The 114,703-nt window shown below is 50.7% G+C and carries 120 protein-coding genes, 6 tRNA genes and 1 other annotated feature (2 of these 127 cut by a window edge); of the genes, 29 read left to right on the forward strand and 97 right to left on the reverse strand.

The annotated features are described in order from the left end of the window. Nucleotides 1-469 carry the 5' portion of a formyltetrahydrofolate deformylase gene (gene purU / locus MHI43_RS26380; RefSeq protein ID WP_036666321.1) on the reverse strand. The gene continues 431 nt to the left of window position 1, outside the view, so the window shows 469 of its 900 coding nt (coding positions 1-469); its start codon is at nt 467-469; its stop codon lies off the left edge, out of view. Between the two features lie 132 nt (nt 470-601). Next, nucleotides 602-1,723, reverse strand: a complete 1,122-nt coding sequence (locus MHI43_RS26385) for a deoxyribonuclease IV (RefSeq protein ID WP_015737219.1) — start codon at nt 1,721-1,723, stop codon at nt 602-604. Nucleotides 1,724-1,848: 125 nt separating this feature from the next. On the opposite strand from MHI43_RS26385, the gene MHI43_RS26390 reads away from it, so the two are divergent. After that, nucleotides 1,849-2,322 carry a DUF2621 domain-containing protein gene (locus MHI43_RS26390; RefSeq protein ID WP_009594427.1) on the forward strand — a complete coding sequence of 158 codons (474 nt, stop codon included), beginning with the start codon at nt 1,849-1,851 and terminating at the stop codon, nt 2,320-2,322. Between the two features lie 86 nt (nt 2,323-2,408). Here the strand turns inward: MHI43_RS26390 and MHI43_RS26395 are convergent, their stop codons facing one another. Next, nucleotides 2,409-3,545: a copper amine oxidase N-terminal domain-containing protein gene (locus MHI43_RS26395; protein WP_341283178.1), complete on the reverse strand. Its 1,137-nt coding sequence runs from the start codon at nt 3,543-3,545 to the stop codon at nt 2,409-2,411. A gap of 256 nt (nt 3,546-3,801) precedes the next feature. Between MHI43_RS26395 and MHI43_RS26400 the strand changes: the two genes are divergently transcribed. Next, complete coding sequence (locus MHI43_RS26400) at nt 3,802-4,722, forward strand: copper amine oxidase N-terminal domain-containing protein (protein WP_015737221.1); 921 nt, start codon at nt 3,802-3,804, stop codon at nt 4,720-4,722. Between the two features lie 107 nt (nt 4,723-4,829). Here MHI43_RS26400 and MHI43_RS26405 read toward each other — a convergent pair whose 3' ends face one another. From MHI43_RS26405 to MHI43_RS26450, 10 genes are all read right to left on the reverse strand, one after another. Then, nucleotides 4,830-6,677: a DUF6382 domain-containing protein gene (locus MHI43_RS26405; RefSeq protein ID WP_036666319.1), complete on the reverse strand. Its 1,848-nt coding sequence runs from the start codon at nt 6,675-6,677 to the stop codon at nt 4,830-4,832. A gap of 12 nt (nt 6,678-6,689) precedes the next feature. Continuing rightward, nucleotides 6,690-7,202 (reverse strand): A24 family peptidase, encoded by a 513-nt coding sequence (locus MHI43_RS26410; protein ID WP_036666317.1) that lies wholly within the window; start codon nt 7,200-7,202, stop codon nt 6,690-6,692. A gap of 147 nt (nt 7,203-7,349) precedes the next feature. Further along, on the reverse strand, nt 7,350-8,339 hold the full coding sequence (locus MHI43_RS26415; protein WP_036666315.1) for a TadE family protein: 990 nt from the start codon (nt 8,337-8,339) through the stop codon (nt 7,350-7,352). 17 nt (nt 8,340-8,356) lie between these two features. Continuing rightward, nucleotides 8,357-10,543, reverse strand: a complete 2,187-nt coding sequence (locus MHI43_RS26420) for a hypothetical protein (protein WP_036666314.1) — start codon at nt 10,541-10,543, stop codon at nt 8,357-8,359. 47 nt (nt 10,544-10,590) lie between these two features. Further along, nucleotides 10,591-11,268, reverse strand: a complete 678-nt coding sequence (locus MHI43_RS26425) for a TadE/TadG family type IV pilus assembly protein (RefSeq protein WP_036666312.1) — start codon at nt 11,266-11,268, stop codon at nt 10,591-10,593. Continuing rightward, entirely contained in the window at nt 11,261-11,452 is a 192-nt protein-coding gene (locus MHI43_RS26430; protein WP_015737227.1) for a Flp1 family type IVb pilin, read from the reverse strand. Before MHI43_RS26430 ends, MHI43_RS26425 begins: the two co-directional genes overlap by 8 nt. A gap of 20 nt (nt 11,453-11,472) precedes the next feature. Further along, entirely contained in the window at nt 11,473-12,345 is an 873-nt protein-coding gene (locus MHI43_RS26435; RefSeq protein ID WP_036666310.1) for a type II secretion system F family protein, read from the reverse strand. A 15-nt stretch (nt 12,346-12,360) separates the two neighbouring features. Next, the gene (locus MHI43_RS26440; RefSeq protein WP_036666309.1) at nt 12,361-13,218 is read right to left on the reverse strand and encodes a type II secretion system F family protein; all 858 of its coding nucleotides are present in this window, start codon (nt 13,216-13,218) and stop codon (nt 12,361-12,363) included. Then, complete coding sequence (locus MHI43_RS26445; protein ID WP_036666308.1) at nt 13,219-14,466, reverse strand: ATPase, T2SS/T4P/T4SS family; 1,248 nt, start codon at nt 14,464-14,466, stop codon at nt 13,219-13,221. It lies immediately after the preceding gene. Then, nucleotides 14,466-15,623, reverse strand: a complete 1,158-nt coding sequence (locus MHI43_RS26450; protein WP_015737231.1) for a hypothetical protein — start codon at nt 15,621-15,623, stop codon at nt 14,466-14,468. Before MHI43_RS26450 ends, MHI43_RS26445 begins: the two co-directional genes overlap by 1 nt. A 305-nt stretch (nt 15,624-15,928) precedes the next feature. Between MHI43_RS26450 and MHI43_RS26455 the strand changes: the two genes are divergently transcribed. From MHI43_RS26455 to MHI43_RS26465, 3 genes are all read left to right on the forward strand, one after another. Next, entirely contained in the window at nt 15,929-16,789 is an 861-nt protein-coding gene (locus MHI43_RS26455; protein ID WP_036666307.1) for a thermonuclease family protein, read from the forward strand. 83 nt (nt 16,790-16,872) lie between these two features. Further along, nucleotides 16,873-18,285, forward strand: coding sequence for a PepSY domain-containing protein (locus MHI43_RS26460; protein ID WP_036666306.1), 1,413 nt, complete (start codon nt 16,873-16,875; stop codon nt 18,283-18,285). 40 nt (nt 18,286-18,325) lie between these two features. Next, nucleotides 18,326-18,802, forward strand: coding sequence for a FixH family protein (locus MHI43_RS26465; protein WP_015737234.1), 477 nt, complete (start codon nt 18,326-18,328; stop codon nt 18,800-18,802). Between the two features lie 11 nt (nt 18,803-18,813). Here the strand turns inward: MHI43_RS26465 and MHI43_RS26470 are convergent, their stop codons facing one another. From MHI43_RS26470 to MHI43_RS26495, 6 genes are all read right to left on the reverse strand, one after another. Continuing rightward, entirely contained in the window at nt 18,814-19,239 is a 426-nt protein-coding gene (locus tag MHI43_RS26470; RefSeq protein WP_015737235.1) for a thiol-disulfide oxidoreductase DCC family protein, read from the reverse strand. Nucleotides 19,240-19,324: 85 nt separating this feature from the next. Then, nucleotides 19,325-19,600, reverse strand: a complete 276-nt coding sequence (locus MHI43_RS26475) for a hypothetical protein (protein ID WP_009594434.1) — start codon at nt 19,598-19,600, stop codon at nt 19,325-19,327. Nucleotides 19,601-19,689: 89 nt separating this feature from the next. Continuing rightward, nucleotides 19,690-19,932 carry a zinc ribbon domain-containing protein gene (locus MHI43_RS26480; protein WP_006212369.1) on the reverse strand — a complete coding sequence of 81 codons (243 nt, stop codon included), beginning with the start codon at nt 19,930-19,932 and terminating at the stop codon, nt 19,690-19,692. A gap of 132 nt (nt 19,933-20,064) precedes the next feature. After that, the gene (locus MHI43_RS26485; RefSeq protein ID WP_015737236.1) at nt 20,065-20,484 is read right to left on the reverse strand and encodes an organic hydroperoxide resistance protein; all 420 of its coding nucleotides are present in this window, start codon (nt 20,482-20,484) and stop codon (nt 20,065-20,067) included. Nucleotides 20,485-20,670: 186 nt separating this feature from the next. After that, nucleotides 20,671-20,753: transfer RNA gene (locus MHI43_RS26490), tRNA-Leu, on the reverse strand. Between the two features lie 102 nt (nt 20,754-20,855). After that, nucleotides 20,856-21,221, reverse strand: a complete 366-nt coding sequence (locus tag MHI43_RS26495; RefSeq protein WP_015737237.1) for a helix-turn-helix transcriptional regulator — start codon at nt 21,219-21,221, stop codon at nt 20,856-20,858. 192 nt (nt 21,222-21,413) lie between these two features. On the opposite strand from MHI43_RS26495, the gene MHI43_RS26500 reads away from it, so the two are divergent. Then, entirely contained in the window at nt 21,414-22,040 is a 627-nt protein-coding gene (locus tag MHI43_RS26500; RefSeq protein ID WP_341283179.1) for a hypothetical protein, read from the forward strand. Nucleotides 22,041-22,138: 98 nt separating this feature from the next. Here the strand turns inward: MHI43_RS26500 and MHI43_RS26505 are convergent, their stop codons facing one another. The 10 genes from MHI43_RS26505 to MHI43_RS26550 all read right to left on the reverse strand — a co-directional run bounded on the left by MHI43_RS26505 (nt 22,139) and on the right by MHI43_RS26550 (nt 30,719). Next, nucleotides 22,139-23,761, reverse strand: coding sequence for an alpha/beta hydrolase-fold protein (locus MHI43_RS26505; RefSeq protein ID WP_015737239.1), 1,623 nt, complete (start codon nt 23,759-23,761; stop codon nt 22,139-22,141). Nucleotides 23,762-23,783: 22 nt separating this feature from the next. Continuing rightward, complete coding sequence (locus MHI43_RS26510) at nt 23,784-24,776, reverse strand: iron ABC transporter permease (RefSeq protein ID WP_036666329.1); 993 nt, start codon at nt 24,774-24,776, stop codon at nt 23,784-23,786. Nucleotides 24,777-24,795: 19 nt separating this feature from the next. Then, nucleotides 24,796-25,803: an iron ABC transporter permease gene (locus MHI43_RS26515; RefSeq protein ID WP_015737241.1), complete on the reverse strand. Its 1,008-nt coding sequence runs from the start codon at nt 25,801-25,803 to the stop codon at nt 24,796-24,798. 40 nt (nt 25,804-25,843) lie between these two features. Beyond that, nucleotides 25,844-26,860 (reverse strand): ABC transporter substrate-binding protein, encoded by a 1,017-nt coding sequence (locus tag MHI43_RS26520; protein WP_015737242.1) that lies wholly within the window; start codon nt 26,858-26,860, stop codon nt 25,844-25,846. Between the two features lie 117 nt (nt 26,861-26,977). After that, entirely contained in the window at nt 26,978-28,627 is a 1,650-nt protein-coding gene (locus tag MHI43_RS26525) for an AraC family transcriptional regulator (protein WP_341283180.1), read from the reverse strand. 272 nt (nt 28,628-28,899) lie between these two features. Further along, nucleotides 28,900-29,364, reverse strand: coding sequence for a general stress protein (locus MHI43_RS26530; protein ID WP_015737244.1), 465 nt, complete (start codon nt 29,362-29,364; stop codon nt 28,900-28,902). 199 nt (nt 29,365-29,563) lie between these two features. Further along, nucleotides 29,564-29,646 (reverse strand) — tRNA-Leu (locus MHI43_RS26535). Between the two features lie 38 nt (nt 29,647-29,684). Then, nucleotides 29,685-29,760 (reverse strand) — tRNA-Lys (locus MHI43_RS26540). Between the two features lie 72 nt (nt 29,761-29,832). After that, nucleotides 29,833-29,907, reverse strand: a tRNA-Glu gene (locus MHI43_RS26545). A gap of 116 nt (nt 29,908-30,023) precedes the next feature. After that, a complete protein-coding gene (locus MHI43_RS26550) occupies nt 30,024-30,719 on the reverse strand; it encodes a peptidase E (RefSeq protein WP_015737245.1) in 696 nt (231 codons plus the stop codon). 398 nt (nt 30,720-31,117) lie between these two features. Here MHI43_RS26550 and MHI43_RS26555 point away from each other — a divergent pair. Continuing rightward, nucleotides 31,118-32,262, forward strand: a protein-coding gene (locus MHI43_RS26555) for an IS3 family transposase (protein WP_085982514.1) whose coding sequence is annotated in 2 segments (ribosomal slippage) — nt 31,118-31,412 and nt 31,412-32,262 — 1,146 coding nt in all. Because the reading frame shifts where the segments join, the coding sequence is not laid out codon by codon here. 82 nt (nt 32,263-32,344) lie between these two features. Here MHI43_RS26555 and MHI43_RS26560 read toward each other — a convergent pair. The 3 genes from MHI43_RS26560 to MHI43_RS26570 all read right to left on the reverse strand — a co-directional run bounded on the left by MHI43_RS26560 (nt 32,345) and on the right by MHI43_RS26570 (nt 33,027). Further along, nucleotides 32,345-32,433: transfer RNA gene (locus tag MHI43_RS26560), tRNA-Ser, on the reverse strand. A gap of 3 nt (nt 32,434-32,436) precedes the next feature. Then, nucleotides 32,437-32,512 (reverse strand) — tRNA-Asn (locus tag MHI43_RS26565). A gap of 26 nt (nt 32,513-32,538) precedes the next feature. Further along, a complete protein-coding gene (locus MHI43_RS26570) occupies nt 32,539-33,027 on the reverse strand; it encodes a SprT family protein (RefSeq protein ID WP_186326543.1) in 489 nt (162 codons plus the stop codon). Nucleotides 33,028-33,143: 116 nt separating this feature from the next. Between MHI43_RS26570 and MHI43_RS26575 the strand changes: the two genes are divergently transcribed. Together MHI43_RS26575 and cmpA are read left to right on the forward strand one after the other, a co-directional pair. Next, the gene (locus MHI43_RS26575) at nt 33,144-33,494 is read left to right on the forward strand and encodes a hypothetical protein (protein ID WP_015737249.1); all 351 of its coding nucleotides are present in this window, start codon (nt 33,144-33,146) and stop codon (nt 33,492-33,494) included. Nucleotides 33,495-33,574: 80 nt separating this feature from the next. Then, nucleotides 33,575-33,706, forward strand: coding sequence for a cortex morphogenetic protein CmpA (gene cmpA, locus MHI43_RS26580; RefSeq protein WP_015737250.1), 132 nt, complete (start codon nt 33,575-33,577; stop codon nt 33,704-33,706). 98 nt (nt 33,707-33,804) lie between these two features. Here cmpA and MHI43_RS26585 read toward each other — a convergent pair whose 3' ends face one another. Beyond that, the gene (locus MHI43_RS26585) at nt 33,805-34,275 is read right to left on the reverse strand and encodes a DinB family protein (protein ID WP_015737251.1); all 471 of its coding nucleotides are present in this window, start codon (nt 34,273-34,275) and stop codon (nt 33,805-33,807) included. 144 nt (nt 34,276-34,419) lie between these two features. On the opposite strand from MHI43_RS26585, the gene MHI43_RS26590 reads away from it, so the two are divergent. Further along, nucleotides 34,420-34,980, forward strand: coding sequence for an ABATE domain-containing protein (locus MHI43_RS26590; protein WP_015737252.1), 561 nt, complete (start codon nt 34,420-34,422; stop codon nt 34,978-34,980). A gap of 197 nt (nt 34,981-35,177) precedes the next feature. Here the strand turns inward: MHI43_RS26590 and MHI43_RS26595 are convergent, their stop codons facing one another. The 10 genes from MHI43_RS26595 to MHI43_RS26640 all read right to left on the reverse strand — a co-directional run bounded on the left by MHI43_RS26595 (nt 35,178) and on the right by MHI43_RS26640 (nt 46,244). Then, complete coding sequence (locus tag MHI43_RS26595; RefSeq protein ID WP_015737253.1) at nt 35,178-37,400, reverse strand: Tex family protein; 2,223 nt, start codon at nt 37,398-37,400, stop codon at nt 35,178-35,180. Nucleotides 37,401-37,822: 422 nt separating this feature from the next. Then, nucleotides 37,823-38,173: a type II toxin-antitoxin system PemK/MazF family toxin gene (locus MHI43_RS26600; protein WP_006212388.1), complete on the reverse strand. Its 351-nt coding sequence runs from the start codon at nt 38,171-38,173 to the stop codon at nt 37,823-37,825. Between the two features lie 3 nt (nt 38,174-38,176). After that, a complete protein-coding gene (locus tag MHI43_RS26605) occupies nt 38,177-38,458 on the reverse strand; it encodes a ribbon-helix-helix protein, CopG family (RefSeq protein WP_028406492.1) in 282 nt (93 codons plus the stop codon). Nucleotides 38,459-38,684: 226 nt separating this feature from the next. Next, nucleotides 38,685-39,872 (reverse strand): alanine racemase, encoded by a 1,188-nt coding sequence (gene alr, locus MHI43_RS26610; RefSeq protein ID WP_015737255.1) that lies wholly within the window; start codon nt 39,870-39,872, stop codon nt 38,685-38,687. Between the two features lie 272 nt (nt 39,873-40,144). Beyond that, nucleotides 40,145-41,257 (reverse strand): outer membrane lipoprotein-sorting protein, encoded by a 1,113-nt coding sequence (locus MHI43_RS26615; RefSeq protein WP_036665197.1) that lies wholly within the window; start codon nt 41,255-41,257, stop codon nt 40,145-40,147. A gap of 263 nt (nt 41,258-41,520) precedes the next feature. Next, nucleotides 41,521-42,849: an MFS transporter gene (locus tag MHI43_RS26620; protein ID WP_036665195.1), complete on the reverse strand. Its 1,329-nt coding sequence runs from the start codon at nt 42,847-42,849 to the stop codon at nt 41,521-41,523. A gap of 61 nt (nt 42,850-42,910) precedes the next feature. After that, nucleotides 42,911-43,411 (reverse strand): winged helix-turn-helix domain-containing protein, encoded by a 501-nt coding sequence (locus tag MHI43_RS26625; protein ID WP_015737258.1) that lies wholly within the window; start codon nt 43,409-43,411, stop codon nt 42,911-42,913. 169 nt (nt 43,412-43,580) lie between these two features. After that, entirely contained in the window at nt 43,581-44,141 is a 561-nt protein-coding gene (locus tag MHI43_RS26630; RefSeq protein WP_015737259.1) for a GNAT family N-acetyltransferase, read from the reverse strand. Between the two features lie 32 nt (nt 44,142-44,173). Then, on the reverse strand, nt 44,174-45,502 hold the full coding sequence (locus tag MHI43_RS26635; RefSeq protein ID WP_015737260.1) for an alpha/beta hydrolase-fold protein: 1,329 nt from the start codon (nt 45,500-45,502) through the stop codon (nt 44,174-44,176). Nucleotides 45,503-45,674: 172 nt separating this feature from the next. Further along, on the reverse strand, nt 45,675-46,244 hold the full coding sequence (locus tag MHI43_RS26640) for a transcriptional regulator (RefSeq protein ID WP_015737261.1): 570 nt from the start codon (nt 46,242-46,244) through the stop codon (nt 45,675-45,677). Between the two features lie 370 nt (nt 46,245-46,614). Here MHI43_RS26640 and MHI43_RS26645 point away from each other — a divergent pair, with 370 nt between their 5' ends. The 3 genes from MHI43_RS26645 to MHI43_RS26655 are packed head-to-tail and all read left to right on the forward strand — an operon-like array spanning nt 46,615 to nt 49,565. After that, complete coding sequence (locus MHI43_RS26645) at nt 46,615-47,817, forward strand: glycine betaine/L-proline ABC transporter ATP-binding protein (RefSeq protein WP_015737262.1); 1,203 nt, start codon at nt 46,615-46,617, stop codon at nt 47,815-47,817. Beyond that, entirely contained in the window at nt 47,810-48,643 is an 834-nt protein-coding gene (locus MHI43_RS26650; RefSeq protein WP_015737263.1) for a proline/glycine betaine ABC transporter permease, read from the forward strand. Before MHI43_RS26645 ends, MHI43_RS26650 begins: the two co-directional genes overlap by 8 nt. A gap of 1 nt (nt 48,644) precedes the next feature. Further along, complete coding sequence (locus tag MHI43_RS26655) at nt 48,645-49,565, forward strand: glycine betaine ABC transporter substrate-binding protein (protein ID WP_015737264.1); 921 nt, start codon at nt 48,645-48,647, stop codon at nt 49,563-49,565. 500 nt (nt 49,566-50,065) lie between these two features. Here the strand turns inward: MHI43_RS26655 and MHI43_RS26660 are convergent, their stop codons facing one another. The 3 genes from MHI43_RS26660 to MHI43_RS26670 form a co-directional block, all read right to left on the reverse strand. Further along, nucleotides 50,066-50,797: a DUF6081 family protein gene (locus MHI43_RS26660; protein WP_015737265.1), complete on the reverse strand. Its 732-nt coding sequence runs from the start codon at nt 50,795-50,797 to the stop codon at nt 50,066-50,068. A gap of 17 nt (nt 50,798-50,814) precedes the next feature. Further along, nucleotides 50,815-51,741: a prenyltransferase gene (locus tag MHI43_RS26665; RefSeq protein ID WP_015737266.1), complete on the reverse strand. Its 927-nt coding sequence runs from the start codon at nt 51,739-51,741 to the stop codon at nt 50,815-50,817. Nucleotides 51,742-51,894: 153 nt separating this feature from the next. Beyond that, nucleotides 51,895-52,872 carry a LacI family DNA-binding transcriptional regulator gene (locus MHI43_RS26670; RefSeq protein ID WP_015737267.1) on the reverse strand — a complete coding sequence of 326 codons (978 nt, stop codon included), beginning with the start codon at nt 52,870-52,872 and terminating at the stop codon, nt 51,895-51,897. Nucleotides 52,873-53,043: 171 nt separating this feature from the next. On the opposite strand from MHI43_RS26670, the gene MHI43_RS26675 reads away from it, so the two are divergent. Then, the gene (locus MHI43_RS26675) at nt 53,044-53,361 is read left to right on the forward strand and encodes a hypothetical protein (RefSeq protein WP_009593992.1); all 318 of its coding nucleotides are present in this window, start codon (nt 53,044-53,046) and stop codon (nt 53,359-53,361) included. 183 nt (nt 53,362-53,544) lie between these two features. Further along, complete coding sequence (locus tag MHI43_RS26680; protein WP_015737268.1) at nt 53,545-53,721, forward strand: hypothetical protein; 177 nt, start codon at nt 53,545-53,547, stop codon at nt 53,719-53,721. A gap of 179 nt (nt 53,722-53,900) precedes the next feature. On the opposite strand, the gene MHI43_RS26685 is transcribed toward MHI43_RS26680, so the two are convergent. The 6 genes from MHI43_RS26685 to MHI43_RS26710 all read right to left on the reverse strand — a co-directional run bounded on the left by MHI43_RS26685 (nt 53,901) and on the right by MHI43_RS26710 (nt 59,577). Beyond that, nucleotides 53,901-54,731 carry a phosphoenolpyruvate hydrolase family protein gene (locus MHI43_RS26685; protein WP_015737269.1) on the reverse strand — a complete coding sequence of 277 codons (831 nt, stop codon included), beginning with the start codon at nt 54,729-54,731 and terminating at the stop codon, nt 53,901-53,903. Between the two features lie 49 nt (nt 54,732-54,780). Continuing rightward, nucleotides 54,781-55,992: a Tm-1-like ATP-binding domain-containing protein gene (locus tag MHI43_RS26690; protein ID WP_015737270.1), complete on the reverse strand. Its 1,212-nt coding sequence runs from the start codon at nt 55,990-55,992 to the stop codon at nt 54,781-54,783. Nucleotides 55,993-56,121: 129 nt separating this feature from the next. Beyond that, nucleotides 56,122-57,327: a phosphoenolpyruvate hydrolase family protein gene (locus MHI43_RS26695; protein WP_235201879.1), complete on the reverse strand. Its 1,206-nt coding sequence runs from the start codon at nt 57,325-57,327 to the stop codon at nt 56,122-56,124. An 80-nt stretch (nt 57,328-57,407) separates the two neighbouring features. Further along, nucleotides 57,408-58,043, reverse strand: coding sequence for a pyridoxamine 5'-phosphate oxidase family protein (locus MHI43_RS26700; protein ID WP_015737272.1), 636 nt, complete (start codon nt 58,041-58,043; stop codon nt 57,408-57,410). A 140-nt stretch (nt 58,044-58,183) separates the two neighbouring features. Beyond that, complete coding sequence (locus tag MHI43_RS26705; protein WP_015737273.1) at nt 58,184-58,996, reverse strand: undecaprenyl-diphosphate phosphatase; 813 nt, start codon at nt 58,994-58,996, stop codon at nt 58,184-58,186. Nucleotides 58,997-59,412: 416 nt separating this feature from the next. Further along, nucleotides 59,413-59,577, reverse strand: a complete 165-nt coding sequence (locus MHI43_RS26710; RefSeq protein ID WP_009593971.1) for a sporulation protein Cse60 — start codon at nt 59,575-59,577, stop codon at nt 59,413-59,415. A 204-nt stretch (nt 59,578-59,781) separates the two neighbouring features. Between MHI43_RS26710 and MHI43_RS26715 the strand changes: the two genes are divergently transcribed. The 3 genes from MHI43_RS26715 to MHI43_RS26725 all read left to right on the forward strand — a co-directional run bounded on the left by MHI43_RS26715 (nt 59,782) and on the right by MHI43_RS26725 (nt 61,307). Further along, nucleotides 59,782-60,474, forward strand: coding sequence for a hypothetical protein (locus MHI43_RS26715; RefSeq protein WP_015737274.1), 693 nt, complete (start codon nt 59,782-59,784; stop codon nt 60,472-60,474). 161 nt (nt 60,475-60,635) lie between these two features. Beyond that, the gene (locus MHI43_RS26720) at nt 60,636-60,875 is read left to right on the forward strand and encodes a WGxxGxxG family protein (RefSeq protein WP_015737275.1); all 240 of its coding nucleotides are present in this window, start codon (nt 60,636-60,638) and stop codon (nt 60,873-60,875) included. Between the two features lie 174 nt (nt 60,876-61,049). Next, on the forward strand, nt 61,050-61,307 hold the full coding sequence (locus MHI43_RS26725) for a hypothetical protein (RefSeq protein WP_235201878.1): 258 nt from the start codon (nt 61,050-61,052) through the stop codon (nt 61,305-61,307). A gap of 174 nt (nt 61,308-61,481) precedes the next feature. On the opposite strand, the gene MHI43_RS26730 is transcribed toward MHI43_RS26725, so the two are convergent. The 12 genes from MHI43_RS26730 to MHI43_RS26785 form a co-directional block, all read right to left on the reverse strand. After that, entirely contained in the window at nt 61,482-61,694 is a 213-nt protein-coding gene (locus tag MHI43_RS26730; protein WP_144374278.1) for a hypothetical protein, read from the reverse strand. 56 nt (nt 61,695-61,750) lie between these two features. After that, on the reverse strand, nt 61,751-61,849 hold the full coding sequence (locus MHI43_RS26735) for a YjcZ family sporulation protein (protein ID WP_015737277.1): 99 nt from the start codon (nt 61,847-61,849) through the stop codon (nt 61,751-61,753). Nucleotides 61,850-61,979: 130 nt separating this feature from the next. After that, on the reverse strand, nt 61,980-62,369 hold the full coding sequence (locus MHI43_RS26740; protein WP_015737278.1) for a YmaF family protein: 390 nt from the start codon (nt 62,367-62,369) through the stop codon (nt 61,980-61,982). Nucleotides 62,370-62,389: 20 nt separating this feature from the next. Further along, a complete protein-coding gene (locus tag MHI43_RS26745; protein WP_235201881.1) occupies nt 62,390-63,151 on the reverse strand; it encodes a DUF2935 domain-containing protein in 762 nt (253 codons plus the stop codon). Nucleotides 63,152-63,334: 183 nt separating this feature from the next. Then, nucleotides 63,335-64,273 (reverse strand): LysR family transcriptional regulator, encoded by a 939-nt coding sequence (locus MHI43_RS26750; protein WP_015737280.1) that lies wholly within the window; start codon nt 64,271-64,273, stop codon nt 63,335-63,337. A 139-nt stretch (nt 64,274-64,412) separates the two neighbouring features. After that, nucleotides 64,413-65,051: an HD domain-containing protein gene (locus MHI43_RS26755; RefSeq protein WP_015737281.1), complete on the reverse strand. Its 639-nt coding sequence runs from the start codon at nt 65,049-65,051 to the stop codon at nt 64,413-64,415. Nucleotides 65,052-65,240: 189 nt separating this feature from the next. Continuing rightward, nucleotides 65,241-65,396 (reverse strand): hypothetical protein, encoded by a 156-nt coding sequence (locus MHI43_RS26760; protein ID WP_341283181.1) that lies wholly within the window; start codon nt 65,394-65,396, stop codon nt 65,241-65,243. 374 nt (nt 65,397-65,770) lie between these two features. Beyond that, complete coding sequence (locus tag MHI43_RS26765; protein WP_015737282.1) at nt 65,771-66,211, reverse strand: NucA/NucB deoxyribonuclease domain-containing protein; 441 nt, start codon at nt 66,209-66,211, stop codon at nt 65,771-65,773. Between the two features lie 226 nt (nt 66,212-66,437). Continuing rightward, a complete protein-coding gene (locus tag MHI43_RS26770) occupies nt 66,438-66,707 on the reverse strand; it encodes a hypothetical protein (protein WP_341283182.1) in 270 nt (89 codons plus the stop codon). Nucleotides 66,708-66,869: 162 nt separating this feature from the next. After that, nucleotides 66,870-68,498 (reverse strand): chaperonin GroEL, encoded by a 1,629-nt coding sequence (groL, locus tag MHI43_RS26775; RefSeq protein WP_009593977.1) that lies wholly within the window; start codon nt 68,496-68,498, stop codon nt 66,870-66,872. 61 nt (nt 68,499-68,559) lie between these two features. Continuing rightward, nucleotides 68,560-68,841, reverse strand: a complete 282-nt coding sequence (gene groES / locus MHI43_RS26780) for a co-chaperone GroES (RefSeq protein WP_006212454.1) — start codon at nt 68,839-68,841, stop codon at nt 68,560-68,562. A 390-nt stretch (nt 68,842-69,231) separates the two neighbouring features. Next, a complete protein-coding gene (locus MHI43_RS26785; RefSeq protein WP_015737284.1) occupies nt 69,232-70,050 on the reverse strand; it encodes a nucleotidyltransferase domain-containing protein in 819 nt (272 codons plus the stop codon). A gap of 272 nt (nt 70,051-70,322) precedes the next feature. Between MHI43_RS26785 and MHI43_RS26790 the strand changes: the two genes are divergently transcribed. Together MHI43_RS26790 and MHI43_RS26795 are read left to right on the forward strand one after the other, a co-directional pair. Continuing rightward, nucleotides 70,323-71,654, forward strand: a complete 1,332-nt coding sequence (locus MHI43_RS26790; RefSeq protein WP_036665190.1) for a WYL domain-containing protein — start codon at nt 70,323-70,325, stop codon at nt 71,652-71,654. Continuing rightward, a complete protein-coding gene (locus tag MHI43_RS26795; RefSeq protein WP_015737286.1) occupies nt 71,623-72,438 on the forward strand; it encodes a WYL domain-containing protein in 816 nt (271 codons plus the stop codon). The genes MHI43_RS26790 and MHI43_RS26795 overlap by 32 nt, the downstream gene beginning before the upstream one ends. A gap of 172 nt (nt 72,439-72,610) precedes the next feature. On the opposite strand, the gene tatC is transcribed toward MHI43_RS26795, so the two are convergent. The 5 genes from tatC to MHI43_RS26820 all read right to left on the reverse strand — a co-directional run bounded on the left by tatC (nt 72,611) and on the right by MHI43_RS26820 (nt 75,582). Then, complete coding sequence (gene tatC, locus MHI43_RS26800) at nt 72,611-73,384, reverse strand: twin-arginine translocase subunit TatC (protein WP_015737287.1); 774 nt, start codon at nt 73,382-73,384, stop codon at nt 72,611-72,613. A 78-nt stretch (nt 73,385-73,462) separates the two neighbouring features. Further along, complete coding sequence (locus tag MHI43_RS26805; RefSeq protein WP_009593973.1) at nt 73,463-73,699, reverse strand: twin-arginine translocase TatA/TatE family subunit; 237 nt, start codon at nt 73,697-73,699, stop codon at nt 73,463-73,465. 219 nt (nt 73,700-73,918) lie between these two features. After that, complete coding sequence (locus MHI43_RS26810; protein ID WP_009593970.1) at nt 73,919-74,410, reverse strand: MogA/MoaB family molybdenum cofactor biosynthesis protein; 492 nt, start codon at nt 74,408-74,410, stop codon at nt 73,919-73,921. Between the two features lie 44 nt (nt 74,411-74,454). Continuing rightward, the gene (moaC, locus tag MHI43_RS26815; RefSeq protein ID WP_009593966.1) at nt 74,455-74,931 is read right to left on the reverse strand and encodes a cyclic pyranopterin monophosphate synthase MoaC; all 477 of its coding nucleotides are present in this window, start codon (nt 74,929-74,931) and stop codon (nt 74,455-74,457) included. Between the two features lie 3 nt (nt 74,932-74,934). Next, a complete protein-coding gene (locus tag MHI43_RS26820) occupies nt 74,935-75,582 on the reverse strand; it encodes a 5-formyltetrahydrofolate cyclo-ligase (RefSeq protein WP_015737288.1) in 648 nt (215 codons plus the stop codon). 286 nt (nt 75,583-75,868) lie between these two features. On the opposite strand from MHI43_RS26820, the gene MHI43_RS26825 reads away from it, so the two are divergent. After that, nucleotides 75,869-77,821, forward strand: coding sequence for an ABC-F family ATP-binding cassette domain-containing protein (locus MHI43_RS26825; RefSeq protein ID WP_036665189.1), 1,953 nt, complete (start codon nt 75,869-75,871; stop codon nt 77,819-77,821). Nucleotides 77,822-78,276: 455 nt separating this feature from the next. On the opposite strand, the gene MHI43_RS26830 is transcribed toward MHI43_RS26825, so the two are convergent. The 7 genes from MHI43_RS26830 to MHI43_RS26860 form a co-directional block, all read right to left on the reverse strand. Further along, entirely contained in the window at nt 78,277-79,800 is a 1,524-nt protein-coding gene (locus MHI43_RS26830) for a 2-isopropylmalate synthase (RefSeq protein ID WP_036665188.1), read from the reverse strand. A 164-nt stretch (nt 79,801-79,964) separates the two neighbouring features. After that, nucleotides 79,965-80,303, reverse strand: a binding site (T-box leader). A 524-nt stretch (nt 80,304-80,827) separates the two neighbouring features. Continuing rightward, nucleotides 80,828-81,871 (reverse strand): tRNA (adenosine(37)-N6)-threonylcarbamoyltransferase complex transferase subunit TsaD, encoded by a 1,044-nt coding sequence (gene tsaD / locus MHI43_RS26835; RefSeq protein ID WP_036665186.1) that lies wholly within the window; start codon nt 81,869-81,871, stop codon nt 80,828-80,830. Continuing rightward, nucleotides 81,868-82,392, reverse strand: a complete 525-nt coding sequence (rimI, locus tag MHI43_RS26840) for a ribosomal protein S18-alanine N-acetyltransferase (protein ID WP_015737293.1) — start codon at nt 82,390-82,392, stop codon at nt 81,868-81,870. The genes tsaD and rimI overlap by 4 nt, the downstream gene beginning before the upstream one ends. Before the next feature lie 19 nt (nt 82,393-82,411). Continuing rightward, nucleotides 82,412-83,203, reverse strand: a complete 792-nt coding sequence (gene tsaB / locus MHI43_RS26845) for a tRNA (adenosine(37)-N6)-threonylcarbamoyltransferase complex dimerization subunit type 1 TsaB (protein ID WP_036665185.1) — start codon at nt 83,201-83,203, stop codon at nt 82,412-82,414. Next, nucleotides 83,190-83,660, reverse strand: coding sequence for a tRNA (adenosine(37)-N6)-threonylcarbamoyltransferase complex ATPase subunit type 1 TsaE (tsaE, locus tag MHI43_RS26850; RefSeq protein WP_015737295.1), 471 nt, complete (start codon nt 83,658-83,660; stop codon nt 83,190-83,192). The genes tsaB and tsaE overlap by 14 nt, the downstream gene beginning before the upstream one ends. Before the next feature lie 320 nt (nt 83,661-83,980). After that, on the reverse strand, nt 83,981-84,163 hold the full coding sequence (locus tag MHI43_RS26855) for an H-type small acid-soluble spore protein (protein ID WP_015737296.1): 183 nt from the start codon (nt 84,161-84,163) through the stop codon (nt 83,981-83,983). A gap of 3 nt (nt 84,164-84,166) precedes the next feature. After that, entirely contained in the window at nt 84,167-84,457 is a 291-nt protein-coding gene (locus MHI43_RS26860; protein ID WP_036665182.1) for a hypothetical protein, read from the reverse strand. 392 nt (nt 84,458-84,849) lie between these two features. Here MHI43_RS26860 and MHI43_RS26865 point away from each other — a divergent pair, with 392 nt between their 5' ends. Genes MHI43_RS26865 through ligD form a run of 3 tightly spaced genes read left to right on the forward strand, consistent with a single transcriptional unit; the run spans nt 84,850 to nt 87,614 of the window. Further along, a complete protein-coding gene (locus tag MHI43_RS26865) occupies nt 84,850-85,779 on the forward strand; it encodes a Ku protein (protein ID WP_036665180.1) in 930 nt (309 codons plus the stop codon). 6 nt (nt 85,780-85,785) lie between these two features. Next, entirely contained in the window at nt 85,786-86,691 is a 906-nt protein-coding gene (locus MHI43_RS26870) for a DNA ligase (RefSeq protein ID WP_036665178.1), read from the forward strand. 5 nt (nt 86,692-86,696) lie between these two features. Then, a complete protein-coding gene (ligD, locus tag MHI43_RS26875) occupies nt 86,697-87,614 on the forward strand; it encodes a non-homologous end-joining DNA ligase (RefSeq protein ID WP_015737300.1) in 918 nt (305 codons plus the stop codon). On the opposite strand, the gene MHI43_RS26880 is transcribed toward ligD, so the two are convergent. Beyond that, nucleotides 87,597-88,670 (reverse strand): radical SAM protein, encoded by a 1,074-nt coding sequence (locus tag MHI43_RS26880; protein ID WP_036665176.1) that lies wholly within the window; start codon nt 88,668-88,670, stop codon nt 87,597-87,599. The two genes, ligD and MHI43_RS26880, sit on opposite strands and share 18 nt — an antisense overlap. A 228-nt stretch (nt 88,671-88,898) precedes the next feature. On the opposite strand from MHI43_RS26880, the gene MHI43_RS26885 reads away from it, so the two are divergent. Together MHI43_RS26885 and MHI43_RS26890 are read left to right on the forward strand one after the other, a co-directional pair. Continuing rightward, nucleotides 88,899-89,480 (forward strand): TetR/AcrR family transcriptional regulator, encoded by a 582-nt coding sequence (locus MHI43_RS26885; protein WP_036665175.1) that lies wholly within the window; start codon nt 88,899-88,901, stop codon nt 89,478-89,480. Between the two features lie 44 nt (nt 89,481-89,524). After that, on the forward strand, nt 89,525-90,595 hold the full coding sequence (locus tag MHI43_RS26890) for a serine hydrolase domain-containing protein (protein ID WP_036665174.1): 1,071 nt from the start codon (nt 89,525-89,527) through the stop codon (nt 90,593-90,595). Nucleotides 90,596-90,654: 59 nt separating this feature from the next. On the opposite strand, the gene MHI43_RS26895 is transcribed toward MHI43_RS26890, so the two are convergent. Then, a complete protein-coding gene (locus MHI43_RS26895; RefSeq protein WP_015737304.1) occupies nt 90,655-91,572 on the reverse strand; it encodes a YitT family protein in 918 nt (305 codons plus the stop codon). 166 nt (nt 91,573-91,738) lie between these two features. Beyond that, nucleotides 91,739-93,169 (reverse strand): cardiolipin synthase, encoded by a 1,431-nt coding sequence (cls, locus tag MHI43_RS26900; protein ID WP_015737305.1) that lies wholly within the window; start codon nt 93,167-93,169, stop codon nt 91,739-91,741. Nucleotides 93,170-93,439: 270 nt separating this feature from the next. On the opposite strand from cls, the gene MHI43_RS26905 reads away from it, so the two are divergent. Both MHI43_RS26905 and MHI43_RS26910 read left to right on the forward strand, forming a co-directional pair. Continuing rightward, nucleotides 93,440-94,411, forward strand: coding sequence for a M23 family metallopeptidase (locus MHI43_RS26905; RefSeq protein ID WP_015737306.1), 972 nt, complete (start codon nt 93,440-93,442; stop codon nt 94,409-94,411). 35 nt (nt 94,412-94,446) lie between these two features. Continuing rightward, entirely contained in the window at nt 94,447-94,866 is a 420-nt protein-coding gene (locus MHI43_RS26910) for a polymer-forming cytoskeletal protein (RefSeq protein ID WP_036665172.1), read from the forward strand. A 136-nt stretch (nt 94,867-95,002) separates the two neighbouring features. Here the strand turns inward: MHI43_RS26910 and MHI43_RS26915 are convergent, their stop codons facing one another. Both MHI43_RS26915 and MHI43_RS26920 read right to left on the reverse strand, forming a co-directional pair. After that, on the reverse strand, nt 95,003-95,776 hold the full coding sequence (locus MHI43_RS26915) for an ABC transporter permease (protein ID WP_235201877.1): 774 nt from the start codon (nt 95,774-95,776) through the stop codon (nt 95,003-95,005). Next, the gene (locus tag MHI43_RS26920) at nt 95,769-96,686 is read right to left on the reverse strand and encodes an ABC transporter ATP-binding protein (RefSeq protein WP_015737308.1); all 918 of its coding nucleotides are present in this window, start codon (nt 96,684-96,686) and stop codon (nt 95,769-95,771) included. Before MHI43_RS26920 ends, MHI43_RS26915 begins: the two co-directional genes overlap by 8 nt. 490 nt (nt 96,687-97,176) lie before the next feature. On the opposite strand from MHI43_RS26920, the gene MHI43_RS26925 reads away from it, so the two are divergent. Beyond that, nucleotides 97,177-98,970 carry a glycosyl hydrolase family 28-related protein gene (locus tag MHI43_RS26925; protein ID WP_036665170.1) on the forward strand — a complete coding sequence of 598 codons (1,794 nt, stop codon included), beginning with the start codon at nt 97,177-97,179 and terminating at the stop codon, nt 98,968-98,970. A 119-nt stretch (nt 98,971-99,089) separates the two neighbouring features. On the opposite strand, the gene MHI43_RS26930 is transcribed toward MHI43_RS26925, so the two are convergent. The 16 genes from MHI43_RS26930 to MHI43_RS27005 form a co-directional block, all read right to left on the reverse strand. Further along, nucleotides 99,090-100,025 carry an LCP family protein gene (locus MHI43_RS26930; protein WP_036665168.1) on the reverse strand — a complete coding sequence of 312 codons (936 nt, stop codon included), beginning with the start codon at nt 100,023-100,025 and terminating at the stop codon, nt 99,090-99,092. Nucleotides 100,026-100,031: 6 nt separating this feature from the next. Next, complete coding sequence (locus tag MHI43_RS26935) at nt 100,032-100,580, reverse strand: VanZ family protein (protein ID WP_015737312.1); 549 nt, start codon at nt 100,578-100,580, stop codon at nt 100,032-100,034. 34 nt (nt 100,581-100,614) lie between these two features. After that, nucleotides 100,615-101,979, reverse strand: a complete 1,365-nt coding sequence (locus tag MHI43_RS26940; RefSeq protein WP_015737313.1) for a sugar phosphate nucleotidyltransferase — start codon at nt 101,977-101,979, stop codon at nt 100,615-100,617. A gap of 34 nt (nt 101,980-102,013) precedes the next feature. Next, nucleotides 102,014-103,246 (reverse strand): glycosyltransferase family 4 protein, encoded by a 1,233-nt coding sequence (locus MHI43_RS26945; protein WP_036665166.1) that lies wholly within the window; start codon nt 103,244-103,246, stop codon nt 102,014-102,016. An 11-nt stretch (nt 103,247-103,257) separates the two neighbouring features. Next, on the reverse strand, nt 103,258-104,547 hold the full coding sequence (locus MHI43_RS26950) for a hypothetical protein (RefSeq protein ID WP_036665164.1): 1,290 nt from the start codon (nt 104,545-104,547) through the stop codon (nt 103,258-103,260). Continuing rightward, on the reverse strand, nt 104,544-105,728 hold the full coding sequence (locus tag MHI43_RS26955; RefSeq protein ID WP_036665162.1) for a hypothetical protein: 1,185 nt from the start codon (nt 105,726-105,728) through the stop codon (nt 104,544-104,546). Before MHI43_RS26955 ends, MHI43_RS26950 begins: the two co-directional genes overlap by 4 nt. 56 nt (nt 105,729-105,784) lie before the next feature. Beyond that, on the reverse strand, nt 105,785-106,633 hold the full coding sequence (locus tag MHI43_RS26960) for a glycosyltransferase family 2 protein (protein ID WP_015737317.1): 849 nt from the start codon (nt 106,631-106,633) through the stop codon (nt 105,785-105,787). After that, on the reverse strand, nt 106,623-107,423 hold the full coding sequence (locus tag MHI43_RS26965; protein WP_036665159.1) for a glycosyltransferase family 2 protein: 801 nt from the start codon (nt 107,421-107,423) through the stop codon (nt 106,623-106,625). Before MHI43_RS26965 ends, MHI43_RS26960 begins: the two co-directional genes overlap by 11 nt. Next, nucleotides 107,420-108,880, reverse strand: coding sequence for an oligosaccharide flippase family protein (locus MHI43_RS26970; RefSeq protein WP_235201876.1), 1,461 nt, complete (start codon nt 108,878-108,880; stop codon nt 107,420-107,422). Before MHI43_RS26970 ends, MHI43_RS26965 begins: the two co-directional genes overlap by 4 nt. Next, the gene (gene gmd, locus MHI43_RS26975; RefSeq protein WP_009590886.1) at nt 108,877-109,875 is read right to left on the reverse strand and encodes a GDP-mannose 4,6-dehydratase; all 999 of its coding nucleotides are present in this window, start codon (nt 109,873-109,875) and stop codon (nt 108,877-108,879) included. The genes MHI43_RS26970 and gmd overlap by 4 nt, the downstream gene beginning before the upstream one ends. Further along, entirely contained in the window at nt 109,872-110,831 is a 960-nt protein-coding gene (locus tag MHI43_RS26980; protein WP_036665156.1) for a GDP-L-fucose synthase, read from the reverse strand. The genes gmd and MHI43_RS26980 overlap by 4 nt, the downstream gene beginning before the upstream one ends. Before the next feature lie 27 nt (nt 110,832-110,858). Next, nucleotides 110,859-111,563 carry a sugar transferase gene (locus tag MHI43_RS26985; protein WP_036665154.1) on the reverse strand — a complete coding sequence of 235 codons (705 nt, stop codon included), beginning with the start codon at nt 111,561-111,563 and terminating at the stop codon, nt 110,859-110,861. Nucleotides 111,564-111,579: 16 nt separating this feature from the next. Next, a complete protein-coding gene (gene galU / locus MHI43_RS26990; RefSeq protein WP_015737322.1) occupies nt 111,580-112,473 on the reverse strand; it encodes a UTP--glucose-1-phosphate uridylyltransferase GalU in 894 nt (297 codons plus the stop codon). A 225-nt stretch (nt 112,474-112,698) separates the two neighbouring features. After that, the gene (locus MHI43_RS26995; RefSeq protein ID WP_009590440.1) at nt 112,699-113,460 is read right to left on the reverse strand and encodes a Wzz/FepE/Etk N-terminal domain-containing protein; all 762 of its coding nucleotides are present in this window, start codon (nt 113,458-113,460) and stop codon (nt 112,699-112,701) included. A gap of 296 nt (nt 113,461-113,756) precedes the next feature. After that, nucleotides 113,757-114,254 (reverse strand): DUF1854 domain-containing protein, encoded by a 498-nt coding sequence (locus tag MHI43_RS27000; RefSeq protein ID WP_036665151.1) that lies wholly within the window; start codon nt 114,252-114,254, stop codon nt 113,757-113,759. Next, a protein-coding gene (locus tag MHI43_RS27005) for an ABC transporter ATP-binding protein (protein ID WP_341283183.1) crosses the window boundary here: on the reverse strand, nt 114,251-114,703 show its end. The gene runs 1,698 nt beyond the window's last position; the window shows 453 of its 2,151 coding nt (coding positions 1,699-2,151); the start codon falls outside the window, past its right edge; the stop codon is at nt 114,251-114,253. The genes MHI43_RS27000 and MHI43_RS27005 overlap by 4 nt, the downstream gene beginning before the upstream one ends.

Below are 114,703 nucleotides of genomic sequence, written 5' to 3' on the forward strand. Positions count from 1 at the left end.
TGTGGTGATACGGGATACCGAAGGATTCCACGTATTCCTTCATATCCAGATGGTTGCTGACCACCAATGCGATATCCGCATCCAGGTCGCCAGCCTGCCATTGCCACAACAACTCTACAAGGCAATGATCCTCTTTCGAAACAAAAATCGCCAGGCGTTTCTTGCGGGCGGCATGGTAGATATTCCATTCCATGCGGAATTGATCGGCTACTTCCCGGAAGGATTCCTCCAGCTGGGGAAGCTTCGTGTTCAAGTCCTCCAGGTCGAACTCAACCCGCATAAAAAACATGCCGCCGGCCGGGTCCATCGTATATTGGTCAGACTGAACGATATTCGCGCCATGCTGATACAGGAACTGGGATACTGCTGCCACGATTCCCGGTCCATCCGGACAGGAGATCAGCATGCGGGCACGATTAGGGTACTGACCTGCCGCAGACGGCAGATCCTTCTTGATGTGAATTTCCATGAGACTCGGTGATCCTCCTTTTAAATCTGCAATGAACATGAACGGCACCTCTCAAGAAAAACAATCCGCAGCATGCGGACGTTTTCTTGAGAATGCCTCAGTTTCTTACTAATATGCCATTTCTAATGAAGCTTAGGATGTCAGGGAAACACCCGACAACCAAGCGATCAGGCGCTGATTGATCTGCTCCTCCGACAGGTCGGACAGCAGGCCGGCCGCCATGACCATATCGTACAGGCGCTCCATCGGTTCGCGCGGATCGGCCTTTTTGGCTTTGGCATCATTCTTCAGCAGCGTCCAGGTATCCAGTACAAATGAACGGGACTCGATGCCTTCCTTGGCAAAGAAAGCACCCAGCTCTTCCACTTGCTGCGTGAAAGCTGGACCGAAACGGCCCTCCACATCCCCGCGCAGAAGCGCAATCTCGATCTCGTACATCGGACGCTGGGTTTTTGGATCTTTACCGATCCACGGCGTTTCGAGAATGAACGGTCTGCCCTGGAGCTTCTCGTGATGAACCACTCGCTGAATGGCTTCATACCCGATCCATCCGGTTCCAATCGGCGTATGACGGTCTTTGCCCGCTCCGCGCGGGTTCTTGCTGTCGTTCACGTGGACGACCGTTAAGCGGTCGAGTCCGATCAGCTTGTCGAACTGCTCCAGCACGCCGTCCAGATCATTCACGATATCATATCCCGCATCATGAATATGGCAGGTGTCCAGGCAAATGGCTAATCGGTCGTTGTACTTCACCTTATCAATAATGGAAGCAATTTCTTCAAAGCTGCGTCCCATTTCAGTACCTTTGCCGGCCATCGTCTCAAGCGCAATCTTCACTTCGGTCTCATCCGTACCGCCTAGCACTTCATTAAGACCTTCCGCAATTCGGTCGATGCCGTATTCCGCATCCTTGTCGGTATATGCGCCGGGATGGAGAACGATGTTCTTCACGCCGACCGCATGCGTGCGGCGAATCTCCTCCTGCAGAAAGCTCACCGCCAGCTCAAACGTATTCGGCTTGTACGATCCGAGGTTGATAATGTACGGCGCGTGGACCACGATTTCTTCAATCCCGCTTTCCTTCATGGCGGCTTTGCCTTCTTCGATAAACATGGAGTCGATCGGCTTGCGGCGCGTATTTTGCGGCGCGCCGGTATATATCATGAACGAGCTTGAGCCGTATGACGTGGCTTCAGCCGTCGCAGTCAGCAATCCCTTGTCCGAAAACGACACGTGGGAACCAATTTTCAACATGCTGCATCCCCCTTTTTTAACACACAATTACACCTATTTTAGCTTGTATATCGAAATAAATCTAGAAATGCGTTATAATTCTCATGAAAGTGTCATGTGACAATAATCATTGAGGTGATATACAGATGAAGAGCACAGGGGCCGTCATGGGCTATTTGTCGTCCAGTGCGCCGCCGTCATGGTTCATGAACTCCATTGCCTTCTGGGGATGGGTCATGCTCGGGCTGATGGGCATCGGCGGATTTTTCATGTTCCGCAAGTTTCTGAAAGTGCTTCCCAAGGCCGACGGCAAATCGAAGCTCGATTGGCAAAATTACTGGGTAGAGCGAAGCCGCCCGCTGTGGACGGATGAATCCAAAGCATTTCTGGACGAGCTGGTGCAGCCTGTTCCGGGACCGTTCCGGGATATCGCCAAACACTCCATTGCAGCCGAAATCGGCAAAATCGCCGTCGAATCCGGCGCAACCGAAGTAACCCGGGATCACTGCATCAAAGGTTACATCGTGGCTACGCCGAAGCGGGATTACAAATTCCTGATGAACTTCCTCCAGAAGAAGGAAATCGACTACAAGCCTTATCAGCATTTGATCAATAAGTAATGAAGTAATTATATGGAATGGCGGTACTTGTCTTAAATGAACGGACAAGCCGTTTGGTCATTTCCCCCAAGTCCTCGTACAAAGGATTAGGGGGATTCGTTTTTTAAGTCTGCTAAATTGAAGGGATACAAATCAACTTGGCTTGTTGTTTTACTCTTATATAGGAACAAAAGCGTATTCTCCTCTTGTTTATTGAAGCGAATGATAAGCTCGCGGTCCGGTTCATTATTTCTGTCCAAGGCAACTTCTTCGAGGAACTTTTTCTCTGATAGAGGAAGCGGTAGTATCTCATGAACATACGCGGTGATTTCACGCATTCGATGATAGAGTATCAGATGCTGCGTACCATATTCCCGCAAGATCATGTACGAATCCGTAACGTATTCGATCATATAGACCTCGTCTTTTTTTCCGGTAAGCTCCCCTAGATCGAATGAAGACACCACTTCTCCTTGATGATTCAGAAACTCTGCATGCTTGCCATCCGTGAACAATACTTTTCCTTGCAGATCGTACAGGCTGTACGTGTTGGTATCCGGATAATATCCCATGAATCCGAAGTGCGATTCCTTTATGATCTGTCCATCCTTCACAAAAACCTGGCCGGATCTCTTACCTAATGCGGACATCCCTACTGCTTCATATAGTCGCACGTACGAACTGTTGTCGGACAGTCTTTCCACTTGGAGATGTCTCAGCTCCTCTACCAGGATATCCAATTTTCCAATGAGCGACGGTGTCCTGTTTCCGATGGCTTGATAGAATTCACCATTCTTCCGGTTAAGCCAAAATGTAATGCCCTTATCTGTTCCCATAGCGTAACTGCTGCCAACAGATAACGTCTTCGTATCGGATTTCCACCTCACTTCCTCACTCACGGCCTCGGCAACAAACCGAAGAGGAATGTACAGCTTTCCGTTGATGACTTCCGCAGAAGTCTGGAGTTTTTTCTTTTCCTTGTTCACGTCAGCAACATCGGATCCTGGCTGCAGCGTCATTTCAAGATTTACGCCATACAGACTCGCCCTTTGCTGTCGTTGATTCCAATGCACCTTCAAACCCAAAATATCGCCGACCTCCCGAAGAGGAAGCAATACTCTTCCATCCTTCATCATTACCGGGTCTTCCAAGGTGAAGAGCGATTTGAATGGCCCATACTCCACACTTGCTTTTACGAAAGAAGAGGCGGCATGGGAGGGGCTGGGAAGCAGCAACCATAACACCAAAAACAAGGGTAACCATAATAAGCCCCTTTTTATCACATCGATCATTCTCCTTCATCTCCTTGAAATTAAATCCTATGTAATAAACCTTTATCCATGGGGATTGGTTACGGCCTGAAACAAAAAAATTCATCTCATAGCCAGATAAGATGATCCAACTGGTTGATTTCAAGAAAATCATGGAAATAAATCATGGATCACGTATAATAGATTGTTATAAGAAATCTAACCCATAGTCCTAGGAGGAGAGAATGGCGTGAAGTTAAAGTTAGCAATTATTATAGTTTTACTATTTACATGTATCGTGCCTGCCGCAGGAGCAGCACCTGCTAATATCGTCAATGTGGATGGCGTTAAAGTGGGGCTGCGTCAGGCCCCTATTTTGCGAGACGGGGTGACCCTAGTACAATTCGCTCCTATATTCAAAAGCTTGGGCCTCTCTGTAAAATGGGATCCTTCCAAACAGCAGATTACAGGAACTAAAAAAGGGATCAACCTTGTGATGACCGTTGGCAACAAAAACGCTTATGTAAACGGCTCGCGAATACTGCTCGAATCTCCTCCGGTATCCTTGAACGGAAACATTTTCGTCCCGCTTCGCTTCATTAGCGAAGCCACTGGAGCAACCTTGGCCGTAAATGGAAACATCATCAACATTACCAGTTACAAAGGGACAGAGCCCTTTGTGCCTAAGCCAACACCGATCCCGCCGGTAAAAACGAAAGCGGTAAAAATCCAAGAAGAGTTGGAATCCAAATACTCGAACCTCTCTTTCGGAAAATTGCACCTAAACAACTTAACTTATGGCATAACCGATGATTCGGATTCGCTCACCATTGCCGTAGAAATTTCGGACGAACAAACGATGCAGAACATTATCGACACCTTTGACAGCAAACCTTCAACGGGGGATCAGCTTACCAAAAACATTGCCAACCATGTACATAAAAAATATGGCTACAAAAACATCAATATCTTTATTATTACTTTTTTTATGAGTTCGTCTTATCCAAGCGGATATGATGCACAATATAATATCTTCGTTCCGGAATACAATGTGTACGTTACACGCTGGCCCTTATACGGAGGATCTTATAATTACTCAAAAAAGATCGCTAACTGGTATTTTGACCCAACTGGCGATACGGAGTACCTGATCTATTCTAGCTCGTTATAAAAATGTTGTACTCAGACTTCATAAAGACAGAACAAAAAACCCCGGGTGTTATGTTAAAGCGGAATCGCTGCCTTTCAACCTCGGGGTTCTTTATGTACTATAAAATCTTATCCCTTACGCAGGGTAAACGTCCATCCGGCAATAATAAAGGCATCCCCCTCCGTCAGAGGGTATTCTTTATAAGGCACCATGGATTCTCCCTTCAACATCGTACCGTTTCTGGAACCCAGATCCTTCAGGACGTATCCACCGCTTTCGCGCGAAAGCTCCACATGCGCCCGTGAAGTCCCCACACCCTGAGCGACGAATTGGGCTACATCGGGAGACCTGCCGATGATGAAATGGGGCTGATGCAGTTCAATCCGCTGCGGGACGGCTGCATTCGGTTCATTTAACTCAAGATAGTCCCTGGCTGAAAGTTGTCCGGCCGGACGAGCGGCAGTATCCGGACTTAACAGCACGGTAGCTCCCCCACCACCAGAGGACGAAAGCACCTCCGTCCGTTGGGACAGCTTGGCATAATAATCCCCTTCTTCCCCAAAAGAATCTCCTTCCCCGGCGTTAGGCGAACGCGAAAAAGCCTGGTCCCGCAAAGACTGTACGGTAGATCCCGCTGAAGGGTGATCCCGCTCAAGGTTAAATGGTGATTTAGGAACCTGCCATCTCCAATGCTCCTTCCCCTCACCAAGCTCTGCTTCTGCTGCTTTCCCTGAATCTGCTGCCTGATTTCCTGTAAGAAGACCGGATAAGGGATCTGCCTCAAAACGCGGGACGGACTTCCACTTGGCATGCTCCTGCGGACTCAGCTCTGTGGATTCAAACACGGGCAGTGAACCGGACCAATCATCCGCTCTCCGTGAGAGCAGCCGGAGTTTGCCCGTGTAGCCGAGCCAAGCGATCACGGCAAGCAGAATCGTAATCCCTACCGATAGCCCCAGCATCAGCGGACCGGGTTGATTCATGTACAACATTCTCCAAGCTCCCGCTGCTGCGAGCAAACATCCTAGCAGAATATAGGTCCGAATCGGCGAAGACTTGCCGTGCTCCGCTTCATCAAGACTTGAGTCATCTGTGCCAGATGACCACGCAGGAAGACCTGATGGGGTGCGACCGACATGAGAATTACCTTCTTCGTTTCGGCCGCTCTTCCCAAACATCTCGTTGGTACGTTCCGTCAGGCTCCGAATTAAACTCTGTTTATCCGTGTTGCCGTCATTCACCGTCTGCGGTACTGCACCCCGGCTGTGAGCCGGTCCTGCAAATGAGAAGGCAGGCCTGGTGCTGTTTGAGGGATTATCGGTATAGGGCAATCCTTCATTCAGACGTACAGGCACTGCCATCTTCGCTTGCGTTCCTGCTTGATCGCCTTCACCATCTTCTCCTGCAAGCAGTTCAATGATAAGCCGCTTAAGTCCCGGCAAATTGAAGCTCTGTTCACTGCAGAAGGACATCAATGCTTGTATCCCTCCTCCTTTCAGCTCCGAGACAGATAAGAGAAGCCTTGTCATAAGCTCCTTAAGCGTTACAGGGAGACGGTTACTGCTTGTCTCATTAACGGAAAGGGGAACATAAGTTAAATATAATGTGCCAAGATGCAGGGAACCTTCAACAAACAGAAAATCCTCATGAAGTATGTAATTCTCGGGTTGAAGCATATATAGCCTGCTGTCCTCCAATGCGGTAGCGATCTGCAGCAGCAGCCCATAGTACTCGGTCAACGTCATGCGCTCGCTCTTCAATGCCTGTGACAGCATCTTTTTGCCGGTGATATCATATTCCAAGGTTACTTTGTAATCGACTTCTTTCATATGCAGCTTCAAAAAATGCGGGATTCTCGAAGAACGAATCATGCCCAGCTGCACATGATTCAGTTCTGCTGACTGGATCCCTTCATTCCGATCCAGCACCATGATCGTTCCGCCGTTTTGCATAAAATCCGCCTTTAATCCGAACATAAGCGCCGCCTCCTACATGTGCAGTACTAGATACGTGCTGATCATGCCAGGAAGGACAGCCATCATAAAGGGAAATCGCAAGTGCTCCTCCTGGCTGTTGCGCCACGGCAACCAGCTCTTCATTACAAAAACTCCGGCGATACTCTCAACGACATGGCGTACTCGCTTCATCGTCTCCCGCCGCCAGAGCAGAATGAGCAAACCGATGGCACCGGCAAAAAGGACAGAATACATAATGCCCTGGAAGGTAAACCACAAGCCGGTCCAGGCGCCGATCCCACCGAACAGCTTAACGTCGCCCGCTCCTACAGCCCCTATAAAATACATGATCAACAAGATGAGAAACCCTGCTCCAAGACCCTTCAAAGAAAAGAGCAGGCCTTCCCATCCGTCCAGAGCGCCATGAAAGATCGGACCGGACAACATAGCCGATACGGTTAGAGCATTCGGTATCTTCATGGAACGAAGGTCTGTAATAAAGGCCGCAATCAGATAAACGGCACAAATACCAAAGGCAACGGCCACACCTATCAACCTCCCCTGCGCGACTATTCAAAGGAATAGCCTGGATAGAACTTTAACTATGGATACACAACGAGTTTCATCTATTTAAAAAACTTTTCGCGGATATAACTTTAGAACCCTATATTTCATAACTTGCTCTTAAACCTCTCATGAATCCGACCGCGCTACCACCGTAAACGGCACCTCGATCCGCTGCCCGTCGGCCGTCTCAACCACAAACAGCCAAGTCCCCGGCGTTGTATTAAATCCCACGTTCCATTCCCAATCGATATAGCCGTTACTATCTGCGGTCTTCCAACCCAAATATTTAGCCGTGCTCTGGCCGCTCTTATAATAGACTGATAATTGAGCGCTGGCCCCTGGCTCTACTTTCACCTTCACCTTAGCCTGCTTGCTTGCGACGGCCGGATTCGGCTTCTCCAACAGCTCAATGGCTCCGTTCTCTGAGCCGTCCCCGTTCCCCGAATCGTCTCCGCCTTCTCCGGTGTCTCCAATCCACAGCCTCTCCTTGGCCTTCGCTTGCAGCACGATGCGTTTGTTCAAGAAAGGAACCCGGATTGGAAGGGCATAATTCACCTCAATGCCAAAATAAGGACTCGTGCCGATCTTCAAATTGGGTATGTGAACATTCGACACATGGATTCGGTCATAATCCAGAAGGCGGTCAGGCATGAACGGCTTCATCATCGGCTTAACCACGGGGTCGAGTACGGCTTCCACGGTTTGGTTCTTAAGCTGCTGCAGAGGCTCCTCACCTGTAGTGACGGCTTCCGTGATCCACTCCTTAGCAGGAGAAGGAAGCGAGTCGCTATATTTCGAAACCCAATCGGACAGCGATAATTTGGGTATTTCCCAATGGGACGTGCTGGGCGTGCCTTCGCTTGTTCCGTTACCGCCTGCATTCGCCTGCACGGCTAGAGAAACAGGATACATATGGGCCGCTACGGTTTTGACGGTATCGGAAACGGTGCTTTGGAGCGCCGTCGATATTAACGTCATCTGCACGATATATATGAGAAAAATGACAAAAAACATAAACATCGGCAGCACAAGCGCAGCTTCCACGACCATGCTTCCTTGCTCCGCCGACGCTTTGCTCTTACGCAAAGGCTTTCGTAATACCGATAAACATTTCATTCAAGTAACCCCTAATCCTAATAGGAAAAATCCGCCTTGCGCTTGACCAAGTACCGACTTCCTTGAACTTCATCCCCGTCGCTTCCGAATGCAACGCCGATCGACTTCGTCACTCCCGGAAGAAACCATAGACGCATGGCCGTCCTAACTTCCCCTGAAGCGTAAGTAAATCGCTCCGCAGGATTGATGCCGGTGTTTAATCGTATCAGCGCCAGCATGCGTGATAACTTCTTCTCGTTATTGCTGTGAATAAACAAAAATATTCGTAAATGATCCCTGTAGGTAAGCTCAACGGGTACATACTTGGAAAGCTGAACGCTTCCCTTCTGACACAGCTGGATCATATCCTCGATAGCCTTCTCGATCCCATACAGGATGGCTGCCGCCAAAACCGCCAACGGATTTCCTAATTTGCTGTTGACGACGAATCCTTCCATCGTTCGAATCGCGAGCCTGGAAGCGAAGATTTCTGCATAAGCCGCCGATATATTCCCGGCGGGGTTGTGGAATCCGTACAGAATATATTCCACTTCCTGATTCCCGATAGCGAACTCCCGCACTATCTCCTCTCCCGTGCTGGACCCGTCAACGATTCCGGATAAGTTCCCGACATCGAAATGCTGATAATAATGAACGGCGTACTCATTCTGAAACAGTTCATCCCTAACACCGCCAAGCACGTTCCCCATAAATCCAAACATACCGTCCATATTATCCATTGCTTGTTTGCCGGCATCATACGGATCGTCGTCTAGCGGCTTTCCCTTACTCATGCTGTCTGCTTCCGCATTAAATTGAAGGCTTTCGTCATAGTACTGCTGGAGTTCACGAAACTCATCCATAATGGCTTGATGCTGCCCATTCAGCCCGTTGATCGCCTCGATGGCTTTGGATGCCTGCTTCAGCTTCTGATTGGCCAGCTTCTCCATCGCTTTCCGTTCCTTATCCGATGTGCGAAACTGCTCCAATGCCGCCTGCTGCCGATCCATGATATTTCCGCTGCCTGATACCCCATAATTAGAAATGTAATTCTGCAATTCGCGGCTAGCTTCGATCACGGCTCCCTTCATCCCCTCCCCGCCCAATGAAGACTGTAGCGCGGCCACAGCTCGGACAACCTGTTGATAACGACGCTCCTGGTTGTCAATTTCTTGCCGAAAGCCGTTTAAGAAGTCATCGCCATGAATTAATTTGTCCGCTTGCTTCCGAATGGATTGGATCATCTCCGCTTCTGACCCGGAGGAATCGGCTGACCCCGGCGTTACGTCATTCGTCACTTGGTCATACCCCGCATTAGATGAACGGTTCTCGGATTCCTTGATGACCTGCTTCATCTCCTCGTTCAAACTCCTGGCTTCCTCCCATAATTGCTGCGCGTCCGCTAGGAGCTTGTCATTCTCCCGCTGAAACCGTTCGGCCTCTCTCGATATCTGCGAGCCGATGGAAGACATTCCGCTCCGGTAAGCCATGAGCAGAAGCGTATACTGTTTCTCTTTGGGGGGCCTGTCCGCGTCCTCCTGTTGTTTATCTTTATAATCCTCATACTGCGATGCCCCTTCGGCAGCGGTTTGGATGCTGCCCCCGAGCGAAGTATCGTTGATCGGTTGTCCAGGCGGATCCATAACCAGCTTCGATAGACGAATCGCATGCTCACCCGCCTTGCGCTGTTTTGCCAGCATCTCATCCAGCGCCTCTTCCCGCTTGTCATACAGCTTGCGCAGCTTCTTAAGCACATCGACCGTATTGGAAGCTTCCTTCATGGACTGCGATAACGGTTTGAACTTGCCCACTAATTCCAAAGTGAAATCGATCGGCGCTTTATACTTCATGTCCTCGATGATCTGCCGGTTGAAGATGTCATAAGTGCCCAATGGACGCTGAAATTCAAGCCCCGAGCTATCGAGTTCCATCGCCATTAACCGGAACGCATCGCTGCGGTCTCCCGGGTTCAAGCTGTCATTCAGCACATTGCCCATAATGAGATCCCCGCTGGTGCCCCCATGGGCATACAGCCCGTATTCCTTCTGCAGCTGCGGATCGTAGGATGACATCACGGAGCGTACGGCTGCTCTTGTCAGCCTCTCGCTTTGCACCTTCATGGCCGCGATACGCGAAAAATCAATGAATATGGCTACAAACATAAATACGGCTGCCAGGGCGATAATCAAAAAAACAGATACAGATCCATCGGACGATCGGCCCACCTCTCTCCTTCTCCAACTAGACCGCGCTTTCCCATGCTTCGTCATGACTATCGCGAACCTCCGAACTTTTGTAGAACTTCTCCTGCGGCTGCCTTATCCGTTCCGTTTCTCCCGCCTTGAAACTTCGATCCGTAATATCGCATCAAATCCACCGTGCGGATAAATTCAACGGGATCAACCACAATCGATTGTGAGTTGACCTTGATCTGGCCGCCATCGTCCAGCATTCGGCTGATTGGCGTCAGAGAGACCTGCTCGTTTAACGACGTCGTTACTTTTCGTATGAGCAGCTGATTCGTATAACGCATCTCTCCTGCCATGCTGAAAGGCACGGCCGTGCTGCCCTTGGACATCTTAAGCTCGGGCAATTTTCCTCCGCTCTCAGCCTCCCCTTGCGGCAGTGCAATCGACATCGTACTGTCTCCCCCCGCCAAACCGAATAAGGTCCCGACAACGTTATCGTCGGTTAACCGCCAATATAACGCATCATGGCGTCCCTGTTCCACGGATCCCGTGGCAGCGATCTTATGGCTGTTGTCCCAGCTATACGCGGTCCTTTCGGAAGCCGCGGCCGATGCCTGAACCAGCATGGACTGCTGATAGATATACAAGCATAGAAACAGAAGCAAAACCGTCAACATCAGCACGATGGGAAGAACCAGGGAGGCTTCAACCGTGAAGCTCCCCGTCTCGTCCTTCCATCTTCTCTGGAGCCTATTATTCAAGGAACTCTTTGCTCTTGTTGTTCACGTTTTTAAACAAGTTGTTCACCAAGGCCGTAATCTGATCTTTAAATATAAGCGCGATAATCAAAATAACGACGAGGATCAGGATCATCTCAAGCGTTCCGATCCCTTTCTCATCCTTCCAAAAAGCTTTCATCCCGTTCTTCGCCATGTTTAACATCATATTTCGTACACCGGTCCCTTCTACATGTTCATCATCATAAATGCAGGCGCTCCGAGCAAAACAATCACGATCATGAAGATGACCACCATTGGCAGCACCAGCTTCGAGGAGGCCTGCTCGCCCCTTGTTCTTGCAATGGCCTTGCGCTTCTCCCACAGCACGCGGGACAAATCCCGCAGTGCCAGGACAAAGTCATTACCGCCGCGCCGAAAATTAAGCAGGACGGTTGTTGTAAATATCGATACTTCCTGAACGCCGCACCGTTTATTGAACTGCTCGAAGGCTTGCTGGAACGGATGGCCTCCCTCCCATTCAAGCACCATTCTCTTCAGCTCAGCATACAGGGGATGGCTCGCGTCCTCGTTCCGTTCCACGCAATGAATGATCGCCCTCTGCACCGTCTCGCCGGCGCCGACAAGCAGCACAATTTTGTTCAGAAGCTCCGGCAGCTCCATCACGATATCCTGCTCACGCAGCGTGACCTTTTTATGGAGGTCCTTCACCAAAGCGACGGGCAGCAATGCCCCCAATCCGAATCCAGCCAGAAGTCCGATTACTTCCCCGGACAGCAACGACCACAAGCAGCCGCCGATCAAAATAAGCCATGTATACGCAAGGGCCTCGGCCATAAATAACAACGTCATTTCCGCGCTGTGCCGCAGACCATGGATCTTCTGAACGGAGCCCTGCATCCGGTAGAATACAATCGGGAAGCGCATCGGAACCTTCCCCCGTTCCAGCAGGAACAACACAGGCGGCGCTAACCGCTGCAGCCTGAGCCCATCCATGGACAATCTGCCAAGACGATGGTATCGTTCGCCGCACGTTTGATTCAGCACCACCCAACCACCCACAAGCAGAACCATCAGCGCGCCGGACATCCATGTCAGCATTCCCGCCTCACCTCCTTACACCTTGATATTCATCATTTTGGTGATCCATAAGAAACAGCCTCCTAAAGCCGCCAGTGCAAAAGTAGAGATCATGAACCCCGATCCGCTGTACATGGGCTCCATATAATCGGGGGAAGTCATATTCATGAACAGCAGCAGGAGGAACGGCGCGGCAAGAAGCGCCTTGGATTCGAACCGCTTCTGTGCAATCATCACGGATATCTCCTGCTGGATATCCAGCTTCTCCCCGATGACGGATGAGGTTCTGCGCACGACTTCGACCAAATCGCCGCCTGTGCGTTTGCAAGTTGAGAAGACATCGGCAAAATTCGTTAGATCCTCCATCCCCGCCCTTCGTGCAAAATCCTGCAGTGCCACTTCGATAGGCTCGCCGTACTCCAAACGGGACACAATGACCTTGAGTTCAAAGATCAGATCGCTGCTGCCTCCGGGATCCAGCAGCAGCAAGTCCTGAACGGCATCCCTGAATCCGTTCTCCACGGAGCGGCCGGCCGACAGGGACGAGGACAAGGAATAGAGAGCTTGCTTGAAGTGAAGATTCAGTGTCCTGCGTCTGCGTTCCAGCATAAACCGCCGCCATAATTTAGGGATCATCAGCCCTCCCGCTCCCAGCAGCAGCGACAATATCAGATTGTGATAAAACAGATAACCGATGAAGCAAAACAAAAGGCCGCCAAGGATCACACATGCCGTTCTGTGACTCATCGAGAGATGATAGACACTGTAATCCGGAAGGGCGTGGGTTCGAGCCGCGGCTGCATGCTCGGGTTTACCGGCGATTTTGCTCCTCTTGATCACTCGGCCGCCTTGGCCCTCTTTGGACATCCAGGCAGAACTGCCGGAGCGTTTCATTTATGTCACCTCCATCATCTTCTGCAGCGGCCAAGCCGTAATCCCGGCCATATGAAGCTTGTCCGCCGATTGAAGCGGATTGCCGCAAGGCTCCAGGCGCCCAATCACTCGGCCGCCCGATTCGCCCGTTTCACGGAACCGGTACAGCGGGTTCAGTACCACCTCGCCGTCGCTCATTCCAATCACTTCGCTAATCTCCGTTACGCGTCGCGATCGATCCCTTAACCGGGATAAATGCACAAATATATCAATGGCTGAGCTAATCTGCTGGCGGACTACGCTGATCGGAAGATCCGCACCGCTCAGTACCATCGTCTCCAAACGGCTGATCATGTCCTGCGTGTTGTTGGCGTGCCCTGTCGACAAACTTCCGTCATGCCCGGTATTCATGGCCTGCAGCATATCCAGCGCCTCGCTGCCCCGCACCTCGCCCACCACGATCCGATTGGGACGCATTCGCAGCGAGGAACGGATCAGATCGCGCATCGCAATCTCCCCCCGGCCTTCCGTGTTGGCATTCCGGGTCTCCAGTGACACGAGGTTCGGGACCGTCACGATCTTCAGCTCCGCCGAGTCCTCGATCGTAATGACACGTTCATCAGGCGGAATATATTGCGACAGCGCATTCAGGAAAGTCGTCTTCCCCGACCCCGTCCCGCCGCCTATAAAAATGTTATACTTGCCCTTGACCAATATCCGGAGCTGCTCTGCCGCCTCCTCCGTCAGTGCTCCCCTTCCAACCAAGTCATCCATCGTCATCGGCGATTCCGGAAACTTGCGGATCGTCATGGTCGGCCCTTTCAGCGCGATGGGCGGGAGCACGATATTCACCCGGGAGCCGTCCTTCAATCTCGCGTCAACGATGGGCGTCGATTCATTCACCACCCGGTTTACCGTACCCACAATGCTCTGAATGATATCCTCCAGCCGGCTCTGGGACTCGAATTGGAGCGGCAGCTTCTTGACCTCGCCGTCCTGCTCGATGAATATATCCTGGTGGCTGTTTATCATAATTTCCGTAATCCGGGGGTTGTCCACCAGAGGTTGAAGCACATCCAGCCCGCGAAAAGAATCGAATACCCTCCGCACCAGCCTCCGCTTCTCGGCTGCGGTCAACTCCATGAGCTCGCGTCTTCTCCACACCATTTCCTCGATGCGGGCCATCAATTCCGAGTTGTTAACGCTCGCACTCATATCAAGCTCGGACCGAACCTGATCCCGAACGGATTTAAACGGATCCTCCATCATCACTTCCCACCGCCCGCATGAACCGGCATGATACCCGAGCCCTCCAGCAGCTGCTGGCAGAGCTTCAATACCTCCCTTTGATAGATCGGTGAAGACAACAGCAGATCTTCCCGATGGAGCTGCTTCCATGAAGGTATATAAGGCAGCACGCCGTCTATGCTCATATCTTTGCGGGGAAGCCCGTTAACAAGCTGACCCGTGTACCGGTTGACGATGAAGCGGCTCCGTTTCCTCACGCTTCCGAACAGGGCGGGGCTCTTAAGCTCCAATTGATCCAGCCATACGCCGCTCTTATGCATGCTGATCAAATCATCCAACAGCACCCAGATCAGCAGTCCGGCCTGTTCGAGAACCGCCTGCAATCGTTCCCCCGAGTCCCCCTCGGTATCCACCACAATGGCATCGTAATGATGGCATGCGATCAGGGAGGTCAACAGCAGGGATGTATCGTCCACGGTCATTTCCGATATTTCCTTAACGTTGAAGCTGGGCTCAAAGGAATCGCACTTCAAGCCATGATGCCTGATGATATAGGGAGCTATCGACAGCTCCGTCTCGGAAGCCGATTCTTGGGAGGCCTTAACGTCATACAGTAATCGCGAAAAGCTCCCCTCCATGCCGACGGACCCGGACGGAAACAACGCACTGCTGTTCACGCTCTCCAAATTGAGATAGAAAACTCTCAAACCGAGCACGCCAAGCTGCTTCGCCATGTTCATGGCGATCGTTGATTTCCCGCTCCCTCCCAGGGAAGAGACGATGCCGAGCACCGGTGTTGATCCCGAATTCAATTTATCCAGCGTTCCCCCGCTTCCCCTGCAGCGGGTTATCATGATGTCCAGCAGCTGAGGCAGCGGCTGGTATTTGGGGGTGCTGTCGCAGCCCTCCATAAGAGAAAGCGCTGAATGGCCCTCGCTTAGGAGCAGCCATGGAACCGATGCCTCCCCCCGGCTGAGCCAGCTCTCCAGCATATTTGCATCCCCAACGACCAAATTCGGCGTATCCCCCGCGTCCATATAATGAAGGAATGATTCTACGCGGGTAAATGCGGTCACCTGCAGAGCCGATCCGTAGGAGCTTCCATGCACATAATTCAGCAGCGGTTCGACATACCGGGAATCCTGCACTGCCAGCACAAGTCGGACCGGTATCATCATGCCAATCCCTCTCTTCTGCAACAACGCAAAAAAAGCACCGTCAAAGCCGCGAAATCGCGGACAATGAACGGTGCTTCCGTTGTCTGTTATAATTTGAGAATAGAATATCACAGTTGCAGAAGAACGGCAAGATTTTATTTTTTATACAGATAGCCCTTAATCACTATTGTCAAAACAAGGATAAATGTCCTACTATATAGGCTTAGAACGAATGTTCTCTATATAGTAGCTTCTTATATAGAATTAACATATATAAACTCCTAAACCATCTAAACTAATACTTCCAAGCTTGGAGAGTGACATCCATGAACAAACGTTTACTAGCCGCGTTTCTAACCGCCCTGCTGTTATTATCCGGCTGCAGCCAGCCTCTGATGTCCCCGGCGACATCGAACGAAGAAACCGCAGCGACCCGTACATCCGAAGCCGAGACAGACGCCGGCACAACGAATGCCAAGCAGACGACTTATCCCACCGATGATCTGAACCTGCCGCGGGTTGCCGTGGAATTGGTCAAAGCCGTTGACGGCGACACCATCAGCGTCATGTTCGAAGGCAAAAAAGAGAATGTTCGCATGCTGCTGGTCGACACGCCCGAGACAAACCATCCGAAACTGGGCGTCCAGCCGTTCGGGCCCGAGGCCAAGGCTTTTACGAAGGAGCTCGTGGAGCAAGCCGATCGGCTTGAATTGGAGTTCGATATCGGTCCGAACCGGGATAAATACTCCAGGCTGCTCGCTTACGTGTATGCCGACGGGAAAATGGTCCAGGAATCGCTGCTTGAAGAAGGACTGGCCCGCGTCGCCTACATCTATCCGCCCAACACGCGCTATGTGGACAAATTCGATGATTTGCAGCGGATCAGCCGGGACAAGGGGCTCGGCATATGGAGCGTAGAGAACTACGCCCAGGAAGACGGATTCCATCCCGAGGAACAGGACGATACGAATAAGAACAACAACCATGACACCACAGCAACCCAAGCGACTACCGAGAAATCCCAACCGTCCAAGCAAGCCTGCGACATTAAAGGCAACATCAACTCCAAGGGCGAGAAAATCTATCATACGCCCCAATCCCCGTACTATGAGCGCACGAAGCAGGAGCAGTGGTTCTGCAGCGAGGAAGAAGCCGAGCAAGCCGGTTTCCGGGCACCGCTTAAGTAGCTATGAACCTGATTGCATATGAAATGAACGCATATGTTCATCATATATAAATTTTAGCCGTATTTGAAAAGGAGCCACGAGCCATGGGGAAAAAGAAAACGCCGGCAGCCAAACCCAATGAAAATCAATCAGCAAATCCAAGTTCTGCCGCACTGTACAAAACCGTCTGGAGATGGCATTTCTATGCCGGCATCATTTTCGCTCCTTTTCTGATCATCCTGGCTGTAACCGGCTCCGTTTACTTATTTAAGCCCCAGATTGAACAAGCGTTATATCGGGACTACTACACGGTAACCCCACAAGCCGAACGGGTAACGCCCAGCAAGCTGGTCGGACAAGTGAAAGAGCTCTACCCTGACGCTACCATCACGAAATACCGCCCCGGCGAGTCGGATTCCCGCTCCACGGAAATCAGTCTGACCTCGGGCAGCGAATCCATAACCGTCTTCATGGACCCCTATACGGGAGAAAAGATGGGCGAGTTGAAAGACAAATACCGAGTCATGGACAAAATCGAGGAGTTCCACGGCGAGCTGATGGTCGGGACCATCGGGGACCGGATCGTGGAGCTTGCCGCCTGCTGGGCGATCGTGCTCATCATCACCGGTTTGTTTTTATGGTTCCCGAAAAATAAAAACAAAAGCAAAAAGAAAAGAAGCCTCGCAGGGATCCTGTATCCGAGGCTCGGCAAGGGCAAGCAGATTCTTCGCCGGGACCTGCATGCCGTTCCCGCATTCTGGATCGCGGCAGGCATGCTGTTTCTCGTCATGACCGGATTACCCTGGTCAGGCCTGTGGGGCAGCAATTTCCAAACCGTGGCAACCAATACCGGTGCCGGCTATCCTCCTTCCATCTGGTCGGGCAGTGCGCCGTCCTCCCATGTGGTACAGACGAAGGAAGTGGCAGAGGTGCCTTGGGCGGCCGAAAATCTGGAGGTTCCCAACTCCACCATCTCCGACTTTATGCCGCTTCCGATTGAAGACGTCATGTACGTAGCCCGAAGCGAGGGAATGCATCCGAGTTACACCATCAGCATCCCGCAGCAAGCGGACGGGGTGTATACGTTGTCGGCCTATCCGCCGAAAGCGCAGGACGAAGCCACCCTGCATATCGACCAGTACAGCGGCGCGGTGTTGGCGGATTATCGCTATGATCATTACGGATTCGTCGGCAAAGCCGTTGCCCTGGGCATTACGCTGCACAAAGGAACCCAATTCGGCATCGTCAACCAGATTTTCAGTTTGCTGATATGCCTAGGCATCATTCTCATTGCGGTAAGCGGTTTGTACTTGTGGTGGAAACGAAAACCGGATCACGGACTGGGGGCTCCGAAAGCGCCCGAGGCAGGCGCCAAGAGCATGAGGCTGTTCCTGCTGCTGTTTATCGCTTTGGGGATTCTGTTCCCGCTTGTGGGCTTGTCCCTCATCATCGTGTGGATCATCGATTCTGTCATCGTGCGAAAGATACCGGCGATCAAGGCTTTCCTGAACGCCTGATTCGCTTAGGACTCAATCAAAAATAAGGGGTGGCGGTTTCATGATCGTAAAAGGCCGTATTATTATAACCGTACTGCTATCGGTTCTGCTGCTGAGCGCTTGTTCGGCCAGTCCCGAGGCAGCCGACCGGTATGAAAAAGAAATCCCGTTGATGGCCGAGGTGAACATCCCGGATGTATTATCCGTCCAACAGCCGGAGACCATCGAGATTATCCTTACCCAAGACGGCAAAAGAGTGCCCGGTGCGGATTTTGTCCACTACGAGCTGTGGAGCCATGACGGTTCCCTGCGGGATCCCATGACGGATGCGGTCGAGGTGGGCGATGGCGTGTATACGGTCACCAAAACCTTCGAAAAAGAGGGGCTGTATTTCATCAAGCTGCACAGCGGCAACAACGGCTCCATCATCATTCCCCAGAAACCGTTCGCCGTCGGCAAACTGTCCGCGGCCGAGCTTGCCTACCTGGAGGCGGGAACTCCGACATTCCAAGAAGGCACGGCAGAGCATCATCATTAAAACAAGCGGAATCAGGGTAGAAACCGGCGCCGAATGTCCGGCGTCGGCACCATGCATTCACTGGATTGCCCGAACCACCGGTAACGGTTCTTCGCCACCCAGCGGTACACCAGGTTCCGTAAGAAAGGGGGAATCAGGATCAGGACATACGACAGCGGCCAAGGAAAACGAAGACGCCGCGCAATCCGAAGAGCTCCCGTCGATCTGGTGTAATACCTCCCCTGTTCAATCAGCACCATCGTCTCCGGCGAATCTCCATCGAGCCCTCCCTGCCTCAACAGCTCCTGACCGATCTCGGATTGCAGCGAAGCGAACCGGAAAGCACCCGCGGGATCTCGCTTGATAATGAATTGGGTCAGCCCCTGGCACAAATGGCACACGCCATCAATCAGCACAATTGCATATTCCTCATGATTTTCGGTTGCACGATCCTTCATATTTTCTTCGCTCCCTTCACGCCATAAAAAAAGAAAAAACGCAGGAGCCCTCTCCTACGCTTGATCAAGTACGCTTATTGGTTTATTACTCAGCAGCTTTGTTCAGCCACTCGCCGTCTCTCATCTGCTGGTCGAATTCGTTCGAAAATTTCTCCATGCATTTGCATATGAAATCCTTACGACAAACCGGGCAAGGTACTTTCCCAAGTCGGCTAAGCGCAGTCAGTTTCCATTCCGGGAAGCGGTTATAGAATACGCGAATATCCGTTCCGTCAGCCGTGTGGATAATGAATTCGTAAAGCCCTTCCTTTTCATTGCTTCCAGCTGTGGTCACATTTGCAATCTGCGGTCTGTATGGCATGTTCATCACCCGTTTATTTTATTTAAATTCCTTATGACTGGTTTGTACTTTCTGGTACTTAGTCATATTAAAGAATTTTAGGGGTGATGTCAACCGAAGAACACATCCAGGATCGAGCCCAGCTGCCCCCTCTTTTTACCTTCCAATATATCCGGGTTGAAGACTTCCACATATCCGCAGTTCGTGCAGGAAACAAATAGGAAATGATTGTGCTGAATATCAAACATTTTGCTCAAGCCTGCCCCCGACATCGAGACCTCTTTCGTCTGGCAGTGGTTCCCTCCGCATTTGCTGCATACAAACCGTTCTTCGATCATTTGTTCTATTCGCATTCCAAGCGCCCCTTTCAATGCATAGCTTTAACTGAAGTACGGTGTATCATGTAAAAAGTTTCATATTGAGCGTCTTAAGCCGACAAAAAAAGGATGACCCCCATTTTAGAGAGCCATCCGAATCCTCTATCGTCAGCTTACGCTTAACTCCACGTCAATGTTGCCCCGGGTTGCTTTGGAATACGGGCAAAACGCGTGCGCTTTCTTCGCGAGATCCTCCGCCTGGCTTCGTTCGATGCCCGGCATTTCGATCTTCAGCTTCACTGCCAGCTTAAAGCCGTCAGCGCCTTCGTCTTTTCCGATCGACACCTGGGAATGGATCACGACATCTTTCAGCTCGACGCCCTCCTTGCGGGCGATGTTGGCCAAGGCGCTTTCATAGCAGGCGCCATAACCGGCCGCGAACAGCTGCTCCGGATTGGTTCCGGCTCCGCCCGGACCTCCGAGCTCTTTCGGCATGCTTAATTTGTGATTGAGAACGCCATCGGTAGATTCAACGGAGCCTTCCCGCCCTCCGACGACTTTAACATCTGCTGTGTATAATGGTTTCATGCTCGTTCATCTCCTTCATGCCCTATTATGGTCTCTACATGTACTCTTTAAACTTTCAGGACAATTTGAAACGATAAATAAGGCATTTCACCATAGTTGAGCATTATCCCGGCACGCAAAGAACATAACAAAAAAAGCCGCTTATCAAAGGGAATTCCACTTGATAAACAGCTTCTTTATGAAGTATGCGGTAGAGAGGACTCGAACCTCCACGGGTATACACCCACTACCCCCTCAAGATAGCGTGTCTGCCATTCCACCACTACCGCATGTATAAGGGATGTTCTGCAGCGAACATTCCCTATTATACTGCCCCCTTGCTCAAAAGTAAAGCGCCAAAATCTGGGCCTTAGGTCGGGCTTTTGCATCAGCTAGCTCTTGTCGCTGCGCTTGTCCTTCCGATAGGCTGAAAACTCGATGTATTCGCGGATAAATTCCTTCTCATGCTCTGCCAGACCGGACATTAAGGCAGGATCCAAAGATTCCGGATCTACTTCATATTCCCCGCGGGCTTCCTTGACACGGCTGGTCGGACTGCCTCTTCCTATAATCAGCCAATCCAGGCTGACGGAAAAAAATGCTGCAATCTCAATCAATTTATTCGTGCTCGGCGTTGTTTTTCCCCTCTTCCAGTCACCAAAATTTCCTGTGCTGATCCCGAGGGTTTCACAAAACGCCTTCTTGGTCATACCCCGGCTTTCTATGAGATGTTCGATTCGTTGGTAAATAGACTGCATCAAACAACCGCCTTCCTATTTCTCTTTAAAAGAAAAATATCTTATGTACGTATTTTTGTCTTGCATAATGACTTAATTACGTGTATAATCAAGATATATTGCCTAAATTATACCATAGTACTCATGGATCGTCGTATCTTTTACTCATGAGTCTATTCCGTACGAGGAGCGAGTAAATTGCCCTACGATACCATGACCACATCCTGGAATAATGCGGTGCACTCCTTGAATAAGGGGCTGATGGTCATTACCCCGGATGGCATCATAGACAAAATCAACGATCCGCTCATTGCCATGGCCGAAAAATACGGTGTCCCGCCTGACTTTAGGTGGCATGGAGCATCTTTTTTCGATATGACTTCCCGGCACTTGTGTTCTGTATTCGATCCATTTTCCCATGAGATGGATTTGCCATCCGTAAAGGAAGTGATACTGGGCAAGCTGCCTGATTATTCTTTTGAATATGCCGTGGAATGGAATGACCGGCAGAACTGGGTTCTGTGCGAGGTGCTGCCCTTGATGATGAACAAGGACAGCCGTGTTCACGGAGCCATGATATCGTTCACGGATATTACGAAGTTCAAGCACAAGGAACTGCTGCTGGAACAAGCGCTGGCGCACAGCTTCCCTCTTCCAGGACATATCCCGATCTGTGCCGTATGCAAATATGTTCGCCAAGCGGATGAATGGGAGCCTGTGGAGAGCTATTTGGAGAGCCGCCTCCCCATTGAGTTTACCCATGATATTTGTCCGGATTGCATTCGCAGACTATACCCGAAATATTCTTCCATTCTCGATGATCCGGAATTGCCCGATTAACGTCCCGTCTGCATTCAACACAGAATAAGCAGCTTCGATATCCCGATGATCAATGGATTCGAAGCTGCTTATTTGTACTTGAGACATTCTTTGGTTGATTACGCGTTCACAAAACGAAGCAGGGGGCTTATAAGGGTCGGCAATACCGAAACATGCCCCTCACCCTCAATTTCGTTGAAGGTCGTCTCCAGCACCTCTTCATGCCCTCTGAGAAGGGCATAGAGTTCCCTCGCGTCCTTTACCATGGACGGTTTCTCCTCGGCCCCCACGTACAGGCGGAGTGACTTGCGCTCCCCGCTCTGTCGTAAGCGGTTCTTTCCCTCTTCCCATCGCTGGTACAGCGCGTAATTCTTCCACCACACCGAGGGACATGCCGCAATATACCGCGAAAAGGCATCCGGTCTGGTGAATAAGGTATACAAGGTGAAAAATCCACCGAGCGAGTGTCCGAACAGCGCCTGCTTCGATCGGTTCACTGCATACCGCCGCTCCACGGCCGGCTTCAGCTGCTGCTCGATGAAGGTAAGGAACGCCTCCACGCCGCCCGTCTCCGGCCAATCCATGCCGTTTGGCCGGACAGGCAGTTCAGCGGGATCGGCATATTCCGTAAAGTTATAGAAGCGCTCGCTGCTCACGATAGGGTTGTCGCTGTCAAAGCCGATGCCGACGATGAGCGCCGAGGGAATGCCCCGCGGCGTACGGGATTGCAGGCGGATGGCTTCGGCCAGCGTGCCGAAGGTGGCATTGGCATCCAGCGAATATAACACGGGATAACCTCCCTCAGGAGGCGGTCCCATCGGCTCGGCGATGAAAATGCGGTATTCGCGGCCCGTCTCGTCGGACTGCATGGACCAGGTCAGCGTTCCCGGTACGGAAAACAAAGGGGCCTTTACTTGGTTATCTTGGTTATTATGCGATTCGTGCTTTTCCTGATAATCCGGATCCTCATGTTGAGCTCGCCCCTTCGCCGATGCTTGCTCCTCTGCTTCCCCGACGAACAGCCACCGCAGCGCATCCGGAAATCTTCTGGACATAAAGATAGGATCATGGGTTCCGTCAGGATCTACCGCCAGCTGCAGCCTCTCACGGCTCACCCCTTGCTCAAGCCAGAACCGATGGGCCTCCACGTTGTTCACAAACATATTTTTCTGCGCATTTTGTTTATACGCCCCTTCAAGCTGCCCGACGGACATATACACCCGCTGCTCAGCCGGCCATTTTTCCTGCTGGCGGATGTAGTCCATCACCCCCTCGTACCATAACGAAGCCGACAGCATGCCGATCCGTCCGAAGGTATCGGGACGCCAATATCCCGCGAACATCGAGATCAAACCGCCAAAGGAACCTCCGATGATGGCCGTATGATCAGGCTCTGGAAGCGTTCGGTACCGATGGTCTATGTATGCTTTGATGACATCCGCTACCTCATCGACATAAGCTCTCCCCTCCCCGCCGAAAGGAGGGTTGCTCTCCAGCAAAGGCTCAGCCGGCCAAGGCGTATACTCACGATTCCGGTTCGTTGACGAGATTCCGACCAGGATGACCTCTTCCAGCCGGCCTGCCGCAAACAAATGATTCAAATAGTTCAAGCAGTCCGTGAACATATCTCCTTCATCTTGAACATAGGCAACAGGATAGGAACGGTCAGACTCCAGATAGGAAGGAGGCAGATACAGTATAAGCTCTCTGCCCTCAACTGCCAGCTGCTTGTAACGATTCATGTGATCCTCCCGAAAGCTGCTTTTATTTTCTCATGCGAATTAATAAATAGATAAAATACGGAACCCCGATCACGGATACCACAATGCCTGCAGCAAGCTCGGCCGGAGCGAATATCGTTCTGCCGATAAAGTCGCCTATGACAACAATCGCCATGCCCGCTATGCCGCTGATCGGGATGATATGCCTGTGCCGCAGTCCGACAAGCTGCCTGGCCATATGCGGAGCAATCAGGCCGACAAACCCGATGCTGCCGGATACGGCTACGCTGGCGCTCACCAGGCCGATGCTGCACAGAAGCAATATATTTTTCTCGCGCTCGACGGATACCCCTACGCTCTTCACGCTTTCCTCGCTCAGCTGGAACAAGTCGAGCACTTGAGAGCGAAGCCAGATGACAGGCGGCAAAATAACGAGCCACGGCAGCATGGTCACCACAAACTTCCAGTTGGCGCTATGAAGGCTGCCGGCGAGCCAGGCAACCGCCATCTCATAATCTTTCGGGTTCATTTTTAGCGAAACATACATGGTAACGGCTCCAAAGCCGGATGCGATCGCAATGCCCACAAGTATGAGCCGCTGTGGATCCAGCTTTCCGTTTTCTCTCGCAAACATGTATATGGCCGTGGTCGCTGCCAAACCGCCCGCGATGCCGAACATGGGCATCATCATCACCCCGAGCCAGCCGGTCATCGTGATCTGCCCTTGCAGCAGGAACATAAACAATACGACCGCCATGCCGGCGCCTGCATTGATGCCGAGGATGCCCGGATCCGCAAGCCCGTTGCGGGTTACCCCTTGGATGACGGCACCGGCCATCCCCAACGCAAAACCGACAAGGGCGCCAAGCACGATTCGGGGGAGCCTGAATTCAAACACGACAAGATCAAAGTCCGAATTGGGCTTCATCCGAAAGAGCGTCTGGAATACTTCCTTGATGGACATGTCAAACGTTCCGTTGGTCAGACTGAAATAAACGGCTGCCAATACGACCGCTATCCCGCCTGCCAGCACCATCGGGAACCGATAAGATGTGTTATGCACGCTGAGCCCCTCCCCTCGTCTTGATCAGATAGAGGAAGAACGGCACGCCGATCAGCGAAGTGATGACACCGACCGGCGTCTCGAAAGGGCTGTTCACGAACCGGGCGAGTATGTCGCACAGCGCCAGGAACATGCCGCCAAGCACGCCCGACACCGGTACGATCCATCGGTAATCGGAGCCCGATAAGTACCGTGCAATATGAGGGACAATCAAGCCTACAAAGGCAACCTTCCCTGCCAGCGCCACCGATACGCCCGTCAAGATCACGACCGCCAGCATCGCAAGGCCTTTCACCAGCCATGTTTTGACGCCAAGCCCCTTGGCCGTCTCGTCCCCGAGGGAGAGCAGCGTGATCGATTTGGACAAAACCACGGCGAGGCACAAACCGACGATCGCAAACGGAATGCTCAGCTTGATCAGCTCGGGATCCATGGCATGCAGCCGGGCATTGTACCAAAAACTGATGCTTTGGGAGATTTGAAAATAAGCTGCCAAAGCTTCGGCCGTTCCGCTAAGAAACGTCCCGATCACGGTTCCTAGTATAGCCAGCCGAACCGGACTGAGCCCCCCTGGAATAAGCCATGCTAATCCGAACACGACGGCTGCACCGATCACGGAACCAACCAATGAACTGACAATGTACATATTGGAGCTGGCATTCGGAATGAATACCATGAACAAGGTCACCGCGAACACCGAACCGTCCGATACCCCCATAATGGAGGGGGAGGCTAGATAGTTTCTTGTCATCCCCTGCATAAGAGCGCCCGAAACCGCCAGAAAAGCACCGATCAACATAGCCCCGACGACTCGGGGCAGCCGGGAGCTCATAATGATCTGATGGTCGATGCTCTCCGGGTCAAAAGCGAAGATGGAGTCCCAGACGGTATCCATCGAAATATTCTTGGCTCCATACAGGATGGAGGCCGCTATGAGCAATAAGCAGACTGCCGGGGCCATCACAAGGATGACAGCCGGCAGCGATTTTTTGAACCCCATGAACAACACGCCTTATACGTTTATACTGAAATGTTTGATATTATTTCGTAAGATTTTCGACGGCAGCTTTCAGAAACTCGATTTTACTGTACGCGGTACCGCCTTGAGCAAGCGGGTCAACCACGTTGACAAAAGCCGTTCCGTTCTTGAACGCGTTCAGGTTTTTCATGATCGGATCATTCTGCAGCTCTTCCAGTGCGTTCGGCGTATCCTTGTTCTCGTCCGGAGAGAACTGGACAAACACGTAATCCGGATTCATCTCAGCCATTTTCTCTTTGGAGACCAGCTCCTGCGCTTGCGCGGCTTCTACCTCAGCCGGTACGGCGATTCCCAGATCCTCGTACAATACCGGATTAAAGAATACCCCAGCCGGGTAAATGTACATCTCTCCCGCACGAACCCGTAGCGCCAAAACCTTCTTGTCCTTCAGGCCGTCTCCGATGGTTGCCTTTGCGGCTTCCAGATCCTCTTTATATTTAGCGATCTCTTGCTCAGCCTGTTCCTGCTTGCCGCTCAACTCGCCCAGCAATCTCAAATTGCTCTCCCAGTTGGTGGATACATGAGAATAAGGTATCGTCGGGGCAATTTTATTCAATTGTTCCACGACCTCCGGCTTGAACTTGGAAGATCCCAAAATCACGTCCGGTTTCAGCGAGAGGATCGTTTCGAAATTCGGCTCCGTTTTCTCGCCTACCGACTGGGCATCCTTTGTAATCGACTCAAACAATGGAGGGAAAGAGCCCGAGAAGCTGATCGCTCCGACCGGATTCACTTCCAGTACAATAGAGTCCTCCATGGCTTCGACGGCACCCGTGATAACGATCCGCTCCGTTTTGGCAGGAAGCGTGTATTCCTGATCAAGATATTTCACAACTTTGGCTTCGCCCGCAGCGGGTGTTTCTTCGTTCGAAGCTTTATTCTCCTCAGCGGTGTTCGTGCTTCCTGCATTACTCGTGCTTGCTCCGTCTGTATCTTTAGCCTCGTTACCTCCGCCACAAGCAGATAGTACCAAAGCAAATACCAGCAATAACCCCAAGACCATTTTCATCCGTTTCATCTCTCTCCAGTTACCCCTTCCATGATCCATGATCATTCAATAATTGATAATGATTATCATTATTGATCATACTATCGGATTTGCTCTCTATGCACCATGGACAAATAACCGGATTCCTCATGGACATTTTCCGGAAAATAACCGGAAGGCCTCCTCCGCCATCTGCTCCATTGCAATGGGCGAATACTCACGCCAAGGATAAGAGGATAATTGATGGAACGTTCCCTCTCTCACCGCGGAGATGGTCATCCACTCCGGCGTCGCCTGCAGTCTTCTCCAATAGGCAAGCGTTTCGGAATCTTGACGGATCAGAAGAAGCAGATGGTTTGCACGGCTCTCCCTGATCTGCTCCATCGTTAAATACCCCTCATTCTGCTGATCCATAGGCAGGGCCGGCTGAAAACCGAAATCATCGAATAGTAATTCCTTCATGCCCGGATGGCTGTATGCCCGAAGTTCATCCTGATGCAGGCGCGCGGTCAAAAGCGTACGGGCTTCCCTATTGCTAGAGGGGAGCTTCTCCCGGTAAGCCGATATCTTGTGATGAAACGCTTCAATCCACTGCTCTGCTTCAGGCAGCTTGTCCAGCATTTTGGCGAGACTAAGCAAGTTGAACCGCCATCCTTCCTGCTCTCCCGGCATTTCATAGAGAGGGGCGATCTGCCGAAGCTGCTCCTTCTCCCACTCCTCGACCCCCTGCGCGCACACGATGAGCTCCGGACGTGCCGTGGCCAGCTTCTCCAGATTCGCATATTTGTTATGGTTCTGGCGGTATGCATCCAGATGGACCGGAATATCCGGGCCGAGATGGTTATAGTAATGCTGTGACCACTTTGGATGAAGCGGGGCCGCGTACGGCGTGAAATCCAGCGGCATGGCGTAACCCAAAAGGCTCGTTGAGCCGTACATCGCCAGTTTATTTTTCCTTGTCTTCATATAGGCGGAGGGCGAGATCCCAAAAGCTTTCTTAAACTTGCGGCTGAAATAAAATTCATCCTTATACCCCACCATATGGGCAACCTCACGCAGCAAGGAATCCGAACCCAGCATCAATTGTTTTGCCTTGTTCAAACGGACGCTCGCCAAATAATCCATAGCGCTGTGCCCATAGGTCTTCTTATATACCTCTACAAAATACTTGGGGCTCAGCTCGGAGAGATTCGCCAGCTGCTCGATTGTTAAATCTTCATCGTAATGCTCCTCGATATACTCCTTCACCCGCTCCAGCGCTTGCCGTTTATCATTCTTGGCATATGGACTGCATTCGGCCATCATCGTGTACAGCAGCTCTTGAAAATCCAGCTGAGCCCTCCACTGCTTCATGGGCTCCTTGCTGTGAAAATCCTTATACATCGCCCGGCAGACGAGATTCAAGCGGTCCGGAGAACTGATGACAAAGATGCCATCATAGGGCATGAATGCGGAGCCGTCCACTTCATGCAGCCGACCGCAGCCCGACATCCCTTCATAGAAGCCAAAATGAAGGATCGCAACCGCTGCCTGTTCCTGTTCCTCGGAACTCCAGTACTCGCCGCTCGTAATGCCGAAAGTAGATCCAGCCGCGCAAAAATAAACGCACCCCTTATTCATGCGGGTCACATGCTCTGCCTGCTGCAAACAGGTCTCTCCACTAAGCGGGACGATCAAGGCCGGCTGCACGGCCAACTGTTGTTCCAAGGACATCCCTTGCCCATGAACAATATCCATATTCCATAAACGGGCCATGAACCCGCTGTATTCTTGCAGCTCGTCCTTGCTGCTATTCATCGATAGGTTTAACATCATTGCAGACCCCAACCTTAAATGAGAATGGTTATCATTATCATATAATTATCATACACCGTATCAAATGTCCAGCACGTTCTTCGTCTTTCCCATAATGCGCCATGATAGTCAGGCTAAAAAAGAAAGCAGCCATGTCTCCCTAAAAGGAGTCATGGCTGCTGCTATTTACAAGTGTGTCTGAAGGCGGATCTTTTGAATGAGAGAGTTTCAACCCCCTCCAAGGGGAGTCTCTTCTTACATCCGCTGAATTTTCATTAATTTCCCCGTTGGCGCTGCCGGGCTCTAGCCTCGCCGCCTTTGCGGCCCGCTTCTTCACGGCTCATCTTGCCATCCCCGTTGCTGCCGCTGCCGTTTCTGGCTTCGCCGCCCTGCTGTCCAATTTCTTGGTAGAACTCGCGACCATGGGAATCCGAGGTAGCCTCGCCGCCTTTGCGGCCGATTTCCTCATAGAACTCCCTGCCATGGGAGTCGGAAGTCGCTTCGCCGCCCTTCTGGCCAATCTCTTGATAAAACTCCTTATCATGGGAGTTTGACGTGGAGTCTCCGCCTTTTTTGCCGATTTCCTGATAAAATTCTTTGTCATGGGAGCGGGACGTCGCTTCGCCGCCCTTCCGTCCGATCTCTTGGTAAAACTCTTTATCATGGTTGTTCGCTGTTGCTTCTCCACCTAAACGTCCTGCTTCTTCACGGCTCATCTTTCCATTATTGTTATTAGCCATTCTGAATCACTCCTTATAGGTTTTTGGAAGTTGTTGCTCGTCCACGATATGATATTAACCTCTTGACCAGAGATGAAACACCGGTTTTGCATAAACGCGCAATGAAAAATATCTAAAATATGGATAATCTCTATGGAAATCCTGATATATAAATAAAAAAGCTCCACGCTATGCGTGAAGCTTCTTCTTCAACATGGTATGCGGTAGAGAGGACTCGAACCTCCACGGGTATACACCCACTACCCCCTCAAGATAGCGTGTCTGCCATTCCACCACTACCGCATAATATAAGGGATACATCTCTTCGTGCTTAGTAAAAATGGTGAGCCATGAAGGACTCGAACCTTCGACACCCTGATTAAAAGTCAGGTGCTCTACCAACTGAGCTAATGGCTCTCGATGACAATCGTGCGGCTGCCATATAGAAAGTGGTTACTCGGGTTTCTCATCCCGAGGTTATATAGAAAGTGGTGACCCGTAGGGGATTCGAACCCCTGTTACCTCCGTGAAAGGGAGGTGTCTTAACCCCTTGACCAACGGGCCACTTTAACCACGTCGCCGTGACGACAAGATTGAGTATAGCATAAATTTAAAAATGCTGGCAAGCTTTTTTTTCGCGAATTTTCAAATTTATTTATTTAGCTTTTTCGGCCCATAAATCAGCCTAAAAAACCAGGTGTCAACTTCCCTTCTTGAACGCTATTTCCTTTACGCTTCACATGGTATGCATGTGCGTTTTCCCTTGAGCTTACGATTCGATGCAACCGTCCATCCATAAAATGCAATGCAACCCCGTCATCAGCAGCATATCCTGCTTTTGCTTCACCTTGAAGCACGAGTTTGTGATAGGCGGGTCTTCTTTTGCTCTCTCCATCATAATGCGGACAATGACTGCCTTGTAATATACCCAAACCCTCAAGCTTGTATAAAGGCCCGTTCAACGGGTCCGTCACCCCTTGCTCAAACCAGCAAATGGAGCCAGCGCTTAACCCGGTTAAAATGACACCCTGTTCATACGCCTCTTTGAGTATCTGATCCAGGCCCCATTCCTTCCACAAGACCAGCATATTCCGGGTATTGCCCCCGCCAACATAAATGATATCCTTCTCGAGTACAAAAGACCGAAGATCAGCAAAGTTCGGCTGGAACAGCGACAGATGACTGGGAATACACGGCAGTGTCCGGAAAGCATGATAGAAACGTTCAACATACCCATCCGCATCCCCGCTTGCCGTCGGAACAAAACACACTTCAGGCATTTCTTTCGATACTTGTGCCAAAACATAGCGATCCAGCAGCAAATTATCAGGTTCCATCGAAAAGCCGCCGCCACCCATTGCAATAATCTGTTTCATTGAGCTCTATTCCCCCATTCATGCTAAAGCGAAAGAGAGAGGGATACTCTCCCTTCGGTCGAGACTGCGAAGTATCCTAACGCTGATTATGCTCCGACGAACCCTATCCAGGGTTCTCATCCCTATGCAAAAAAAGCTCCCGATCACTTAGTGATGGGAGCTTTCTTCGATGTCATGCTAAAGCGAAAGAGAGAGGGATACTCTCCCTTCGGTCGAGACTGAGAAGTATCCCTAACGCTGATTAAGCTCCGACGAACCCTATCAGGGTTCTCATCCCTATGCAAAGAAAGCTCCCGATCACTTGGGACTGACCCCAAAGCGTGAGACAAATTAAAACACCTTCAAGAGAACTAAACCATGTCGTAAGATATGGAGATAACCTTGGAGGTGTTTTTGCGTTGGCAACAAGAGTTAGCTACCCATTCGAACTTAAGATGAAAGCTATTGAAATGAGATTAGAAGGAGTTCCGGTTAGAGAGGTCATGGAGCAACTCGGGATACGGAATAAGACACAGCTAAAGGTGTGGATGAAGTGGTATCGAGAAGGTGACGTACATCGGCTGGAGCAGCCTGTGGGTAAGCAATATAGCTACGGGAAGGGGCCAGAATACTCTTCAGAGTTAGAAAAACTACAGGCAGAAAACCGATTTTTAAAGCAGCAATTGGACCTGCTAAAAAAGTACACGGAGTTAGAAAGGAGGTGAAACCCGAGGTCGTCGTTGCTTGGATCGAGTCCATTCGAGAAGAAGTCACGGTGACGCAAGCTTGTGCATGGCTTGGGATTGCAAGAGCAACCTATTATCGCTGGAAAGCAACTGTGGAAGCAAAAGGTCCAGAACCAACGGTGGAGAAAATCCGAGAACTTTGCATTCATCATAAATTTCGGTATGGTTACCGGAAGATCACCGCGCTCCTCCGAACAGAGCAAAGTATAAATCACAAACGTGTGCAGCGTATTATGCAGCGAGAGGGGCTCCAATGTCGTGTCAGAGTGAAGAAACGCAAACCTACAGGGCAGCCAGCTTACATCGCAGAACACTTGTTAAAGCGTCAGTTTGAGGCCGATGCCCCTATGCAAAAACTCGTAACAGACATTACGTATTTGCCGTTTGGCGGAAAAACGTTATACCTGTCGAGCATCTTGGACTTGTTTAACGGAGAGATTGTGGCATACAGTATATCTGACAAGCAAGACACTGAGTTTGTCCTGGACACGTTGGCTCAACTGCCCACCCTGTCGGGCACCATGCTCCATAGCGACCAAGGCAGCGTCTACACCTCTCAGGCCTATCAAGAAGCTGTAAAGGGAAAAGGCATTACCATGAGCATGTCCCGCAAGGGTACGCCCGCTGATAATGCCCCCATCGAATCGTTTCATTCCACGCTAAAGTCTGAAACGTTCTATCTCGAAGGTTTAACCTGTACGACGACGGCAATCGTCGAGCAGACCGTTCGAGACTACATTACTTACTATAACTCAATTCGCATTCAAACAAAACTAAACAACCAGTCACCGGTTCATTTCCGGCAACTGGCTGCTTAAACTTGCAAGGTGTTTTGATCCCTGTCTCACAAACGGGGGGCAGTCCCACTTGGTGATGGGAGCTTTCTTCGATGTAATACAACGGAGAGAGAGGGATTCGAACCCTCGCACCGCTTACGCAGTCTAACCCCTTAGCAGAGGGTCCCCTTATAGCCACTTGGGTATCTCTCCATATGGCTCCCCGAACAGGACTCGAACCTGTGACAACTCGATTAACAGTCGAGTGCTCTACCAACTGAGCTATCAGGGAACGTGAAGTTGAATACTAATAATTTATCATGACTTCTTAGGGGAGTCAAGCTTCAGAAGCGTTAGACGCCCGCCGCACTTTCCGCACCGATACCGGGCCGGATCCATCTTCCGTTTACGCAGGTATTCCGTCCCGCAGTCGCCGCAGCGAAGCATGTATCGGTACGGTTCCGGTTGACGTCGGCCCGCCGCCTTGCCCTTCGGCAACGATTTGCAGAAACGGCTTCCACCAACGGCCTGCAGCAGTTTCTTGAAATCGGCATCGCGATGGCGATATCCCCTGCCCGCAATGTGGAGATGATAATGGCACAGCTCATGCTTGATGATCTTCTCCACCTCTTCCCTGCCGTGCGTGGCCAGCTGATGCGGATTGATCTCGATATGATGGCTTTTCATGAAATAGCGGCCGCCGGTCGAGGACAATCGCCGGTTAAACGTAGCCTGATGCCTGAACGGAACCCGAAAGCTCTCCAGCGAGATTTTCTCGACCCAGGCCTGCAGCTCCTCATTACTCATCTCGTTCGTTGTCACTATGTCTGATCCTTCCTTTGCCCTGATAAATGCTACTTGAATTTTAACTTCTCTCTGGGCTACACTGTCAAGTAGAAAGTATGGAGGGAGAACCTGCAATCATGCCGAACATGCGCTACGTTATTTTAAAGGGTCAGGACGAGCTGTTCTTTGTCGAAATGCCCAGTGACTATGCTTACCAGCTCAGTGCCCTGAATTTACGCCTGAACAAGGAAATCGATAAACTCACCGCAGCAGGCAAACCTCAGCTGCCTCTTGCCGTAGCCGAATGCGACCATTTGGATTTGATGCAGGAATCGCTGAGCATTCAGGGTGGTCTTGAATACATAAATGAGCTTGAGCAGGCCTTTGCTTCCCTGAACGAAAAGGAATATCCGCTCATCTCGCTGCTTACCGAAATTCGGGCCCTTCAAGCTCAGCTCGAGCAATGGTACGAGGAAGAAGCGCAATAATCGAGGTAGACCTGCACGCTTTGGGCATTTTCCCCATATGCTATCCATACAGATGGAAATAGCAAGAGGAGGAGATACCCTTGCCGCAATGGCTCTGCAATCAGTTGACACGCGCTTTCCGCAAGAAGGACAGACGTCAGATCAAGCTGCTGAACGAATGCTGGTACTTTTACCGGAATTCCCCGGGTGAAGAAAATTCGAATGCCCGTTAGGGCCTGCAATCGATCCATAAGGTTTGACAATAAGCCGGACGCTCTGTCCGGCTTATTTTTGCATGGTAATAGGTGGACTGCATCCGTCGAATCCGCTCCTATAATTCGCTTCGTCTAGCTGGCCAGGAGCCCTGAAGCTTCCGAATAAAAACGATTTGCCCCGTATGATAGGCGTCATGCATGATTAAGCTGAGTATCCGCTGCGGCGATTCTTCGATCTCGGCTTCCGTCATCCCCTCGAACTTCTGTCTTAATGTTGCATGAACCTCCTGAAGCTGCTTCCGGGCCGTATCCCAGGCCTCCTCACTGGTGTCATGGATCAGAAACGTCTCGTCGTTTCCTATCCCTTCATTATGAAGCGGTCTCCCTTCCAATCTGCCGAGCAAACGCTCCTTATAATACAGCAAATGCTGCACGTTCTCCCAAATGGAATTCGCCGCCTCCCCTTCCGGCTTCCACAATGCCTGCTCGAGCGTAACCTCCTTCAGCGCCGGTAGAATCGGAGGATACCAATCCTCCTGATCCATCGCATAATTCCAGTTTTGCAGCAGCAATTCCTTCATGTTCATGTCCATCGCCTCCGCTTTGAATGTAACTACCATAAATAAAATAGAGCGTTACATAAAAACTAACACACTTCAGATCCCAATACAAGTAACTAGCAACATATATATTTACTTGTTACAATGATGAGACAAGAAAGGATGAGCTTCATGTTATGGGATGATTTTATAAACAGCGAATGGCATGACTGGAGAGGCAGCGGCCGATCCGTGGACCGGCTCGCCCGGGAGGATTGGCTCACTGAATTTATTAGCGAGCATGAGCTCCACGTCGCCGTTCCGCTGACTTCGGATGAACTGGAACTTCTCCGGCAGCTCCGATCCTTCCTGCGATTATGCGTTCAGCGCATCGTTGCAGGTACCCTACCTTCCCGCCAGCAAGTAGAGGAATTGAACCGCTGGATGGCGACAGGGCCGGTCATTCGGCAGCTCAAGATCGAAGAGGATCAAAAAGGGGTACTTTCTTATATACCGCAAAATCCAGGCCTGCAAGCAGCCGCTGCCGAGATCGCCGGCTCCTTTGCGCAAGCCATCGAGCAAGGCGAGCTGTCCCGATTTCGCATCTGCACCAATCCGGATTGCCTCTGGGTGTATTACGACGATACGCGAAACCGCTCCAAACGTTATTGCGACGATAAAATGTGCGGCAATCTGATGAAGGTCAGACGCTTTCGGGCGAAGAAAAAGCAGCAGTCAGAGCCCGGGAAATAGGCGTGCGTTTAAGCTGGGCAGTATATTGCAACATACATGCTTACGATAAAAACGTCCTGCTTCTAAAACTGAGTCATGACTAAACCTTCCTCCAGAATAAACTCTATTCGCAGTCGACCCAGCCAATGATGAGAAAAAGAACCCAAAAAAAGAGCCGTTTCTCCCAGAAGGAGAATACGGCTCTTTTTTAGCTCATTTTAGTTCGATCCTTGGTCTTTCGGCTTGCGCATCGTCAATCCGACGCGCCCCTTCTTCAAATCCACGTTCAGCACCCACACGGTAACATTATCCCCAACGGAGACGACATCCATCGGATGTTTAACAAATCCATCGCTCAGCTGGGAGATATGCACCAGGCCGTCGCTCTTGATGCCGATATCGACAAAGGCTCCGAAATCGATGACATTGCGTACCGTTCCCTGAAGCTCCATTCCCGGCACAAGATCCTCGATCTTCAGCACGTCCTGGCGGAAAATCGGCAGCGGCAGTTCCTCCCGCGGATCGCGTCCCGGACGCTGCAGGCTGTCCAGAATATCGCGAAGCGTCGGCACGCCCACCTCAAGCTTCACGGCCAGGCTCTCCGGTTGCTGGGCATCCAGCAGCTCAGCCAGCTCCTTGCTTCCCAGCTTGTCCAGGCCAACCTGGAGCTCCTGGAACAAACGGTCAACCACCGCATAGGATTCCGGGTGAATCGGAGTACGATCCAGGATGTTCTCGCCTTCCGAAATCCGCATGAAACCCACGCACTGCTCATAGGTCTTGGCACCGAGACGCGGAACCTTCTGGAGCTGCTTCCGGCTGACAAATTTCCCGTTCTCTTCCCGGTACTTCACGATATTTTTCGCAATGGTTGCATTGATGCCGGCCACATAAGAGAGCAGCGATGGCGATGCCGTATTCACGTCCACCCCGACATGGTTCACCGCGGACTCCACGACGGCTTTCAAGCTTTCCTCCAGATGTTTCTGGGTTACGTCATGCTGATATTGGCCCACGCCGATCGACTTCGGATCGATCTTCACCAACTCGGCCAGCGGATCCTGCACGCGGCGTGCAATAGAGGCCGCGCTGCGCTCGGCCACATCCAGATCCGGGAATTCTTCCTGCGCCAGCTTCGAGGCCGAATACACGCTTGCCCCGGCTTCGTTAACGATGAGGTAAGCAAGCTCAGGGTCGGCGAGCTCCGCAATGACTTCTTCCGCTACGAACTGCTCCGTTTCGCGGGATGCCGTACCGTTCCCGATGACAATGAGCTTGATTCCGTATTTCGCTATCAGCTCCTTGAACTTCGCGGCAGCCTCCCGCCTCTTGTTGGCCGGCGGCGTCGGATACGTGACGGCTACCTCCAGCAGCTTGCCCGTGTCATCGACTACAGCAAGCTTACATCCGGTACGGTAAGCCGGATCGACGCCCAGCACGCGGCGCCCCTTCACCGGCGGCTGCAGCAGCAAGCTGCGCAGATTCCCCGCAAAGATGGAGATCGCCTGGTTCTCCCCTTTTTCCGTCAACTCCCCGCGCACCTCGCGCTCTATCGATGGGGCTATGAGGCGCTTGTAGGAGTCCTCGATCACCGCCGTCAGAATGTCCGTCACGGCCGAGGGCCCTTTAAGCACCTGCTTTCCGATATACCCGTGTATGGATTCGGAAGGAACCTCCAGCCCCACCTTTAATATGTTCTCGCGTTCGCCCCGGTTAATGGCCAGTATCCGATGCGGCGGCATTTTCTTCGCCAATTCCCGGTAATTGTAATAGTTCTCGTACACGGATTCCGCTTCGGTATCCTTCGCCTCCGACGTCAAAATGCCATGATCCAGGCTGAACCGGCGTACCCAGGAACGAACGGCTGCATCATCGGCAATGTTCTCCGCCAATATATCCATCGCGCCTTGGAGGGCCTCTTCCGCCGAAGCCACGCCTTTCTCCTCATCGATATATTTCGCAGCCTCCACCATCGCATCGGCCTGCTTCGGCTGCGACCAGATCCACTCCGACAGCGGTTCGAGTCCCTTTTCCTTGGCGACACTCGCCCGCGTCTTTCGTTTTTGCTTATACGGACGGTAGAGATCTTCCACCTCCTGCAGCTTCACGGCCGCCGTAATCGATGCTTTCAGTTCTTCCGTCAGCTTGCCTTGCTCTTCTATGATGCGGATGACTTCCCGCTTACGGACCTCCAAATTGCGCAAATAGCCTGTCCGCTCCTCGATATCACGCAATTGGTTCTCATCCAGTTCGCCTGTCATTTCTTTACGGTAACGCGCAATAAACGGTATGGTATTGCCCTCATCCAGAAGTTCAACGGTCGTGCGCACCTGTTTCTCGGACAATTGAAGCTCCTTCGCGATCTGCTTCACGATCCGTTTCGATTCTTCCTTGCGAATCTGTTCTTCATTTACTTCCACAACAGCTTCTAATTCAGACAATGATATCCCTCTTTCTTCAATGAAACTATATTTGCTATTATCCCAAACTTAAGCGCTCATTTCCACTACATCGCTCACTTCGCAAGGCTTTAAGCTGCATTTAATGTCCAATTCATCTGATTTTAAGTTTCGGCTTATATTCTGTTACTACGAACATGCTGCTGCCGGATATCCACACTCCATTACGATCGGGAGGTCACCTTCGATGAATGACAAACATGCGATTGCCTGGTCCGTTGTCTGCCTACTGTTCATTGCAGCAGCGGTCACGACGGCATACGTGCTCATACCTACAAACGCGTAATCGATCGCCCTAAGGGATAAACGCGCCTCGCCTCCACATAAAAACCCCCAAGGAGTTATTCCTTGAGGGTTTTTTGGCCGTAACCGTTCTATGTGGAACATGCAACGCTTGGATTGAATCAAAAATCAATCAAGCCCAGACTTATTTGCAGGGAATCATCCACCTTGCTCATCATTTCATCATCAAGATGGGTGATTTTGTCGGTTAGCCGCTGCTTATCAATCGTCCGGATCTGCTCTAGCAAAATGACGGAATCCCGGTCAAATCCATGCGACGCCGCGTCGATTTCGACGTGAGTCGGCAGCTTGGCTTTTTGAATCTGTGCCGTAATGGCTGCAACAATCACAGTCGGACTAAACCGGTTGCCGATATCGTTCTGAATCACAAGGACCGGCCTTACGCCGCCTTGCTCAGAACCGACAACAGGTGATAAATCCGCAAAAAATACGTCGCCCCGTTTAACGATCACTGTCTACACCCCGCTTACTAAGCGGTCTAGAGTGTTGTCTGCATCTTCCTCCGCGTGAAACGCCTCAGAAGCCATGGTCAGGTTGATTTTGGCCATTTCCATATAACCCCGCTGCATGGATTCACGAATGTAACGTTTCTTCCGTTCATTCAGGTACAACTTCATGGCCTGCCTAATAAGCTCACTGCGGTTGGAATTTTCCAGCTGAGCGATCCCGTCCACTTCCTGCAAAAGATGATCCGGTAAACTGATCATGATTCGTTTGGTGTTCTGCATATTGGCCACCTTCTATTACACCCCCACAACCTTCTCGCCCTGTGCACCAGTATTACATTATTCAAGGAAAATTATACAAAAGAATATATATGCCGAAGGTATATCAAGTATGCTGCATATCATTATAAACTACAATCGACACTTTCGTACAGACTTAAACGACATATTCCTAATTCGGGAAGATCTGTACGTATTCCTTCTTTCCTGAATAAATAACTTATGGCGACATGCTTTTTTAAAGGTTGTTCCAGAGCGCGTTTACGGTCTTTACCGGTATATCATCGCGTATATATAGGCGCGGTACCCGGTGGGCAATCATGCAGACGACCTCATAGTGGATCGTCCCCAGCTTGGCTGCCAGCTCATCTGCCGTAATGCATTCGCCAGATTGCTGGCCGATGAGTACAACCTCTTCACCAGCTTTGATTTGTTCCGCCTCCTCGGCGAAAGATTTGAGCGATACCATACATTGGTCCATACAGATATTTCCGACTACAGGGACGCGGCGGCCGCGTATCAGCACTTCCGCTTTACCGCTCAGCATACGAGAGAAGCCATCGGCATAACCGATGGGAAGGGTTCCAATTCGTTCTTCCTGCTCCGTTACATACTTCGTCCCATAGCTGATGCCGGAATGCGGAGGTAAATTTTTGACGTAGACAAGCTTTGTCTTTAGCGTCATGACAGGGCGGAGGCTCACTGTCTTTCGATTCACCTCGTCCGAAGGATATAGTCCGTACAAGCCGATGCCGACACGAACCATATTATAGGATAGTTCAGGTGTATCGATCGCAGCAGCGCTGTTGCCCGTATGTATGATCGGGATATGGTAATCCTTATCCCGAAGAGCGTCCGCAACGCCCTGGAAACGGCGATACTGTCCCAACGTATAGTCTTTGTTCTCTTCATCCGCTCTTGCAAAATGGGTAAACATTCCTTCGACCACAACCTGAGGCAGCGAAAACGCTTCTTCTATAAAAGAAATCGCATCTTCGCCGGGAAGCAGGCCCAAACGACCCATTCCGCTGTCAATCTTGATGTGTACCTTAAGCGGCTTCTCCGGCTTGACCGGCAGTGCCTTTATCGCTTGGAGCACTTCCGAACTGAACAGGGTTATGGTTACATCATACTCGTAAGCGATCCCTACAGCCTCCGGTGGGGTATAACCGAGCACCAGGATCGGGACAGAGATGCCGCCTTGCCGAAGTTCAATCGCTTCATCAAGGAAAGCCACGCTTAAGTATGCCGCACCCAGTTGCTGAAGTTCGCGTGCCACTTCTACGGCTCCGTGACCATAGGCGTTCGCCTTCACACAAGCAAGCAATTTCATGTGATCCGGCAGCGCCTCACGAAAAGCGTTATAGTTGGCGCGCAGATGGTCCAGGTTGATTTCCGCCAGGGTAGGTCGATATATCGCTTGCAATTCCAGTCACCTTCTTACCATTTTGAAAAAAGCATTATGCTTTACAATAGATTAATGGTAATGTTCCCGGGAGCAACTGTCAATTGAGACAAACTGCTTATTTATGGAGCTCGTGGTTCCATCCGGACGGCGAAACTTGGTGAAACGTCGGAATATCTGCAAAATATCGATGAAGTCCCCTGCCCTAATTCCTTTATTTGGAGAAAATAGGCGAATGGCCTCATTGTCGGAAGATTGCCCTCCTTCAATGCTTGGTATCCGCCTACTTCGTATTATTTACCCGATTCTCCCTGCATGGAAGCAGCGACTTTCTTCATTTCTTCGACTGGCAGATTAGCGCTCGTGATCCGGTATTCCACGCCTTCCGAACTCCAAGTCAGCGTTCTTTGCTGATCGCCGGTGAGCAGGCCGACCGTCGTGAAATCAATATACACCGCTTCGCCCGGAACGAGTGAAACCGCACGATCCGACGGTCTGGATTCCATGATCGTGTATTGGTATACGCCGTCGTACTTCAGAATAACCGCATGGTCCTTGCTCTCCGGAACTTCCATGGTGTCCTTGTTCGTAACCCCTGCAGGCACATATTCCGGATAGATGATGCCGAAGGATCCCATGTCGCCGCCTCCAGCCGTTTCCGTCATGCCCTCGGTTCCCTGAGCGCCGTTCCCCTCCGTAGTGGAAGCCACCGGTACCCCGTTCTCGTCCACTTCCGCAATCGTCCCCTTCGCATCGTTCATGGCACTCAGATTCTTGTTGGTATCAAACGAATCCTTGGTTAGGTTCGTATCGAATGTAAAGGTATTGAACTTCACTTCAACGACGACATTGGCTTCCGAATCCGATACTTGTACCTGTTTCGGCGTGTAGTTGTCCTTGGCGAGCCAGATCTTCTGACGAATCAAGGAATGACTGTGGTAGTTGGCGGCTACATCAAACACGTAGCTGTCCTTGTCCTCGGCAAACTGGCGCGTATTGTCGCTCAGAATGCTGCTAAGCAGCGTTTGATACAGATATACCTGCCCCTGATTATCCGGCCAGTCGCTCTTGAAGCGGAAGCTCTTATTTAAGCTTGGCGTCAGTACGAACACGCCGTCATCGTTGCGAAGCACGATTTGCGTAATATCCTTTTGCCCGTTGGTTAAGCTGATCCGATAGTAAGATGGAGATTGGTACCATACCTCAACCTGATACTCCTGCGGCGCCGAACCGGTATGTATGGTCATAACGCCCGCTCCCTGGTAAGCGCCCTTGGCACTTTCCAGCTTATCAGCCACCTTGCCCAGATCCTTCACAACGCTGTCTGCATTTTTCTTCCCGCATCCCGCCAGTATTGTTGTTAAGCATAATACTACCGCGAGCAGCACCCATGAAATCCGGCGCATGTCATCATCCCCTTCAACACTTGTTTTGACTTGATTGATACATGTCTATGAGGGACTTGGTCACATTATGCAGACTAGCCTGACAAGCATGATTACAGCGGACTGCGGCGCGGGCTTAAGATCGGTCAATGCGTAAAAAACGAGCCAGGATGAATCCATTCGATCGCCGATTCATCCGGGGCTCGTTATTGAAATTGCAGCATGGGTTTCCCTATCCGAGACTTATTCTTCAACAAGCATCAACCTCATCCAAGTCAGCCATCTTAATGGGCAGCATGCAACGAGACGGACTTCTCAGGCGATGCATTCGTATAAGGCGCGAACCATTCCTCGTCCACTTGGTCAGGTGACGGAAGGCTGCGGGTGGTCGAGTCGAAGACCCAGAAGATTCCTACGCAGAACACGGCGATTCCGCATCCCGCGATAACGGAGGAGCTTGCCGCAACCACGCCAAGGGCACCTCCAATCAGGCTGCCAAGCGGCATGGCAATTCCGCTGAGTCCGCTTGCTGCCGCGAACACCGTGCCCAATCTTTTCTCGGGTATCGCCTTCTGAATGACCGAATTGATGATGACGTTCGTAATGCCTCCCGGAAACCATGCCAGGCCGTACACCAAAACGACAAGCCAGGTCCAAGGGGTGAACACGCTGAGGCACCAGGCAGCACCCGATAAACAAAACGCTCCGGCAAAAAGATATCCAAGCGGCAGGCGCTCCAGCTTCAAATACGGAGCCAGGATCGCTCCCAGCAAGCTTCCGCAAGCCTGGGCCATGAGCAAGATTCCGTACACGCCGGCTCCGCCGAGGCTGTCGGCGAACGCAGGCATAACCGTGAAGGTAGCGCCGCCTGCGGCATTGATGACGATAATCCCCATCTGTACCCGTGCGAGCGGGGTTGCCAGGATGTAACGGAGACCTTCTTTCATGTCGGTCCAATAATCGCCGAGAGCCTTTTGCATCGTTTTTGAAGTAACCGACTCTTTAACCGTTGTTTTATTATCGTTGTTATCAGAAGTATTGGTGGACTTCTTGATTTTCAATTGCGCAAATAACAAAGCTCCGACGAAAAATCCAATGGAATTCCATAAGTAAAGGGATACTGCGCCCAGCACGACAATCAATAAACCGGATATGGCATTGCAAGCGACATCGATGCCTTGGTAGGCCAGGGAGAACAGCGAGTTGCCTTGCGTCAGCTGCTTCTTTTCGAGAATTTTAGGAAGGGCCGACATTTGGGCCGGATATACCCACATATTCAACGTCGATAGAATCGGTGTAATCGCCAGTACAAGGCCGACCGTCAGAAAGTCGAAATAAAATGCAAGCGGAACGATCAACAGAAGAAGCGCTTGAATGAACTGGGTGTACACCAGAAGCCCCCGTATGGGAACGCGGTCGATCATCGGGCCGGATAACAATTGAATGATCCGGGGGAGAATCGAGAGGAGGCCGGCAAGCCCTGTATACAGCGTCGAACCTCCCAGATCGTATACCAGCCACATGGCGGCTACAGCATACAGGCTGTCACCGATATTCGTAAGGATTCGGCCAATGAACAACAGCAGAAAATTGCGATTCTTTAAAATGTCCACAGAGAAACACTCCCTTATTTTAAATTTTATCGTTTAGGAGAAGAGGCTGTGAGGCCCCTTCCTATTTGGACGTTTCCGTCGAAACTACATTGATCCCAACGGCATACTCCTTGCTGTCTTCCCCTTTGGTCGCGATGGTCTTATTCACCCATTTTTCGAGCAGTTCCTTGAATTCCTTTGTCATCTCTTCATATTGGTCGGCGTTCAGCTGCAGCCTCAAGCTAATTCGGGTTCGGGTCGCCGCGTCGTAATCTTCGGCAAGAACCGGGTCCATCGTTTGCGTTCCCTTGGTGTTAAACCACTTCGCTTTGGATTTATAATATTTCTCAACGATGCCGCCGACCGTTCGGGTCTCCACCAAATCTATCAGTCCGCCGTCATATAACTTCTGGATATGATAGTGGATGCTTCCCGGCGAATCTCCCAATTCATCCGCGACTTGCTTGGAGGTTTTGGCCGTATCCAGCATGGTTCCGAGAATTTTCACCCGCTGGGCGCTGCCAAGCAGCTTCGCTTGTTCCACCGATATTTCGATGCTTTGATTTTGATCATGATCCATCATGCAGCTCTCCATTCTAATTGAATTATTCATTCTAAACTTGTTATTCATACGATTATTTTCGTTTGATCTAATTTAGTTTATCAATCTAATTTTCTAGATCGGTATGTCACAATAATAAACCACCTATTACCATTTGTAAATAGGCGGTTTATTAATTGTTTATTTTTTTCTACACGGGCTTGACCATATGATGATAAACATGCCCGTTAATCATGATGTCCTTATCCGTTTTATATCCTTTTCGGTCGTACAAGGAATGGGCACGATGATTGTCCGTCACCACGGCGAGGGCAATTTTATGGTACTTAAGCTCCTTCGCCCTGTTCTCCGCATGAAGTATGAGCGCCGAACCGATTCCCTTGCCTCCAAATTGCGGGGAAACGGATAACGTATCAATATAGTACTCATCCTCATCCGCTTCTTGATCCAGCGTTACGGTAGGGTCGCTCTTCAGCTTCCGCAGCCGATCCAAGATGGGACGGTCCAATTCGGCCGCTTGATCGCCGCCGTAAGCAACGATGATGCCGGCCACCTCGCCGTCGATCTCCTCCACGGCAGACTGACGGTAACTGAGCCTGCCCTCGTCCGCCCGAAAATATTGCTCCAGCACTTCAAGCGCTTTCTCTTCGCTGTCTTCCCCCGTTAACCGATGAGCTACATCGTGCAGTGCGTCATACAGCAGCCTGGCTGCCGCACCCGCATCCTGTGGTCTTGCTGATCTGATGGTCATGCTGATTCAACCTCCAATTGCCAATCCATCTTTTAAACATCCCAGTCCTCAACCTCGTAAAACAGCTCCAAGTCGGACGTTGCCGTAAATGAACGCCGTTTCACTTTGGGATCTCCGATCTTCTCATGCAATCCAAACCCTCGCGATACCTTGAACGTAAAAGACAAACCATGCGGTACCATCGCGCTTCCCCTGTAAACGCCCTCTCCGCTGTACGGAATCTCAAATCCGGCATAGATCATGGGAGAAACGGGCGTTGCAGGCGGTACCTTCACCTCAATCGCGACTTTCACGAATTCCGGAAGTTCTTCAACGATCGTAATCTCTTTATCCGCGCTTAAGCTTCCCATTTGAAGCGTAATCCGGGTGCTGCCGGGAGTTCGAGGCTTTAGCGTTCCGTCCGGCAGTATCGTGAGCAATTCCGGAGTCTCAACATGATATGTTCCATTCATCAACGTTTGAACAAATCCGCTGTCGTATGTAATGACCGGATTCAGTTGCTTGACGGGGCCGTTTACCCCTGCGACGCCGTCGCCATCCAGCTTGATCGAGACCGGTTCACCAATGTTTCCGAAAAAATACAGCAGCGGTGCGTGCGCTCTGCCTGCCCAGTCGCTTTGGCTGTGAGCTGCTCCCGGATCCAGGAACAGCATGAGATCATCCCCCGGCACAAAACCGTCCTGAACCAAGCGTTCCGCTTCCTCCCGGGCGTATTTTTCCATGAAAACACCTTCAGCACCGCCCATATCCAGCCAAATCCGAAGATTCGGGTGCGTACCGTATCTTTCATAAAAGGGATGTTCCTTCAGTTCGCCCCGTTCATCGAATTGGGCTCTGACAAAATAAGGCGACATGACCGCAATGCTGCCGAACACATCCGGCCTCCGGAAACCGATGTTGTAGGTGACGATCCCGCCCGCGGACGAACCCATCATAGCCGTATGCTCCGGGCCCCTCAACGTTCGAAAATTCTGGTTGATATAAGGCATCACTTCTTCAATGATAAAGGTTTCGTACCGTTCGCCGGCAAACGGCGGATCGAACACCTGATGCATCCGTGGGTTGTCATGGAAATACTCGTTCAGCCTTTGATGGGGAACCGTGGCGATGCCGACGATGATAATTTCCTCCATCCGCCCCTCGGAAACCAGCCGATCCGCGGTGACGTGCATATCCCATGAGCCGCCTCGCTCATCCGCTGAAAATACGTGCTGCCCGTCATGCATATAGAGTACGGCATAATGCTTCTCCGTATTCTCGTGATAACTGGGTGGAAGATATACATACAAACTCCGGGTATTGCTTAAGCTAACCGATGGAAAATCTGCGATCTCTACCATTCTTGAGGACATACTGACCATTCTAACCCCTCCTGATTATTTTTGCACCACATGTGCGGTTAACATGCGGTTTATTCGCTTAAGGCAGCGCCATATAACAAAAAAAGGCACAACCCGATAAAATCAGGTTGTACCTCTTAGGTAAGCATTGCCTTACTTCACATTATACTGGGGAATTTCCCCATATTCAAGATCAGGATTTGCCCTCAGGCGGCTCTTTCGGCACATAGTTGAAGATTTCGCCATCCACGAAAGTATCGATCAATCGCTCCAGCCATTTATAATAAGCAACAGCCTCACGCATCTTCGCCTGATCCTCTTGCAGCACCGCTACCAGCTCTTCGTCATCCTCATGGGCTTTGCGGAGCTTCTCCGTTTCGTCAAGCGCTTTGCGCAGGACCAGAATGTTGCTCTCCACCGATTTACGCCATTTAATATCGAAAAAATCAAAGAAGGTCTGATACCAATCGTATTCCACTTCATATAAATCCTTGCGGGAGCCCTTCTCCCACACCTTGTTGACCATTTTATAATCGAGCAGCGTCCGCACGCCTGTACTCATGCTCGTTTTGCTCATCTTCATTTCCTGTCCCATTTCATCCAGGTTCATCGGTTTATCCGCAAAATAAAGTAATCCGTATAAATGTCCCGTTGAGTGTGGAATGCCGTACAAGTCCATATTCCGTCCAATATTTTCAATGACACGCTTACGAATCTTCTGCACGGCTGCCTGCCGTTCATCATCTAAATGGTACAAGCCCATGCTTGCAGCCTCCTCTATACTGTAGCCATCCAAGAAGTCATGTCAACATAACAAAACTAGGTGGACTCGAAGTGTAGTGTGAACGATCTCAATGAAATCTAAACAAGCCGAATCCACACACATTCTCTGATCTATTGTAGGGAAAGCTATTTTAAAAGTAAAGAAGATCGCTTTGGAGGATATCGGAGCATATGAGAGCATTTCAAAGGATAACTTTGTACAGTTTTTACTGTACGTACTTTATGTACGGATATAACGTTTGATACTTTACGTATCGGTTGTTACAATGGGTGACATGGGTTTACGAGACGACATCGGCAAAGACTCGGACAAATGGACGCGTCTCTATACAATAAAAGGAGGAGTACTTTTGGCTATTCTGCAAGTTAACAAAGTCAGCAAATTGTTCGGCGCGAACCCGGAACAAGGGCTTCAATTGCTTGAGCAAGGCTGGAGTAAAGCGCGAATTGCAAAAGAGAAAAATATAACGGTTGGCGTTAACCGTGTCAGCTTCGATATTCAGGAAGGCGAGATCTTCGTGATTATGGGGCTATCGGGCAGCGGGAAGTCTACGCTCGTCCGTTTGCTAAATCGGTTGATTGAGCCGACATCGGGCGAAATCTTGATACACGGCAAGGACCTGCGAAAAATGAACAAGGAACAGCTGCGGGAAGTACGCCGCAAAAAAATCAGCATGGTGTTCCAGAAGTTCGCCTTGTTCCCCCATCGCACGGTTGTGGACAATGTGGAATACGGTCTGGAGATTCAGAAGGTAGACAAGAGCAAACGCCGCGAAGCGGCCATGAAGTCGCTTGAGCTTGTAGGCTTGAAGGGCTGGGAGGAAAAAATGCCCGATCAGCTCAGCGGCGGCATGCAGCAGCGCGTCGGGCTGGCCCGTGCGCTTGCCAACGATCCGGAGATTCTGCTGATGGACGAAGCCTTCAGCGCACTGGATCCCCTCATTCGCAGAGACATGCAGGACGAATTGATCGAGCTCCAGGACAAAATGAAAAAAACCATCGTGTTCATTACCCACGACCTGGACGAAGCTCTTCGGATCGGCGACCGCATTGCCTTGATGAAGGACGGCTCGATCGTGCAGATCGGCACGCCGGAGGAAATCTTGACCCAGCCTGCCAACGACTACGTCGAACGGTTCGTGGAAGACGTGGATCTATCCAAGGTGCTTACCGCTTCACGGGTTATGCGCCGTCCGGAAACCATCACGATGGATCGCGGGCCTCGGGTTGCGCTGGAGCTTATGCGTGAACGCGGCATCTCGAACCTGTTCGTGATCGACCGTTCGAAGAAGCTGCTCGGCGTCATTACGGCGGAAGATGCATCGGATGCCATGAAGAATAACCGCAAGCTTGCGGATATTCTCATCACGGACGGACCGAGCGTCGGACCCGACACGCTGCTAAATGAATTGTTTGAAATTACGAGCATGTCCAAAGTGCCATTGGCCGTTGTGGATGATACCGGCCGACTGATGGGCGTTATCGTCCGCGGTGCCGTCCTTGGTGCCTTGGCCGGAGAAACCAAGAGCGAGGAGGTGACGCAAGATGCCTAAGATCCCTCTTGCCAGCTGGGTTGATTCCTTGGTCGATTGGATGGGAGACGTGTTCTCCGGATTCTTTGACGCCATCTCTTTCATTATCGAGAACGTTGTGCAGTTGTTTACGGATTTGTTCATGCTGCCTCATCCGTATCTGTTCATCGTCATCCTGGCCGTCATTGCCTACCTGCTGGGCCGTCTGCCGTTAACCTTGTTCACGGCCATCGGTTTCCTGCTGATCGACAACTTGGGCTACTGGTCACAGACGATGAGCACGCTCAGTCTGGTCATCACGGCGGCATTGATCTCGGTCATACTGGGTGTTCCGCTGGGTATATGGGCGGCCTATAGCAAGTCCGCATCCCGCGTGATCATACCGGTTCTGGACTTTATGCAGACCATGCCGGCATTTGTGTACTTGCTGCCTGCCGTCACATTCTTCAGTCTGGGCGTGGTTCCGGGAGTTATCGCTTCGGTTATCTTCGCGATTCCGCCGACGATTCGCCTGACCCGCCTCGGCATTATGCAAGTATCCGGCGAATTGACTGAAGCTGCGGATGCATTCGGTTCGACTTCCGGGCAGAAATTGTTCAAGGTTCAGCTGCCGCTGGCCATGCCAACCTTGATGGCCGGCATTAACCAGACCATCATGCTGTCGTTGTCGATGGTGGTTATCGCTTCGATGATCGGCGCCCAAGGTATCGGTGCCGAGGTATATCGCGCGGTAACGCAGCTGCAAATCGGTAAAGGGTTTGAAGCCGGCTTGGCTGTCGTCATTTTGGCGATTGTCCTCGACCGCTTTACACAAAATATATTTAAATCGAAAAAAAGGGGTGCTTAATTTGAAGAAACAGAAGTTTTGGTTGCTGCTTAGCTTGGCCGCTATTCTGGTCCTGTCCGCTTGCGGTCAGGGCGGAAACGGCGGCTCGAATGGAACGACGGACAACGGGGCTGATGGCGGTTCCACCGCTTCCCTCGGCGATCAAGTCAAACATGAAATCATCGGTATTGATCCTGGCGCGGGTATTATGAAAGCAACGGCTGCTGCGATTGAGGAATATGGATTGACCGACTGGAAACTGATCGAAGGTTCCGGCGCGGCCATGACGGCAACTCTCGATAAAGCCATCAAGAACGAAGATCCGATCATTATTACCGGTTGGACTCCGCACTGGATGTTCGCCAAATACGATCTGAAGTATCTGGAAGATCCGAAGAAGGTTTACGGTGAAGCGGAAGAGATCCACACCGTTGCCCGCCTTGGACTTCAGGAAGATCATCCGGAAGCCTATAAGTTCCTGAGCAATTTCAAGTGGACGTCCGACGATATGGGTCAGATTATGACCGCGATCCAAGAAGGCCAAGACCCTGAGGCTGCAGCTAAAGAATGGGCGGACAGCAACGCTGAGAAAGTCGATGCTTGGCTCGAAGGCGTTCAACCGGTTGACGGCAAAAGCTTCAAATTCAGTTATGTGGCTTGGGATTCCGAAATTGCCAGCACCAACCTGCTGAAAGTGATCATGGAAGAAAAGCTGGGTTACAAAGTTGAAGCCCTTCAAGTTGAAGCAGGCCCTATGTGGACCGGCGTTGCCAACGGCGACGTGGACGCCACCGTGGCTGCTTGGCTGCCGCTGACGCATGCGGACTACTGGGATAAATTCAAGGACCAAGTGGAAGACCTTGGCGCCAACATGGAAGGCGTAAAAACCGGACTGGTGGTTCCGTCTTACGTGGAAGCCAATTCGATTGAAGATCTGAAATAACGTTGAAAGCCATCCCATGGTTTGTGGGATGGCTTTCTTTTTTGGATGTCAAGATTAGTCGGCCTGGTCTGGGGAGGATGTATCCGTTTCGGTCGCTGTTGAAACCAGGAAAACAGGATGATATTTTTGCGGTATTTTCCCGGTTTCAAAGGCGAACGCCAGGTCTCCTCCACGGATACATCCTCTTTTCTTGGGCCCGGCCTCCAATCTTTCCCGCAAACAAAGCCATCCCTTTCTTCAGGGATGGCTTTTTGGGGCGGGGCGGGGAAGGGGCTAAGCTGACCAGTTCGACACGGTCAGCTTGCCTGGTTTATGGCCGGACATGCTGTGATTCCCCTTGGGACTCACAGGCTTGCCGGCTCGGCTTCTTCGGCCTTTCAGGGGCTTTCAGCGTCCCCGATTCGGCCTCGAACAATGCTGCTGCAGGCCTTCCTTCTCTCACGAATTAAAAAAGATCATGCCCAACAGATGGGCATGATCTTTTTTAAAATTATATAAGTCTACTCTTTTATCGTGACCGTCACGGGAGAGTATTCGGCAATGACGGTTTGTCCATGCACGGATACGCTGCCCTCCGGCGTCAGGTCTTTTTCGGTCATGATGCCAAGCGCGATGGTGAATTTGTTGAACTTGATCGGGATGTTTTTCTCCCGGCGGATCTCTTCGCCGTTCACGTAGAAGATAGCTTCGTCCTCGGCACGGTTATACGTGATTTTGTACGTGTTGAATTCCCGCGGCGCAAAGTGCGTATCTTCCTCTTTGAAAATGCAGAAGTAACGGGTCTTGTCCGATTCCGGCACCTGCACGCCCGGGAACGGCAGGACCGCATACACGCTGGCGTATTTGTCGTTCGAAGCAAAAAAGTCCAGTGCCGCGCCGGTGCTGAAATCAAGCAGATTCAAAGATACGTAGCCGTCATACAAGTCGCCGGGAACCGTACCTTGGGTGCGGGCCCGAATTTGCAGCTCGAAGGTCACCTCGCCGGATTCCGGCACGTCCACTTCTTCGTTGGAATAATACATATGCTTGGCGTTATCGAGAATTTGGATCTGGTTATTCTGACGGCTCAGCGGTGCGCGTACGTACAGAATGCCATTGCGAACGATAACGACCGCATTCGGCTCGCGATATTCCCAGAATGAACCGTCCGGTAGCGGGAACCCGCCGATCTTCCAAGTCCCGCTCTCGGACAGGATGGAGTGAAAATCACCAAAAACGCGTTGTTGTTCCATCTATTTCCCCTTCTTCCTTACAAAGTCTGAATGATTCCCTGAATGATCAATGACAGGATCAGCACGCCGCCGCAGCGCATGGTGGTCATCGTTGACGCGCCCATCAGCGGTAAATACGCCTCGGAACGGTTGCTGTCCTTCAGCCTTCCATAGACAAGATACAACGGAATGATCGTAAGCAGCGCAATCAGTGCGTAAGGCGGGAGCGCTCCGGCCAATACGCAGGCTATCAAGGAGAGGCAGGCCAGCAGCAGCAGAACTCGCGAGAAGTTCAGCGCTCTCTTTTCGCCCCATACCACGACCAGGGTCTTCTTCCCGGCCTGACGGTCTGCCTGCCAATGCAAAAAGTGATGGTTGAACAAAATCAACGTTGTCAGCAGCCCGATGGGCAGTGACAGCAGCAAGGCCCGAACATCCATATGTGAGGTTTGAACGTAGTATGCGCCCATCACCGGCAAAATACCAAAGGACAGCAAAATCGCAATTTCACTGTATCCCTTGCCGCGATAACCGAATCGAATCGGCGGTGCGACGTAAAAGTAAGCGATCAACCCGCCGAGTCCACCAAAGACGAAAGCCCACCAGCCGCTGATCAAGCTGAGGATGATGCCGCTCAACGCCGCGATCCCGAACAGCGTCCAGGTGACGATCTCGAACTTACGGAGCGACCAGACCCCCTTGGTCAAAAACCCGGAGTTGGTGGAGATCGCATCTACATGCTCATGCGCTTCCGTGTCCGTTCCGTTCTTATAGTCCCATAAATCGTTCACCATATTGGAGAACAAATGGGCAGCGCCGCTCCCGATCAAGGTCAATAAAAAAAGGCCTATATGAAATGTACCCGTCCATACGTAAGCCCCGAGCGCTCCCAAAGCGACCGGAATCAGCATGACGGGGATCACTTTGATTCGGGAAGCTTTTTTAAACTGTGTAAGGGCATCCACGTTTGATATGCTCCTTTCCCTTCTATGATACAGAATAGAACGCCTGCAAATCGTGCAGACGTTTAGCGTTGTGAAACAAAGCACTTGCATAGATTAGAATATCACAATTGTCGAACTTTGTAATCCGTTTGTTATAACTTGGCTTTGCAGCCATTAGACCGACGAACGTTCAATCAGCTCGAAAGCAAGCTCCTTCCGAATCGGCTCCTTCTGCTCCCCTTGAATATGTGCATAGAGTATCCTGAACGCCTCCGTACCCATATCAAACAGGCGGTTATCGATCGTAGTAAGGCCCAGCATTTTGCCGATCGGCTGGTTGTCGAATCCGATGACGGCCAGCTCTTGCGGGATGGACAACCCTCTTTTCTCCGCTTCATAGATTAACCCGGCGGCCACATGGTCACCCGTCACCAATATGGCGCTGGGACGTTCCTCCATGCCCGACAGCCGATCCATAATCGCTGCACCGTCCTCGAGATCAATACAACCGTCCAGGATCCATTCCTCGCGGTAAGGCTCTCCGATTTCTTGAAGCACTTCTTCATAGGCCGCTTGGCGTGCTCTCGTGCTCGGACTGTCCAGTCTTCCTACGGTGAAGCCGATGCGGCGATGTCCCCGCCTTATCAAATAACGCATGGCACTGCGAAATGCCTCAGCATGGTTTATATATATAGAAGAAAATAAGCGTTCCCCTGCATCCTGACAGCATACAATCGGTCCGTAAGCGCAATAGGCTTCGATCTGTTTAGGCGTCACGGCCGACGATAGAATAATGATGCCGTCAATCTCGCGGTTGCGCAGCATCTCCAGCACTTCCACTTCCTTATCCGGCGCATACCCGGTTTGGCACAGGATGAGGCGATAGCTAGCGGCAAGCGCTTCTTGGCCGGCTCCTTCCATCAGCAAGGAGAAGTAGGCATGATTAATAAACGGCAGCATGATGGCAATATTCATCGTTTTCCCTGTAATCAGATGGACCGCATTCATATTCCGGGCGTATTTCAGCTGCTTCATCGTTTCCAGCACGCGTGCCCGCTTCTCTTCTCTGACATAAGGGTGGTTATTCAGCACCCGGGATACAGTTGATACCGACACGCCTGCAAGCTTGGCTATCTCTTTAATATTGGCCACAATCGATATGCCCCCTTCATCCACTGGTTCATCCCCTGATACTATCATGATTGCTTCCTCTATTCAAAATTAAGCCTCCAGCAGTTGAGGTCTCTGCGTTCGTATTGCGCCATATCCGTGACTTACTTTTTTTGGTACGATTGATGATATCATCCCTATGGAGGTATCGGCATGTCGAAACTGTTCAAGACGCTTGGCGCTGTATGGTTCATCGGCGGTTTTATCGGCGGAGTCATCATTCATATTATCATGGAGGGCAATTGGCTGACAGGCATCGCTTGGCTTATTGGCGGCGCAATCTTGGGCGCCTTATTCTATACGGTGGGCGAAATTCATGAAATCGTGTGGGAGAATCATGCCCTGCTTCGGGAAGTGCTTCACCGTCTGCCTCCGGAACCAGGCGACAAAAAGCCGCCGCTTGGAAATTCCCGGGCCAATCTTAGCGCTTTGAAGGATTATAAAATGAACGCAAAAGATGAACAGCGATAAAAAATTTGATCTTGATCTGGTATGCTTTTCATACATTACACTGTGATTGGGTGGAAACCTTCATTCATTGTCAGCGTGACCGGAAAGGGCGTGATGGCAAGGGCAAGGCTTCTGCCTTTTTGCCATGTTTTGCGAAACCTGCGACTTGTCCATTACGTTATCCTTCTCAAAAGGAGATGATGGATGATGGAGACGTTCGGCAGAGGCTGCCTGTACTTGATCATTGGCATGGTGGTATTGCTGCTGTTTGCCCTGCTATTGGGGACCACGATTACGATCCCATGGTTTATCTTCATTCCGCTTGTCGTTATTGCCTTTGCCGTGGCTGCATCCAAGAGCAAACGCAAGGATGATGATTGATCCGGACGACAGGCGAGCCGCCGGGCGCGAAAGAGGATGTCCATTTCATGCGCCGTTTTCAATTCGCTTGCAGGCCTTGTTGGTTCAGTCCAACGGACAATAAAACACCAAGAAGACTCCCTGACGGGAGTCTTCTGCGTTCCTTAGGATCATAACCATGCTTTTTCCAGCTTACGACTTCATTTCGAAATATTCTTGAATGCCTCTGTCTGCTGCTTGATGCCAACCTCGGTGGCAAAACGCTCGATGCTGGATGCTCCGAAGAATCCTTCCACCCCATGGGTTCTGGACAATACATACGCCGCGTCCTCAGGCTCCGCAATCGGACCGCCATGGCACAGAATCATAATGTCCGGGTTGACGGCTTTTCCGGCATCGCAGATCGCTTGAATCTTGTCCACGCAGTCGTCGAGCGTCAGTGCCGTTTTCGCGCCTATGGTGCCTTTCGTGGTAAGACCCATATGAGCAACCAGAACATCGGCTCCGGCTTCGGCCATTTTCTTCGCCTGATCGATGTTAAACACATACGGCGTGGTCACCAAATCCAGCTCATGCGCCTTCCGGATCATCTCGACCTCAAGATCATAGCCCATGCCCGTCTCTTCCAGATTCGCCCGGAATACGCCGTCAATCAAGCCCACCGTCGGAAAGTTCTGCACGCCCGCAAACCCTTGCTCCTTCAGCTGCTTCAGAAAAATATCCATGATCCGAAACGGGTCCGTGCCGCAAACCCCCGCCAACACCGGCGTATGCTTCACGACCGGCAGCACCTCGTTCCCCATGTCCACCACGATCTGATTGGCGTCTCCGTACGCCATCAATCCAGCGAGAGATCCGCGCCCGGCCATCCGGTAACGGCCCGAGTTATAAATAATGATTAAGTCTACGCCGCCCGCTTCGGCGCTCTTCGCGGAAATCCCTGTCCCTGCTCCAGCTCCCAACAACACCTTACCCGCTGCAACCTCTGATTTTAGTTTCGCTAATACTTCTGCTCTTGTTTGCATGGCCATGATATGTTCCTCCTTCAGTTTGAATGCTTGGCCCTGTGGCTTCCCCTTCTCATTGCCGCTTCATCAATTCCATCAGCTTATCGGCCGCGGCCACCGCAAAAGCTTGATCGTTAATATCGGTATTCATCTCGATCAGCTCAACGGTCTCACGGTCTATCCGTTGTCTTAACGTGTCGAACAGCATCTTATCCTCTTCCGCTCCATGGAATGCTTCGCCTTCCACATCGAGCATCGATACACCTTTCAGCGGCAGCATCAACACCGTAGGACCTTGCGACGAATTCAGTTTATCCGCAAGGATCCCGCCAAGCTGCCGGTTCTCCTCCACCGTGGTCCGCATCAGCGTAACCGAAGGGTTATGCTTGTACAGGTTTCGTCCCCGGAATGCCTCCGGCACGGTATCGTACGGACCGAAGTTGACCATATCGAGCGCCCCGGTCGATACGACCTGCGGCACCTTGCAGCGTCCGGCTGACTCCAGCCGATTCGGCCCTGCCGCCAATACGCCGCCAACCAGCTCATCGCACCATTCCGTTGTCGTCAAATCCAATACACCGTCGATGAATCCGGCCTCAATGAGGCTTTCCATCGTTCGCCCGCCCGTGCCGGTTGCATGGAACACCAGCACTTCATACCCATGCGACTCCAGATGCTCTCTGGCATAATCGATGCAGGGGGTCGTTACCCCGAACATCGTCGCTGCAATCAGCGGCTTTTTATCCATCGGCGCAGCCGATTCGAACTTAACCATGCCGGCTATCGCGTGTGCCGCGTTCGTGAATATTTTGGTGGAAAACGAGTTCAGGCCGGATACATCCACGATGGACGGAAACATGATAATGTCGCTTGTCCCTACATAAGGCGCCGTATTGCCGGAAGCGACGGTGGAGACCATCAATTTTGGTACGCCGATCGGCAATGCTCGCATGCCGGCGGTGACGATGGAAGTTCCCCCTGTACCGCCGAATGACAGTATGGCGTCGAATTTGCCCTCTGCATACAGCTTCGGCACGATTTGTTCCATCCCTTGAGCCAATACTGCAGTCCCTGCCGACCGGTCCTTCCGGGCCGCGATTTCGCGCAGATCCGCATCTGCCGCCCCTGCAACCTCGATATTGGTTACATCCGGCGTGAACATCGGCTCAAACACGCCGCTATGAATCGTAAACGTTTGTAACCCCAAGCTCTCGATCACCGATTTAACGTATAAAAACTCAGCACCCTTCGTATCAAACGTCCCCGCAATGGCTATGGTTTTCACCGTGAAGACCTCCCCATGTCTCTTCTCAGGATCGCTTGCCCCGTTCTGACTGACGGGTCCGGCATGTGATCCCTGTAAGACCATAATACAGCGCTTTCAAATAAAAAGGATCGTATCTATGTACGATCTTTATGTATATTTGTCTTTCATATGCCGACGATAGGCCTGGGGAGACATGCCTGCGTATTTTTTGAAGGTCTTGCTGAAATGAACATAGTCCGGGTAACCGACCAGCTCCGCTATTCTACTCAGGGACAGCTTGCTGTGCTTCATGATATCCTGCGCCTTGTGAATACGATATTTGGCTATGTATTCGGGAAAGCTGCACCCCACCTCTCTGTTAAAAAGCGCGCTGAGATGCGTTCTTGAAACGTGGATCCGTTCGGCCAGCTCCGTCATTGAAATCGGGACTGCATAATGCTCGGCTACGTATTCTTTCACAAAGGCAACATAGTCCATCGGTACATCGAATTGCGTCAGCTTGTCCATCAGCTGCCGGTCCTGCTCCAGATGGCCCGTTGCCTTAAACCGATGCGTCGCATCCACGATGGCTTCTTCCGTCGGCGTTCGCTCAAAGCTCGAGCCGCCCACGTAACCCATGGCGGACGTGTTGTCGTACATGTACTGGACATCGATGGGCGTATGGACCGGACCGCCATATACGAGCTTGATCGGCTGCTTGCCCGAGTCGTCACAGACGGCAAAAATTTCTCTGGCGATTTCGGCGCCCTTCTCCAGCGACCATGCTTTCGAGGTCCCCATCATCCCGCCTGCCGTAACGCCCAGATGGGCGCAGATGATATCCGCTCCCGCATCCAGCATCCATGTCGTCTGCTCCGGATTGAATACGAAGGCCATCGTAAACATATCGCGCTCATGGGCAATCCGGATGGCTTCCACCTCCTGCAGATACGTGATGCCTTCTTCCTCCAAGGCTTCGCGGAACTGTCCGTCAATCATTCCCACCGTCGGATAGTTGATGATGCCGGCAAAACCGCTTCCGCGAATGGCATCCAAGTATCCCGGCAACTGAACGGTTGGATCCGTTCCGCATAAACCGAATATCACCGGTGCGTCGCGGACCACGGAAAGAATTTCGCGCGAGCCGAAATCCATCACCATTTCATTGCAGTTCGCATAGGGCATGAAGCCCGCCAAGGAGCCCAGTCCCATCTGCCGAAAACGGCCGGAATTCAAGGCCAGTATCAGATCGGCGCCGCCTTTGACCGCATATTTTGCCGATATTCCTGCTCCTGCCGCTACCCCGATCAATCGCTCCTGGGTCTGTATCCCCCTATGTAATCGATCCAATACCTGTTCTCTGGTCGTTATCAAAGTTATTGGTCCCCTTATCTTCAATCTGACCGTCATATCTCATCGTTTCCTTATATCGCTATACCTATTATAAATGAAAATCAATAGAGACGATTCGTGTAACTGTCCTGCATTCCCCGGGCAACGATCTCCTCCGTCACGTGATCTTGATTCACATGATCCGCGATGATCTTGGACGGATTGGGCAGATGCTCGCTGGGTATCCAGGAATCGGGATCCCATGCTTGCGAACGCATGAAAGCTTTTGCACAGTGCATATAGCATTCCTCGACCGAGACCGCAATGCCAAGCCACGGGCGTTTGCCTTGTACGCTAAGCCGATCCAGGATTTCTTCGTCCCTTACCAAGACGGCGCTGCCGTTGATTCGCAAAGTCTCCTTCAAACCCGGTATGACAAACACGATCCCGACTCTCGGGTTAGACAGGATATTCCGCAGCGAATCAAACCGTCGATTGCCCGGACGCTCCGGAATGATTAAGCAGGATTCATCGATCACATGCACGAATCCCGCCGCATCTCCCCGGGGCGAAACGTCGCAGGCTCCGGATGCGTCGGAAGTAGCCATAAACAACAAGGGGCTCTTCGAAATAAAGTCTTTGCAATGATGGTCCAATCGATGAATCGTTTTATGTTTGACCACGTGATTGGAATCGCCGAACAAGTTTCGAAGCTCCTCCTCCGATGAAACGACCGATTGAAACGGAATTTTTGACATCACAACCACTCTCCTATTAGCTTCATCTTATACCTTTCTTATATCCGATACTACGCAATGATCGCCTTGCTTCCCTTCCACAGTAAGAAAAAAAGCTCCCCACAAGTTCAAGGAACCTTATGAGAAGCCTTCCCTCATTCTTATAAGAAGACAAGCAGCAAAATGCCGACAACAAAGCAATAATAAGCGAAATATTTCAGATTCCCGCGCGCCATGATATTCATGAACCATTTCATCGCAAAATAGGTGCAGATGAGCGTCGCGATAAATGCGATCAAATAGGGAATGAACAGCGGAGCAAAATCAGGATCCGATGCCATATCCGACACGCCCAGCACCATGCCGCCGAGGCTTATCGGAATGTACAGCATAAAGGAAAACCGCAGGGCCGTCTCCTGCTTCATCCCCACGGCGATCGACGTAATGACGGTCGAGCCGGATCGGCTGATCCCCGGAATCAGCGCCACCGCCTGTGCCAAACCTACGATAAGCGCGTCCTTGAACGACAAGTCATTATCCAGCTTGCGGCCGCGAAGGTTCCGAATCAGCCAAAGTGCGACTCCCGTAAATAGCAGCGCGACGCCTACCGTGCGAACCGAAGCGAATATTTCCTCAATCTGGTCTTTGAACAACAGTCCGATGATGACAGCCGGAATCGTACCCACAATAATATACAGAATGAACATGAAGTCGGATTTAAACTCCGGTCGTCGTGTCCGAACATAACTTAGGCCGTTCACAATCAATCTCTGCAAATCCTTGCGAAAGATGAACACGATCGCAATCAATGAGGCCGTATTGGTCAGTATTTCGAACGACAGCCCATTCTGCTCCATGCCCATCAGCCTTTGGGCGACAATCAAATGACCGCTGGAGGATACCGGAATCGGCTCCGTAACCCCCTGCACAATTCCCAGCAGCAGATACTTCAACCACAAGATGAAATCTTCCATTACTCTCCTACTTTCTTTGCAACATGGGTATAGCTTATAAAAAATACTAGTCTATCATATCTCATAAAAATAGGAAGAATCAAACCACGAGCAAGAGTCATCGTTGGTGCATGGAGCTGCCGGAAAGACGATAACCTCCCGTTGTTCAATTGCGCAAAAAAGATATGTAAACAAGAGAAGCCCCTCTAACCACGGAATTAGAGGGGCTCCTAATCTATTGTTAAGAGGTGATTCCATCATAAGATGCGTAGCTTAATGGAACCTTAAAGCTTCATTAGGGGGACATAAAAAGTGATGTACCTAACTTTTTGACCTTGAGCTGTCTGGACGGCAATGTTATATGCAAAGTGGTCTTACCTTTTGAGATTCTTAATAAGCAAGATCAAAAGAAAAAGCACCTTTAAGGTGCTTTTTCTTTATTCTTTATATATGACCAAAATATCATACGTTCCGTCTGCCGATGAAAGCTTAATATCCTTCACATCGTCAGGATGAATGTTATACAGGAATTCATTCACCTGATCCTGCAAATCGTCCAGATTGGAATCGCTAAAGAGCTCGACCTTCAATGTTTTTAGCATATAAGCACCCCCTAATTTCAAACTTCGACATAAAACGGGAGTTCCCTGCTGGAATCGAGTAAACGACACGTTTCATCTTTAACTTGCATTTATCTGTTTTCCACACGCACTGCTAAATAACACCCCCAAATTATGGTATATTGGTGGAGTCGTTGTTCGATTTTGAGAAATGATTATAAAAAACGTTGTGGTGGTGGACGCATTATGCAAGTTAAACACAAACGAATCATCCGGTTTGCTGCCAAACTGATATTTCTTTCGGTCGTTCTCTTCTACGCCTTCATCTATGTGATGGAACGCCCTGGCGGATTAACGGATCGGCGCATGTCGCGAGCGCTGGGGCAGGACAATATCCTTCATATCCCGCTCGGGAAGACTCCGGATAACGCGGTTGAACAGTTTAGAGGCCCATCCTCCATGCATGTCATTCACCGTGAACCCGTGAGCGGAGGCACTCTTTTATTTATGAAACGACCTTACCAAGCGGGAAGCCATAATTTGCAAGTAGAATATGTACGAAAAACTCGGATCGGTTGGAAATGGGCTTGGGGCGGCGGATATGGAATCGGCGAATCTTCACAATCCATAGCAGCGTTAAATTACATGGGCATGCCTGAATTAGACCATCTCTCTACCCCGTTTCCCATGGTGTTCGGGGATATTCTGGATCCCTCGATAAAAAAGGTAAGCGTCAAAATCAAGGGCAAAGGTAGTTATAACGCTAAGCTGACTGCTGCGGAGGCTGAAAGAATGATCTGGTTCGTATTTCTACCGTCGCCCGCTTCCACATCTTTTGATATCGAAGGTTTGGATGGTGAGGGGAATCTCATCGCCCGCAAAACAATAACCGATCCGCGCGACAGCGGCTCGGTCCATTTCGAAATGGATCGACATTAATCCGGTGAAATAGCGGATAAAAGGAAAAATTAGCACAGTCTCACTACTCGGAAGTCAGAAGTACACTCGTTTGGTAAAGAATCGTTAAAGATTATTTGGGGCAAGATAATTTTGGTACCTGCCCATGCATTTCAGACGAACAGAGAAAGGAGGTCCTTAACATGAAGAAAATCTGCATGTCTTTTCTCGCTGCTATGAGCATTGCTTGCATGTTGGTTGTCCCTGTTTCCGCCGAAAACAACAACAGGAATGCAAATGACATGAACACAAACAACGTTAACGCTAGAAGTTATAACACCAACGCAGCCACCAATGATAACGATACAGACTGGGGTTGGCTTGGATTAATTGGTCTTGCCGGTCTTGCCGGGTTAAGACGCCGTACCCCGGAGCGCCATTAATTTTTGCGATAAGCTTAGGGAACAGAAGTAAAATCCTGCTCACATAAGAGCAGGATTTTTTCTTTTCAGGTACCTTTAATTTGTAACTTTAGATCCCCATTCTTCATGTTTCACTTCACTATACAGGAACTTCCATTTTGTTACTCCGTATGAATCTTCAAGGGGTTGATTTCAATGTTATGGATGTTATTTGGCGTCGTCATCATTCTAAATAGCCGTTATAGCTACATGAATCCGGATTCGGATTGGATACGATGGAATAAACGGTTACCGGAAGACTACGAGCAGGACGATCATGATTTGTTAAAAACCCAGGTTGGTGCGGCAATAGGCGGATTTATTGGCGGCGTATTGGTCTTAATTGGGTTTGCGACGCTTGTTCAACCTGGCGGTACCCCTATGTCATGGGGGCGCTTTTTCTGTATGCTGTGATCCTCATAGGCATGGGTCTCCTGGCCAGAAGGTATCCAACATTCGGCTGGAGCAGGGATGAAGGCTGGAAAGTCAAAGGAGATTCGGAACGAAGCGATACTTACATGGATTTAGTAAAATTCGGCGGATTGGTTTCCATATGCCTCGGATCCGCTTTTTTTGTACTTGGCCTAATCATCTTATTGGTTTGACATGTGTGCTGAGGAGAAGAGGATTTTTCTGTTTCGCGGAAAACGTTCCTTTACAGCCAACGGAGATGATAGTTAATAAAACAGCGGCAAACCAAGGCTCAAATAGCATCTTAGCTTGCCGCTTTTTTGGGTGTTTTTCAAAACGAGCATCATCTTGCTCAAAACCTTTTACGAACGGTACTTTTGTGCTTCTCACACAATTTACCCTGAAACGTTCAATGCATATAAGTGAGATCTCTATAAGGTATTTACTTAGAATCCCCAAGTACGGAGTATAATGACAAGCAGAATAAAGAGAACGAGAATAACACCAACACTACCGCCATACCCGGAACCTTCATATCCACTCATTTTCCCTTACTCCTTCCTAATTGGAATACTACATATTATGTAAGGGCGTCTGATAATGCAAAGGCATGAGGTAATAGTCAAAGGCATAATTTATATTAAAATAATAAAGCAAAGTGGATGAAACTATTATCTACCCTTGTTCATCACCTGTGTTTCCGCTATAACGATGAGCATGTGGGATCCTGCCATCTACGGTGGTATAACCTTCGAAATAATGATAGTGCCCACCGCCTGCCAATGGAATGGCGGGTCCAGTCGTTCCTCTAATCATGTGCTTGTGCTGGTCATTAAATGATGTTTGGGCATGGTAATTATGGACGTGTGGCACGCCGCTTGGAGCTGGTTCAGTTATACCCACGTAATGATGGAAATGTCCAACGTCAAAAGAGGTATCTCCTTGAAAGGGATGGACATGAACGTTTACCGGTCTTCCATCCCAAGATGTTAGAAAGAGTTGATGGGAATGACTGGAATCAGGGTTATTGGAATGAACAACAAAGCCCGTTATTTGTATTTCCATCCAATAGTGCCTCCATTCTATTAATGCATGATTTCTTTCTTGTTTACCTTCATGCCAGATAATGACCGATCGAACATGTCTAGAATAAATAAGAATCGTTCAGCTTCACGAAAAACATGATCTGCTAATAAAGGATGAATGATGCTTTTGATTCGGCACTCTTCAATTAAGTCGCGCGCAGTCTTCTTAAAATCGCGCAATGATTTGACTGAAACGCGGTTTTCATCAACAAATTGACTTAGTAATGGATGGGTTTGCGATTGTGGACGCATGGAACTTAGGTCAATGGCTTGAAACATCAACGTATCAAAATCTTGGCTAAACTCCCTTGCTTGTTCCACTAATTTTCGCTCCGATGGATCAAGCAGATGACCTATAAATTTTGCATGGTCAGCCATGATTTTTAGGAAAAAGACATTTTCATCGATAATCGCATCAGGTAATGGTTCAAGTCTCCCGTTATTGAGTTCCTCTAACCGATTTCTAAAGTAATTCGCTTCTCGGCTAACATGATCTACAAGCAAAGGGAAATTTGTTCCCCCAGGGAGCTGGCACCTTAGTATAAGCCCAAGTACCTTTCTCTTAAATGCCCAAATGTGTGCAGCAGCATTGTGAACTTCTGAATTAAACTGTCGAATCGTTTGTGGATCGGTATCTGCTTGATATGCATGTGATCTTCTTTCAATATCCTCAAAGATGGCATGAAATTGATTAGCCTCATTGATTAACTGCGTGTCTTCACATCTAAATCCTAATCGAAGAAAAAAGGAATGTTCTTTCATAATGCGAGACCAAAAACGTATTTCGTCTAATGACCTGACTACAAAAGGATCCGACAACCCTACCCCACCTTTCGGCACACGAAATAATACAACCATTTATAGCGGCTCGATAACAATGTATATGGGGATAGCATGTTTCAATATGCTATGTTAGGAAAATTATGCAAAAAAAACAAATAGGCGTTAAACCGTATAGGATATTCCTAATTGGCTTATTTGTTTATGAAGAAGTTCGGTGAATTTTAGGACAACTTGCCCCCTGTACTTATCCTTGTGATAAATTAGTCCGACTTGCCGTAAAAATGGGTTTTCTGCTATATTCACTATTTTTACTCCAGGTTTGTCCCACTGCTTCATCAAGGTTTCGGAAAGGATGGAACAGCCTACCCCTGCTTCTATCAGGGTGATCATTGATTCAATGGCATCGATTTCGATGGCTGGTCGCAGATCAATTTCCTTCAGGTTGCAGATAGAATCCAATTGATGTCGACACCGATAATTTTTAGGAAACAAAACAAGAGGGAGGTCCTTAAGAGCCTCTAAGCTTACTTCGGGCCCTTCCGCTAAGGGATGGTCGGCATTAACTACTAAATAAAGCTTTTCTTTGTACAGCAGTTGGGAAACGATACGTTCATCATGAACAGGAATAATAGTAAGAGCCAGGTCGATCTCGTTATTAAGCAAGCGTTCCGCAACATTGTCCGCGCTGATGACCCTAACCTGAACTTCGGAATAGGCCTCATGAAAATCCGGCAGCAGCCGGCAAACAAGCGCATTTAATTCGCCCGGTAAAACCCCAACCGAAAGGCGTCCCCGTTTGATATCTTGCAGTTCTTGAATTTCTTCACGTACGCTCTTGAAGCTGTGAAAAACAGTGTGGCAATGTTTTAGCAAAATGAATCCGGCTTCAGTAATAGCTATTTTTTTGCCTATCCGATCGAATAAGGGCATCCCCAATTCGTCCTCAATTGCTTTTATCTGGTGGCTTAGGGTAGGCTGCGTGACCCCCAATTTTTCGGATGCTCTTGTAAAATGCAGCTCTTGACAAACAGCCATGAAATATTCTAATTGCCGGATTTCCATATCCTGCACCCCGGTTTCTGCGAGTCTTAAAAAGCTCATTCTTCTTTATCAACGATTTGTTTCATATTCAGCATGTATTATAGATAATTTATTTTCATTAACAAAACAATCCCCGACTTCTATCCGAAGGGGATTGTTAAGATGTGCAGTTTATCCATGAATCGCTTCGCCAAAAAACTTATTCGTGCCATGGCGAATGAAGTACACTATCGCAAAAATCTTTGCGTTTGAAGCCCGGGAGTAACCGAGCGCATACATCTGCCTTGATATTGCCGTAGGTCGTTTCCGGTTTGTGAGCAAACCCCTCAAGAAACGCTGGTAAAATCTTGTTCTTAAATCCATTACGCGGATATGCCAACGTTACTTGGTTTCGCACATCTTCGGTAAATGCATCAAAATTTTCCCCAACAACGTCATAGCTAACGCCAGAGTTAATCAAGGCAACTTCCGGTTCTTTATACTGGGCTATTCCAATAGTTGTATGCAAGGCGACCGCATCCCATACGAGCCGAGCAGATTCTTCTGGCACTCCATAACTTCGTAAAAAATCACGTGCTGCGTTAGCTCCGTCCACCTCAAAACGTTTATCTGGACTGCTGTAGTGCTTGGTAAGTCCTAAGTCGTGGAACAAAGCGCTGATATACAGCAGTTCTAAATCATATTTTACATTGTTTCGTTTTCCCATAAGTGCACCAAATAGATATACCCGGTGGGAATGATTCCACAGTAAATCGTTTCCGTGCTCACGAAGCAACTCTGCGGCTGCTTTTGCCAACGTGCTGTCCGGTATTTGGATTTCTGCAACTACATGTGACATGATGGACACTCCTTACATTTTTAGAGTCGGCTTGTTGCTTACGAACTCCATTCTATGCCCCTTATAATCATTCATCAATATTATCATTTCTATGATTATCATAGATTATACGCATAATAAGACACGCACATATTAGTATGCTCGCAGATGGCAGAAGCTGATTTCATTACAATCGTGCAGTGTGCGTGGTCATGATGACACCGAAACTACTCTGAAGATATACGCAACACGCGCGCCCGTTTCGATATCATAGTATTTTTCGATTGCATTCATGCCTGATGATTTACCTGCAAGTAAGTTATCGATCATAGCTGTTGTAATGCCATCAACAACTGCCTCTGCCATAGTATGGGCTGTTAGTCTTGCAGCTACACTTCTAGTCGTAATGGAATTTGCAACTGCCGCGTGTTCAATGCATTGTAGTAAATTTTACCTACCTCTGATATACTGACATTATTACTATTGTCATGGGTGCGTGATCAATCAGATGTGGAATAAAGAACTAAAAATAGCCATTCGAGAGAAGCAAAGCGTAACCGTATACCTTACCAATGGCGAAGTATTACAAGGCATACCGGATTCTTGTACAGATCGCTTAAAGATGCGGAGTGTTTATGGGCCAGTCTGGGTGCCATTAGTTGAAGTAAAGCATGTGAGTCGATTAATACGGCTAAACATAAAAAAAGAACCTACTAGCATTAGCTAGTAGGCTTTTTTTGCTATCTAAAAATGAAATGTACTTGGGTACCGTCCGGGTATCCCTCCAAATAGTTACCTACCCAGCTGCCTGCTCCTCGATTGTCAGATGGATCTATGTATTCGATACTTGCACCGTCTCCTCCTTCGGCACACATGGCCATCGGCCACTCATCGCGATCATATCCTTTTTTCGTAGGGATTCCCTTTAGTGAAGAACTCCTGTTATCCTCTGCACCAGTTCGATCAATGGTACAAATATCGGAATGGCCGGATTCAATGGCCTTTTTTATGTGATCCGCCGTCTCAGGATATTTATCCGCTGGAAACTCTAATTCGACAACGGTACCCGGTATTGGTGGGTTTACATCACTGTCATCTAACTCCGGAAAATAATTAAGGACCAACCAAACCAGTAATAAAGATAAGACCACTGTTCCAAATTTCATGAATAACTTTTTCATACAAATTGCTCCCCCATTCAAAGAAAAACCCCTGCCAGCATAGGCCAGCAGGGATTTTCTTACCGATGCCTTCAGTTTACTTTTTTTAGTATAAGCAAGTTGGCATATATTTGTAAATCACTTCTCTGTAATTGTCGCTGTCTTGGCATGTCGTCGTTCCTCCCTGTTTATTGCTCATTATTTTAATACTTATATGGATCGCCCAATTTATTTAGGTCAAGTGTCACTATTCATTTGTACACATAATATGCACTATCTCATGATGAAAGGGAGAAGACCAAAATGAATCAACAAAGCCATAGCATTCAAGGTAATCAACAAAGGGAACCACAGCCTTATCATTACGGCCATGAGCATGACCATCACCCACATTTTCATCCATATAGTCACCCGTCAGGCCATCATATGATCCATCATCACCACCATCATCATCACCACTTTCACCACCACTACCAAATGAGGAGAGACGAAGATTAATAATAGAATAAGATAACAATAAGGCGAGAAGAGTTACGCCCTCATGCTGCCGAGCGTGTCATTCTCGCCTTTATCTATGGGGGTAGCCCCACACATATTAGTATGCTCGCGTGATTTTATAATAAAAGGCTCCCTCTCGGGAGCCTTTTAAATAGCGGTATTAAGGTTTTTAAGGCCTTACTTACATCATGCCGCCCATTCCGCCCATGCCGCCCATGTCAGGCATAGCTGGTTTTTCTGGTTCTGGCTTGTCAGCGATAACCGCTTCGGTTGTCAGGAACATGGCCGCAACGGATGCAGCGTTTTGAAGAGCGGAACGCGTTACTTTGGCAGGGTCAACGATACCTGCTTCGAACATGTTCACCCAAGTATCGGTAGCCGCGTTGTAGCCGATGCCGATCTCTTCTTTTTTCAGACGCTCTACGATGACGGAACCTTCTTGGCCAGCGTTAGCTGCAATCGTGCGGATTGGCTCTTCCAGAGCGCGCAGAACGATGTTCACGCCTGTTTTCTCGTCGCCTTCAACTTGAACTGCAGCAACAGCGTTGTATACGTTAACGAGCGCTGTACCACCACCGGATACCATACCTTCTTCAACCGCAGCGCGAGTTGCGTTCAGGGCATCTTCGATGCGCAGTTTGCGTTCTTTCAATTCCGTCTCAGTAGCCGCACCGACTTTGATAACCGCTACGCCGCCAGCCAATTTAGCCAGACGCTCTTGCAGTTTCTCTTTGTCGAAATCGGAAGTCGTTTCTTCCAATTGGTTGCGGATTTGCTTCACGCGAGCATCGATATCTTCCTTGTTGCCAGCGCCATCCACGATGATCGTGTTCTCTTTGGTTACGCGCACTTGACGAGCGGTACCCAATTGATCGATGGAAGCCGTTTTCAGGTCGAGGCCGAGCTCTTCCGTAATCACTTGGCCGCCAGTCAATGCAGCGATATCTTGCAGCATGGCTTTGCGACGGTCGCCGAAGCCAGGAGCTTTAACAGCAACAGCGTTGAACGTTCCGCGCAGTTTGTTCACGATCAGCATCGCTTGCGCTTCGCCTTCGATGTCTTCCGCGATCAGTACGAGCGGTTTGCCTTGCTGTACGATTTTTTCAAGGATCGGCAGGATCTCTTGCGTGTTGGTTACTTTTTTATCGGTAATCAGGATGTATGGATTCTCAAGAACGGCTTCCATTTTATCCGTATCGGTGATCATGTATGGAGAGATGTAGCCGCGGTCGAATTGCATACCTTCTACTACTTCAAGCTCCGTCAAGAAGCCGCGGGATTCTTCAACGGTGATAACGCCGTCTTTACCCACTTTGTCCATTGCTTCTGCAATCAGTTGACCTACTTCTTCGTCAGCTGCGGATACGGAAGCGACTTGAGCGATCTCCTGATGGTTTTTCACTTCTTTCGCGATATTCGCAAGCTCGGTTACGGCTGCTTTAACCGCTTTGTCGATACCCTTGCGGATGATCATTGGGTTTGCGCCAGCTGTAACGTTCTTCAGACCTTCACGGATCATGGCTTGTGCCAGAACCGTTGCCGTTGTTGTACCGTCACCGGCAACATCGTTGGTTTTGGTAGCTACTTCTTTAACTAGCTGAGCACCCATGTTCTCGAATGCATCTTCCAGCTCGATTTCTTTAGCGATGGTTACGCCGTCATTCGTGATGAGCGGGCTTCCGAATTTTTTCTCAAGAACCACGTTACGGCCTTTCGGTCCGAGCGTTACTTTAACTGCATTTGCCAAAGCATCTACACCGCGAAGCATGGAGCGACGGGCGTCTTCACTGAACTTAATGTCTTTTGCCATGGTATTACATACCTCCCTAGTGGATTATGGAATGGTAAAACAGGATATATTCAGGCATTCATTAGCCTAAGATCGCGTGGATGTCGCTTTCTTTCATAATCAAATATTCTTTACCTTCGTATTTGATTTCTGTTCCAGCGTATTTGGAGAAAATAACGCGGTCGCCTTCTTTAACTTCCAAAGGTACACGTGCGCCGTCTTTCAGGGAGCCGCTGCCTACAGCAATAACTTTACCTTCTTGCGGCTTTTCTTTAGCAGAGTCAGGAAGTACAATCCCGAATGCCGTAGTTTCTTCTTGTTCGATCGGTTCTACCAATACGCGTTCACCTAAAGGTCTGATCATGAAAAAATAGCCTCCTTTAAATATGTTGTGATGCTTTTTTCAAAGCTTTATGTATTAGCACTCGACAACCCTCAGTGCTAACAACCAATTTTATGATACTCAAGTTGTCTTAAAATTTCAAGTCCTTTGCATGAATTTTTGATCATTTTTTTGCAATCCGGACTTAGGGAGAGGTTGTCCCTAAACCCCCTTCACCATTGTATCCATGACCAGCCAAAATATGCCTGTGGCTTTAGGAACACTACACGAATGGAACCATAGATCTAATCATCATTCGGCAGAACAAAACAGCCCAAAGCATGCCCTTCCGCAAAAAGGTTTCATTCTTTCATAAAACTGCGGATTCGTTGATGTGAGCTGTATAATTGCCAAATTGGCCCTCTCCTTTCGTCAAACCGTGAATAACTGCGGTCCGCCGGCTCCCCAGGCTTCAACCAGCGCGTTCCGAAACAAAGCATCCAAGCTTTGGTCCAGATCCGTATCTTGATGCTTCTTATCCTTGGTCAACTGCTCATATTCGTTCAATTTCTCTTCAATGAATGCGTTAATGATAGGAAGCTTCGGTTCAATATTCATCTCTTCACCCGAACGTTTGCGAAGAAGCAATTGATCAATCTCCTGTTTCAGCGCACTTCCTTGATCTAATAAGCGATCCGTAAGCAGCTCGAATTCCATGGGAGGCATTTCGTTGTAGGTTTGAATCCAGTCGCATGCCAGGATCGGACGCAGTACATAGAAATATTTTTTGATCTTAACGTCTCCCCCTTGCAAATACATCCGGTAGTTGCCTTTTGCCATGTTCAGGTAGTGGTGCATGCATGATTTAGGCGAGAACGCAAGCGGAGATATGCTTCGGATTTGCTGGGCGATGCCAAGCGTCTCCTTATACTTGATGGGGGACTCCAGCCATTCAAGCAGGGGCGGATTCGACTTGCGAAAAAGCCCCAATGCTTTTTTCAAATCCCAACCGCTCATATCCAGCCTGTCGTTGATTGGCCGCTCAATCACATCTCGCTTGTCGAAGATCGATAAATACCACTCCACGGGTCTGATATAGATAAACCTTACGTCGTAATCGCTGTCCGTCGACGGGAACCCCCAGGCCCTGCTGCCTGATTCGCAGGCATACAGGATTAGGACCCCTTCCTCCCGCTCAATCCGCTCAAGTTCTTGTTGAATCGTCGATTTCATTTCCTGCGTTATATTCATATCCGGAATCTCTCCTTCTGTAGTTGCCGTGTAAATTTCCGATATCCTTATTGTCTTCCATGCGTTCCGATTTCAACAGGGCAAAAGTATGGCGATAACAAAACGAGTACTGCTCCCTGTGCGAACGGTGCGTGGTCCGGGGCATGCTTGGATTGGCTGTCGACCATATGAAGGTGTTACAATATCCCTCCTTTATGCGGTTCCCTATCCTTGCTACAATAGTTACAGACTGGATCACGTGCGATCTACTATATGATTTGAAGGAGGGCGCCATGGCTCGGGAAAGCTTCGATAAAGAAATCCAATTTCTTCGTATTCTGGCGCTGGCCGGCGGCGCATACAACCGGCAACAACTGGCTGATCGCCTTGGCATTTCAGTACATACCTATGACAAAACGCTCCGAAATTTAAAAAAAATGATTGAATCGCTTCAGCCGCAGCTCTCCGAAGAACAAAGTCTTACCCTCTCCGAAGGTCTGCGCTATTCATACTATGAAACCGCTGATCCGCTCCTGCTGCTGCTGTTCCGCGGCAAATCGCTCAAAGCATCGGAAAGCTTGAGGCTATCCATGATCCTCACCCAGCTGCAGCATCAGCAGTTAACCGCGAAGGAACTCATCGAACGCTGCGGCGATCAATTCCCGGACGGAGAAACACTGCCCGATGAGAAGACGATACGCGGGGATCTCAAATACCTGGAAGAAGTCGGAGTCATCGTGAAGACAGGCGCAGAACGGCCGTACCGTTACAGGGGCGCCCGTGACCTCATCGATTCGTTGTCGGATGACGAGCTTCTTGATCTCTACGATTATGTGGACGTCATGTCGAACACGCAGCTCCCCTCTGTTCAGGGGTATATGCTTCGAGACAATTTAAAGAGGGCCCTGCGCAATCGTGACATCGCCGCACACTCGGTCCCGGCCTATATTTATAAGTATCATTACCATTCACGCATATTGGATGAGGCGCATCTGCACACCATTTTTCAGGCGATCTCCAAAAGGGCGAGGCTCCGTTTCCTGTATTTATCGCCAAAAAGCTCTTCACGCTATGCTTCCCGAAACACGAATCCGCTGTTCCATAGGGAATCCAGAGGGCTTCGGGAAACGGTGTTGCCGCTGCGCGTGATCTATGACCATCAATACGGCCGTTGGTACCTGATCGGTCATAACGGCAGACAGGGCCTCATGAAGTTTCGCATGGAAGGATTGACTCAAATCGAAGAAGGCGAAGTGGTTGAAGAAGAAGTATTCCAACAGCGACTCATGGAAACGCTGGCCGAATTCGAGCACAGCTGGGTTACCGATACCCGTAATCCCACCAAGGTCGTGGCCAGATTCTTTAACCCGGAGGGCAGCAAAGTGAATTTCGTGCTGAACCGGGTTAAGGCGCAAGGGCAATGGGGGACCGTTACCATGGAATCCGAGAGCTCGTTCTTATACGAAATTGAAGTGAACGGCACCAGCGAAATTAAGCCTTGGCTCCGCAGCTTCGGCTCCAGCTGCGAGGTGCTCCAGCCACGCTCCCTTCGGCAGGAGTTCATTAAGGAATGGAAGGAGATTGCCGCTTATTATGAGCCAGAATCCATTCGAGAAGATATTTAACTACCAGATCATAACAAGGCTTGAGGAAACCGACTCGATTGCCATTACCGCTCAGGAACGGGGATGGCTGAAAATGATGCTGGTGCACCCCGAGGCGGCAAACGCCTTTACGCCCGGCACCTTGGACCGGCTCAAGGAGCTCCTCCACATGGAGCATAGCGGTGCCGAGATGAAAGGGATCATTCTGGAGAAAGCCAAGGGACAGGAACGAAGCGTTTACCATCCGCATCTTCGAACCTTGCGCAGAATGATCATGCAGGATCAGGGCTTTCGCCTAAGCTACCGCACAAAACATGGAGAAGCGCGCAGCAATCAGTCCGGTTTCCCTTACAAACTGGTGTACTCCATGATCAAACGGGAATGGATGCTGATCTGGTACAGCAAAAGCCGTAGAGGACTCATGTACACGAAACTCGATCATATTTTATATATACAAGGGACTTCGCTCCCCTCCTTCCGGATCGATCGCATAAAGGAACGGCTGCAAAAGCTGATGGAAAAACAGAAAAAGCAAGCGATCATTGAAATCCACCGGCGGTACAACGGGGAATTGTCGCGGATCCTTTACGCCTTTTCCTGCTTTGACAAAACGGTGCATTATGATGAAGCTTCCGATACCTACCGCATTCAGGTCTGCTATTTGGAGGGTGAGTGCGAATTTCTGCTCTCGCGCATTCGCTTTCTCGGCCTGAGGGTGAAAGTCGTGGAAGGAAGCACGCTGCAGGCCCGAATGCAAGAAACCGCAGCGCTGGCTCTGGCGAGATATGCGCAAGATGAAGGTTAGGACGCCGCCCTGACATGATTCCCATAAAGAAGACTGAGGCAATGATGAACACTAATTTCTAATCCATCATTCATTGGACAAAAAACAACCCGCAAACCATACTCCCGAGGAGTGAAGTTTGCGGGTCATTTTTATTCTTAAAGGATCTCTTATTTTGCAAAAAACAATACGGTCAGTCCTCTTCGTCTGCCCTTACATAGCGGCTGTCCCGTTCCATGTCCGCCTCTAATTGCTTGCGATAGATCACGGAAGACAGAAACACGCTGAATTCGTATAGAAGCAGCAGCGGAATCGTGACCAGGAAATCCGATATAAAGTCCGGCGGCGTGATGACGACCGCGATAAAGACCAGCGCGAAATACGCGACCTTGCGCATCTTGCGAAGCCGCAGCGGATTCAGAATGCGAATTCTCGTTAAGAACATCACCACAAGCGGCAGCTCAAACAGCAGAGCCAGCGGCAATACGAGATTGAACATAAAATTCAAGTAATTGGTAATGCCGTAGGTTTCCTGAAGCCCCATGCCCTGCGTGATCGCCGTGGTAAACGACAGCGTCATCGGAAATACGATGTAATAACCAAACGTGATCCCGACGATGAACAGAACAAACGCATACGGCACGTAACGTATGGCCGCTTTCTGTTCTTCTTTGCGCAGCCCCGGCTTGACGAACGCCCAGAGCTGATAGAAGATCAGCGGAACGGAAATGACGAGCGAGAAAATGGCGGCGATTTTCATGTAGATTCCGATGCCATCCCAAAAAGAGAAGGCATGCAGCTCAAAGTTCTTGGCTTCTTCGGCCGCCGTCAAATAATGATAGATCGGGTCCGCAACGAAAAGCCCCCCGACCAGTCCTGCTACGAATACCACGAGCACGATTATAATTCGTTTGCGAAGCTCGCCCAAATGCTCCACAAGCGCCATATCTTTCACTTGCTCCGACAAGTTAACCACCACCCTGTATGTGACCCTGACAAAACAAAATCCCTCCCGAAGGAAGGGACTTCAAGCCTTGCTTTAATTCTATTCCGGAAGACGCTTGTCTTCAATCTTAGCTGGCTCAGCGGCAACGGCTTGCTGGGGAGCCTCTTCTTTCTTCTTCGCCGGTGCATCGTCAGCGATAATCTCCCGCGCACCGTCCTTAAACTCACGGAATGTTCTTCCGACCGCACGTCCCAGTTCAGGAAGTTTGTTCGGTCCGAACAAGAGCAGCGCCAAAATAACGAGCAAAATAATGCCCGGCACTCCAATTGTACTCATATCTGTTCTCCTCCTCGTCCTGCTTAATGCCTTCAAAAGGACTTCAGGATGACATTAATCCATCATGCCTTGCAGCTGCAACAGGTTTTTAACTAAAGAAAATCATCCGACTCCAGCAGTGAAACAAGCTCATATACCGCCATCATACCATAATGTAAATCACATATACAGTCCAGAAACGTGACAGTTTATTTACATAATTATCTAATAAGGTACTCGTTAGAGCTGCTCGCGATACTGGCCCGTTACCATCAACAGTGCCTCCGGAAGCTGATCCATGACCGCGGCCAGATTCTCGTGCACGCCTTTGGGAGAGCCCGGGAGATTGACAATCAAGGTACGGCCGCGGACGCCGCATACGCCCCGAAACAGCATCGCGCTCCGATTCTTCTGCATAACGGTAGCACGCATCGCTTCCGCAATGCCGGGCACTTCGCGTTCGATGACCCGCTTGGTCGCCTCGGGCGTAACATCCCGCACCGCCAGCTCCGTACCGCCTGTCGTGAGGACAAGGTCCACTTGATAATAATCCGTAAGCTCGATCAATGCAGCGATAATTTCGTCCTGCTCGTCCGGTACGATCCGGTATTCGATGATTTCACCGCTTAGCTCTTCCTCCACCAATTCCCGGATCACTTGAGCGCTCGTATCCTCGCGTTCCCCCCGCGAGCCTTTATCGCTCGCCGTCAGGATCGCCGTTTTCCACACCATCTGCCCTCTCTCCTTCCCACTCGTCCGAATCTCCTGTATCTATGCTATGTCGTTTCTTGTATGTAATCCCCGCTCTTGCCGCCGGTTTTGCTTACCAGCAGGGTCGGGCCGATGATCATGTCTTTCTGCAGGGCCTTGCACATGTCATAGACCGTAAGCGCAGCGGCTGAAGCAGCTGTCAAAGCTTCCATTTCAACACCGGTTTTGCCTGTGGTTTTCACGGTCGTTTCTATATATAACTCGTCTTTGGCGTTATCGCTGAACGCCACGTTCACGCCGGTCAACGGCAGCGGATGACACATCGGAATCCAGTTCGACGTGTTCTTGGCCGCCATAATGGCCGCAACCTGTGCCACGGCAAGCACATCTCCCTTGCCGATCTTCCCCTCCTGGATGCGGGCCAGCGTATCCGGATGCATACGGACCGTTGTCTTCGCTACCGCTGTCCGGGCGGTTACATCCTTATCACTGACATCCACCATTCGTGCTCTGCCTTGGTCATTAAAATGACTCAGTTCCATCTCTTATCCCTCCGCTGCAGGTCTGGTCTTCACGTTATGCCCCTGTTCCGTAACCAAACCGTCCAATACCCTATCATGTTCTTCCATAGGAACTTGTTCCAAGACCTGAACCTCGTAACCGATCCCCACCCACAAGGGCTTCTTGATCCGACGAGCGTCGGCTTGTGCTCCCTGGTTAAGCCTGTCCGACAGCCGGTCGTAATAACCGCCTCCGTATCCAAGCCTTCCGCCCATTCTGTCAAACGCAAGCCCGGGGACCCAGACGATATCCGGTCCCGGATGATTCCATTTTTGCGACCGCAACGGATCAGGCTCCGAAATGCCGTAAGCGCCGGAAACCAGCTCGTCCCATGCCTGAAGCTTATACAATTCCATCGAACGGTCTTGGGTCAAGCTCCGTGGAACGATAACCTGGATCCCCTGCTTCCATGCCCATTCGATAAGAGGCCGGGAATCCAGCTCGGAACGAAAGGGAACATAAATCATCATGCTCTGAAGATGGAGACGGTCCATGACCTCCGCAGCAAACGCGCAGGCTTGCTTCGACCGCTTGGCCCGCTCTTCCTCTGATAACTCGTCCCTTCGCAATGCCATCGTTTTGCGCAGGGCGGCTTTTGCGGATGCCCGCTTCAAATATTCCTCAGGGTTCACACGTGATCTTTCCTCTCACGCTTATAATTAAGTTTAGTTTACCACTGTTCCTTCCTTTAGCCAAGAATGACGGAAGTCGCCAATCATGGTCGATTGTTCGGTCATTTTCATGTACACTTAATTTAAGATAGAAGAAACACATAAACTCCAAAGCACGCGATCATTCAGATTGCCATAAAACAGCGTCTACGCGCGTTCTGTCGGAGCATGTACGTCGGAAGTCGTTTTTTCTTATAATGAAGAATTAATGGAAGAATCATATAGAAAGATGGAGGTTTCACATAACATGCTGCTGCAAGCCAATGGCATTACGAAATTATATGGCGTTACGCCCGTCCTGGACGGGATCAATCTGCAAGTCCTTGAACGCGAAAGAATCGGCCTCGTCGGAGTCAATGGAGCCGGGAAATCGACGCTGCTTAAAATTTTGGCCGGCGAGATGTCCTATGATGGCGGACAAATCTTCAAAGCCAAGGAAACCACCGTCGGTTATCTTGCCCAGAACAGCGGGCTTCAGTCCGATTCCTCCATATGGAACGAGATGCTGGATGTCTTTACTCCCCTGCTGGAGATGGAGCGTGAGCTTCGTCAGATGGAGGAGCAAATCGCCGACCCCAAGTCGAGCGAAGATCCGAAGAAATACCAGGAGCTTTTGGATCGTTATGCGGTCCGCTCGGACTGGTTCAAGGATCAAGGCGGATATGAGATCGAAACACGCATACGCAGCGTGCTGCACGGCATGGGATTCGGCAGCTTTTCGCCGGATACGTCCATTGCCACGTTAAGCGGCGGGCAGAAGACAAGGCTGGCCCTTGCAAAAATACTGCTGCAAGCACCCGACCTGCTGATGCTGGACGAACCGACGAACCATCTGGATATCGCAACCCTCACCTGGCTGGAGGATTATTTGCGCGGTTATTCCGGCTCGCTGCTCGTCGTATCCCATGACCGGTATTTCCTGGATCGGCTCGTGACCACCATCGTGGAGATCGAACGCTGCCATTCCAAAAAATATACCGGCAACTACAGCCGGTACATTGAGCTGAAAGCAGCCGAATACGAATCCCAGCTGAAGCAATACGAGAAGCAGCAGGATGAGATTTCCCGCATGGAGAACTTCATTCAGCGAAACCTGGTACGGGCCTCTACGACCAAGCGTGCGCAGAGCCGCCGCAAAGCGCTGGATAAAATGGAGCGGCTCGACAAACCGCTGGGCGATCTCAAGAAAGCTCATTTTTCTTTTGAAGCCGAGTATATGTCAGGGAAAGACGTCCTTCACGTACGTGATCTGTCGCTTGCGTTCGAGCAGGACAAACCGCTGTTTCGGCAAGTTTCCTTTGATCTCAGCCGCGGGGAAACCGTAGCTTTGATCGGACCCAACGGGGTGGGCAAATCGACGCTCCTGAAATGCTTGATCGGTACCATGAAGCCGACGGCGGGGTCACTGCAATGGGGTACAAAAGTGAAGATCGGCTATTACGATCAGGAGCAATCCGAGCTGAACCCAAGCAACACCGTCCTGGAAGAGCTGTGGGGCACCTATCCTCATATGGAGGAAGCCCGCATTCGTACCGTTCTGGGCAATTTCCTCTTCAGCGGCGAAGATGTCCTCAAGAAGATCAGCTCCTTAAGCGGCGGGGAAAAAGCACGCGTCTCGCTTGCCAAGCTCATGCTTCTGGAAGCCAACATGCTCATCTTGGACGAACCGACGAACCATCTTGACTTGTTTGCGAAAGAGGTGCTGGAATCGGCACTCATGGATTACGAGGGCACTTTACTGTTCATATCCCATGACCGTTACTTCCTTAATAAAATGGCGGAACGCATCATCGAGCTTCATCCGGACGGCATTCAACATTTCCTGGGTAATTATGACGACTATACGGAGAAAAAGCAGGAAATTCTTGATATGGACAACGAGCCATCCGAGCCGTTTGCCCGCCACACCCTGAAACAGGAAGGGAAAGCCGAGGCTCTGCCTGAGAAGCAAGGGGCCGTTTCCTTCGAAGCCGAGAAGCAGGCGAAACGGGAGGAACGAAACCGTCAGCGCAGGCTTGCCAGCTTGGAGGAGCAAATTCATGTCCTGGAATCGGACATTGCCCAATTGGAAACCGAAATGACCTTGCCGGAGATCTATCAGGATTATATGGCGCTCCAAGAACGGCAGCAGTCGTTAGAGGAGAAAAAGAGTCAGCTTGAGCAAATATTTGCCGAATGGGAGTCATTGCTGGAAGCCTAAAAAAATTCACAAAAGTGTTTCAAATGAAGATTTACGTTTATACACAAACTTATCCCCAGGAATGGTGCATAAGTTTATCATGAAAATGGCCGAAATGGCCATTTTTTTGTTGTTATACGCGGATCTCCGGTCCTATATCCAGCTTTATCCACTAAGTTATTCACATTATCCACAGTTTCCACCGGGATATTTGAAAATCCTGTCCCCTCTTTTCAGCGTCTTGCAAAAGACCGATTTATCGACATTTTTCTCGGTTATGCACATTTTTTGGCGAATATGTGGATAACGTTGTTCACAACTTGACAGAGTTTGATGTTCTATATATTTAGCTCCTATATAGGGCCTACCTTTTATTATTTTGGAAAAAAGCGACCTTCCCCGTTCCGGGTGGAAGGTCGCTTGTGCCAATCTTAAGTAAATGTAAGCACGCTGAGGTCCCTTAATCGCTTCGATGCCTAAACCGACATTAACGCCGAGTTGCATGCCGCAACGTATGCCAAGCCTGCGGCCATGACGATATCCTGGTGCACGGCCGTGCCGCGGAAGATCTTGCCGGCCTTCTCCACCGTTACCGCCGCTTCGGCATGCGCGTCCTCGCCGCTGCTTAAAGAATGCAGCTCCAGATCGCCAAACCGGATGTCGCTGCTGATTCCTTGGCTGATCGCCGATATGACGGCTTGCACGGGACCGTCCGCCACGCTGGAGTATGTGGCTTCCGTCTGCTCGCTCAATTGGCGCAGCGTAACCGCGGCAACCCTGCTGCTTCCCGTGCCGGAAATGACCTGCGCCTCGGACAGTTCGTACACCTGTGCCGGCTTGCCCAATGTGCGGCTGACCATCTGCAGCAGCTGATCATCGCTGACCACCTTTTGACGGTCAGCCGTTTCCTTGAAGGTATCGTACAGGGATTCCATCTCGGCTCCCTCGAGCCGGACACCGTAACGGGCCAAGCGGTCCTTCAGGGCATGGCGGCCGGAGTGCTTGCCCAGTACGATCATGCTTCGCGGAATGCCCAGCTTCTCCGGATCCATAATCTCGTAGGTGCTACGATCCTTCAGAAGACCGTCCTGGTGAATGCCGGATTCATGCTGGAAGGCGTTCCGGCCGACCACGGGCTTATTGAAGGCGATCGGAAAATGCATCGCACCGCTGACGAGGCGGGATACCTCGTACAGCTTCTCGGCCGTAATGCCCGTCTCTGCCCGCAGCATGTCGCCCCGGGTAGATAGAGCCATGACAAGCTCTTCCAGCGCGCAGTTGCCTGTACGTTCGCCCACCCCGTTCACGGTGACCTCAATTTGACTCGCGCCGTTCTCGATCGCGGCCAGGCTGTTGGCCACGGCTAGACCGAGATCGTTATGGCAGTGGGCACTGTAGGTGACCCTCTTCCCGCCTCGGGCGCCTTCCCGCACCCGCCGGAACATCTCGCCGTATTCGTTCGGAAGCGCATATCCGACCGTATCCGGCAGATTGATGATCGTGGCTCCCTCTTCGATAACGGCCTCCACCATCTCGATCAGGTCGTCGATGCCCGTTCGGGAAGCATCCATCGCCGTGAATTCCACCACATCGCTGAATTGCCTCGCATAAGCCGTCATTTCACGCGCCCTTGCCACGACTTCCGGACGGCTCATGCGCAGCTGGTGGCGAAGATGGATGTCGGAAGAGGATATAAACAGGTGAATCCGCCTTCTCGCCGCATCCTGGGTTGCCTTGACGGCCGCATCAATATCCCCTTTTACCGCTCGCGCGAACCCGCAAATCTCCACCTGCTGCAGCTGCCTTGAAATGGCCTGCACAGCGGCGAACTCTCCGGGACTGGACACCGGAAACCCGGGCTCCATCACGTCAACGCCCAATTCCGCCAGTTTTCCGGCCAGCACCATCTTCTGCTCGGGCTGGAGACTTGCCCCTGGTGCCTGTTCTCCGTCCCGCAATGTCGTATCGAAAATTCGGATCGTTCTCTTGGATTCATTCATCTTCCGATATTCCTCCTTCGTTAGGGTACAACCCTGATTTTCATTCGATTGGATTCTGTTGTTCTATCCAACTGGTTATGTTCAATGCACGTCCGCACGTCGACTTGCGTCCGCTTCCCACCCTGCTGCTGCCGGCAGCAAAAAAGCCCGCCATCTCTTATATCATAAGAGACGACGGGCTAAAGACCCTCCGTGGTACCACTCTAATTGACACGCCATGCTGTTCAGCGATGCTAACGCACGCACGTGTCCACTCACCGTCCATGATCTCCTCATGCCGGCCGGGTCATGAAGAGAATGGACTTCCCGATGACGGAGGAACGCCGTAAGAGAGTCCTATCTGCATTCTTGGCATTCGATCCGGATCGATCAAATCATCCGACCTGCAGACGTTCCCTCTTCCGCTCCCGGGCGAGATTCGAAGCTTGCTGCCGCTGCGTTGCACCAAAACCGCAGCTCTCTGTAGACAGCTCCCTTCTACTGCTCCCGTTCATCGCGTTTATACGTTATGCTGTTATGCAAATACCACATGATATCCGGCTCCCTTTACCGGGTATCTTTAACTCTTTAAGCGCTGCTTCGTTGTTATACGCCTTCTTCCTGATCCGAGTTCCAAGCTGCCTCAACATGCAAAAAAGCCTGCCATCTCTTATGCAAGAGACGACAGGCTATCCTATCGCGGTACCACTCTTGTTGACTTTAAATCCTAGGTCCATTGCAAACCCGGACCTTAAAGCCCCCTCCATCGCCAAATCGCAAAGGATTTGTGCGCAGCCGTTCTCACGGAGGCCATCCCGTAGCAAGGTCAAGCTCCGCAATGTCATCTATGCCTTAGAGGCATTTCATTGCGCGAGGTTCCCCTGCTCCGCTCCCAGGTGAGTTCAGGCTCCTGTCGTCTGCGTTGCACCGTCCCGCAGCTCTCTTCATCCAAGGTTCACCTTACTGGTCCTGTTCTTTGCGTTTCAACATTCTGGAATTTGATCATGATTATACGTTCTGGACCACAGACGTGTCAAGAAGCTTTAGCTTAATGTTCCGCCCAATATTCCAGCGACATTTGCGGATCAGCCTTCATATCCAGCGGCGTAAAGCTCTCCCGCTTCCATTTCAAATGCGCCGCGGCCGCAATCATCGCTCCGTTATCGGTGCAATATTGAAATGGCGGGATCGTCAGCGGGATTCCTTCCTGCCCGCACCGCTCGGACAATGCTTGACGAAGTCCGCGATTGGCGGCTACGCCCCCGCACAGCAGCAGCTGTTTGGCATCGTATGCTTTGACCGCGCGAACCGCCTTCTCCACAAGCACCTCCACGACGGATTCTTGAAAGCCCCGGGCTATCGCTTCCGTCCGAACGTCCTCTCCACGCATTTTGCTCTGATTGACGACATTTAATACAGCCGATTTCAAACCGCTGAAACTAAAGTCATATGAATCCGGCTCCAGCCATACGCGGGGAAGATCCACGACCTCCTCGGCTTCCAAGGCCATTCGGTCGACATGTGGGCCTCCGGGATACGGGAAGCCAAGCGCCCTTGCCACCTTGTCGTACGCTTCGCCAACCGCATCATCCCGCGTCCTGCCGATTAACTCAAAGCTGCCCTCGTCTTTCATGTAGACCAGCTCGGTATGGCCGCCGGAAACAACCAGCGCCATGCAAGGATAGGCGATATCGCCCACAAAGCGGTTTGCGTAAATATGACCCGCAATATGATGCGTGCCGATCAGCGGCTTGCCCAGCGCAAACGCCAGGCTTTTGGCCGCCATGACGCCCACGAGAAGAGCTCCGACCAAACCGGGGCCCTGCGTGACGGCGATCGCCGATAAATCCTTCATTTCGATCCCGGCCTCGGCTACGGCCTGCTCAATAATTAACGTAATGCTCTCCACATGCTTGCGGGAGGCCACCTCGGGCACCACCCCGCCAAATGCTTTATGCGTTTCAATCTGGCTGGCAATGACGCTGGACAATACCTCGCAGCCATCCTTTACGACGGCAACCGAGGTTTCATCGCAGCTCGTTTCTATCGCCAAAATGCAGCTGTGCTGCCGGTCTATTTTTTCATCCTTCATGATAGCCTTTGACTTCCTTCCTCGCCATCGTCCTCCCGATAAGGGGGCAGATCTGCCCACATGATGAGTGCGTCTTCCTGGTTATCGGAATAATACCCCTTCCGGACACCGGCTGGTTTAAACCCTTTTTTGATATATAAACGCTGGGCAACGTGATTGGATACCCGAACCTCGAGCGTCATTTTCTCCATCCCCATATAGGCAGCGGTCTTCATCAGTTCCGACAGCAGCCGATCGCCCCACTTGCGTCCGCGATACTGCTCCAGCAGGGCAATATTCGTGACGTGCGCTTCATCCACGATCGTCCACATGCCGGCATACCCTACGGTTCGGCCTTCGTATTCCATAATCATATAACGCGCAAAATGATTCAGTTTCAGCTCATTGTGAAAAGCTTCCTCGGTCCAGGGCACGGTAAACGCTTCGCGCTCCACCTCGAGAACCTCCGGTATATCCTCCAGGGTCATCAGCCGGAAGGACAAACCTTCTTCACCGTCTGCCGGCTTCTTCTGCTCGTCCATAACGAATCCTACGCTCCCTTCACCGCTTGCGCAGCAGGTTCGCTTCCGCTTCGGAAAGCTGTGTATAATTGGGCACCAAGGTATGCACATCATCCGCTTCCCCGGCGAGTAATCTGGCTGCTCCCAGATACCCCATCCAGCGGCCCTCCAGCGAGTACGGATGAATCCGGAGCCTGTCTCCAAACCACGGCTCAAGCCCGCGAGAGGCCTCCGCATGAAGCTCCACTTCCCCGATAAACCATATGCAGACCGGGCGCTCCTCTTCAGGCAGCTTGCTGATTCGTTCCTCTATGGCTTCCACCCAGGACTGCATCAGGCGGATGCCGTCCGTCTCCATACGTACCGGCGCTTCCGCTTGGCGTTTTGAATCGGCAGCGAACAATGCCGTATACACTTGTCCCCGTCTGGCATCCAGCAGCGGAACGACCCAGTGGACTCCCTTTTCTGCCGCCGTCTCGCTCCATCCGGATTTTAAGCCCCCCCATGCCAAAGCATGCAGGCTGGATACCCCGACGACCGGAAGCTGATTGGCCCATGCCAATGTTTTGGCTGCGGTCACCGCTATGCGGATGCCCGTATAGGAACCCGGGCCCACACCTACGGCAATGCCGTCTACCTGGTCCATGCCGAGGCCGGCTTCCGCAAGCGCCTGATCCATCACGGGGTGCAGGTGCACCGAGTGGTTGCGGTCCGCATTCGTGTTAACCTCCGACAGCAGCTTGTCCTGCTCCATCACGGATACCGCCAGCGAAGCCGTTGACGTATCCAGCGCCAAAAACCGCTGCTGCGGCTTTTTGTCATTGTTGTTCATTCATGCTACCCCATTTTTCATTCAAATCCCGGCACCACTCGCCATAAGGCCCGCCCTGGCTTGAAAGTGTGATGATCCGGTTCGTTTCGCCCGTCGTTTCTAGCTGGATATGGAGATACTGCTCAGGCATAAGCTCGGTGATCAGGCTGCTCCATTCCACGAGACAAACCCCGTCACCATAAAAATATTCGTCCAGCCCAAGCTCATCCGCCTCATCGACCGACAAACGGTATACATCCATATGGTAGAGCGGCAGACGCCCCTCATATTCTTTAATAATGGTAAACGTCGGGCTATTCACAACACCGTTCACCCCAAGATGCCGTGCAAATTGTTGGGAGAATGCCGTTTTTCCTGCTCCAAGATCCCCGTCCAGACCGATGACGGTCCCTGGCTCCGCCCTCGCGGCCAGCCAAGCAGCAAGCTGCTCCGTCTCCTCCAGACTGCTTGAAGTCATTCGAAACCGGCCCTCCGTACGGCCATTATTCACTGATAACCCACCCTTTATTTAGTTTGCCCATATCTCAAAATACTTGATCTTCATTATATCGGTCCTCCCAATCCGCTGCAAGAACCGGGGCGGCCATTTCGCCGCATGGGAAGCTCCTGATCTGCTGATGGATGATATCCAATTATTTTTCAGAGGGCTGCGTTAACGGCAAATTATACGCAAACCAAACACACCTTATCCGGTTTCCGACAGTACGGAACCCCGAACAAGGTGTGTTTTCATGCCATTTCAAGCTTCTGCAAGGAAGCTAAGCCCCTTTAATCAGGCTATTCGCCTTCCTTCAGCCGGTCCACATTCACCGTCAGCGTATTGGTCGGACGGGAACCAACCTGAACGGTAGCCATCCCGTTCTGCGGATCGATCTGCTCGATCCAGACTGGCTCCCCTTCCAGGTTCACCTTGTAAGTATCCTTGGAGTTAAAAATCTCCACGGCGCGCTGCATCTCCATACGTTATGATCCTCCTTCTTCCGGTTCTCTTGGCGATTCGTCCACGACCTCCATCGTGTCGGTGGTGGATGGGCCGATCAGTCCGTTATCCATCGTGACATTGCCTCCGCCAAGGCCTTCGTTAATCATCCGGTCAATATCGAACATGGTAGATTCCCGAGAGATCTCGCTCTCCTCCGAGGTCAGGCTGTTCCAATCCACCATGTCGCCGTTCACCGGTTCGGATGCGGAATGGTCCGAGGCTCTGTCCTTCTGTATCTCTTCCGACGTTTCGGTTTCTCTAGACTCCATCATGAGAAGATACCTCCTTTTACAGGCAGCGTTCATCGTCAATATGCCACAAACAGGTTCTAATTATGCAATCCTGAGCTATAACTCATACTAGAGTCTTTTTTTGGGCACACTAATAGAGGTAGTTCAAAAAGTCCGCTTTTGATCACGAAGCGAATCAGGAAGCAGCTCGGCATCGAATCTTGAATTCAGCCGGGCCTTCCGGTGCTCACGTACCCAAAACGTACGCTCCGCTCCTGACGTCCCTAGCTTCATCCAACCTTCTCGGTGCTGAAAACCGACCTTTTTGAACACGCACTACTAGAGGTAGTTCAAAAAATTATAGTCGTCGTTTATTGCGTTTACTACACGGTCATACCCAAAACATATTAGAACTTGATAGGAGGTTTCATAGAATGCATACGGTTTGGAAGGGCGCGATCAGCTTTGGTCTGGTGCACGTGCCGGTGAAGATGTTCTCGGCTACGGAAGACAAGGATATTTCGATGCGGTACATTCACAAGGAGTGCGGCAGCCCGCTCTCCTACATCCGCAAATGTCCGGTATGTGAAGAGGAGGTTGCCTGGGAGGAGATTACGAAGGGCTATGAGTACGAGAAGGGGAAATTCGTGTTGTTCGAAAAAGAAGAGCTGGAGCAGCTCGCCGAAGCGAACAGCAAAAACATCACCATTCTGGACTTTGTCGATCTGACCGAGATCGATCCGATCTACTTCCAGAAGACCTACTATCTCTCGCCGGATCAAGCAGGTGCCAATGCATACCGGCTGCTGCTGGAAGCGATGAAGCAGTCCGGCAAAATCGGCATCGCCAAAATTGCCATTCGCTCCAAGAGCAGTTTGGCTGCGATTCGCGTGCTGGATGAATGCCTGTCGATCGAGACGATTTTCTACCCGGATGAAATCCGGCCGATTTCGCAGGTCCCGAATCTACCTGAGCGAACGGAGGTCAACGCCAAGGAGCTGGATATGGCCAAACTGCTGATTGACCAGTTGTCGACTCCCTTTGACCCTGAAAAATATACGGATGATTATCGCGAACGCCTGCTGGACCTGATCAACAGCAAAGTGTCCGGCGAAGAGATCAAGATTGCCCCTGCCCGTCAGGAGACCAACGTCGTGGATCTGATGGCGGCCCTTCAGGCCAGCATCGAGGCCGTAAAGCCGATCGGAACGGACCCGGGCACCAAGCCGAAGCCGCGTAAAACGACCCGGAAGACCGCTGCCAAAGAGCCTGCAGCCAAGGTCAGCGGCGGGGAAGCTGACGCGGACGCACCGAAGCCGAAACGCCGGACGACCAAATCCAAGAAATCCGATTCCCCATCCTAAAGCCGCATGGGACAGTTGCAAAATTTGCTGCCGAAAGAGCCGATGGCTCCGATCTCGACGGATCAGATTACGACGGGCGAAGATTGGGGTTATCAGCTGAAATGGGATGGCGTACGCATTCTGGCCGGGCTTGACCAGAACCGCGTATCCCTGTATTCCCGCAAGATGCTCGACAAAACATCCCTGTACCCCGAAGTCGTTCAGGCATTATCCGTCCTGCAGGATCAGCGTCTTCTCCTGGATGGCGAGGTCGTGTATTTTCATCCGGAGCTTGGCCGCCCCGTCTTTCAGAAGGTTCTTCAGCGGGAGCGTTCGCGTACGGTCAGTACGAGCGCTCCTCTGTTTACTTATGTGCTGTTCGATATCTTGGTGGACGGCGACGAGGACTTGCGCAAGCTGCCTTATCTGGAACGTCATCATCGTCTCAAGGAGACGGTTTCCGACATTCCGGGCCTGCTGACCGCCGATCTGTTTCTTGAAGGCGAACCGTTATGGGACTGGGCGGAACAGCGCGGTTGGGAGGGCATTGTCATGAAGCGCCTCTCCTCGCCTTACCGTGAGGGCAAAAAGCATCGGGATTGGTACAAAAAGAAAATTGCCGTGAACATGGCAGCCTCCGCCGTCGCCATGATCATCAGGGAAGGTCGCGTAGCCAGCCTCGTCATCGCAGACGACGATGGGAACTACATCGGCCGGGCTTCCCTGGGGCTCAATGAGCAAACGAAGAAGAAACTGCTGCAATATGCCGAAAGCCATCGTGCTGACGCGATATGGAGAACGCTCCATACCGACCTGAAGAAAGAACAGCTGGCCTGGCTTAACCAGCCTTTATCAGTCCAGGTCACATTTCTCGAGTGGAGCCAGGATGGCATGATGCGCCATCCCAAACTCGTATCGATTGAGGGGGTGTAAACCATATGGCTCGTACCGTTAAAGGCACCCTGACGATCGAGGGGCAAGAGATTCAAATTACGAATCCCGACAAACCGCTGTGGCCGGAGGTCGGCATTACCAAGGCAATGTATTTGCAAAAGCTTGCGGCCATCTCGCCTTTCTTGCTCCGGTACTGCCGGGGCAGGCTGCTCACGACCATCCGGTATCCGCACGGAGCCCAAGGCGAATCCTTCTACCAGAAAAATGCACCCGAGCCGCTGCCGCCTTTTGTTCAGACTTATGTGCACGAAAATATTAACTACGTGCTGCTCAACGGGCTGCCGGAACTGCTCTGGCTGGGGAATCTGGCTGCGCTTGAGTTTCACCCTTCCCTGCATCTGGCAGGCAGCCATCTGCCCTGCGAATGGATGATCGATTTGGATCCCACGCTCCCGGAGGAGCCCCGGATTATGGAGGCGACGGCCATTGTAGGGGACGTGTTGAGCTCCCTGGGCCTGTCCTCCGTCCCGAAAACCTCGGGAGCGACCGGAGTGCAGATCATCGTTCCGATTCCGGAAGGCGTAACGTTCGATGAACTTCGAACGGTTGGCCAATTCGTGGGCCAATACGTGACGGAGAAGTTCCCGAAGCTGTTCACCATCGAGCGGCTGAAGAAGAACCGCGGCGATAAAATCTACTTCGATTATCTTCAGCACTACAGCGGGAGGACGCTCGCCGCTCCTTACACCCCGCGGGCTCGGCGGCTCGGGACCGTCTCCACGCCGCTCACGTGGGACGAAGTCCGCCAGGACGTTTCTCCCACGGAGTTTCACCTGCTGAACATCGAAGAACGGCTGAGGGAAAAGGGCGACCTGCTGCAGACCCTGCCGCCCCAACCGATCGAGAATGTCATCCGGCATCTGAAGCCAAAGGGTAAGGCAGCGTCAAAAAGGAAAGGATAGCTGCTCAACAGCAGGAGTAAGCTCCTCTCCGGAAACCGGGGCCGCCGGTTGAGGAAGCTTCCTTGGACGTACAGGAGCAGCCCATTCCCTCGCAGGGTGATCGTTGGTACCTTCATCCGATGTATCGTTCTCCGAGGCTGCAATCGGTCCGGACCGGTTGACGGCAGCAGGTGCCCCCATGGTCAATCCGCTCAGCCCATATTCGTTCAACAGCCTGGACGCCATCGCCTTGACGGAACGAACGTAATGCTCTTCCGCATAAGCGCCTTGCCCATATAACTCGCGGTAGGATTGAACCACCTCGGGGAAGTGGTGTTTCAGCGTTTCGAGGTACCATTTCTTCACGTCGCGCGACAGTCTCAGCAAGGAGATCATCGCAAAGGAAACGCCTCTTTCCTTTGCCTGGGACAAGAGCTCCTTCAGTTCCGGCTCCTCGTCCGTCAAAAAGGGCAGCACAGGCGCCACAAACAAGCCTGTTCTAATGCCAGCAGCCGATAATCTTTGGATCGCATCAAGCCTGGCCTCCGGATGAGGCGATGCCGGCTCCAGCTTCCGGATGACGTCCCCGCTCAGCGTGTTGAGACTTATGTTGACGGACACGTTCTCCATCCGGGTCAAGATATCCAAATCCCTCAATACGAGCGGAGAACGCGTCGTAATGCTGGTAGAAATGCGGTATTTAGCGAGCAGCTTCAGACATTCCCGCGTAAGGGTCTCCTTGCCCTCGATCGGCTGGTACGGGTCGGTTGCCGTTCCGATCGTCACCTGTCCGATCGATCTCCGCATCGCTTCAATATCATAGTTAAACTTCCTCGCCGCGCTCGACAGCTGCTTCTCCAGCGCTTCCGCCGCATTCGACTTCATAAAAATATGGTGCTGGAACTCGTCTTCCGCTCCCATCCCGATAAACGATTGAAATGCGCGGGCATAGCAAAAGCTGCAGCCATGTCCGCAACCTCGATACGGATTGATGGACCAATCGAAGGGCATCCGCTCTTCCTTCACTCGGTTTAATGTTTGCTTGGTGGTTATGCGTTCATATTGCGTACGAGCCATTCCGTTTCCTCCTCCCTGGATCTGCCATGCTCTATATCATTATTCTTTATTTTAACAAACATATGTTCTTATTATAAGTGGTTTTTACTGGATTTACAAATCCTGATTCCATGAATGCTTCATGATGACCGGATTGAAATCGGTCCAATTACTCTTTATAATCAATATATATCAAGTGATATATATTGATCGTTCTACATATGAATAACCTAAGGAGCTGTAGACATCATGGCACCAAAAACGAAGTTTACCAAACAAGATATCGTGCTAGCCGCATTCGACATTGCCAAAACGGATGGCATCGAGTCCATTACGATCCGAAAAGTAGCCGAACGTCTCGGCAGCTCCATCGCGCCGATCTATGTCAATTTCAACGACGTCCAGGAACTGCTTCAGCAGGTCGTCGAAAGAGCCTTCCATGTGGCCAGAGGAATGATCATGGAGCAGCAATCCGGACAGCCGTTCCGGGATATCGGCATGGCAAGTCTCCGCTTTGCCAAGGAATATCCCGTGCTTTATCGGGACCTCATGATGAAAGACAATCCCCATATGAAGAATACGCCGGAACAACTGGACGAAGTTATCGGATTGATGAGGCAGGATCCGGAGCTCGCGGGATTTTCGGATCAGGAACTGCAATCTATTTTATTGAACATGCAGGTGTTTCAGACAGGTCTCTGCGTCATGGTGGCAAACGATCTGTTCACGAAGAACGTGGATGACGAGCAGATGATGAATATGATGGACGAAGCCGCTGAAGCGTTCATACGTGCTGCGCGTGCCCGGAAACATGAGGGAAACGGAATCTAAACTGAAGGAAAGAAAAATTACGATTCATGGGAGGTAGAACGGCAATGGGAACAATCCTGAAGCAAGCGGTTCTGGATGCATGTGTGACTCAAATCGCCAATAAAAGAAATGTGTTTAGCACAGTGATGTGCGTCGAGGACCAGGAGCGGTCATTGTCCATAGTCGGCAGCGGAGGTGATATGCAGCCTGACGCCCGCTATTTCATTGCCAGCGTGACCAAGTTGTACGTGACTGCCGTACTCTTGAAATTACGCGCCGAGCGGCGGCTCGAGCTCCATGATCCCATTGGCAAGCACCTGCCCGAAGAGATTATGACCGGGCTCCACAGGTTTAAGAACCGGGATTACGGCGAAGAAATCACCGTTCAGCATTTGATGTCCAATACGTCCGGCATCCCGGACTATTTCTCGGGAACCGTCTTCTCGAATCTGATCGCCGGGAAGGATCGAGCTTGGAGCCTGGACCAAGTCCTGGCCGCGGCCAAAAGGAAAACGCCTAAATTCAAACCGGGACAGCAGAAAAAAGCCCAATATTCCGACACCAACTATCGGCTGCTTGGCCAAATCATCGAGAATATCAAGGGCGAATCCATTCAGGCCGTATTCCAGGAATACATCTTCGACAAGCTCAAGCTGACGCAAACCTATTTTTATCATGACCCGGAGGATGCGTCCCCCGTTCCGTTCCATTACAAGCAGAAGCGACTGGACCTTCCCTTGTATATGGCATCAGTCGGTGCGGAGGGCGGGATCGTCTCCACGGCAAGGGAAACGATGACGTTTTTGCGATCCTTTTTTAACGGGGATTTGTTTCCGCTGGGTGATTTGAGGGAGCTCCAGAGGCAGTGGAACTTCCTGTTTGCTCCCGGCCCCTTCTTCTATGGCATCGGCATTTCAAGACAGCCGCTATCTCCTTTCAGTCTGGGACGCGGACTCATCGGCCACTGGGGCCAATCCGGGGCATTTGCCTTCCATCACCCGGAGTCGGGCCTCTATTTCACCGGAACCGTGAACCAGGCCGTCGGTCAATCCGCCGCCGTCCAGGCCATGTCGCGAATCATTCGTCATTATGTGCGCGAGAAGAAGGCGCTGCGCCTGCAAGCCGATACTCTTTAAACAAAAAATGGCTCCACCCGCGCTAACTCTCGCACCGGGTGGAGCCTGAAATGATTGTATTAATGGATTGCCTTTTTCTTAAAGCGGCCGCCCTTCACATCATGGATGTTGCCGACGGCTACGAAGGCCTGGGAGTCCCAGTCTTCCACAATGGATTTGAGCTTTGCTTCTTCCAGGCGAGTGATAACCACAAAGATAACCTTCTTGCTGTCTCCGGAATAAGCGCCCTCGCCTTCGAGGTAGGTTACGCCGCGTCCCAAACGCTGGGTCAGCGCATCACCGATCTCCTTATGCTTATCACTGATAATCCAAACCGATTTGGATTGATCAATGCCTTCAATGGTAATATCGATCAATTTAAACGCAAGGTAATACGCAATCAGCGAGTACATGGCATGGTCCCAGCCGAAAATGAAACCTGCGCTGCCTAGAATGAATACGTTGATGAACATCACGATTTCGCCGACGGAGAACGGCGTTCTCTTGTTGATCAGAATGGCCACGATTTCCGTCCCGTCCAAGGAACCGCCGGACCGGATAACAAGGCCGACCCCGATTCCGAGAAGCACGCCGCCGAACACGGCTGCAAGCAGCGGATCGATCGTGATCGGATCGACGGGATGCAGGAAATAAGTGCCGACGGACATGACCAATACGGCGAACAGCGTGGATAATGCAAAGGTTTTTCCGATCTGTTTATATCCCATAAACAAAAACGGAAGGTTGAACAAAGTCAGGAATACACCCAGCGGAATATCGGTGATATGGGAAACCATAATCGAGATTCCGGTAATCCCTCCGTCAATAATCTTGTTCGGCACCAGAAAGATTTCCAGCCCTACTGCCATCAAAATCGCGCCGAAAGTTAAGAACACCAGACGGCGGAGAAGCTTCAAGGTCGCTGAGCCTGCCTTGGGATTCTCCGGCTTCTGCTGCTCCGCTTTCACTTGCGCCAGAATCTTCACATCACTTGACATAAATCTCCCCCGTTCAACTTTATGAAACCAAGCTAATATATATTTATAAGTGGATCCTATATAAATATTCTATCATATAAATAAAAGCGGGACATAGATTTTTCGCAGTTTATCCTGCTTTTTACTCGGATTTCCGTCATTCTCACATCTCATGTAAAATATACTTTTACAGCAATGGCGACAGCATCCTGCACATAATTTCGGCCGCTTTCTGCCATCTTCCGCGCTGACGGAACACCTCCGCATCAATAAGCCTGCTATGTTGCAGATCTTCCTTAAAATCCGAAACCAACCGCTCAATAGGCAGCCGATCAAACAGCACAGCCGTCAGCTCGAAGTTACAGAAGAAACTCCGCATATCCATATTCGCCGTACCGACCGAACCGAGAAGCTCGTCCACAATGAGCACCTTGGCATGGATGAACCCTTTTTCATACTCGTAGAACTTGACTCCCGCTGCCAGCAGCTCTTCCACGTAGGACAAGCTTGCCATCTTGACGAGGCGGGAATCGGCGTGATCCGGAATAATGATCCGTACGTCCACGCCGCTCACCGCAGCCGTCTTCAGAGCTTCATAAATTCCTTCATCGGGAATGAAATACGGCGTGGTAATCCATATCCGTTCTTTGGCCACGGAAATCGCCCCGAAGCACATTTCCTGAATGGCATTCCAGTTCAGATCCGGTCCGCTGCTCAATATCTGCACTTGCTCCTCCCCGGTGCATTGATGCTCCGGAAACAGCCCGAAATCCGCAATGCGCTCTCCGGACGCGAGCTTCCAATCGTGCAGAAACACATTTTGCAGAAAATAGACCGCATCCCCCTTTACTTCCAGATGCGTGTCGCGCCAGTAGCCCATATTCGGATATTCGCCAAGATAGTCGTCCCCGACGTTAATGCCGCCCAGAAAACCGATCGTGCCGTCCACGACGACGATTTTGCGGTGGTTCCGGTAATTGATTCTGCGGCTGAACATCGAGACCATGGCGGGCAGGAAGAAATAGAACTCCACTCCCGATTCTTTGAAGCGCTGAATGAATGTTTTCTTGAGTTTATAACTGCCCAGCCCGTCACAAACCAGGCGCACCTTGACGCCTTCCTGCGCTTTTCGAATCATGACGTCCTGAAACTTCGTGCCGATCCGATCATGGCGAAAGATGTAAAACTCCACGTGAATGTGATCCTTGGCCTCCTCCATGGCGTTCAGCATGGCCTCATACGTCTCTTCCCCATCGGTCAACACCCGGCTTTGATTACAGCCCGTGATGGGACTCTCCGACAAGTGATTGAGCAGATTGAACAAACGGTCATTATGATGAAAGCCGGGATTGTTCATATCTCCTTTTCTTCGGACGACCGCCGCCCGATCCCACAAATGCGCCCTGATTTCCTGAAACAAACGGGAACCCCGCTTGCGAATCTTCAATCGCTTCTGGTAATCCTGCGCCACAAAGAAATAGAGTACAAACCCGATAAAGGGGAGGCAAAATAAAATAAACAGCCATGCCACGGCCTTGGACGGATTTCGAAACTCAAGCAGCAGCACCGCAACCATCTGCAAAATAAAAGTAATAAGTGCAACCAGAAGCCACACCATATCGGCAGCCTCCTCACGATGAATAATATATTGAGCAGCCCTTTGTCAAAACGTTTGAAATGAAAGACAAGCAATTAACTACACTACATCATTGACCAATTCCATATGTATTTATTCAATTACCCAATGCGGCGCCATACTGAATAAGTTCTCTTATCTAATAATTTTTGACATGTTCTTCGAAAGAATAGAATACATACTAGATAAGGAGTTGGCCAAGTCTAGCGGGTGCCCTTGTAAACCATAAATAATGCATGGAAGGGAGATGCCATGAAAACCGCACACCGTAAACAACGCTTAACCTTGCTGGTGCTTCGGGATGCCCAGCATTCAGTCAAACAGGTCCATCTGTCCAAACCTTTGATGATAGCGGTGCCCGCGGCCGCTATTTTGTCCATCGCCGGACTGATCGTTTCCCTCCAGATCCAGTCGGCTCAGACCATCTCGGGGCTGGAGCAGCAGCTGACGCTGAAAAGCCTGGAAGCCTTAAAGATGGAAGTGACGGTCACCGATAAGAATGAAGCCATCGAACGCCTAAATAAAGCGATCATTCAGCTATCGGGTGAAGCAGAGCAAACGAAGGTCCAGATGGAGCGCGTTCAGCAGCTGGAGCAGGAGCTTCAGCAGTTTATTGAGAAGCACGGCAGCCTGTCCGGCCAGACCTCCTCCATCGCTGACGAGGATAAGCAGCATGTCGGCGGTGAATTCATTGCCGTTCATGAGAATGAAATGTTAAACCTCGCCAGGGAGACCCAGGATGATTTCGAGAACATGCAGCAGTTGATTTCACGCATGGAGCAGCATATTCCGCGTACGCTGGATCAGGCCCAGGAAACCCAGGAAAGGCGTGAGGGCACGCCTTCATTATGGCCGACCACCTCCAAGCGGCTCACCTCGAATTTTGGTTATCGAAGCGATCCTTTTACCGGCCGCTCGGCCTATCATGCCGGCATCGATATTGCCGGGAAAACCGGCGATCCTATCTATGCCGCAGGTGCCGGCGAGGTGACGGCAGCGGAACGCAGCGGGGCGCGGGGGCTGTATATCGTCATCAGGCATCCGAATGGTCTGGAGACGTGGTACATGCATCTGGACAGCCTGGACGTGTCGGCAGGCGATCATGTCGAGCAGGGCGAAACGATTGGCAAGCTGGGCTCCTCCGGGCGAAGCACGGGCCCTCACCTTCATTTCCAGGTCGTCAAAAACAATCAGACGATTGACCCTTTGCCTTATCTGCAATAAGCACACCATCCATTTTCGAATAGGAGGAATGACAGATGAAGAAGAAAAACAAGAAGAAACGGGCGTCAGAGCGGACCGATACGCTGATCGGGCCAGGAAGCGAAGTGGAGGGCGTCCTGCAATGCGAGGATGACCTGAGGATCGACGGCCGCTTTAACGGCTCCATCGAAAGCCAAGGCTGCGTCACCATAGGCGAAGCCGCGATTGCCCGCTCCAATATTTCCGCTCGGGAAGTCATCGTGGCCGGCAAGGTCTATGGGGATGTGACGGCGGAAAATAAACTGACGATTACGACAACGGGGCAAATGTACGGGGATGTTCACGCCGCTTCCCTTATCGTTATGGAGGGCGGGCTTCTTCACGGGGCAAGCCGGATGGACCAGCAGACCTCTTCTCAGGAAGCCTCGGAATCGACTAACACCACACTGCCCCTTCAGCGTCCGGAAGCAGGTTAACCCGGCGTATGGACGACCACCCGAATTCGAACACGATATCCGCTTCGGCCGGATCCTGCAGCCGACACAATCAAAGAGCCCCTTCTCATCCATGTGATCCACACGGCGGAAGGAGCTCTTTTCTCATCGTTTTGAATTACGCTGCTACGTCTCTCTTAGTGAAGGCCAGCCACGAGACCAGCATGAACAGTAAGCAATAGACGGCCAAAATCGCTACAGAAAAGCCCAGCCCCACGCCTCCCGGCCCGACCGGCGAGCTGATGTACCCGCTCAGATCGGTGTGAAGAAAGAGCAAATACTTCGCCCATACAAACCGCTCCGGGTTAAAGATAAAACCGAAGATATCCTTGGTGAACAGGACCAGCAGCGATAATCCAATCGCAAGGCCGCCTGAACGGAATACCGTGGAGAGCATAAATGCAATCAGCGAAATGACAAACACCTGGATCGTATCCGTCAGCAGGAGCAAGAGGGAATTGCTCATGGGCGATCCATCAAATCCGTCCGAGAATCCGGCATTGCCGGAGAACAGCAGCATCGAGACAGCGATGCCCACCACCATGGTGATTCCCGCACAGAGCAGCCCGAACAGACACAAGGCGGCGAATTTGGATAACAGAATCTTCCCCCGGCTCCACGGCCGGATCAGCAGCAATTTGATGGTGCCTCCGCTAAATTCCCCGGCCACGATATCCGCGGCGATGACAACCGTGAAGATCGCGCTGAGGTATATGGTGAAACTCTCCGTCCAAGTGAACACGGTCCAGACATCCATCGGCGCATCCGTCAAGTACAGCATGACAGGCATGGCCGCATTAAATAAGACAAGTATGCCCAGCATCACCCATGTCCGCACGCGGTAGTAAATTTTCATATTCTCATTGGCAACAAGACGGGTAAAGTTATTCAACAAGAGATCCCCCTCCCGTCATTTCCAAAAATTGATCCTCCAGCGACCGGGTTACCGGCTGTATGGCATATACGCGTATGCCCGCTTCGACCAATGCCGCATTGATGTCCGCAATCATATCCCGGTCACCGCGAACAAGGACGCGATGCTCCCGGGCTGTCGCCTGGTAGTCCTGGAGGAGCGCTGCGGCGGCATCCGCGTCGCTGACGGTAAATGCCGTCTCTTCAAACATCCGCTCTCCCCCGTCCGTGCGAAGCTGCCGGATATCGACCAGCTTGCCGTGACGGATGATGCCGACGGTATCGCACATCAGCTCCATTTCCGACAGCAGATGGCTGGATACGAAGACGGTGGTCCCTTCCTCCTGCGTCAATCGCCGCAAATAATCACGCAGCTCCCGAATGCCCTGAGGATCCAAGCCGTTCGTAGGCTCGTCCAGGATCAGAAGTTTGGGCCGGTGCAGCAGCGCCTGTGCCACCCCGAGCCGTTGGCGCATCCCCAGCGAATAGGTCTGCACCTTCTCATGGATCCGGTTCCCGAGCCCGACGAGTTCCACCACTTCGTCGATACGCTCCTTCGTAATCCCCTGCATCATGCGTGCAAAATGCTTCAAATTATTGTAACCGGATAGAAACTTGTACATTTCCGGATTCTCGACGATCGCCCCGATCTGGGCAGCAGCCTGCTCATAATTTTTCCGAATGCTGTATCCCCCGATGGTTATATCCCCTTGGGTAATGGACATCAGCCCGACCATCATGCGGATGGTTGTCGTCTTGCCTGCCCCGTTCGGCCCAAGGAAACCGAAGATTTGTCCAGGTGCGATATCAAAGGTCACATCATCTACCAGAACCTTCGACGATATTTTCTTCGTAACCCCGAGCAGTCTTACCAGCGGTTCCTGCTTCATGTGAATTCTCCTTTGCCCCTAACGAAACAAGTTCAATATTCCCCATTATACACAATACCAGGCATGAGTCTAATAGACTCCGCTCCAAGCCGTCTGAATCAGCCAATCATTCAAAGGTCCTGCGCCATGTAAAATAGCTCATTGGATGCAGCCGTTTTGCACTTTCCACATATGCCCATAGGCATATCGTATCGATAGAAACCGGTTTTAAACACGCTGACTCCCTCGATCATCGACACGATCCGACGACAACATATACAGTACATTTTCAGTTCATTTTCCATGAATGTTCCACTCCCAATGAGAAATGGCTTGATATAATGGTTGTTGATACAGAATGTATCCTAATAAATTTGCACTCTTTTGTCAAACGAAAACATAAATATTTCTTGGCTATTTAAGGACAATTAGGTGAATTGGCATCACTCCGACCGATGCTTGATCATATTTTGTATGAGGATAACATTCCGACAGATGGGAGGGTGCGAAAATGCCTGTACTGAACAGTCAAGCCAATGTGAAAAATTTCGGTGCAAAAGGTGATGGCGTTTCAGATGATACGTTAGCCTTCCAACAAGCGATCCAAGCGTGTGCCTCCGGTGCATATTCCGTCATCTATATGCCTAAAGGCCGATATCGCATAACGCAAACCTTGGTATTACCGAAACAGGAAAGGCCCAACACCAACGCCACGCAAGGAATTGGACTTACCATCTACGGGGACGGAATGTATGATAGCGGTATTATTTATACGGGAACAGACTTTGCCCTATACAGTGATAAAGACATGGCCGAGACTATCTTATTTAGGGATTTTTATATTAACCACGCTGCGGGTGGTGGCATCTATCTGCCGCAGGGCGCACACCAAATGTTTGAGCGTTTCTTCTCAAGCGCATGCGGTGAAGGAAAATTCGGAGTTTATATTCAGGGGATGCGAAGCGGGACGAATCCCACCTCGGGCTATGGAGGCTATATGATCTCGTTTCGCGATTGCCGTTTCTGGCAGGAGACGGGTTACTTGGGTACGGGCTTAAAGTTAGAGGATATTGTGTTGTGCACAACGATTGATAGCTGTTTCTTCTCCAGGTCTGTGCGAAATTACCCCCATCTGGAAATTGTGAATTCGGACAGCATTCATATTACCTCAACGGCCTTTGAGAGGAGCGAACAAACCGTCCCCCCTGCTTCTCCTGCAGAGGGACGCACCGAGGAAGATGTCATGAGGGATGCGATTGCGGCGAATCAAGTGATGACCGCCCCACTCATCAAGCTGGATAATGCCCGTGCCGTTTCGATCGAAGAATGCCACGCGGAAGCGACCTATGAGAGCTTTGTGGGAATTTACGGACATACGTCAGGCGTGTGGATTGACGGATGCCGTCTGGATCACTACGCGATCACGGATTACAATCCCAATAAAGGATACATCGTCACCGTAGATCCGGGTTCTACGGCATCGCAGGATATCATCCTCGGACCGCGTAACTACCGGATTCAAGCCAATCATCCCAATACGACACACGGCACGCTTATCAAGGACCCTGTCGGCTGCGTAGTTGTCGAGAATATCGCGGACCGGACATCATTTCGGGATGCATTCTATTTAACGGAACGACGTACCGTACCTTATATCGGCTCCTCTGGCCATAACCTGCTTCGAAACCCGTCTCTCAGCGCCATGTTTACGAATGATGTCCCGTATTCCGTCGAACCTGACCCGGGTTTTGCCTTTAAACAAGCGGCTCCATCCGGCTGTATCGTCACTCAAAGTTCAACCGGCTCAAAGACCAAGCTCCGTATGAGAACCGTAGAACGTCTGCATAAGCATGAATATTACACCTTCGTGCTGTCTGGCACGAACCTGTCGGGGAAATCAACGCCGCTATTTATTGATATCGGCGGGGACACCAACGATCTGACTCTTATTCTTCCTTCCGGCTCCGAACGCTTTACCATTACGAAAACGTTCAAGAAATACTACACGGACATCGTCGACCTCGTGGTATACGAGCCGCTTAATCTCCAAGTCCATTCGATATTCGTGCTGCCGAATCTGGTAAATAACATTCCTTACGGGGAGGAAACGATCGCGAGTTCGGCTGTCTTTACCGAATTGGTTCGCTCCAGCAGCATGATCCTCAGTCCGTTGCCTGCGATACCGGCTGCTTCTGCTGCCCACCGCGGCCGAATCATCATGGTTGAGGACAGTAACGGGGTAGATTCGCTGTATATTTGCAAACAGCGTTCTAAAGGCGTCCATTCCTGGATCAAGTTAGGATAATCGATGCGATGATCATGATGCAATACAATACGGAGAGGGTGAAGACTTAACGTCTTCCCCCTCTTTTCATGCCCGCTGTTTCATTGTCAGAGCCATTAAGCATCCATGCACTCATCGTCTCATTCGTTTCGATCCATATGCTCTTTAAGCAGTTGATGGATACGCTGACGTTCCTTCTCGCTCACTTGATAATACCAGACACCGCCGATCTTCTGCCCGCCTCCCTGAATTTCGATCTGTTTGATGGTTTTCATATCCTGGCGATAGTCGGTTACAAACGTCTTCATTTCATCAAATCGGACGTCTGTCTTTACGCTTGACCCGACCTCCTTAAGCAAAGCTTCAAGCTTGAAGACCGTTGAAACGTCAAGCGCGTTGTTCAACACTTCTTTCACGATTTGACGCTGCCTGGAGTTCCTGCCTAAATCGCCGCGGGGATCCTCATAACGCATCCGTGAAAAAGCCAATGCTTCCCGGCCGTTCAAATGCAGCCGTCCCTTGGCAAAATGATGGCCCTCATAATCAAATGCCAACGCGTTATCAATATCGACTCCGCCAAGCGCGTCTATGATGTTCGCAAAGCCCTCCATGTTGACTTTAACGTAATAATTTACCGGAAATCGGAGCCATTCCTCAACGGTCCGTACGGACATTTGGATGCCTCCGAACGCGTAGGCATGATTGATTTTATCCTCCGTGCCGCGGTCCGCGATGACTGTACGAGTGTCTCGAGGAATGTTAAACATCAGGATCGACTGTTTCGACGGATTGACGGACAGCATAATCATCGCGTCCGACCTTCCCCGGTCATTCGGACGTTCGTCTACTCCCAGCACAAGCACCGTAAAGGGCTCGCGCCGATCAATATCCGCCGTCTGGATTTCCTGCAGGATGGGATCGGCTGTTATAAAAGCGGGAGGCGATGAGGGTTCCCGCTGCTCATAAATTTGTTCAGCCGTCGCTTTGACGGACTGGTACACATACACACCATAACCGCCTGCCAACACGGTCAGACTCACGAGCGCTCCCGCCGTAATCTTCAGCCATTTTTTCATGCCTCGTCATCCTTTCCGATCTAACACTTCCCTCGGCCTCGATTTCATAGACCTCCAATATGTATATGCACTGACCAGCGTTATTCCGACCAATGCGGCAATCGAATCCAGGACAACATCCTGTGCCTTAAAGATGCGGTACCCTGATGTGCTTTGATGCAGCTCGTCGCTAACGGCATACAACGCGCACAAGCACCATGACACAGGTATGACTATGCTAGCCCTGATTCGCAGCAAATTCGTCAACAGCAGCAGCAACAAGCCACCAAGGACGAAGTATTCCCCGATGTGGGCTGCCTTTCGGATAAAAAATTCAACAAAACCGGGCACACCCTTGGCATCGATGCTGACGATCTCTCCGGCATAAGTAAACGAAACCCATGAAAACCAATGTTCAATCGCCGCCTCTGGCAAGTGCTCCTGCAGCCACGGCCTTAGATCCTGCTGCTGGTACGACTGGGAGGAGAAGAAAAAAATGATGCTCATCCAAACGAAAACAATGACGATGATAAACAGGAGCCTCCTGCTCCTGTAGCTGCTTCTGTTTCTGCCCACGGCATTCTCCCCCGTCATGAAATTACCTTTGTCCTTAGACGAACTGGGTCATCTCTTCCCATTGAAAGGTTAACCGGATCGTATCCTCCTCCGATACTTCGGTACCGGATTGAACCTCAATGAATTCAAGATCTTCAAGCGCGCGAATCCCATGCAAGGTGCCGGCGGGTATTTTGAGCACATCCCCAGCCTGAACGGACTTTACCTGGTCTTGAATGCAGACTTCACCTGTACCGCTGGTGATCGTCCAGTATTCTTCGCGATGCAGATGATAATGATAGCTGGAGTTCTTTCCTGCATCAATCCGAATCCGCTTGGTAAGAACCTCATGTCCGTTCTTATGCTTTTGCAGATCGAGTACACGGTACCATCCCCAGCGGCGTTCCTCATACATGGGCCGTTGTTCGATATGAGAAATAAATTCCTTCAACCTCGGGCTGGATGATTTCTCCGTAACCAGGATGCCGTCTGCGCCAGTGGCTACCACGACATTGGAGAGTCCCAGCACCGCTACCGGAATATCCAGTTCATTAATCAAATGGGTGTTGTAGCAATCGTCGCTGATGGTCCCTTTCCCGTTGATCGGCGATGGAATCTCCTCTGTAAGCGTGTTCCAAGTGCCCAGATCCTTCCAGCTCCCTTCATAAGGAACCACCACGACGCGCTGTGCCTTCTCGATCACCTCATAATCGAAGCTAATCTTCGAGAGCCTTGCATACTGTTTGGACATTTCCTCATATTGAATCGGCAGTCCCTTATCGATCAGAAGCTGGATCAGATAGTCCAGCTTAAAAGAGAACACGCCGCAGTTCCAATAAGCGGATTGAGCGATGTATTGCGAAGCCTGCTCTTCGCTTGGTTTTTCTTTAAAGCTTTTTACGTTGCGGTAACCACCCGAGGCATCCTCCGTCTGTTCAGGGAGAATATAACCGTACTTCTCCGAAGGATAGGTTGGCTTGACCCCCATAAGCGCTATATCCGCTCCGGACTCTTCCAAAACGCGATCCAAAGAAGATAATGTATGAAAGAACGGCTCCTCCACAAAAGGATCTACCGGCAGTACGGTAACTGTTTCCTGTAAATTGACGTTGGCTATGGAATACAGATACACGGCGGCTAGCGCGATCGCAGGGAACGTATCTCTGCGCTGCGGCTCTACGATGATCGGCACCCTGCCGGGAAGCTGATTTCGAATAATTTCAATCTGCGAAATGCCTGCGGCTATAAAGGATGAATCCGCCAAGTTGCTCCTCTGCAATTGCTTCCAAACGCGCTGCACCATGGACTCGGATTCTCCTTCTTCTCCAGGGAGCACCTTAAGGAACTGTTTGGAGCGAAGCTCGTTGGAGAGAGGCCACAGACGCTTACCCGAACCGCCGGACAATAAAATAATCTTCATCTTACTACTTCCCTCCATCCTTTTATCACAGCATCTATATGGACTGCAGGAGCGTCCGGTATTTGTCGATTGACTGAGCCTTAGCAAGATACCGTTCCAAATACAATCTTCCGCCACGTCCGGTCAATTCCAACGTTTCCGTACCGCATGCATACATATTCGCTATGTGCTGGGAGATTTCGCGGTATTGTTGCGGTTCCACAACGACTCCGCATCCGCTTTCCTTAATAAGGACGGCGGCTTCGCTTCCTTGCTCAAGAACGCCGAGTATCGGCTTTCCGGCGGCCATGACGCCGTAGATTTTGCTTGGAACCGAGACGCCCTTGATCCCTTTCTGATTGACGACCAAATGGACATCCGCAGCGCATAGAGAGTATTTGATGTTTTCTTTAGGCTGAAACGGAAGGAACCGAACATTCCCCAATCCCTTCTCCTCCACATATCGCTGCATCTCAGGCTTCATGGCGCCATCGCCGATAAAAACGAACAGGATATCCGGATGATCCTTAAAATCCGAAGCGACCCGTATAATGTTCTCCAGATCGTAATAAAGACCGAGATTCCCCGAGTACATCACGATAAATTTTCCCTGCAGATCATGATCTTTCAAAAACTTCGACACGTTAGCATCGCTGCGGGGCAGCGGCGTAATATCCTGTTCGTCGGTCCAGTTATTAATTACGCTGTTGCTCGGTACCCTGCGTCCACGAAAGCGGCTGTTCAGCGTCTCTTGCATGTCCTGTCCAACCGTGATGATATGGTCGGCTATGCGGCAGCTCAAATTATCCATTCTCTTGGCCAGACGAAACAGCCATTTTCGATTCGTGTAACTGATAGCTTCGGCTTGCTCCGGATTAAAATCCATGATGTTATAGACGAGTTTTCCGCGTTTCAGCACCTTGCCGATGGCGCCAATCAATCCGCCGATAATCGGAGGAGAAGATATCGTATAGATGACATCCACTTTCTTAATGCGAAGCAATGCGATAACAGCCAATAGAAAATAGGAGAGAATAAACAGGATGCGGCTGAATTTGCTTCGCTTATTCACTTGAGGAGTACGAAGACGGATAATCCGTATACGTTCCAGTTGATCGTATTCAAACATTCTTTTCTTCTGGACGTGGTTTGCGTTTTCCGGCTGAACGGCGATAACCGTCACATCAAAATCATGCTGGAGCTCCAAACAAAGTTCAGTTAGCAGCTGCCCGGACGAAGCATAATCCGGATGAAAATAATTGGCCACAAACACGATTTCTTTTTTCATTTCATGTCCCCTTACTGTCTTGGAATGTTCTTTTCGCCGCCTGAATGAACACTACCGGGATCCTTATGTATCAAACAGATCATGGTAAGGATCATTCCGTACGACAAGGTTTTATAGCTGACCTGAAACAACAAGCCGATAATGACAGGTACAAAGGCTGCCAGCATGTAGGGGAGCATGGTGATCGTAAACCGCTGAAGAGCCCTATACAGGATCCAGATCAGATAAGTCATCAACACTGCAATCCCGATCAGCCCTCCCTTGAGCAGGAAAAAGCTAACCGCCGAATGAGTGTAGGATACAAGAATGTTGTTTACCGCCGGATCGTGAAACAGGCCTCCCCATCCTACTCCCAGCAGCATGGAATACGGAGAGGCGGACGTTTCAGCCAGTACGGCGGCGAGCTCATCCGTTTTTCCGTTTGCGCCGAAATCCTCCTGTTTGGATACCAACAATTCAAATGAGTTGGATATTTGCTCCTGGGCAAGCATCCCAGCGGCGACAAGAATGATCAGACCGATGATCAGCTTATTCATCGATTTGCGCGAGCTTACGATGAAGTAAACGGCAAAGCACAGCATAGCAAGCGCAAGCGGCGCGCGCTGCGCAACGGCCATGAGAGACCCGAGGGCCAGGAAACCGCCAGTCAGCATCACGAGGCTCCCCAGCCAGCGAAACGGGCTGGAGCTTTTCCACGTATGAACCGCCATGATGGGAAGGAATACGCCTGCAAACGAAACGCTGGGATCATACGGAAGATACAGAAAATTATCAAAGTAATACATTCTGCCCACTTCCAGAGGGGAAATCTGTACAACCACGTAGAATCTGATGGATAAAATAACGCCCATTACGGAGATGATCCAAGGCAATATCGCAAGCCAATTGAGCGTTGAGCGTTTCATTGCCGGCAAGAGCAGGAGCGGAACGAACAGATACACGCACGGAATCAAATCGCGAATAATATCCGTCATATCCCACCCATAAACGACACCGCCGTTCAGAAGACCAATCCACAGCAAAAAGAAGAAGCCGGCATGAATAACGACAGGCACGGTACCGTAATGGCGATATAACGAGAAACCGCCGCCCATCACAATGATTCCGGTCGGGATCGATACAAACAAGATCAGAAGAACAGCAATCAAAGCTTCCGCGATGCCGGGCTCTGCTGGAAAAGGGGAACTGAACAAGGCATATAACAGCAACGCTGCTATAAATCCGAATCCCCCCAAGTTGGCCACTGAGCTTCTGCCCCGATTATGCAATGTATCCGCAGGGAAACTCAGATTGTGATTCATGGGATTGACTCCTTATCTTTTAAGATCAGAACGGTGAGGAGCATTCCGTAGGAGAGCGTCTTGAAACTGGGCTGGAACAACAATCCGATCATGATCGGAACCCCGGCCCCAAGCATGTACGGGAGATTCTGCATGTTTACGCGCTTTAAGCACTTCCATATAATCCAGCTCAGATAAGCCAAAAAGACAGTAATGCCGATAACCCCTCCCTTTAACAGGAAGAAAGTAAACGCCGAATGAGTAAACGAGACCTCGGACATGTAGGTCGGATCAAAAAACAGTCCCCCCCAGCCTATACCAAGCAGCAGCGTATACACCGACTTGGACGTTTCCTGAAGCACAGCCGCCAATTCATCCGTCTTCCCGTTCGCTCCATAGTTCGCCTGCTTGGATAACAGCAAATCAAACGAGCTCGTGATCTGCTCCTGGGCCAGAATCCCGGCTCCTATCAAGATCACGATAATGACGATCAACTTCCGTACAGACCTTCCGGAACTTACGCCGAAATACACCGCAAAGCATAGGGCTGCCAACCCCAGAGGGGCCCGCTGCGCTACGGCCATGAGCGAACCTAACGCCAAAAAACCGCCGATCAGCATGGCCAGGCTGCTTAGCCAGCGGAGCGGATTCGTGCTTTTCCACGTATGCACGGCCATAATCGTCAGGAAGACGCCGGCAAACGAAACGCTCGGGTCATAAGGCAAATACAGAAAATTATCAAAATAATACATTTTCCCGATATCCAGCGGCGAAATGCGAACTTCCATATAGAATCTGATGGATAAAATAACGCCCATTACCGCGATGAGCCACGGAAGAATAGACAGCCATTTGAATTTGGAACGATTCATTGCGGGAAGCAGCAATAAAGGGACAAACAAATATACGCATGGAATAAGATCACGCAGTATATCCGTTGAATCCCAACGATAGATGACGCCTCCATTCAGCAGCCCCAGCCACAGCAGCACAAAAAAGCCCAAATGCAGCGGCATGGGGACGGTGTCATATCTGCGATACAGCGTAAAACCGCCGCTCATGACCAGAATTCCTGTCGGAAGCGAAACAAACAATACCAGCAACGCCGCGATCAGCACTTCCGTCATGCCGGGATTGGCTGGAAAGGGCGCGCTGAAGATCGCGTAAATCAAGAGGGCCAGGATAAAGGCAAGCCCCCCCATAATTCCTCCTCCAGTCGGGACCGGGGACAACTGATTACCGATAGCAGTACGGCTGTTCATGTCCCCTGGCTTACTTTCCGTAGCTCCGACATCTTGATTCCGATCTGCCAGTAATAAACCGAACGTGCGAAAGCATAGTGGAAGCCGGCGGAACCATCGAGAAACCCAAGCTTAATGATATAAGAGTGTATAAATGCAACCGCCCACTTCAAAGGCATCCGGTCGAACAGCTTCTTCTGGAGGCTTCGGATGAAAATTTGGGATTCGTTCAGGTTTCGAAAACCGCCATTGGTGCGCACCACCGCCTCCCAATCCGAATAACGGTTATGCTTCGCGAAATAATCAAACAGGGAATCATGATCATAGTGCACCATACAGCTGCTGAGCACCCCGGTACTTCCATCAATCTGAGGCTGATAATGCCCTTCCACTTCCCACATGTTCGACGCCGACAGATCGTCATGATCCAGAAATCTGCCTAACCGGCGGTGGAACAGTACCAGCTTATACATCCTGTGCCCGTGCTTCAGTACCTTGTTCATGAATACATAGTCATACGCCACGAAATAGCCTGCCGCCAAATCCCGCTTTTCTTGAAACAACCCCTCCATCTCGGCGACCAGCCGGGGGGTGGCTTCTTCATCCGCATCCACGTAAAACACGTAGTCATTGCGGAACGGCAGCTCCTCAAGGCACCATTGCTTTTTCTTCGGATATTGGCCATTCCATGTAAAATTGATGACATGTGCACCCATTTCCCGTGCAATGGCACATGTTCGATCCGTGCTGTTGGAATCCACGACGAACACCTCGTCAAAAGCGGATACCGAAGCCAAGCACTTGGCTATGTTTTTTTCCTCGTTCTTCGTCATGATAATGACGGACACCGGGATTTTATTTTTCATAGGAAAAGCGCACCCTCTTATAGAATTTAGGAAAGCTATGTTTAACCAAACGAACGCCCCATTGCAGCAGCGCGATCGCAGCGCGGAGGACGATTGGCATCCCGAGAATGGTTTTACGGATAAACCACTGGTCCCGCTGGCCTTGTTTATGCTGGGTTTGGGAGATACCGCCCTGCTCAAAAATGCATATGGGTTTACGGAGGTACGCTGCGGTCCCGCCCTGCAACAAGAGTTCCGCTGTCAGGGCATAATCCGCTCCGATCGGGTATTCCAGACGATATCTGATGCCGCTCAAACTCCCCCGCCTGAAAGCCATGGATTGGTGATGCGTAAACATGCCGTACCACATGCGCTTATGACTGCGTGCCGTCTTATACAACAGTTCACCCGACCGCGCTTCTTCAAGCGCATCGCCATACAGCAAATCCGGGAGATGATGCTGGATAGCTTGCACACGAAGCCGTTCGCCTATCGTATCATCATAAAATCGATCGCCGGAATTCATGAAGACAACATACTGACCATTGCAACATTCCAGCCCTTTATTCATCGCATCATATATCCCTTGATCCGGTTCACTGACAAAGGACACTCGTTCATCTTCAATATTCTGAAGAAAAGCCAGCGTGCCGTCATCCGAGTTGCCGTCAACGACGATCCATTCGAGCGAGCAGGATTGCGACTTCACGCTTTGCCACGTTTTGATCAGACCCTGTAGATTATTTCTGCAGACCGTGACTACGGAGAGAAAAACTTCAGATCTGTCTTCTACCCATTGAGTCCGTATCATTTGTAACTGGCTCCCTTTAATCGAACTTGCTGTTCCATGTTTTTGTTCCTGCCTGCCAGACGCATCAACTGACGTATCAGATCAACGGGATGGAAATGCACCGAAATGCCGAGTTTTCGCCGCACCTCTACCCACATCCAACCGTTCTGCGCAAGCAAACCGCATACCATCACGACGGCAAGCGCAAACGGTCCCCATACATGAACGACCGTCACGGCCGCAATTACCGTCACGACACTGGTCATCAGCGTGATTCTCAGCATGGCCCGCTCATGGCCGGTTAAGGTCAGAAGGAGTCCTGAAGGGCCTGCGAATAAATTGATGAGCTGACCCAGCGACAAGACGGCCAGAATGGCATGACCTGAGCCATAGGCAGATCCAAATGCCAATTGAAGCACTTGCTCGCCCATCAACATAAAAACCATTCCAATGACGATTGCGGGCAGCGTAGATATGCCAACAATGATCCGGCCGGCATTTTGAATGCTCGGGAACTGGCCGCTGCCGAAATACTTGGAAATGATGCTTGTCATCAGCGTATTCATCAACACGACGAAGAAATTAAGCACGGCCATTAAGCGTACGGCTGCACCATAAATCGCCACTTCGCTCTCATTGTAAAAAACGCCCAGAATCCAGATATCGCTAGAAGTGAGCATGAACAGCGCGACGTTCGAAGCCATCATCGGGAGAGAGACGGCAAGCAGCTGCCGGGCGTTTGGCCCATGATCTGCGGCCGGCTCATTCGTTGGGTTCCGGAACCCTCCCTGGAGAAGCTTCAGCAATCTCCAACCGGCGACGGAGCAGCTAATCCCCATGCAGACCGTAACCAAGATGAGCGCATGCTCCAACGATAAGGATGAACGCCCGAGCCACATCAACAACCCTAAACCTGCCAGCATGAGAAAGTTGGACAAAACGCCGCTAAACAATGTAGCCTGCCTCACATCACCGTGTCCCCGAAAGGTTTCGGCCATTACATTTTGCAGAACCGTTAACATGATCCACAGCCCGGTCCATAACGCAGCCGATGCCATAATTTCCGAGCCCAAAACCCCTCGAAGCAGCGTCAGCTGCAGGAATGTATACAGTATGCCTGTACCGGCTGCTCCGATCATCGCAATCTTCAGAGACAGCAGCGCGGTTTTACGGGCCCATGTCTGCTTTCCTTTCTCCCTCTGCTCGGCCAAAAAACGTATGATGCTCTGGTTCAAACCCAGCGTGCCCACCACGCCGCCAAAAAAGGCGATATTGAAAGCCATCAAATAGGCGCCGAAGGCTGCCGTATTCAGTACCCTGGACAGTAAGATATTAATGAGCAGCGCGGACCCCGCAAAGAATGCCCGCCCTGCAAATATCCACAAACCGCCGTTGACCGTTCGATTACGGGTGAGTTTGCGAAGATCGTGAAACCTTTCTAACTTATGCCGCGTGCTGGACGATCGTTTGCTTCTCACACGTATGCCGCCGACAGCGCTTCTTGGTATTTGATCTCTGCGCGCACCCGCTTCATGTCCTCGTCTACCATCATCTTAATCAGCTGTTCAAAGCTGACCTCAAGCTCCCACCCGAGCTGCTCTTTAGCTTTTGTGCAATCGCCAAGGAGCAGGTCAACTTCTGCAGGACGCACGAATTCGGGATCAATGACGACGTAATCCTCGTAATGCAAGCCCACGTAAGAGAAGGCTACCTCGAGGAGTTCCCTTACGGTGTGCATTTCGCCCGTTGATATCACAAAATCGTCCGGCTGCTCTTGCTGGAGCATGAGCCACATGGCTTTGATATAATCCCCTGCAAATCCCCAATCCCTCAATGCATCCAGATTCCCCATTCGCAGCTCCTGCTGCAAACCATGCTTGATCCGGGCAACGGCATCCGTGACCTTCCTGGTAACGAACTCCAATCCCCTTCTGGGCGACTCATGATTAAATAAAATGCCGGAGCATGCGAACATCCCGAAGCTTTCGCGATAATTCACCGTGATCCAATGGCCGTATACCTTGGCTACCCCATAAGGGCTCCGGGGATAGAAAGGCGTTGTCTCTTTCTGAGGCGTTTCCACGACCTTGCCAAACATTTCGCTGCTGGATGCCTGATAGAAACGCGCCTCCGGCTTCACCAGCCGGACCGCCTCCAGCATATTGGTTACGCTGATCGCCGTCATTTGGCCCGTTGCCAGCGGCTGCGGCCAAGAAGCGGCTACATAGGACTGGGCTGCCAGGTTATATACTTCGTGCGGATCGGCGATACGGACCGCTTCGATTAACGAGGCGAGATCGGTCAGATCCCCGGATATCCAGTGAATCTTATCTTTAATATGGGTCACGTTCTCGTAATTGGGTGTGCTGGTCCGGCGGCGCAATCCAAAAACCTCGTACCCTTTGCTTAGAAGAAACTCAGCCAAATACGAACCGTCTTGACCGGTAACGCCAGTGATTAATGCTCTTTTCATATTGATCCTCCAACCGATTTACTGTAGATCTGTTGCGATTCTAAATAGTGCTCATAGGTTCGGGCCAATCCTTGCTCAAGGCTGATCGACGGCTTCCAGCCGAGGGCTGTCAGCTTGCTGACATCCACCAGCTTTCTGGGTGTACCGTCGGGCTTTGAGGCGTTATAGACAAAACTTCCGTCATAACCGACAGTGGAGGCTATGGTCTCTGCAAGTTCCCGGATGGACACATCCTCTCCGCAACCGATATTGACGATTGTATTCTCCTCGTAATGCTTCATCAGGAACAAACAGGCATCGGCAAGATCGTCAGCGTAAAGGAATTCGCGCTTCGGCTGACCGGTACCCCAAATTTCCACCTCGCGTTGACCTGTCTCCTTGGCCTCATGTATCTTGCGCAGCAGCGCGGGAAGAACATGGGAGGTTTCCAGATCGTAGTTATCGTTCGGGCCGTATAAGTTCGTAGGCATAGCCGATATGAACCGGGTACCATACTGCCGATTGTACGATTGGCACATCGTGATTCCCGCGATTTTGGCAACGGCATAGGGCTCATTGGTAGGCTCCAGGGCGCCGGTCATCAAATATTCTTCCTTCATTGGCTGCGGAGCCAGTTTGGGGTAGATGCAGGTAGATCCGAGAAAGAGCAGTTTTTTTACCCCGTACCGATAGGAAAGATCTATGATATTATTCTGGATTAGAAGATTGTCCCGTATGAAATCCGCTGGGTAATCCCGGTTCGCAATGATACCTCCGACTTTGGCGGCAGCTAGAAACACATACTCTATCCCTTCACTGCTGAAGAAGCGTTCCACGCGATCACGTTCACGCAAGTCCAGCTCCTGGCTGGTACGAGTAACCAGATTGCGATATCCTTGCAACTCCAATGCCCTAACAATGGCAGATCCCACGAGACCGCGATGACCAGCCACATATATTCGGGAATCCAAATTCATTACCGCCATCTCCTTTTAAGAGGTTGTTCAAAAAGCATCTTTGGACCCCATGAACACCCGGACCGTCTTGAACAGGATCCGAATGTCCTGGGTCGTGGATTGTTCACGGATATACCTTAAATCCAGCTCCACCATTTCGCGGAACCCCAGGGCGTTTCTGCCGCTTACCTGCCACAAGCCGGTACAGCCCGGAACCACGCTCAGCCGCTGCATGTCGTAAGGGGTGTAGGCTTCTACTTCCGCAGGCAGTGGCGGCCGCGGTCCGACCAGGCTCATCTCGCCTCTCAATACGTTCCACAGCTGCGGGAGTTCATCCAGGCTCGTTTTTCGAAGAATGCGTCCCACCTTCGTGATTCGTGGGTCGTTCTTCATTTTAAACATGGCACCTTCAACCTCATTTAGATGAACCAGCTTCTGTTGAAGCTGTTCCGCATTTACGACCATGGAGCGAATTTTATACATTTTGAACGTTTTTCCGTTCTTGCCTACTCGAATCTGCGAGAACAGCATCGGTCCTCGGGGGCTTTCCACCTTCATGCACACGAAGATGATCATAAACAGAGGCAGAAGAAGAATAAGGCCAACAGCGGATAGCACGGCATCCGTCGCCCGTTTCAACCGGAAGTACCCTAAACGGGGCTTCACCGGGAAAGAGCTCGCACCTGTCATCACGGGAAATTCTTCGGCTGCAGCGGTTTCCAACGTTCTTGTTTCAATCGTTTCGATATTCATGGCTTGATTCAATCTCCTATCTAGCCAACGTTCGGTTCTTATGTATCATTTGCTCAAGTCCGTGCAAAAGGGGAAGCCGCAGCTCCTCTTTCATCAACGCGAATTCAACCGATGTAAGAATGAACCCGAGCTTTTCCCCGACATCATAGCGCGTACCTTCATATTGGTAGGCATACACTTCCTCGATTTCAGTCATTCGCTGAATGGCATCCGTTAGTTGGATCTCTCCGCCGATTCCTTCCTCCATCTGCTCCAGGTAAGAGAAAATCGCCGGGGTCAGAATATAACGTCCCATGATCGCCAGATTGGAAGGTGCGTCCTCAGCTTTCGGTTTTTCTACCATTCCTTGCACTCTGGACAGTCCTCCGATGGTGGGCACCGGATACGGATCAATGATTCCATATCGGTGTACTTCTTCAGGAGATACGTACTTAACGCCGATCACGGAACTCCGGGTCTGTTCATACTGTTCGATTAACTGCTTGATGCACGGTTTCTCGGCACGAACAATATCATCCCCGAGCAGGACGGCAAACGGTTCGTTGCCTATGAATTTTCGTGCGCACCATACGGCATGCCCCAGCCCTTTGGGTTCTTTCTGGCGAATATAATGAATGTCCGCCATGCGAGAGGGCCGCTGCACCTCATGAAGCAATTCAAGCTTCTTGGTCTGCCTAAGCTTATGCTCCAGTTCAAATGCATGGTCGAAATGATCCTCAATCGCCCGCTTGCCTTTGCCTGTAACGATAATGATGTCCTCGATACCGGACTCAATCGCTTCTTCCACAATGTACTGGATCGTAGGCTTATCCACGATCGGAAGCATCTCTTTTGGCATTGCTTTTGTAGCTGGCAAGAATCGAGTACCCAGTCCGGCAGCAGGAATGATAGCCTTTTTAATGGTTGCCATTGTCCGTTCCTCCTCTATCCTAATTCGTTCGTTTTACCGGAAAATTGGGTATTCCATGTGAAGCTCTATGTAAACAAGAGAGGGCATCTAACCCTTCCTCACTTTACGCCATCGACGATGAACGTCTAAGCCATCCTGTTTGACGGATGCCCACAGCATAATCGAGTGCCTACGGTGGTAGAGGTTCAGTAGGCATTACCTGATGTATGCTTGAAGTAACAACGTTTATTCGGACGCGTTAACGATGGCCTTTCCGGAACCGGGCGGTTCAACCGGACTGCGTCTTGACACGGAGCTGCCTCTCGCTTTGAAGTCACTTGACTTGAAGTGCTGTATGACGGCCAGTGTCGGAAGTCCGAGAACCAGTTCAACCTCTTTGTCGGTGCGGATGGAATCATCCAAATATTCGAGCAAGAAACAGAAACCTATCGACAGCATCAGCGACACAACGAAAGCAATCACGACATACAGCAGAGGACTTGGAGTGACCGGTCTGGGATCGGCGTTATTCTCGTAGAGGATGGTGATGTTCCCGCCGGGAATGATAGAGGATATTTCGGATTTGAATACGTCGGCAACGGCCGTCGCTACTTTGAGCGCGCCATCGTAACTATAATCCCTGACGGATATCGTCATGACAGGTGTATCCTGTACGGTATCGACCACCATCATATCCATCAGGTCTTTCACGGTCAGCTTCAATTCCGGGTGCTGTTCCACCACTTTTTCCAGAATCACGCTAGTTCCGATAATTTCTTTGTATGTATAAACCAGACGCATCCCCATATCCATATCATCTGAACTAAGGACAGACTTTTTTTCTTCGGTCTTATTGGTCACGATCATCTTGTTGCTTGCTTCGTACTGGGGTTCAACCATTCGATAACTGTAAAATCCAACGAGTACGCAGACTACGGCAACCACGAGGAGAATTAACCACAGCCTTTTCTTCAACACGGTTGCATACTCTTTAATTTCAAGTTCCACTGAATTTCCTCCGTCCATAAGCAAATGTGCTTCCGTAGATACATTTTGTATCATTTAGCATCTTCAATTTACGATACAATTCGTATCATGTCAATACTGATTTGGTCTTATTTACCTACAAACGATACATTTTGTTACACAATCAGAAAGCAAATTCAGATCTTTCAACATGATTTCTAGGCATGTAAGCGTACACAAATATAAATGCAGGGCCGAAACAAAAAAGAAAAACGCCCCCATTCGGCAGGCGTTTACATTTTTTGGTACTCTATTCTCTCATTTGTGAGTCGTTATAACTAATTGATTTTATTCCAATAGAGCTTGCTCTGTTTGTCGAGACGTGTAACATCGCGGAGGACGTATCGTCTGCCCTCCGTATCCTTGATTGTATAATCATTCTCCGAGAGGAAATCGATGCTCTCTTGCGGCTGGTCTATGCGAAATGAGATCCTGCCATACGTCGTCTCCACTTCCCATAGCCAATTCCTGCCCCGGCGCTTGATTGCCATAATTTTCAATATTTCGGGAATCAAATAGCTTCGCTGCAGTTCTTCCCTGGCAGCCGACTGGCTTTTCTTATCCAGTTCATCCAGCGAAAGGATAAAATGAACCTCTTGATCCAATGCAGAGCGTACAGAAACGTACCCCTCCGGCTTCGTGACCGGAAATGTCAGAACAAGGCGCACTTTACCGATTGTCTCTCGGTTTTTTTCCGCCTCTAGTTCGCCTCTCCCGTTACGATAGAGTCGAAGACTTTGGTCCTGAGCCCATACTTCCCTTCTCGCTACCATCATGTAGCAACCTCCTGCATCGGTATCCATTCGTCTTCCGGGGCTTTCGCCTGCGCTGCATGAAGCAAACGATGATATACCCCTTGGCGTCTCAGAAGCTCTTCATGGCTTCCACTCTCGACTAGCCTCCCTCCTTCAAGAACCAGAAGCCGATCCGCTCGCCGAAGAGTCGACAGCCGATGAGCAATGACAAGAGTCGTTCTGCCTTGAACCACCGTATCCAGCGCCTCCTGAATGACAGCTTCGGTCTCCACATCGACCGAGGAGGTCGCCTCATCCAAGATCAGAATCGGGGGATCGAGCAGCACGGCTCTGGCAATCGCTATACGCTGCCTCTCTCCTCCGGACAACCGATGCCCTCTCTCTCCTACCTTTGTTTCATAGCCGTCAGGGAGGCGGCATATAAAGTCATGCGCATTTGCGGTCCTTGCCGCTTGAATAATCTCCTCGGT

The sequence above is a fragment of the Paenibacillus sp. FSL H8-0457 genome (assembly GCF_038051935.1).
In the GTDB taxonomy this organism is placed as follows: domain Bacteria; phylum Bacillota; class Bacilli; order Paenibacillales; family Paenibacillaceae; genus Paenibacillus_AQ; species Paenibacillus_AQ lautus_A.

What these genes read in the sequence shown, in the direction of transcription:
- MHI43_RS26385 (WP_015737219.1), bottom strand. Translation starts at nt 1,723, where the DNA reads ATGTTGAAAATTGGTTCCCACGTGTCGTTTTCGGACAAGGGATTGCTG.
- MHI43_RS26390 (WP_009594427.1), top strand. Translation starts at nt 1,849, where the DNA reads ATGAAGAGCACAGGGGCCGTCATGGGCTATTTGTCGTCCAGTGCGCCG.
- MHI43_RS26405 (WP_036666319.1), bottom strand. Translation starts at nt 6,677, where the DNA reads ATGTTCGGATTAAAGGCGGATTTTATGCAAAACGGCGGAACGATCATG.
- MHI43_RS26415 (WP_036666315.1), bottom strand. Translation starts at nt 8,339, where the DNA reads ATGAAATGTTTATCGGTATTACGAAAGCCTTTGCGTAAGAGCAAAGCG.
- MHI43_RS26430 (WP_015737227.1), bottom strand. Translation starts at nt 11,452, where the DNA reads ATGATGTTAAACATGGCGAAGAACGGGATGAAAGCTTTTTGGAAGGAT.
- MHI43_RS26435 (WP_036666310.1), bottom strand. Translation starts at nt 12,345, where the DNA reads ATGCTGACATGGATGTCCGGCGCGCTGATGGTTCTGCTTGTGGGTGGT.
- MHI43_RS26440 (WP_036666309.1), bottom strand. Translation starts at nt 13,218, where the DNA reads ATGAAACGCTCCGGCAGTTCTGCCTGGATGTCCAAAGAGGGCCAAGGC.
- MHI43_RS26445 (WP_036666308.1), bottom strand. Translation starts at nt 14,466, where the DNA reads ATGATGGAGGATCCGTTTAAATCCGTTCGGGATCAGGTTCGGTCCGAG.
- MHI43_RS26450 (WP_015737231.1), bottom strand. Translation starts at nt 15,623, where the DNA reads ATGATGATACCGGTCCGACTTGTGCTGGCAGTGCAGGATTCCCGGTAT.
- MHI43_RS26455 (WP_036666307.1), top strand. Translation starts at nt 15,929, where the DNA reads ATGAACAAACGTTTACTAGCCGCGTTTCTAACCGCCCTGCTGTTATTA.
- MHI43_RS26460 (WP_036666306.1), top strand. Translation starts at nt 16,873, where the DNA reads ATGGGGAAAAAGAAAACGCCGGCAGCCAAACCCAATGAAAATCAATCA.
- MHI43_RS26465 (WP_015737234.1), top strand. Translation starts at nt 18,326, where the DNA reads ATGATCGTAAAAGGCCGTATTATTATAACCGTACTGCTATCGGTTCTG.
- MHI43_RS26470 (WP_015737235.1), bottom strand. Translation starts at nt 19,239, where the DNA reads ATGAAGGATCGTGCAACCGAAAATCATGAGGAATATGCAATTGTGCTG.
- MHI43_RS26475 (WP_009594434.1), bottom strand. Translation starts at nt 19,600, where the DNA reads ATGCCATACAGACCGCAGATTGCAAATGTGACCACAGCTGGAAGCAAT.
- MHI43_RS26480 (WP_006212369.1), bottom strand. Translation starts at nt 19,932, where the DNA reads ATGCGAATAGAACAAATGATCGAAGAACGGTTTGTATGCAGCAAATGC.
- MHI43_RS26485 (WP_015737236.1), bottom strand. Translation starts at nt 20,484, where the DNA reads ATGAAACCATTATACACAGCAGATGTTAAAGTCGTCGGAGGGCGGGAA.
- MHI43_RS26495 (WP_015737237.1), bottom strand. Translation starts at nt 21,221, where the DNA reads ATGCAGTCTATTTACCAACGAATCGAACATCTCATAGAAAGCCGGGGT.
- MHI43_RS26500 (WP_341283179.1), top strand. Translation starts at nt 21,414, where the DNA reads ATGACCACATCCTGGAATAATGCGGTGCACTCCTTGAATAAGGGGCTG.
- MHI43_RS26505 (WP_015737239.1), bottom strand. Translation starts at nt 23,761, where the DNA reads ATGAATCGTTACAAGCAGCTGGCAGTTGAGGGCAGAGAGCTTATACTG.
- MHI43_RS26510 (WP_036666329.1), bottom strand. Translation starts at nt 24,776, where the DNA reads ATGGTGCTGGCAGGCGGGATAGCGGTCGTATTGGCAGCCGTTTATTTC.
- MHI43_RS26515 (WP_015737241.1), bottom strand. Translation starts at nt 25,803, where the DNA reads ATGGGGTTCAAAAAATCGCTGCCGGCTGTCATCCTTGTGATGGCCCCG.
- MHI43_RS26520 (WP_015737242.1), bottom strand. Translation starts at nt 26,860, where the DNA reads ATGAAACGGATGAAAATGGTCTTGGGGTTATTGCTGGTATTTGCTTTG.
- MHI43_RS26525 (WP_341283180.1), bottom strand. Translation starts at nt 28,627, where the DNA reads ATGAATAGCAGCAAGGACGAGCTGCAAGAATACAGCGGGTTCATGGCC.
- MHI43_RS26530 (WP_015737244.1), bottom strand. Translation starts at nt 29,364, where the DNA reads ATGGCTAATAACAATAATGGAAAGATGAGCCGTGAAGAAGCAGGACGT.
- MHI43_RS26550 (WP_015737245.1), bottom strand. Translation starts at nt 30,719, where the DNA reads ATGAAACAGATTATTGCAATGGGTGGCGGCGGCTTTTCGATGGAACCT.
- MHI43_RS26570 (WP_186326543.1), bottom strand. Translation starts at nt 33,027, where the DNA reads ATGAGTAATGAGGAGCTGCAGGCCTGGGTCGAGAAAATCTCGCTGGAG.
- MHI43_RS26575 (WP_015737249.1), top strand. Translation starts at nt 33,144, where the DNA reads ATGCCGAACATGCGCTACGTTATTTTAAAGGGTCAGGACGAGCTGTTC.
- MHI43_RS26585 (WP_015737251.1), bottom strand. Translation starts at nt 34,275, where the DNA reads ATGAACATGAAGGAATTGCTGCTGCAAAACTGGAATTATGCGATGGAT.
- MHI43_RS26590 (WP_015737252.1), top strand. Translation starts at nt 34,420, where the DNA reads ATGTTATGGGATGATTTTATAAACAGCGAATGGCATGACTGGAGAGGC.
- MHI43_RS26615 (WP_036665197.1), bottom strand. Translation starts at nt 41,257, where the DNA reads ATGCGCCGGATTTCATGGGTGCTGCTCGCGGTAGTATTATGCTTAACA.
- MHI43_RS26625 (WP_015737258.1), bottom strand. Translation starts at nt 43,411, where the DNA reads ATGATGGATCATGATCAAAATCAAAGCATCGAAATATCGGTGGAACAA.
- MHI43_RS26630 (WP_015737259.1), bottom strand. Translation starts at nt 44,141, where the DNA reads ATGACCATCAGATCAGCAAGACCACAGGATGCGGGTGCGGCAGCCAGG.
- MHI43_RS26635 (WP_015737260.1), bottom strand. Translation starts at nt 45,502, where the DNA reads ATGGTCAGTATGTCCTCAAGAATGGTAGAGATCGCAGATTTTCCATCG.
- MHI43_RS26640 (WP_015737261.1), bottom strand. Translation starts at nt 46,244, where the DNA reads ATGGGCTTGTACCATTTAGATGATGAACGGCAGGCAGCCGTGCAGAAG.
- MHI43_RS26650 (WP_015737263.1), top strand. Translation starts at nt 47,810, where the DNA reads ATGCCTAAGATCCCTCTTGCCAGCTGGGTTGATTCCTTGGTCGATTGG.
- MHI43_RS26660 (WP_015737265.1), bottom strand. Translation starts at nt 50,797, where the DNA reads ATGGAACAACAACGCGTTTTTGGTGATTTTCACTCCATCCTGTCCGAG.
- MHI43_RS26675 (WP_009593992.1), top strand. Translation starts at nt 53,044, where the DNA reads ATGTCGAAACTGTTCAAGACGCTTGGCGCTGTATGGTTCATCGGCGGT.
- MHI43_RS26680 (WP_015737268.1), top strand. Translation starts at nt 53,545, where the DNA reads ATGATGGAGACGTTCGGCAGAGGCTGCCTGTACTTGATCATTGGCATG.
- MHI43_RS26685 (WP_015737269.1), bottom strand. Translation starts at nt 54,731, where the DNA reads ATGGCCATGCAAACAAGAGCAGAAGTATTAGCGAAACTAAAATCAGAG.
- MHI43_RS26700 (WP_015737272.1), bottom strand. Translation starts at nt 58,043, where the DNA reads ATGTCAAAAATTCCGTTTCAATCGGTCGTTTCATCGGAGGAGGAGCTT.
- MHI43_RS26705 (WP_015737273.1), bottom strand. Translation starts at nt 58,996, where the DNA reads ATGGAAGATTTCATCTTGTGGTTGAAGTATCTGCTGCTGGGAATTGTG.
- MHI43_RS26710 (WP_009593971.1), bottom strand. Translation starts at nt 59,577, where the DNA reads ATGCTAAAAACATTGAAGGTCGAGCTCTTTAGCGATTCCAATCTGGAC.
- MHI43_RS26715 (WP_015737274.1), top strand. Translation starts at nt 59,782, where the DNA reads ATGCAAGTTAAACACAAACGAATCATCCGGTTTGCTGCCAAACTGATA.
- MHI43_RS26720 (WP_015737275.1), top strand. Translation starts at nt 60,636, where the DNA reads ATGAAGAAAATCTGCATGTCTTTTCTCGCTGCTATGAGCATTGCTTGC.
- MHI43_RS26725 (WP_235201878.1), top strand. Translation starts at nt 61,050, where the DNA reads ATGTTATGGATGTTATTTGGCGTCGTCATCATTCTAAATAGCCGTTAT.
- MHI43_RS26735 (WP_015737277.1), bottom strand. Translation starts at nt 61,849, where the DNA reads ATGAGTGGATATGAAGGTTCCGGGTATGGCGGTAGTGTTGGTGTTATT.
- MHI43_RS26740 (WP_015737278.1), bottom strand. Translation starts at nt 62,369, where the DNA reads ATGGAAATACAAATAACGGGCTTTGTTGTTCATTCCAATAACCCTGAT.
- MHI43_RS26745 (WP_235201881.1), bottom strand. Translation starts at nt 63,151, where the DNA reads ATGAAAGAACATTCCTTTTTTCTTCGATTAGGATTTAGATGTGAAGAC.
- MHI43_RS26750 (WP_015737280.1), bottom strand. Translation starts at nt 64,273, where the DNA reads ATGAGCTTTTTAAGACTCGCAGAAACCGGGGTGCAGGATATGGAAATC.
- MHI43_RS26755 (WP_015737281.1), bottom strand. Translation starts at nt 65,051, where the DNA reads ATGTCACATGTAGTTGCAGAAATCCAAATACCGGACAGCACGTTGGCA.
- MHI43_RS26760 (WP_341283181.1), bottom strand. Translation starts at nt 65,396, where the DNA reads ATGGCAGAGGCAGTTGTTGATGGCATTACAACAGCTATGATCGATAAC.
- MHI43_RS26765 (WP_015737282.1), bottom strand. Translation starts at nt 66,211, where the DNA reads ATGAAAAAGTTATTCATGAAATTTGGAACAGTGGTCTTATCTTTATTA.
- groL (WP_009593977.1), bottom strand. Translation starts at nt 68,498, where the DNA reads ATGGCAAAAGACATTAAGTTCAGTGAAGACGCCCGTCGCTCCATGCTT.
- groES (WP_006212454.1), bottom strand. Translation starts at nt 68,841, where the DNA reads ATGATCAGACCTTTAGGTGAACGCGTATTGGTAGAACCGATCGAACAA.
- MHI43_RS26785 (WP_015737284.1), bottom strand. Translation starts at nt 70,050, where the DNA reads ATGAATATAACGCAGGAAATGAAATCGACGATTCAACAAGAACTTGAG.
- MHI43_RS26790 (WP_036665190.1), top strand. Translation starts at nt 70,323, where the DNA reads ATGGCTCGGGAAAGCTTCGATAAAGAAATCCAATTTCTTCGTATTCTG.
- MHI43_RS26795 (WP_015737286.1), top strand. Translation starts at nt 71,623, where the DNA reads ATGAGCCAGAATCCATTCGAGAAGATATTTAACTACCAGATCATAACA.
- MHI43_RS26805 (WP_009593973.1), bottom strand. Translation starts at nt 73,699, where the DNA reads ATGAGTACAATTGGAGTGCCGGGCATTATTTTGCTCGTTATTTTGGCG.
- MHI43_RS26810 (WP_009593970.1), bottom strand. Translation starts at nt 74,410, where the DNA reads ATGGTGTGGAAAACGGCGATCCTGACGGCGAGCGATAAAGGCTCGCGG.
- moaC (WP_009593966.1), bottom strand. Translation starts at nt 74,931, where the DNA reads ATGGAACTGAGTCATTTTAATGACCAAGGCAGAGCACGAATGGTGGAT.
- MHI43_RS26825 (WP_036665189.1), top strand. Translation starts at nt 75,869, where the DNA reads ATGCTGCTGCAAGCCAATGGCATTACGAAATTATATGGCGTTACGCCC.
- MHI43_RS26830 (WP_036665188.1), bottom strand. Translation starts at nt 79,800, where the DNA reads ATGAATGAATCCAAGAGAACGATCCGAATTTTCGATACGACATTGCGG.
- tsaD (WP_036665186.1), bottom strand. Translation starts at nt 81,871, where the DNA reads ATGAAGGATGAAAAAATAGACCGGCAGCACAGCTGCATTTTGGCGATA.
- rimI (WP_015737293.1), bottom strand. Translation starts at nt 82,392, where the DNA reads ATGGACGAGCAGAAGAAGCCGGCAGACGGTGAAGAAGGTTTGTCCTTC.
- tsaB (WP_036665185.1), bottom strand. Translation starts at nt 83,203, where the DNA reads ATGAACAACAATGACAAAAAGCCGCAGCAGCGGTTTTTGGCGCTGGAT.
- tsaE (WP_015737295.1), bottom strand. Translation starts at nt 83,660, where the DNA reads ATGACTTCAAGCAGTCTGGAGGAGACGGAGCAGCTTGCTGCTTGGCTG.
- MHI43_RS26855 (WP_015737296.1), bottom strand. Translation starts at nt 84,163, where the DNA reads ATGGAGATGCAGCGCGCCGTGGAGATTTTTAACTCCAAGGATACTTAC.
- MHI43_RS26860 (WP_036665182.1), bottom strand. Translation starts at nt 84,457, where the DNA reads ATGATGGAGTCTAGAGAAACCGAAACGTCGGAAGAGATACAGAAGGAC.
- MHI43_RS26865 (WP_036665180.1), top strand. Translation starts at nt 84,850, where the DNA reads ATGCATACGGTTTGGAAGGGCGCGATCAGCTTTGGTCTGGTGCACGTG.
- MHI43_RS26870 (WP_036665178.1), top strand. Translation starts at nt 85,786, where the DNA reads ATGGGACAGTTGCAAAATTTGCTGCCGAAAGAGCCGATGGCTCCGATC.
- ligD (WP_015737300.1), top strand. Translation starts at nt 86,697, where the DNA reads ATGGCTCGTACCGTTAAAGGCACCCTGACGATCGAGGGGCAAGAGATT.
- MHI43_RS26880 (WP_036665176.1), bottom strand. Translation starts at nt 88,670, where the DNA reads ATGGCTCGTACGCAATATGAACGCATAACCACCAAGCAAACATTAAAC.
- MHI43_RS26885 (WP_036665175.1), top strand. Translation starts at nt 88,899, where the DNA reads ATGGCACCAAAAACGAAGTTTACCAAACAAGATATCGTGCTAGCCGCA.
- MHI43_RS26890 (WP_036665174.1), top strand. Translation starts at nt 89,525, where the DNA reads ATGGGAACAATCCTGAAGCAAGCGGTTCTGGATGCATGTGTGACTCAA.
- MHI43_RS26895 (WP_015737304.1), bottom strand. Translation starts at nt 91,572, where the DNA reads ATGTCAAGTGATGTGAAGATTCTGGCGCAAGTGAAAGCGGAGCAGCAG.
- cls (WP_015737305.1), bottom strand. Translation starts at nt 93,169, where the DNA reads ATGGTGTGGCTTCTGGTTGCACTTATTACTTTTATTTTGCAGATGGTT.
- MHI43_RS26905 (WP_015737306.1), top strand. Translation starts at nt 93,440, where the DNA reads ATGAAAACCGCACACCGTAAACAACGCTTAACCTTGCTGGTGCTTCGG.
- MHI43_RS26910 (WP_036665172.1), top strand. Translation starts at nt 94,447, where the DNA reads ATGAAGAAGAAAAACAAGAAGAAACGGGCGTCAGAGCGGACCGATACG.
- MHI43_RS26920 (WP_015737308.1), bottom strand. Translation starts at nt 96,686, where the DNA reads ATGAAGCAGGAACCGCTGGTAAGACTGCTCGGGGTTACGAAGAAAATA.
- MHI43_RS26925 (WP_036665170.1), top strand. Translation starts at nt 97,177, where the DNA reads ATGCCTGTACTGAACAGTCAAGCCAATGTGAAAAATTTCGGTGCAAAA.
- MHI43_RS26930 (WP_036665168.1), bottom strand. Translation starts at nt 100,025, where the DNA reads ATGAAAAAATGGCTGAAGATTACGGCGGGAGCGCTCGTGAGTCTGACC.
- MHI43_RS26940 (WP_015737313.1), bottom strand. Translation starts at nt 101,979, where the DNA reads ATGAAGATTATTTTATTGTCCGGCGGTTCGGGTAAGCGTCTGTGGCCT.
- MHI43_RS26945 (WP_036665166.1), bottom strand. Translation starts at nt 103,246, where the DNA reads ATGAAAAAAGAAATCGTGTTTGTGGCCAATTATTTTCATCCGGATTAT.
- MHI43_RS26950 (WP_036665164.1), bottom strand. Translation starts at nt 104,547, where the DNA reads ATGAATCACAATCTGAGTTTCCCTGCGGATACATTGCATAATCGGGGC.
- MHI43_RS26955 (WP_036665162.1), bottom strand. Translation starts at nt 105,728, where the DNA reads ATGGGGGGGCTTGCCTTTATCCTGGCCCTCTTGATTTACGCGATCTTC.
- MHI43_RS26960 (WP_015737317.1), bottom strand. Translation starts at nt 106,633, where the DNA reads ATGAAAAATAAAATCCCGGTGTCCGTCATTATCATGACGAAGAACGAG.
- MHI43_RS26965 (WP_036665159.1), bottom strand. Translation starts at nt 107,423, where the DNA reads ATGATACGGACTCAATGGGTAGAAGACAGATCTGAAGTTTTTCTCTCC.
- gmd (WP_009590886.1), bottom strand. Translation starts at nt 109,875, where the DNA reads ATGAAAAGAGCATTAATCACTGGCGTTACCGGTCAAGACGGTTCGTAT.
- MHI43_RS26980 (WP_036665156.1), bottom strand. Translation starts at nt 110,831, where the DNA reads ATGAATTTGGATTCCCGAATATATGTGGCTGGTCATCGCGGTCTCGTG.
- MHI43_RS26985 (WP_036665154.1), bottom strand. Translation starts at nt 111,563, where the DNA reads ATGAATATCGAAACGATTGAAACAAGAACGTTGGAAACCGCTGCAGCC.
- galU (WP_015737322.1), bottom strand. Translation starts at nt 112,473, where the DNA reads ATGGCAACCATTAAAAAGGCTATCATTCCTGCTGCCGGACTGGGTACT.
- MHI43_RS27000 (WP_036665151.1), bottom strand. Translation starts at nt 114,254, where the DNA reads ATGATGGTAGCGAGAAGGGAAGTATGGGCTCAGGACCAAAGTCTTCGA.